The sequence below is a fragment of the Rhodanobacter sp. UC4437_H4 genome, from assembly GCF_052978425.1.
The window spans coordinates 2,655,078-2,769,846 of record NZ_CM129673.1 but is presented as its reverse complement, the minus strand read 5'-3'; the positions used below and the strand labels follow the sequence as shown (position 1 = coordinate 2,769,846).

At 67.7% G+C, this 114,769-nt stretch carries 96 protein-coding genes, 1 tRNA gene and 1 riboswitch (2 of these 98 only partly in view); of the genes, 57 read left to right on the top strand and 40 right to left on the bottom strand.

The features are described from left to right. On the bottom strand, positions 1-950 hold the 5' portion of the coding sequence (locus ACVCL3_RS12605; protein WP_447097889.1) for a DesA family fatty acid desaturase. The gene continues 244 nt to the left of window position 1, outside the view; 950 of the gene's 1,194 nt are visible here — the first part of the coding sequence; its start codon is at positions 948-950; its stop codon lies beyond the left edge, outside the window. A 187-nt stretch (positions 951-1,137) separates the two neighbouring features. Between ACVCL3_RS12605 and ACVCL3_RS12600 the strand changes: the two genes are divergently transcribed. From ACVCL3_RS12600 to ACVCL3_RS12575, 6 genes are all read left to right on the top strand, one after another. Continuing rightward, positions 1,138-1,896: an ABC transporter ATP-binding protein gene (locus tag ACVCL3_RS12600; RefSeq protein WP_447097888.1), complete on the top strand. Its 759-nt coding sequence runs from the start codon at positions 1,138-1,140 to the stop codon at positions 1,894-1,896. Then, positions 1,893-2,648 carry an ABC transporter permease gene (locus ACVCL3_RS12595; protein WP_447101469.1) on the top strand — a complete coding sequence of 252 codons (756 nt, stop codon included), beginning with the start codon at positions 1,893-1,895 and terminating at the stop codon, positions 2,646-2,648. The genes ACVCL3_RS12600 and ACVCL3_RS12595 overlap by 4 nt, the downstream gene beginning before the upstream one ends. Next, complete coding sequence (locus ACVCL3_RS12590; protein ID WP_447101468.1) at positions 2,648-4,003, top strand: GldG family protein; 1,356 nt, start codon at positions 2,648-2,650, stop codon at positions 4,001-4,003. The genes ACVCL3_RS12595 and ACVCL3_RS12590 overlap by 1 nt, the downstream gene beginning before the upstream one ends. A 3-nt stretch (positions 4,004-4,006) precedes the next feature. Further along, entirely contained in the window at positions 4,007-4,504 is a 498-nt protein-coding gene (locus ACVCL3_RS12585) for a hypothetical protein (RefSeq protein ID WP_447101528.1), read from the top strand. A 13-nt stretch (positions 4,505-4,517) separates the two neighbouring features. Then, positions 4,518-5,345: a bifunctional DNA-formamidopyrimidine glycosylase/DNA-(apurinic or apyrimidinic site) lyase gene (mutM, locus tag ACVCL3_RS12580; RefSeq protein WP_447097885.1), complete on the top strand. Its 828-nt coding sequence runs from the start codon at positions 4,518-4,520 to the stop codon at positions 5,343-5,345. Between the two features lie 221 nt (positions 5,346-5,566). Beyond that, on the top strand, positions 5,567-6,166 hold the full coding sequence (locus ACVCL3_RS12575; RefSeq protein ID WP_447097884.1) for a nitroreductase family protein: 600 nt from the start codon (positions 5,567-5,569) through the stop codon (positions 6,164-6,166). A 130-nt stretch (positions 6,167-6,296) separates the two neighbouring features. Here ACVCL3_RS12575 and ACVCL3_RS12570 read toward each other — a convergent pair whose 3' ends face one another. The 3 genes from ACVCL3_RS12570 to ACVCL3_RS12560 are packed head-to-tail and all read right to left on the bottom strand — an operon-like array spanning position 6,297 to position 9,067. Continuing rightward, a complete protein-coding gene (locus tag ACVCL3_RS12570) occupies positions 6,297-7,061 on the bottom strand; it encodes a hypothetical protein (protein WP_395120440.1) in 765 nt (254 codons plus the stop codon). A gap of 23 nt (positions 7,062-7,084) precedes the next feature. Next, entirely contained in the window at positions 7,085-7,717 is a 633-nt protein-coding gene (locus ACVCL3_RS12565; RefSeq protein ID WP_447101467.1) for a thymidine kinase, read from the bottom strand. Between the two features lie 54 nt (positions 7,718-7,771). Beyond that, positions 7,772-9,067 carry an NAD(P)/FAD-dependent oxidoreductase gene (locus tag ACVCL3_RS12560; protein ID WP_447101466.1) on the bottom strand — a complete coding sequence of 432 codons (1,296 nt, stop codon included), beginning with the start codon at positions 9,065-9,067 and terminating at the stop codon, positions 7,772-7,774. Between the two features lie 85 nt (positions 9,068-9,152). On the opposite strand from ACVCL3_RS12560, the gene ACVCL3_RS12555 reads away from it, so the two are divergent. After that, the gene (locus tag ACVCL3_RS12555) at positions 9,153-11,132 is read left to right on the top strand and encodes a UvrD-helicase domain-containing protein (protein WP_395120443.1); all 1,980 of its coding nucleotides are present in this window, start codon (positions 9,153-9,155) and stop codon (positions 11,130-11,132) included. A 94-nt stretch (positions 11,133-11,226) separates the two neighbouring features. Here ACVCL3_RS12555 and ACVCL3_RS12550 read toward each other — a convergent pair whose 3' ends face one another. The 3 genes from ACVCL3_RS12550 to ACVCL3_RS12540 form a co-directional block, all read right to left on the bottom strand. Then, on the bottom strand, positions 11,227-14,139 hold the full coding sequence (locus tag ACVCL3_RS12550) for a TonB-dependent receptor domain-containing protein (RefSeq protein WP_447097880.1): 2,913 nt from the start codon (positions 14,137-14,139) through the stop codon (positions 11,227-11,229). Between the two features lie 118 nt (positions 14,140-14,257). Further along, positions 14,258-16,288 (bottom strand): alpha/beta hydrolase family protein, encoded by a 2,031-nt coding sequence (locus tag ACVCL3_RS12545; RefSeq protein WP_447101465.1) that lies wholly within the window; start codon positions 16,286-16,288, stop codon positions 14,258-14,260. 163 nt (positions 16,289-16,451) lie between these two features. Beyond that, positions 16,452-17,483, bottom strand: a complete 1,032-nt coding sequence (locus tag ACVCL3_RS12540; protein ID WP_447097878.1) for a hypothetical protein — start codon at positions 17,481-17,483, stop codon at positions 16,452-16,454. A 134-nt stretch (positions 17,484-17,617) separates the two neighbouring features. Here ACVCL3_RS12540 and ACVCL3_RS12535 point away from each other — a divergent pair, with 134 nt between their 5' ends. From ACVCL3_RS12535 to ACVCL3_RS12510, 6 genes are all read left to right on the top strand, one after another. Continuing rightward, positions 17,618-18,502 (top strand): 5'-nucleotidase, lipoprotein e(P4) family, encoded by an 885-nt coding sequence (locus ACVCL3_RS12535; protein ID WP_447101464.1) that lies wholly within the window; start codon positions 17,618-17,620, stop codon positions 18,500-18,502. Between the two features lie 329 nt (positions 18,503-18,831). Further along, on the top strand, positions 18,832-21,480 hold the full coding sequence (gene plsB, locus ACVCL3_RS12530) for a glycerol-3-phosphate 1-O-acyltransferase PlsB (RefSeq protein ID WP_447097877.1): 2,649 nt from the start codon (positions 18,832-18,834) through the stop codon (positions 21,478-21,480). A gap of 31 nt (positions 21,481-21,511) precedes the next feature. Next, positions 21,512-22,870, top strand: a complete 1,359-nt coding sequence (locus ACVCL3_RS12525; RefSeq protein ID WP_447101463.1) for an amidohydrolase family protein — start codon at positions 21,512-21,514, stop codon at positions 22,868-22,870. A 215-nt stretch (positions 22,871-23,085) separates the two neighbouring features. Further along, positions 23,086-23,853, top strand: a complete 768-nt coding sequence (ubiE, locus tag ACVCL3_RS12520; protein WP_447101462.1) for a bifunctional demethylmenaquinone methyltransferase/2-methoxy-6-polyprenyl-1,4-benzoquinol methylase UbiE — start codon at positions 23,086-23,088, stop codon at positions 23,851-23,853. A 199-nt stretch (positions 23,854-24,052) separates the two neighbouring features. Continuing rightward, positions 24,053-24,319, top strand: coding sequence for a DUF2249 domain-containing protein (locus tag ACVCL3_RS12515; RefSeq protein ID WP_136259712.1), 267 nt, complete (start codon positions 24,053-24,055; stop codon positions 24,317-24,319). Continuing rightward, entirely contained in the window at positions 24,319-24,948 is a 630-nt protein-coding gene (locus tag ACVCL3_RS12510; RefSeq protein ID WP_395120456.1) for a hypothetical protein, read from the top strand. Before ACVCL3_RS12515 ends, ACVCL3_RS12510 begins: the two co-directional genes overlap by 1 nt. 16 nt (positions 24,949-24,964) lie before the next feature. Here the strand turns inward: ACVCL3_RS12510 and ACVCL3_RS12505 are convergent, their stop codons facing one another. Beyond that, positions 24,965-25,894 (bottom strand): DMT family transporter, encoded by a 930-nt coding sequence (locus ACVCL3_RS12505; RefSeq protein WP_395120458.1) that lies wholly within the window; start codon positions 25,892-25,894, stop codon positions 24,965-24,967. A gap of 103 nt (positions 25,895-25,997) precedes the next feature. On the opposite strand from ACVCL3_RS12505, the gene ACVCL3_RS12500 reads away from it, so the two are divergent. From ACVCL3_RS12500 to ACVCL3_RS12455, 10 genes are all read left to right on the top strand, one after another. Beyond that, positions 25,998-26,525 (top strand): Lrp/AsnC family transcriptional regulator, encoded by a 528-nt coding sequence (locus ACVCL3_RS12500; protein WP_395121273.1) that lies wholly within the window; start codon positions 25,998-26,000, stop codon positions 26,523-26,525. Positions 26,526-26,620: 95 nt separating this feature from the next. After that, positions 26,621-28,189: a S10 family peptidase gene (locus ACVCL3_RS12495; RefSeq protein ID WP_447097873.1), complete on the top strand. Its 1,569-nt coding sequence runs from the start codon at positions 26,621-26,623 to the stop codon at positions 28,187-28,189. A gap of 16 nt (positions 28,190-28,205) precedes the next feature. Continuing rightward, a complete protein-coding gene (locus ACVCL3_RS12490) occupies positions 28,206-29,759 on the top strand; it encodes a S10 family peptidase (protein ID WP_447097872.1) in 1,554 nt (517 codons plus the stop codon). Between the two features lie 16 nt (positions 29,760-29,775). After that, positions 29,776-31,470: an acid phosphatase gene (gene acpA / locus ACVCL3_RS12485; protein ID WP_447101461.1), complete on the top strand. Its 1,695-nt coding sequence runs from the start codon at positions 29,776-29,778 to the stop codon at positions 31,468-31,470. Between the two features lie 21 nt (positions 31,471-31,491). Further along, on the top strand, positions 31,492-32,445 hold the full coding sequence (gene pip / locus ACVCL3_RS12480; RefSeq protein ID WP_447097870.1) for a prolyl aminopeptidase: 954 nt from the start codon (positions 31,492-31,494) through the stop codon (positions 32,443-32,445). A gap of 101 nt (positions 32,446-32,546) precedes the next feature. After that, entirely contained in the window at positions 32,547-33,188 is a 642-nt protein-coding gene (locus ACVCL3_RS12475) for a glutathione S-transferase family protein (RefSeq protein WP_447097869.1), read from the top strand. A 73-nt stretch (positions 33,189-33,261) separates the two neighbouring features. Continuing rightward, the gene (locus ACVCL3_RS12470; protein WP_447097868.1) at positions 33,262-35,124 is read left to right on the top strand and encodes a M1 family metallopeptidase; all 1,863 of its coding nucleotides are present in this window, start codon (positions 33,262-33,264) and stop codon (positions 35,122-35,124) included. A 44-nt stretch (positions 35,125-35,168) separates the two neighbouring features. Continuing rightward, positions 35,169-36,107: an alpha/beta fold hydrolase gene (locus tag ACVCL3_RS12465; RefSeq protein WP_395121275.1), complete on the top strand. Its 939-nt coding sequence runs from the start codon at positions 35,169-35,171 to the stop codon at positions 36,105-36,107. A 186-nt stretch (positions 36,108-36,293) separates the two neighbouring features. Then, entirely contained in the window at positions 36,294-36,839 is a 546-nt protein-coding gene (locus tag ACVCL3_RS12460) for a sterol desaturase family protein (RefSeq protein ID WP_395120470.1), read from the top strand. Between the two features lie 38 nt (positions 36,840-36,877). Then, complete coding sequence (locus tag ACVCL3_RS12455; protein ID WP_447101460.1) at positions 36,878-37,273, top strand: YciI family protein; 396 nt, start codon at positions 36,878-36,880, stop codon at positions 37,271-37,273. Positions 37,274-37,295: 22 nt separating this feature from the next. Here the strand turns inward: ACVCL3_RS12455 and ACVCL3_RS12450 are convergent, their stop codons facing one another. The 3 genes from ACVCL3_RS12450 to ACVCL3_RS12440 form a co-directional block, all read right to left on the bottom strand. Further along, entirely contained in the window at positions 37,296-38,066 is a 771-nt protein-coding gene (locus tag ACVCL3_RS12450) for a M48 family metallopeptidase (protein WP_447101459.1), read from the bottom strand. A gap of 132 nt (positions 38,067-38,198) precedes the next feature. Continuing rightward, positions 38,199-39,116 (bottom strand): recombination-associated protein RdgC, encoded by a 918-nt coding sequence (locus ACVCL3_RS12445; RefSeq protein WP_447101458.1) that lies wholly within the window; start codon positions 39,114-39,116, stop codon positions 38,199-38,201. Positions 39,117-39,279: 163 nt separating this feature from the next. Then, positions 39,280-40,482 carry an amino acid aminotransferase gene (locus ACVCL3_RS12440; RefSeq protein WP_447097864.1) on the bottom strand — a complete coding sequence of 401 codons (1,203 nt, stop codon included), beginning with the start codon at positions 40,480-40,482 and terminating at the stop codon, positions 39,280-39,282. A gap of 263 nt (positions 40,483-40,745) precedes the next feature. On the opposite strand from ACVCL3_RS12440, the gene ACVCL3_RS12435 reads away from it, so the two are divergent. Both ACVCL3_RS12435 and ACVCL3_RS12430 read left to right on the top strand, forming a co-directional pair. Continuing rightward, on the top strand, positions 40,746-40,952 hold the full coding sequence (locus ACVCL3_RS12435) for a YdcH family protein (RefSeq protein WP_395120478.1): 207 nt from the start codon (positions 40,746-40,748) through the stop codon (positions 40,950-40,952). A gap of 4 nt (positions 40,953-40,956) precedes the next feature. Beyond that, the gene (locus ACVCL3_RS12430) at positions 40,957-41,559 is read left to right on the top strand and encodes a GNAT family N-acetyltransferase (protein ID WP_447101457.1); all 603 of its coding nucleotides are present in this window, start codon (positions 40,957-40,959) and stop codon (positions 41,557-41,559) included. 11 nt (positions 41,560-41,570) lie between these two features. On the opposite strand, the gene pssA is transcribed toward ACVCL3_RS12430, so the two are convergent. From pssA to ACVCL3_RS12405, 5 genes are all read right to left on the bottom strand, one after another. Further along, positions 41,571-42,953, bottom strand: coding sequence for a CDP-diacylglycerol--serine O-phosphatidyltransferase (gene pssA / locus ACVCL3_RS12425; RefSeq protein ID WP_447101456.1), 1,383 nt, complete (start codon positions 42,951-42,953; stop codon positions 41,571-41,573). 374 nt (positions 42,954-43,327) lie between these two features. After that, positions 43,328-44,257 (bottom strand): LysR family transcriptional regulator, encoded by a 930-nt coding sequence (locus tag ACVCL3_RS12420; RefSeq protein ID WP_395120483.1) that lies wholly within the window; start codon positions 44,255-44,257, stop codon positions 43,328-43,330. A gap of 52 nt (positions 44,258-44,309) precedes the next feature. Further along, positions 44,310-46,235: a CocE/NonD family hydrolase gene (locus ACVCL3_RS12415; RefSeq protein WP_447101455.1), complete on the bottom strand. Its 1,926-nt coding sequence runs from the start codon at positions 46,233-46,235 to the stop codon at positions 44,310-44,312. Between the two features lie 2 nt (positions 46,236-46,237). Next, on the bottom strand, positions 46,238-47,650 hold the full coding sequence (locus ACVCL3_RS12410; RefSeq protein WP_447101454.1) for an SLC13 family permease: 1,413 nt from the start codon (positions 47,648-47,650) through the stop codon (positions 46,238-46,240). Between the two features lie 101 nt (positions 47,651-47,751). After that, a complete protein-coding gene (locus ACVCL3_RS12405; protein ID WP_447101453.1) occupies positions 47,752-50,505 on the bottom strand; it encodes a TonB-dependent receptor in 2,754 nt (917 codons plus the stop codon). A 216-nt stretch (positions 50,506-50,721) separates the two neighbouring features. On the opposite strand from ACVCL3_RS12405, the gene ACVCL3_RS12400 reads away from it, so the two are divergent. Continuing rightward, entirely contained in the window at positions 50,722-51,849 is a 1,128-nt protein-coding gene (locus ACVCL3_RS12400) for a CapA family protein (protein ID WP_447101452.1), read from the top strand. Positions 51,850-51,861: 12 nt separating this feature from the next. Here the strand turns inward: ACVCL3_RS12400 and ACVCL3_RS12395 are convergent, their stop codons facing one another. Both ACVCL3_RS12395 and ACVCL3_RS12390 read right to left on the bottom strand, forming a co-directional pair. Next, a complete protein-coding gene (locus tag ACVCL3_RS12395; RefSeq protein ID WP_447101451.1) occupies positions 51,862-52,263 on the bottom strand; it encodes a DUF4156 domain-containing protein in 402 nt (133 codons plus the stop codon). A gap of 143 nt (positions 52,264-52,406) precedes the next feature. Beyond that, a complete protein-coding gene (locus tag ACVCL3_RS12390; protein WP_447101450.1) occupies positions 52,407-55,286 on the bottom strand; it encodes a M16 family metallopeptidase in 2,880 nt (959 codons plus the stop codon). 272 nt (positions 55,287-55,558) lie between these two features. On the opposite strand from ACVCL3_RS12390, the gene ACVCL3_RS12385 reads away from it, so the two are divergent. The 7 genes from ACVCL3_RS12385 (at position 55,559) to ACVCL3_RS12355 (ending at position 60,630) form a co-directional block, all read left to right on the top strand. Continuing rightward, on the top strand, positions 55,559-55,768 hold the full coding sequence (locus ACVCL3_RS12385) for a hypothetical protein (protein WP_447101449.1): 210 nt from the start codon (positions 55,559-55,561) through the stop codon (positions 55,766-55,768). A gap of 25 nt (positions 55,769-55,793) precedes the next feature. Further along, positions 55,794-56,264: a tRNA (uridine(34)/cytosine(34)/5-carboxymethylaminomethyluridine(34)-2'-O)-methyltransferase TrmL gene (trmL, locus tag ACVCL3_RS12380; RefSeq protein WP_447101448.1), complete on the top strand. Its 471-nt coding sequence runs from the start codon at positions 55,794-55,796 to the stop codon at positions 56,262-56,264. A gap of 140 nt (positions 56,265-56,404) precedes the next feature. After that, positions 56,405-57,055 carry a ubiquinone biosynthesis accessory factor UbiJ gene (locus ACVCL3_RS12375; RefSeq protein ID WP_395120495.1) on the top strand — a complete coding sequence of 217 codons (651 nt, stop codon included), beginning with the start codon at positions 56,405-56,407 and terminating at the stop codon, positions 57,053-57,055. Continuing rightward, positions 57,052-58,701, top strand: a complete 1,650-nt coding sequence (gene ubiB / locus ACVCL3_RS12370) for a ubiquinone biosynthesis regulatory protein kinase UbiB (RefSeq protein WP_447101447.1) — start codon at positions 57,052-57,054, stop codon at positions 58,699-58,701. The genes ACVCL3_RS12375 and ubiB overlap by 4 nt, the downstream gene beginning before the upstream one ends. Before the next feature lie 101 nt (positions 58,702-58,802). Further along, positions 58,803-59,504, top strand: coding sequence for a pseudouridine synthase (locus tag ACVCL3_RS12365; protein WP_447101446.1), 702 nt, complete (start codon positions 58,803-58,805; stop codon positions 59,502-59,504). A gap of 110 nt (positions 59,505-59,614) precedes the next feature. Further along, positions 59,615-60,037 (top strand): alternative ribosome rescue aminoacyl-tRNA hydrolase ArfB, encoded by a 423-nt coding sequence (gene arfB, locus ACVCL3_RS12360; RefSeq protein WP_395120500.1) that lies wholly within the window; start codon positions 59,615-59,617, stop codon positions 60,035-60,037. Next, on the top strand, positions 60,034-60,630 hold the full coding sequence (locus ACVCL3_RS12355; RefSeq protein WP_447097850.1) for a 1-acyl-sn-glycerol-3-phosphate acyltransferase: 597 nt from the start codon (positions 60,034-60,036) through the stop codon (positions 60,628-60,630). The genes arfB and ACVCL3_RS12355 overlap by 4 nt, the downstream gene beginning before the upstream one ends. A 43-nt stretch (positions 60,631-60,673) precedes the next feature. Here the strand turns inward: ACVCL3_RS12355 and ACVCL3_RS12350 are convergent, their stop codons facing one another. Then, positions 60,674-61,714, bottom strand: a complete 1,041-nt coding sequence (locus ACVCL3_RS12350; protein ID WP_447097849.1) for a LysR family transcriptional regulator — start codon at positions 61,712-61,714, stop codon at positions 60,674-60,676. 123 nt (positions 61,715-61,837) lie between these two features. Here ACVCL3_RS12350 and aceB point away from each other — a divergent pair, with 123 nt between their 5' ends. Then, positions 61,838-63,430, top strand: a complete 1,593-nt coding sequence (gene aceB, locus ACVCL3_RS12345) for a malate synthase A (RefSeq protein WP_447101445.1) — start codon at positions 61,838-61,840, stop codon at positions 63,428-63,430. A 142-nt stretch (positions 63,431-63,572) separates the two neighbouring features. After that, on the top strand, positions 63,573-64,868 hold the full coding sequence (gene aceA, locus ACVCL3_RS12340; protein WP_395120505.1) for an isocitrate lyase: 1,296 nt from the start codon (positions 63,573-63,575) through the stop codon (positions 64,866-64,868). Positions 64,869-64,967: 99 nt separating this feature from the next. Here aceA and ACVCL3_RS12335 read toward each other — a convergent pair whose 3' ends face one another. The 3 genes from ACVCL3_RS12335 to ubiK all read right to left on the bottom strand — a co-directional run bounded on the left by ACVCL3_RS12335 (position 64,968) and on the right by ubiK (position 68,826). Continuing rightward, positions 64,968-66,755 (bottom strand): cation:proton antiporter, encoded by a 1,788-nt coding sequence (locus ACVCL3_RS12335; RefSeq protein ID WP_395120506.1) that lies wholly within the window; start codon positions 66,753-66,755, stop codon positions 64,968-64,970. 165 nt (positions 66,756-66,920) lie between these two features. Beyond that, entirely contained in the window at positions 66,921-68,414 is a 1,494-nt protein-coding gene (locus ACVCL3_RS12330) for a YifB family Mg chelatase-like AAA ATPase (RefSeq protein ID WP_395120508.1), read from the bottom strand. Positions 68,415-68,562: 148 nt separating this feature from the next. Continuing rightward, entirely contained in the window at positions 68,563-68,826 is a 264-nt protein-coding gene (gene ubiK, locus ACVCL3_RS12325) for a ubiquinone biosynthesis accessory factor UbiK (protein WP_395121277.1), read from the bottom strand. Between the two features lie 186 nt (positions 68,827-69,012). Here ubiK and glnK point away from each other — a divergent pair, with 186 nt between their 5' ends. From glnK to ACVCL3_RS12285, 8 genes are all read left to right on the top strand, one after another. After that, a complete protein-coding gene (gene glnK, locus ACVCL3_RS12320) occupies positions 69,013-69,351 on the top strand; it encodes a P-II family nitrogen regulator (RefSeq protein ID WP_136259205.1) in 339 nt (112 codons plus the stop codon). Positions 69,352-69,440: 89 nt separating this feature from the next. Beyond that, positions 69,441-69,655: riboswitch (cobalamin riboswitch) on the top strand. A 154-nt stretch (positions 69,656-69,809) separates the two neighbouring features. Next, positions 69,810-72,248 (top strand): ribonucleoside-diphosphate reductase subunit alpha, encoded by a 2,439-nt coding sequence (locus ACVCL3_RS12315; RefSeq protein ID WP_447101444.1) that lies wholly within the window; start codon positions 69,810-69,812, stop codon positions 72,246-72,248. Positions 72,249-72,265: 17 nt separating this feature from the next. Beyond that, positions 72,266-72,490 carry a hypothetical protein gene (locus tag ACVCL3_RS12310; protein ID WP_447101443.1) on the top strand — a complete coding sequence of 75 codons (225 nt, stop codon included), beginning with the start codon at positions 72,266-72,268 and terminating at the stop codon, positions 72,488-72,490. Positions 72,491-72,505: 15 nt separating this feature from the next. Next, positions 72,506-73,531, top strand: a complete 1,026-nt coding sequence (locus ACVCL3_RS12305; protein WP_447101442.1) for a ribonucleotide-diphosphate reductase subunit beta — start codon at positions 72,506-72,508, stop codon at positions 73,529-73,531. Between the two features lie 34 nt (positions 73,532-73,565). After that, the gene (locus ACVCL3_RS12300; protein ID WP_447101441.1) at positions 73,566-74,435 is read left to right on the top strand and encodes a helix-turn-helix transcriptional regulator; all 870 of its coding nucleotides are present in this window, start codon (positions 73,566-73,568) and stop codon (positions 74,433-74,435) included. Positions 74,436-74,483: 48 nt separating this feature from the next. Next, complete coding sequence (locus ACVCL3_RS12295) at positions 74,484-74,927, top strand: nuclear transport factor 2 family protein (protein WP_395120516.1); 444 nt, start codon at positions 74,484-74,486, stop codon at positions 74,925-74,927. A gap of 99 nt (positions 74,928-75,026) precedes the next feature. Next, the gene (locus ACVCL3_RS12290; RefSeq protein WP_395120517.1) at positions 75,027-75,413 is read left to right on the top strand and encodes a BlaI/MecI/CopY family transcriptional regulator; all 387 of its coding nucleotides are present in this window, start codon (positions 75,027-75,029) and stop codon (positions 75,411-75,413) included. A 1-nt stretch (position 75,414) separates the two neighbouring features. Continuing rightward, positions 75,415-77,343: a M56 family metallopeptidase gene (locus tag ACVCL3_RS12285; RefSeq protein WP_447101440.1), complete on the top strand. Its 1,929-nt coding sequence runs from the start codon at positions 75,415-75,417 to the stop codon at positions 77,341-77,343. Positions 77,344-77,452: 109 nt separating this feature from the next. Here the strand turns inward: ACVCL3_RS12285 and ACVCL3_RS12280 are convergent, their stop codons facing one another. Beyond that, positions 77,453-79,789, bottom strand: a complete 2,337-nt coding sequence (locus ACVCL3_RS12280; protein WP_447101439.1) for a DPP IV N-terminal domain-containing protein — start codon at positions 79,787-79,789, stop codon at positions 77,453-77,455. Between the two features lie 433 nt (positions 79,790-80,222). Between ACVCL3_RS12280 and ACVCL3_RS12275 the strand changes: the two genes are divergently transcribed. Next, positions 80,223-80,546: a hypothetical protein gene (locus tag ACVCL3_RS12275; RefSeq protein ID WP_395120521.1), complete on the top strand. Its 324-nt coding sequence runs from the start codon at positions 80,223-80,225 to the stop codon at positions 80,544-80,546. A 122-nt stretch (positions 80,547-80,668) separates the two neighbouring features. Here the strand turns inward: ACVCL3_RS12275 and ACVCL3_RS12270 are convergent, their stop codons facing one another. Continuing rightward, a complete protein-coding gene (locus ACVCL3_RS12270) occupies positions 80,669-81,568 on the bottom strand; it encodes a LysR substrate-binding domain-containing protein (RefSeq protein WP_447101527.1) in 900 nt (299 codons plus the stop codon). 105 nt (positions 81,569-81,673) lie between these two features. Between ACVCL3_RS12270 and ACVCL3_RS12265 the strand changes: the two genes are divergently transcribed. The 7 genes from ACVCL3_RS12265 to ACVCL3_RS12235 all read left to right on the top strand — a co-directional run bounded on the left by ACVCL3_RS12265 (position 81,674) and on the right by ACVCL3_RS12235 (position 92,391). Then, the gene (locus ACVCL3_RS12265) at positions 81,674-82,672 is read left to right on the top strand and encodes an aldo/keto reductase (RefSeq protein WP_447101438.1); all 999 of its coding nucleotides are present in this window, start codon (positions 81,674-81,676) and stop codon (positions 82,670-82,672) included. 126 nt (positions 82,673-82,798) lie between these two features. Further along, a complete protein-coding gene (queF, locus tag ACVCL3_RS12260) occupies positions 82,799-83,623 on the top strand; it encodes an NADPH-dependent 7-cyano-7-deazaguanine reductase QueF (protein ID WP_447101437.1) in 825 nt (274 codons plus the stop codon). A 129-nt stretch (positions 83,624-83,752) separates the two neighbouring features. Further along, entirely contained in the window at positions 83,753-84,337 is a 585-nt protein-coding gene (locus tag ACVCL3_RS12255) for a hypothetical protein (protein ID WP_447101436.1), read from the top strand. Positions 84,338-84,505: 168 nt separating this feature from the next. After that, positions 84,506-84,898: a hypothetical protein gene (locus tag ACVCL3_RS12250; protein ID WP_447097354.1), complete on the top strand. Its 393-nt coding sequence runs from the start codon at positions 84,506-84,508 to the stop codon at positions 84,896-84,898. Positions 84,899-85,014: 116 nt separating this feature from the next. Continuing rightward, complete coding sequence (locus ACVCL3_RS12245) at positions 85,015-87,702, top strand: zeta toxin family protein (RefSeq protein ID WP_447107231.1); 2,688 nt, start codon at positions 85,015-85,017, stop codon at positions 87,700-87,702. A 412-nt stretch (positions 87,703-88,114) separates the two neighbouring features. Continuing rightward, on the top strand, positions 88,115-91,318 hold the full coding sequence (locus tag ACVCL3_RS12240) for a S41 family peptidase (RefSeq protein WP_447101434.1): 3,204 nt from the start codon (positions 88,115-88,117) through the stop codon (positions 91,316-91,318). A 410-nt stretch (positions 91,319-91,728) separates the two neighbouring features. Further along, the gene (locus ACVCL3_RS12235; RefSeq protein ID WP_447101433.1) at positions 91,729-92,391 is read left to right on the top strand and encodes a hypothetical protein; all 663 of its coding nucleotides are present in this window, start codon (positions 91,729-91,731) and stop codon (positions 92,389-92,391) included. A 289-nt stretch (positions 92,392-92,680) separates the two neighbouring features. On the opposite strand, the gene ACVCL3_RS12230 is transcribed toward ACVCL3_RS12235, so the two are convergent. After that, positions 92,681-93,019 carry a hypothetical protein gene (locus ACVCL3_RS12230; RefSeq protein WP_447101526.1) on the bottom strand — a complete coding sequence of 113 codons (339 nt, stop codon included), beginning with the start codon at positions 93,017-93,019 and terminating at the stop codon, positions 92,681-92,683. A 224-nt stretch (positions 93,020-93,243) separates the two neighbouring features. On the opposite strand from ACVCL3_RS12230, the gene ACVCL3_RS12225 reads away from it, so the two are divergent. Further along, on the top strand, positions 93,244-93,507 hold the full coding sequence (locus tag ACVCL3_RS12225; protein ID WP_447101432.1) for a plasmid stabilization protein: 264 nt from the start codon (positions 93,244-93,246) through the stop codon (positions 93,505-93,507). 257 nt (positions 93,508-93,764) lie between these two features. Continuing rightward, the gene (locus ACVCL3_RS12220) at positions 93,765-93,899 is read left to right on the top strand and encodes a hypothetical protein (protein WP_447101431.1); all 135 of its coding nucleotides are present in this window, start codon (positions 93,765-93,767) and stop codon (positions 93,897-93,899) included. Positions 93,900-93,919: 20 nt separating this feature from the next. Here the strand turns inward: ACVCL3_RS12220 and ACVCL3_RS12215 are convergent, their stop codons facing one another. The 5 genes from ACVCL3_RS12215 to ACVCL3_RS12195 all read right to left on the bottom strand — a co-directional run bounded on the left by ACVCL3_RS12215 (position 93,920) and on the right by ACVCL3_RS12195 (position 99,166). Then, entirely contained in the window at positions 93,920-94,903 is a 984-nt protein-coding gene (locus ACVCL3_RS12215) for a hypothetical protein (protein ID WP_447101430.1), read from the bottom strand. After that, positions 94,900-95,643, bottom strand: coding sequence for a DUF3944 domain-containing protein (locus ACVCL3_RS12210; protein WP_447101429.1), 744 nt, complete (start codon positions 95,641-95,643; stop codon positions 94,900-94,902). The genes ACVCL3_RS12215 and ACVCL3_RS12210 overlap by 4 nt, the downstream gene beginning before the upstream one ends. Positions 95,644-95,716: 73 nt before the next feature. Further along, positions 95,717-96,592 (bottom strand): helix-turn-helix transcriptional regulator, encoded by an 876-nt coding sequence (locus tag ACVCL3_RS12205; protein ID WP_447101428.1) that lies wholly within the window; start codon positions 96,590-96,592, stop codon positions 95,717-95,719. Between the two features lie 394 nt (positions 96,593-96,986). Next, positions 96,987-97,063 (bottom strand) — tRNA-Arg (locus ACVCL3_RS12200). 204 nt (positions 97,064-97,267) lie between these two features. Beyond that, positions 97,268-99,166, bottom strand: coding sequence for a M61 family metallopeptidase (locus ACVCL3_RS12195; protein ID WP_447101427.1), 1,899 nt, complete (start codon positions 99,164-99,166; stop codon positions 97,268-97,270). A 240-nt stretch (positions 99,167-99,406) separates the two neighbouring features. Here ACVCL3_RS12195 and ACVCL3_RS12190 point away from each other — a divergent pair, with 240 nt between their 5' ends. After that, positions 99,407-100,489: a GGDEF domain-containing protein gene (locus tag ACVCL3_RS12190; protein WP_395120531.1), complete on the top strand. Its 1,083-nt coding sequence runs from the start codon at positions 99,407-99,409 to the stop codon at positions 100,487-100,489. A gap of 205 nt (positions 100,490-100,694) precedes the next feature. Here the strand turns inward: ACVCL3_RS12190 and ACVCL3_RS12185 are convergent, their stop codons facing one another. From ACVCL3_RS12185 to ACVCL3_RS12160, 6 genes are all read right to left on the bottom strand, one after another. After that, positions 100,695-102,239: an amino acid permease gene (locus tag ACVCL3_RS12185; protein WP_447097824.1), complete on the bottom strand. Its 1,545-nt coding sequence runs from the start codon at positions 102,237-102,239 to the stop codon at positions 100,695-100,697. Positions 102,240-102,610: 371 nt separating this feature from the next. Continuing rightward, positions 102,611-103,876 (bottom strand): sterol desaturase family protein, encoded by a 1,266-nt coding sequence (locus tag ACVCL3_RS12180; protein WP_447101426.1) that lies wholly within the window; start codon positions 103,874-103,876, stop codon positions 102,611-102,613. Next, complete coding sequence (locus tag ACVCL3_RS12175) at positions 103,873-104,604, bottom strand: lysoplasmalogenase (RefSeq protein WP_447097822.1); 732 nt, start codon at positions 104,602-104,604, stop codon at positions 103,873-103,875. Before ACVCL3_RS12175 ends, ACVCL3_RS12180 begins: the two co-directional genes overlap by 4 nt. Positions 104,605-104,633: 29 nt before the next feature. Then, entirely contained in the window at positions 104,634-105,707 is a 1,074-nt protein-coding gene (locus tag ACVCL3_RS12170; RefSeq protein WP_447101525.1) for a glycerophosphodiester phosphodiesterase family protein, read from the bottom strand. 59 nt (positions 105,708-105,766) lie between these two features. Next, the gene (locus tag ACVCL3_RS12165) at positions 105,767-106,006 is read right to left on the bottom strand and encodes a hypothetical protein (protein ID WP_395120538.1); all 240 of its coding nucleotides are present in this window, start codon (positions 106,004-106,006) and stop codon (positions 105,767-105,769) included. A gap of 161 nt (positions 106,007-106,167) precedes the next feature. Beyond that, positions 106,168-107,880 carry an LTA synthase family protein gene (locus ACVCL3_RS12160; protein ID WP_447101425.1) on the bottom strand — a complete coding sequence of 571 codons (1,713 nt, stop codon included), beginning with the start codon at positions 107,878-107,880 and terminating at the stop codon, positions 106,168-106,170. A 124-nt stretch (positions 107,881-108,004) separates the two neighbouring features. Here ACVCL3_RS12160 and ACVCL3_RS12155 point away from each other — a divergent pair, with 124 nt between their 5' ends. The 3 genes from ACVCL3_RS12155 (at position 108,005) to ACVCL3_RS12145 (ending at position 112,138) form a co-directional block, all read left to right on the top strand. Beyond that, positions 108,005-110,002 (top strand): bifunctional 2',3'-cyclic-nucleotide 2'-phosphodiesterase/3'-nucleotidase, encoded by a 1,998-nt coding sequence (locus tag ACVCL3_RS12155; RefSeq protein ID WP_447101424.1) that lies wholly within the window; start codon positions 108,005-108,007, stop codon positions 110,000-110,002. A gap of 95 nt (positions 110,003-110,097) precedes the next feature. Further along, a complete protein-coding gene (locus tag ACVCL3_RS12150) occupies positions 110,098-110,919 on the top strand; it encodes a creatininase family protein (protein ID WP_447101423.1) in 822 nt (273 codons plus the stop codon). 37 nt (positions 110,920-110,956) lie between these two features. After that, positions 110,957-112,138, top strand: coding sequence for a YVTN family beta-propeller repeat protein (locus tag ACVCL3_RS12145; RefSeq protein WP_447101422.1), 1,182 nt, complete (start codon positions 110,957-110,959; stop codon positions 112,136-112,138). A gap of 220 nt (positions 112,139-112,358) precedes the next feature. On the opposite strand, the gene ACVCL3_RS12140 is transcribed toward ACVCL3_RS12145, so the two are convergent. The 4 genes from ACVCL3_RS12140 to ACVCL3_RS12125 form a co-directional block, all read right to left on the bottom strand. Then, positions 112,359-112,760 (bottom strand): hypothetical protein, encoded by a 402-nt coding sequence (locus ACVCL3_RS12140; protein WP_395120546.1) that lies wholly within the window; start codon positions 112,758-112,760, stop codon positions 112,359-112,361. A gap of 65 nt (positions 112,761-112,825) precedes the next feature. Continuing rightward, positions 112,826-113,296 carry a hypothetical protein gene (locus tag ACVCL3_RS12135; RefSeq protein ID WP_395120548.1) on the bottom strand — a complete coding sequence of 157 codons (471 nt, stop codon included), beginning with the start codon at positions 113,294-113,296 and terminating at the stop codon, positions 112,826-112,828. Continuing rightward, positions 113,293-114,102 carry a TIGR04255 family protein gene (locus ACVCL3_RS12130; RefSeq protein WP_447101421.1) on the bottom strand — a complete coding sequence of 270 codons (810 nt, stop codon included), beginning with the start codon at positions 114,100-114,102 and terminating at the stop codon, positions 113,293-113,295. The genes ACVCL3_RS12135 and ACVCL3_RS12130 overlap by 4 nt, the downstream gene beginning before the upstream one ends. 227 nt (positions 114,103-114,329) lie before the next feature. Then, positions 114,330-114,769 carry the final stretch of a UbiA family prenyltransferase gene (locus tag ACVCL3_RS12125; RefSeq protein ID WP_447101420.1) on the bottom strand. Its footprint extends 448 nt past the window's final position, so the window shows 440 of its 888 coding nt (coding positions 449-888); its start codon lies beyond the right edge, outside the window; the stop codon is at positions 114,330-114,332.

Genomic DNA, 114,769 nt, shown 5'->3' with positions numbered 1-114,769 from the left:
GCCATGGCCAGCCGCATCCGGCGCGGGATCGCCCTGATGTTCTCGCCGGCGTGCTGCGCCTCGTCGCGCAGAGTCGGCACGATCACGCCGCGGTAGTAGTCGGTCATCGCCTGGAAGCGATGGGTGAGCACCGCCTTGAGCGTGTCGGCGTCGGGCAGGCGCACGTTCGGGCGCACGTCCAGCGAGGGCGCCACGCGCAGCACCTTGGCCAGGCCCACGGCACGCAGGCCGCAGATCGCCGCCCAGCCGATATCGAACTCCCACTTGCGCAGGGCGAACTTGGCCGAGCTGGGGAAGGCGTGGTGGTTGTTGTGCAGCTCTTCACCGCCGATCCAGAAACCCCACGGGATCAGGTTGCGCGCGGTGTCGGCGCTCTCGAAGTTGCGGTAGCCGGCCCAGTGGCCGATGCCGTTGACGAAGCCGGCGGCCCAGAACGGGATCCACACCATCTGCAGCGCCCACAGCGCCGCGCCGATCACGCCGAACAAGGCCACGCTGATGAACAACATCAGGGTCGGGCCCCAGTAGGGATGCGCGCCATAGAGCTTGTGCTCGATCCAGTCGTCGGGCGTGCCGCGACCGTACTGCGCCATGTCCTGCTTGTTCTCGCAGGCGTCGCGGTAGAGCGACACGCCATCCCAGAACACCTTGCGGATGCCGTAGATCATCGGGCTGTGCGGGTCCTCCGCAGTCTCCACCTTGGCGTGGTGCTTGCGATGCACCGCCACCCATTCGCGGGTGACCATGCCGGTGGTGAGCCAGCCCCAGAAACGGAAGAAGTGCGCCAGCACGGGGTGGAAATCCACGCCACGATGGGTCTGGCTGCGGTGCAGGTACAGCGTCACCGTGAAGATGGTGAGCTGGGTCACCACCAGCATGTAGATGGCGATCTGGCCCCAGCTCGCGTTGGCGAGGCCGTGGTTGAGGAAATCGAGTACCGCGTCAAGCATGAAAGTTACCGAATGGGGATGGAACGGGGGGACGGGGTGGAGTCTAATTCGGGGAATGCCATACCCACCAGCATGGCCGAGTCATGATGGTAACAGCCTGTCAAGAGGCGGAAGTGAAACCGGCGTTGGTTGGCAGCGCGCACGATCGCCTGTTGTCTAACCATGGGGGCGCCGTGACAATCAGGCAATGACCACGATCATCCCCCCCGACCCGCCGCCCGCCCTGCAGCTGGATCACGTCGCACGCCGCCGCGCCGGTCGCGTTGCCGTGCGCGATCTCAGCCTGAGCCTGCCGCGCGGCCAGGTGCTGGGCCTGCTCGGCGTCAACGGCGCCGGCAAATCGACCACCTTGTCGATGATCGCCGGGGCGCTGCGCCCGGACCGCGGCGTCATCAAGCTGAACGGCGAGGACTTCCTGGAACACCCGGAGCTGGCTCGCACATGCATCGGCTGGCTGCCCGAACGCGCGCCGCTGTGGCCGGAACTGACCGTGACCGAACACTTGGACGCGCACGCCCGCATCCGCGGCCTGAATGGCGCCGCCCTGCGCGCGGCCCGCAGCGCGATCATCGAGCGGCTGGAACTGCAACCGCTGGCGCGGCGCCTGGCCGGTGTGCTGTCGCAGGGCCAGCGCCAGCGGCTGGGGCTGGCCTGCGCGCTGGTGCACCGCCCAGCGCTGCTGGTGCTGGACGAACCGGCGAACGCACTCGACCCGGTGCAGGTGGCCGCGCTGCGCAGCCTCATCCGCGAGCAGGCCGCCGCCGGCACCGCGGTGATCCTGTCCACGCATGTGCTGGCCGAAGTCACCGCGGTGTGCGATCGCGTGGCGATCCTGCACGAGGGCGCGTTGCAGCACGAAGGCACGGTCGAGGCCGGCGATCATGCGGCGCTGGAACGGCGCTTCTTCGAGATCGCGATGAACCCGCGCCCGGCGCAGGCCGCATGAGCACGTGGGCGGTGACTCGCCTGGAATGGCGTCGCCTGCTGGTGCGTCCGCTGGGCTGGCTACTCGCAGCGCTGACCCTGGCCTGGCTGGGCTGGAACTTCACCGTACTGCTGGGCAGTTTCCTGGCCGGCCAGGTTCAGCGCGCCGCCCTGCCCGACGGCCCCGGCTTCACCGATCTGGTGGCGGTACCGCTGCTGGGGCAACTCGCGCAACTCGCGTTCCTGGTGGTGCCGCTGCTGACCATGTCGGCGATCGCCGGTGAACGCCGCAACGGCACGCTGCCGCTGCTGTTTGCCGCCGGCGTGCCGGCGTCGCGCATCGTGCTTGGCAAGTACCTTGCGCTGCTCGGCTGGTTGCTGCCGTGGTTGGCGCTGACCCTGGCCATGCCGCTGACGCTGGCGCATGCCACCGATCTGGACTGGGGCAAACTCGCCGCCGCCGCCCTCGGCCTGGCGTTGATGCTGGCCGCGCTGGCGGCGCTGGGGCTGGCCTGTTCCAGTTTCGCCAGCCACCCGGCCATCGCCGCGGCCGCCGCGCTGATCCTGGGACTGGCGCTGTGGAGCGTGAACCTGGGCGCGCAGATGGCCGGCATCGACGGCGGCGCGATCAACTGGCTGGCGATGAGCACGCACGTGCAACCGCTGCTGCGCGGCCTGGTCTCCAGCGCCGACATCCTGTGGTTCGCGCTGCTGATCAGCCTCTCGCTGGCGCTGGCCACGCGCCACCTCTCCACCGAGCGGGAGCGCGGCTGATGCGCAGCGTATTCAGACGTCTGGACGGCTGGTTGTTCGCGCTGCTGTTGCTGCTGGGCTGCGCCGCGATCGGTTATCTCGGCACGCGCCACGTCTACGTAGCCGACTGGACCGCGAACGGTCGCATCAGCCTGTCGCCGGAAAGCCGCGCGGTGCTGGCGAAACTCGACGGGCCGGTGGACATCGTCAGCTACGCCAGCCCGCAGGGCGACCTGCGCCAGACCATTGCCGGCTTCCTGCAGCGCTACCAGATGGTGAAGCGCGACATCAGCCTGCGCTTCGTCGACCCGCAACTGGACCCGGCCCGGATGCGCGAGCTGGGGATCACTGTCGACGGCGCGCTGATCCTGCATTACCGGGGTCACGAGCAACGCCTGGACGAGTTGTCCGAGCGCAGCCTGACCAACGCGCTGGAGCGGCTGCAGCGCGGCAACGACCGCATCGTCGCCTTCGTCACCGGCGACGACGAGCGGCGCGCCGACGGCCAGGCGAATGCCGACATGGGCACCTTCATGGCGCAGCTGGAAAGCCGCGGCATGCGCGCGGTGCCGCTCAACTTCTCGCAGGTCAACGCGGTGCCCGAACACACCGACCTGGTGGTGCTGGCCAGCCCCACGGTATCGCTCGCGCCGGGCGCGGTGCAGGCCCTGGTCGACTACGTGCAGGCCGGCGGCAATCTGCTGTGGCTCACCGAGCCGGCCAATGACGAACTCGGCCTCAAGCCGCTGGCCGACGTGCTGGGCGTGCGCGTGTTGCCGGGCGTGCTGGTCGACGGTTCCGGTTCGGCGCTGGGCCTGCACGATCCGCGCATGCTCGCGCTGGGCAGCTACCCGCCGCAGGCGATCACCCGCGGCTTCCAGCTCGCCACGCTGTTCCCGCAGGTGTCGGCGCTGGCCGAGGTGGCGCGCACGGGCTGGGCGACGCACGCCTTCCTGCGTTCCAGTCCGCAGAGCTGGACCGAGTTCCAGCCGATCGACAACACGAGAAGCTCCGACATCCGCTTCGACGCCGATGCAGGCGAGCTGAAAGGCCCGCTGGATTTCGGTTTCGCGTTGAGCCGGCTGTCGCCCAGTCCGGACAAGAGCGAACAGCGCGCGGTGGTGATCGGCGATGGGGATTTCCTCTCCAACACCTATCTCGGCAACGGCGGCAACCGTGCGCTGGGCGAGCGGGTGTTCAACTGGCTGCTGGGCGACGACAAGCTGGTCGACGTGCCGCCGCGCCGCGCGCCGGACCGTCTGCTGGAAATCTCGCAGGGCGAGTTGAACGTGCTGAGCTTCGGCTTCCTGTTCGGCCTGCCGCTGCTGCTGCTGGTGATCGGCGGCGTCATCGTGTGGCGCCGGCGGCGGCGCTGAATGATGAAGCGCGCCGCCCGGCAACGATGGTTGCTGCTCGCCGCCGTGGCCATGCTGCTCGGACTGGCGCTGTGGCAATGGCAACACGACGCGAGCCGCGCGAACGGTGAGCTGACCACGCTCGATCCGTCCGTGATCAGCCACATCAGCCTCGCCCTGCCCGGCGCCGCCACGTTGCATTACGAGAAGCGTGGCGACGGCCACTGGTGGCGTACCGACGGCACGGCGCGCCGGGTGGCCGACGACGACCGCCTGCGCGACCTGGCCGACATCGCCGCCGCGCGCGCGCTGAACTGGCGTCCGCTGGCCGATTTCGAGCTGGCGAAGATCGGCCTGGCGCCGCCGCATGCGGTGCTGACTCTGGACGGCCAGACATTGGCCTTCGGCATCAATGCGGTGACCGGGCCGCAACGCTATGTGCGCGTCGGCGAGCGCGTGGCGCTGGTGTCCGCGCGCTACATGCCGCGCTCGCCGGAAATCCGCACCACCGAACTGCACTGAGCGTCGAACTGTCGTGCCCGAACTGCCGGAAGTCGAAACCACCCGCCGCGGCATCGCGCCGTACCTGATCGGCCGTCGCGTCAGCGGCGTGCTCCTGCGCCGTCCCGATCTGCGCTGGCCGATCCCGCCCGAGATCGGCGAGCTGCTGCCCGGCCAGCGCATCGACGCGGTGGAACGCCGCGCGAAATACCTGTTGCTGCACACCGCCGCCGGCAGCGCGCTGCTGCATCTGGGCATGAGCGGCGTGCTGCGTGTGCTGCCGCCCGACGCGCCGGTGGGCAAGCACGATCATGTCGACATCGCGCTGGAACGCAGCGCCGCGCAGGCATCGCGCGTCCTGCGCTTCACCGACCCTCGCCGCTTCGGCTGCCTGCTGTGGCAACCGCCGGGCACCACGCACGAGCTGCTGGCCCATCTCGGCCCCGAACCGCTGACCGACGCCTTCGACGGCGAGCTGCTGTGGCGTCGCTCGCGCGGACGCACGGCGGCGGTGAAGCTGTTCCTGATGGACAACGCCGTCGTCGTCGGGGTGGGCAACATCTACGCCAGCGAGGCGCTGTTCCGCGCCGGCATCGATCCGCGCCGCGCCGCCGGCGGCGTTTCGCGGGCGCGCTACGAACGACTGGCTGCCGAAGTGAAGCACCTGCTGGCATGGGCGATCGAGCGCGGCGGCACCACCTTGCGCGACTTCCTCAACCCCGACGGCGCACCGGGCTATTTCTTCCGCGAGCTGATGGTCTACGGCCGCGCCGGCGAACCTTGCCGGGTCTGCAGCAGCGCCATCCGGCAGGCCGTGCTGGGCCAGCGCTCCACCTTCTGGTGCCCGCACTGCCAGCGCTGAAGGCGCGGGCAAAGCGGCACGCCCCCGATTTTCCGGTACGGCCCACGATGGCAAGCATCGTCATTGTTTCCTGTTGGAAACAGAGTTGTCACGATTTGCCGGCTACCCAACCTGGGTTCAGCTTCTAAGATAGCCACCTGTAACGCAGGAACCGTGAAAGTCGCTGGACTTCCACTGTTTCCCAAAAGCGTATAGACCCCACGTCTTTCGGAGGAACCTCCATGAACAGCACCATCATCGAATCGCTCAAGAAGCGCCGCACCCAGTACGCGCTGGGTCGCAACGTGGCGCTGGACAAGGACGCCCTCACCAGCCTGGTCAAGGACGCGATCAAGCACACGCCGTCGTCGTTCAACTCGCAAAGTTCGCGCGCGGTGATCCTGTTCGGCGAGCAGAGCGAGCAGTTCTGGGAGCTGACCAAGCAGGAGCTGAAGAAGATCGTGCCGGCCGAGGCGTTCGCCAACACCGCCGCCAAGCTGGACAGCTTCGCCGCCGGCATCGGCACCGTGCTGTTCTATGAGGACCAGTCGGTGGTGAAAGGCCTGCAGGAACAGTTCGCCCTGTACGCGGACAACTTCCCGGTGTGGTCCGAACAGAGCAGCGGCATGGCCCAGTTCGCCGTGTGGCTGGCGCTGACCGAGGCCGGCGTGGGCGCCAGCCTGCAGCACTACAACCCGGTCACGGATGAGGCGACCCGCCAGGAATGGAACGTGCCGGCGACGTGGAAGCTGCGCGCGCAGATGCCGTTCGGTTCGCACGAAGGCGGCTTCGGCGAGAAGGCGTTCATGGACGACGCGCAGCGCTTCATCACGGTGGGCTGAGCCCGTCCGCGCGATCCCGCGCGTACTGCGACGACGCGAGGCCGGCACCCAGGTGCCGGCCTCGCCGTTTGTGCGCCCCTGCAACCAGTCCGCGCCCGGCCACGAGACGGGCTGACCGGCACGCGGCCGGTCAGGCCCAGCGAAACTCGACCCAGCTGTTGTTGAAGGGCGGCTCATCCATGCCGCCGCCGAGTCTCGCGACCATGCCGGCGGGGATGCCCTCGCCCTGGAGCGCCTGGCCATCGGCGAAATGCGCGCCCAGCGCCTGCAATTCGGCCATCTGTTCGCACAACGCGCCGGCGCGATCGACGGCGGCGTCGGGCACGTCGCGGATGCTGATGTCGGGGCGACCGAATTTGCGCATGCCGCGCGTTCGTATCCACGAGCGTCCCGGCGCGGTGTCGCCGTCGCACAGTATCAGCAGGTGGTTCCGGATCGGCGCGCCATCACGGATCAGGTAGTGGCGGCGCCAGGCATCGGCGTCGAGCAGGCTGAGTATCTGCGGATCGAGCACCGCCACGCCGCCGATGTCGAGCATGCCCGCCAGCACGCCCAGGGTGTCACGCAGGTAGCCGGTGGCCGGGCTGTCCGCCAGCGCGCCGCGCACCACCATCACCTCCGGTGCATCGAACGCGCGCTGGAACGCCTGCGGCGCATCGGCCTTGTACATGCGCCCCATCGCCCCCTTCAGCGGGTAGCCGTCCCAGCCGCGCAGATCGGCGTGGCGATGATTGGTCGCGGCGAGGCCCGCCGGCAGGCCGGGGCTGCCGTAATCCTGCGAGGGCACGCGCACGGCCTCGAATTTCCCGAACACGTAGAACTGCAGCACGATCGTTTCTTCGCTCGGCTGCCAGTGCGGGCGTTGCCAGGCGGGAATGGGGAACTGGTGGCTCATGGTCATCCTTGCGATGGCGGGGTTCAGCGCTCGTCGTCCAGCGGCAGCACCGTCTGTTGCAGCTCGATGCGACCGCGGCCTTCGCTGATCTTCTTGAACTCGGCGCGACTCACCGAAACATAGCGCTCGTTGCCGCCGATCTCGACCTGCGGACCCTCGGTGACGGCACGGCCGTGCTCGTCCACGCGCACCACCATGGTGGCCTTGCGCCCGGTGTGGCAGATCGTCTTGATCTCCTGCAGCTCGTCGGCCCAGGCCAGCAGGTGGCGGCTACCCTCGAACAACTCGCCGCGGAAGTCCGTGCGCAGACCATAGGCCAGCACGGGAATATGGAGTCGATCGACGACATCGCTGATCTGCCATACCTGCGCCTTGCCGAGAAACTGCGCCTCGTCGACGAACACGCAATGCAGCGGTCCGCGTGCGGCGATGTCGGCCTCGACCAGGGCGAACAGATCCTCGTCGCCGGCGAAGCGTCGCGCATTCGCCTTCAGCCCGATGCGCGAAGCGACCACGCCCTCGCCGAAGCGGTCGTCCAGCGCCGGCGTGAGGATCAGCGTGCGCATGCCGCGCTCGTGATAGTTGTACGCGCTCTGCAGCAGCGTGGTGGTCTTGCCGGCGTTCATCGCCGAATAATAGAAATAGAGCTTGGCCATGGGGCGTCGGCGCGGCGATCGGTCAGCGGAAACGCGTCATTGTAGGCTGCGCACTCACTCCGCGCGCGCCTGCGCGAGCCGATGGCGATGGCCGCGCCACCACTGACGCGGATGGCGCAGCACCATGATCGCGTAGACCAGCTTGAACAGGCGCAGCCGCCGCAGCACGCGCGGCGGGTCGTAGAGGTCGCCGGCCAGCATCGAGATCACGCCCTGCTCCAGCTGCCAGCCATTGCGCGGCGCAGCGAACATGCGCCGCATCACCGGCTCGTTGAAGCGGTGGATGAAGAACGCGAAGCGCGCCATGCCCATGCGCAGGCGCTTCTCCAGCGCCCGCTGCAGCGCCGCCTCGCGCTCCGGCTCGCGCAGCGCGCCGTCGATCACGTCCACCGCACGCTCGGCCGCGTCCATCGCCAGATACACGCCGGAGGAAAACACCGGGTCGAGGAAGGCGAACGCGTCGCCGACCAGGATCCAGCCGGGGCCGGCCATCTCGCGCGAGTCGTAGGAATAGTTGCCGGCCACACGCACCTCGTCGATCAGCTCGGCACCCTGCAGGCGTTCCCACAGCGCCGCGTTCTGCCGCAGCGTGTCGAGCAGGAAGGCGCGCGTGTCGCCGTGCCTTTGCTTGAGGTAATCGGGCCAGCACACCGCGCCCACGCTCATGCTGTCGTCGGGCAACGGGATCATCCACATCCAGCCGTGCTCGAAGCGGTAGATGCTGACGTTGCCCGCGTCTTCGCCACTGCGGCGCGCGGCATGGCGGAATCGGCTGAACAGCGCCGCGCTCTGGTGCTGGCGATTCCTGCGCTTGAGCTTGTGCTTCGTCGAGAGGAAGGCATCGCGGCCGCTGGCGTCGACCAGGTAACGCGCCTCGATCGCGTGCTCCGCGCCGTCGTCGGCATGCACCTCGATCCGCGTCTGGCGCGGGCCGCGCTGCTCGACTGCCACCACCTGCTGCCCTTCGCGCACGTCGGCGCCGCATTCGCGCGCGTGCTCGCAGAGCATCTGGTCGAAATCCTGCCGCCACACCTGGTAGCTGTGCGGCGGGCTGTCGCCGAGTGCGCGACCGAACGAGAACACGTTGTAGCCGCGCTCGTTGTCCGCCTCGAAGTCCGCGCCGGCCTTGAACACGCCCATCGCGTGCACCTTGTCCAGCACGCCGAGCCGCTCGAACACCGGCAGATTCATCGGCAGCAGCGATTCGCCGATGTGGAAGCGCGGGTGGCGCGCCTTTTCCAGCACGATCACCCGGTAGCCGCGACGCGCCAGCAGCGCCGCTGCGGTGCTGCCACCGGGGCCGGCACCGATCACCGCCACGTCGCATTGCTCGACTTGCTGGGCTGTCATGCAGCTCCCCATCGGTGGGTTCGCTCGATTATGCCCCACGGCCGCTCTGTTACCATCGGGCGCTGTCCCACCCTCGCAACGATCCATGCTCAACCCACAACAACTGGCCGCCGTCGAACATTGCGAGGGGCCACTGCTGGTGCTGGCCGGCGCCGGCTCCGGCAAGACCAGCGTGATCACGCAGAAGATCGCGTATCTGATCCAGCGCCGCAGACTCGACCCATCGAAAATCGCCGCGATCACCTTCACCAACAAGGCCGCGCGCGAGATGCGCGAGCGCGTGGCCAAGCTGGTGTCGAGCGAGGATGCGGCCGCGCTCACGGTGAGCACATTCCACGCGCTGGGGCTGAAGTTCCTGCAGATCGAGCACGCGCGCGCCGGGTTGCGCCGCGGTTTCTCGGTGCTGGACGCGGACGACAGCGGCGGCATCGTCAAGGAGCTGGCGCCCAAAGGCGCCAAGCCCGACGTGCTGTTCGGCCTGCGCAACCTGCTCAGCCGCGCGAAGAACGGCGGGCTGTCGCCGCAGGAAGCGCTGGCCGCCGCGCGCAGCCCGCGCGAGCTGGAGGCGGCGACCATCTACGAGCTGTACCAGGCGCGCCTGGCCGCGTTCAACGCGGTGGATTTCGACGACCTGATCCGGCTGCCGCTGCGCATCCTGGAATCGGATGGCGAATGCCGCGACGCCTGGCGCGAGCGCCTGCGCTACCTGCTGGTGGACGAGTACCAGGACACCAACGATGCGCAGTACCGCCTGCTGAAAGCGCTCACCGGCGAGCGCGGCGGAATCACCTGCGTGGGCGACGACGACCAGTCGATCTACGCCTGGCGCGGCGCCAACCCGGAGAACATCGACCAGCTCGGCCGCGACTGGCCGAACCTGCGCGTGATCAAGCTGGAACAGAACTACCGCTGCGGCAAGCGCATCCTGCGCGCAGCCAACGCGCTGATCGCGCACAACCCGCACAGCCACGAAAAGAAGCTGTGGAGCGAGCATCCGGAAGGCGCACCGATCCGCGTGCTGGAATGCAAGGAGGCCGAGCACGAGGCCGAGCGCGTCGCCGCGATCGCCACCACGCTGGCGGAGAAGCACAAGGCACGCTGGGACGACATGGCGATCCTGTACCGCGGCAACTTCCAGGCGCGCCCGCTGGAAAAGGCGCTGCGACTGGCGCGCATTCCCTACCACCTCACCGGCGCGCTGTCCTTCCTCGACCGCGCCGAGGTGAAGGACATCCTGTGCTACCTGCGCCTGCTGACCAATCCCAGCGACGACGCCGCCTTCCTGCGCGTGGTGAACGTGCCCAAACGCGAGATCGGCTCCACCACGCTGGAGAAGCTCGGCCAGATCGCGCAGTCGCGCCACTGCTCGCTGCTCGATGCCACCCGCAGCGACGGCGTGCTGCGCCAGCTCACGCCGCGACCGGCCGCCGCGCTGGCGGGCTTTTCCGACCTGCTCGATGAACTGCGCAGCGCCTCGTTGCACGAAAGCGCCGCCGACCTGGTCGAACGCATCCTCAAGCGCACCGGCTACGCCGCACAGATTGCCGCCGCCACGCCCGACGCCAGCGTGCGCGAACGCAAGCTGGGCAACCTGAAGGAACTCGCCGACTGGTTCCGCGCGATGCAGAAAGGCAACAGCGCCGGCGACCTTGCCGCCCAACTGGCCCTGCTCAGCCACGCCGACCGCGACGAGCCGGGCAACGCGGTGCGCATGATGACGCTGCACGCCGCCAAGGGCCTGGAGTTCCGCTTCGTCTTCATCGTCGGCTGCGAAGACGGCACGCTGCCGCACGAGGGCGCGCTGGACGAAGGCCGCATCGACGAGGAACGCCGCCTGATGTACGTCGGCATCACCCGCGCCAAGGAACTGCTGACCCTGTCCTGGTCCGCGCAGACCAGGCGCTACGGCGAGATCCACCGCAACCAGCCCAGCCGTTTCCTGCATGAGCTGCCGCAAACCGACCTGCACTGGCAGGGCAAGGACCCCGAAGCGGACAAGGAAGTGACCCGCGAAACCGCCGAGTCGCACATGGCCAAGATCCAGGCGATGCTGGCCGGCGGGTAGTTCGCCAACCGCCGCGACGGCGCACCGGCATCACTACAAAAAAAGAGGCGACCCGAAGGTCGCCTCTTTTCGTCCTGCACCAACGCCTTTGCGATCAGAACTTGTAGTTCAGACGCGCAAAGAACGTACGGCCGTACCAGTCGTACTGCGAGGCATACAGCGGTGCATTGCCCACCGTGGTACCCGCGCTCGGCGAGATCAGATCCGGCTCGGTATCGAACACGTTGCGGATACCGACCAGCACACCCCAATGACCGCGCTCATAACCGACCGACACGTTGTGGATGAGCTGCCAGCTTGCCTCGATGTCCCGAGCCGCGCCCTTGTACCCCAGGTAGGTATAGATGTTGCTGAGGTCCTTGTTGCGGGTGGTGCTGACGTACTGGCCGTTCCACGTATAGGTCCAGTCGCCCCGCTCCAGGCTGATGACGCTGCGAGCCACCGTCTTCGGACGCCCGATGTAACCCACCTGCTCCGACGAGCTCAGGCCGCTGGCCGCAGCCGAGTCGAACAGCTGGTAGATGTCGGACATCGTGTAGGTGATCTGCCCTTCCGCCGTCAGCTTGCCGAACGAGAAGTCGTTGCTGTAGTTCATCTGCAGGTCGTAACCGCGGGTCCGTTCGCGGTTGATGTTGACGTAGACGCTGTAGATCTCGGTGATCCGGTTCGGATCGGCAGCTGCGTTCGGCGGGTTGCGCACGAGCTGGTTGCAGAACGAGTTGGGATACACGGTGGAGCCGTAGCAGCCGAGTACGATGTCGCCGGCGTCGAGCTGCGAGATCTCGCCCTGGACGTTGTAATCGAAATAGTCCAGCGCCACGTTCAGGTTGGCGAAGGTCGGCTGCCAGACGAAACCGGCCGACTTCGCACGCGAGGTTTCCGGCTTCAGGAAGCCCGCACCGCCACCCGAATAGATCGTCGCGGAAGCACCGCCGCCGGGATAGTTGGCCGGGATGCCCGCCGCGGCACAATTGGCACGGAGGCGATCGTTGCTGCTGTCACCCCACAGAATGCAGGGATCGATGCCGAGCTGGCCCAGGAACCCGGTCTGGTTGCCGAGGTAGAGCTCGTAGAGGCCCGGGGCGCGATACGACGTGCCCAGCGTGCCGCGCAGACGGAAGGTCGGGGTGATCTGCCAGTTCAGGCCGGTCTTCCACACGTTGTCGGTGCCCGGGATGCTGCCGTACTTGAACGCGCGACCCGAGAAGTTGGCCGACAGCGACTCGACTGCCGGCAGGCCCTTCAGCAACGGCACGTCGATTTCCGAGAACGCCTCGGTGACGTGATCCTGTCCGCGCGTGACCTGCGCCGAGCTGGAGCCCCACAGCCAGCCGTTCTTGGAGGCTTCGGAAGGCTGGTCGTCGATCGAGTAATGGCGATACTCGAGGCCGAACGCCGCACCCACGTCGCCCGCCGGCAGGGTGAACAGGTTGCCGGTGGCCAGCGCCTTGGCGGTTGCCTGGGTGTACAGGGTGTTGCCCTTGATGTTCATGCCGACGGCGTTGACGAGCTGGCTCATCTTGTCGCCGTTCAGGATGCCCGGATCGAAGTAGTCGACCAGCGGCGTGTCGAGCTCGTTGGCCGCGTCGCCCAGGTCACCGCTCTTGCGCGCATCGATCGCGAGCTGGCTGTAATCGCCGCTGGAGCGGCTGTAGCCGGCATCGACTTCCCACGACCAGCTGTCGGTGGAGGCGAACAGGCCTTCCAGCTTGGTGGTGCCGTAGAAATAATCCACGGTCTCCTTGCCATTCGAGGGGAACGGCATGATGGGCTCGTAGTAATTGTCGTCCGTCGGGTTGTAGACGATCGGGAAGAACTGGCGGTAGCCGTGCGTCTTGGTTTCACGACGGTTTGCCAGCCACTGGGTGCTCCAGTTCACCTCGCCGAAGCTGAAATTCGTGGCCGCATAGACACTGGCGCGCTGACGCTGGTTGATGGCGTACGCATCACCCACGAACGGGAAGTTGAGCTGATCCTCGTAGTACGCCTGCGGCGAGTTGCCGTAGCTCTTGGACGGGTTCGGCCGTGGGTGGTAACCGGGGAACGGTCCGACGGTGCTGCCGTCCACGGACGGCACGTAGCGAATGCCGGGATTGAAGTAGTTGATGATGCTGTTGGCGTACAGGTTGTTGCAACCGCCGAGGCTGGTGCCTCCGATGACGGAGTGATCCTCGCGGTCGATGCGCTGGCCGTCGGTACCCCAGACACGATCCTGGCTGCACTTGAGGAAGTCGCGGTCACCCAGCTCGATCGCGTTGAGCCGATCGAGCTGTGCCGCCAGCACGACGCTGCCCTTGTCGAAGTTCCAGCCGGTGCCGAACGACAAGGTGTACTGCTCGCCGCCGCCATGCTGAGGCATGCTGGCGGCGAAAGTCATTTCGGGACGATCCATGCGCTTCTTGGTGATCAGGTTGACGACGCCGGAAACGGCATCGGAACCGTACAGCGACGAAGAACCGTCCTTGACCACTTCGATGTTCGACAGGATGACCTGCGGAATCACGTTGAGGTCGAAGCCCGCGCCGGTCTGGCCGCGCGTGCCGGCCGGACCCGGGCGCTGACCGTCGAGCAGGACGAGGGTGCGGTTGGCGCCCAGACCACGCAGGTTGACGGTCTGGATGCCGGTGCCGCCTTCGACGATGTAGCCGCCGAACTGGCCATTGATCTGCGTGGAGCCCGCGGCAGCGGTGGTCGTCTGCAGGAAGTCGGCGGTGTCGAACTGACCGCTGGCGATGTTGTTCTGGACGTCGATCACCTGCACTGGCGAGGTGGTCTGGTATTCCGGCCGCTTCAGCAGGGTGCCCGTGACGGTAACCGTCTCCAGCTCCTTGGCCTTCTTGTTCTGGTCCTGCTGCTTGGTCGTGTCAGCCTGCTGGCTGGTCGACTGGCTGGCACTGTCGGTTGCCGGCGCCTGGTCCTGTGCGAACACAGGCGTGACTTGCAACGCTGCAACGACCGCGATCGCCAGCGGCAAGCGTTGAAGCCCTCGTTGGACAAACTTGTTCATGAAATAGCACTCCCCTAAATCGACCAGTTGTTGTAACCGCATTATTTTGCGGTTAAGCGAATGTAGCCGGTGGGGGGAGACTGTGCAACCGCCTCAACCGGCAGGCAAAAACGTTCGGCTAGCCTGAAATCTGCCCGCAATTCTTGCCCAGGAAATCCAGGATCAAGTTGAGGGTCTGCCGCTGCTGGCTCGGATACCAGGGCATGCTGTGCGGCATGTTCGGAATCCAGTGGAACTGGGCCGGCACGCGGTTCTTGACGGCCTCGTAGAACGGATGGGCGTGGATCGCCGGCGGAGTCCGCACATCACGGTCGCCGTCGAACAGCATGATGGGCAGGTGCGCCTTGTCCGCATTCTCCATGGGGTCCATGCCTTTCACGGTCTGGCCCTGCAGGATGCGCTGCAGGCGGTTGTCGCTCCAGGACGTACCCAGCCGACCGAGATTTGCCACCGGCGCGCCGGCAATGGCGCATTGGTACGGCGACGGCGAACGCACGGTGGCGGCCACGGCCGCGAACCCGCCGTACGAGTACCCGAAGATCGCGATCTGGTTCTTGGCGGCAACACCCTGCGAGACGAGCCACGCAGCGCCGTCGTCGAGATCGTCGGACATCTTCAGGCCCCACTGCTTGTCGCCGGCCATCCAGAGCTCGCGACCGAGACCTTCCGAGCCGCGGTACTGCGGACGCAGCACGGCATAGCCGCGCGAGGTGAGCATCGGCACCCAGCCCGACGCGTCCCAACCCGTGTAATCCCGCGCCCATGGACCGCCGTGCGGCATGATGATCGCCTTCGCCGGCGCATCGCCCTGCTTCCAGCCGGCAGGCAGGTCGAGGATCGCGGGAATCTCGCGCCCGTCGCGCGCCTTGTAGGTCACCCAGCTTTCCTCGCCGGTCATGTCGTTGCCGATCCACGGGCGCGTGCTGCCGAGGTTGGCCACCTGCTTCTTGTCCAGCAGCAGATGGTAGGCCGGCGGATTGCTGGCGCTCTGCGTGGTGAACAGCACCTTGGCCAGATCGTCGGTGTAGCTGGCGATGTTTACCTGCTGGCCGGGGAAGGCCTGCTTGATCGAGTCCTGGATGGCTTTCAATTCCGGGTCGATGTAGACGACCTGGCGATACGGCCCATCGACGACGAAGCCCACGATCTGGTTGAAGTTGCTGGCCCGCGTGCTGAAAAGCAGGCCCCCGATGGAATAGTTCTTGTCGGCAAGGGCCGGTTCCGGGTCGTACTTCTGCGTCGCCGGGTCATACATGCGCACCTGCAGCTTGTCGGAAAACTGGTCGGTCAGGATGTAGAACTTGCCGGTCGCGTCGTCGAGGCCCTCCACCGTTACGGTGTAACGCTGGGAGAGCTTGGTGGTCAGCGCAGGCTGCAACTCGAACTGGCCGGTCTTGGCATTGAGCAGCAGCACGCGCTGTTCGTAATCGCCGCCGACGGGCTCGATCTCGGATTTGGCCAGCACCTTGCCGGTGCGGGAGTCGAAGAGCGAAGGCCGGGCGCGATTGCCGCCCTTGAACAGCAGTTCGCGCTCCTTGGTTTTCAGGTTGTAGAGGTAGTAGTTCGAGGTCCAGGTGACCTGGCTCAACTGGCTGATGATGACGCGATCCGGATCCAGCGGCAGCATGTTCACCAGATCCGACGTGCCGGCGATCTCCAGGCAGCGCTCGGTGTCCTTGCTGACGCCGACCCTGCGTGTGTCATTGGCAAAGGCTTCGCCGAAATTCTTCTGGTCGGCATCGGCCAGATAGGTCTTGACGACGAACGTCTTGGTGGCACCGGTGTCCTTGCCCTCGCCGCAACCGCCGAGGTGGCCGGTCCATTCCTGCCGGGCGATCGCCAGCAGCTTGTTCGCCTTCAGGGCATAGGCGGCAATGAACTTCATGTGGTCGCCCGACGGGGTCACCACCTTGGGGCCGGCGGACAGCGCGTCCGTATCCCACGTGGCCAGCGCCGTATCGTCCTTGTCGTTGGGCGAGGGAATCAGCCCGACCAGATGCTTGCCATCCGGACTCATCGATACCGATTGCAGTGCCGGCAAGCGGGCCAACGCCTCCACCGGAATCGGCTGGGCCGCGTGAGCCGACCCCAGACTCAATGCCGCTGCCAGCGCACCGCCAAGCAACGCCTGAAAAAACGTGTGTCGCATGTATTCAACTCCCCTGGAAATGACCGCCCCATACGGCCGTTGCGCCCGTGGGCGAATGGCTCTTGATCTCCGAAGATAGCAGGAACTTTGCGCTCGGCGAAGAAGCGGCGCGCACCGGCAGCGGACCGTCCGCCGTCCTGCTCGATTCATCCGTCGACCACCCTCACACCAACCCCCACGCTTCCAGTTCCAGTTTCAGGTAGGCGTAGTAGATCGGTGCGGCGATGACGCCCGGGAGGCCGAAGGCGGCTTCCATCAGCAGCATCGCCAACAGCAACTCCCAGGCACGGGCATGGATCTGGGTGCCGACGATGCGGGCGTTGAGGAAGTATTCGAGCTTGTGGATCAGGATCAGGAACGCCAGCGCGGCGATGCCCACGCTCAGCGACACCGACAGCCCGGCGATGGTGATGGCGGTGTTGGAAATGAGGTTGCCGATCACCGGCAGCAGGCCGACGATGAAGGTCGCCACCACCAGCGTCTTGGCCAGCGGCACGTGGACGCCGAGCAGCGGCAGCACGCCGAGCAGGAAGATCGCGGTGAACACGGTGTTGATCAGCGAGATCTTGATCTGCGCGAACACGATGTTGTGGAACCCCTGCGCCAGCCGCAGGCAGCGCAGGCTCAGTGCGGCCGCCAGCGGGCCGATCTGGTGCGCCGGCCGTGCGCGGCCGAGCGCCACGATCGCGCCCAGCACCAGGCCGATGAGGATGTGCACGAAAACCCGCACCGCACCCTTGCCGGCCAATTGCAGGGCACCGGCATGCTTGCGCGCCAGCTCGATCGCGCCCACGCGCAGGTCGTCGACGCTGTCGGGCAGGTTGTTGACCAGGGCCGGCGGCAATTGCTGGCGCGCCTTTTCCACCAGCGGCATCAATTGTTGCTGCCAGAGCAGCTCGGGGTTGCCGAGCTCGTGCCGGAACAGGCTGATCGCGCCGAGGATCAGCAACAGCAGCAGGCCGACCACGATGGCGCCCAGCACGGCCACCACCAGCAGTCGCGCGCGGTCGCCGGAAATGCGCCGGCCGAGCAGCGGCGCCATCGACTGCACCAGCTCGAACACCAGCAGGCCAGCGAGCAGGGCCGGCAGCAGGTGCAGGTCGATGACCAGCAGCAGGCCCACCGCAACCAGCAGGTAGCTGGCATAGCTGATGACGTTCGAGGGATCGCGCAAGGCGGGCTTGGGGAAATCCATGCGAGACGAAACCAGAGTGGGAGAGCAGGCAGTCTGTCAGCAGCCCGCGGCCGCTGCCAGCCCCGCCGAAACCGTCATGTGGCTGTCGTAAACTCGGGCGCTTGCCCACGTCGCCCCGCCCCAAGGATCTGCGCATGCCACTTCGTTTGCCCGCGAGCCTGCTCGCGTTCGCCCTGCTGGCCGGTTGTGCGGCCAGCCCACTCCGGCATCCCGAGGTCGTCTCCTCTCCTGCCGCGCCCGCGACCGTCGCCGCCAACGACAACCTCAATGCCGTGGCGTGGACCCAGACCGCGATCGAGCACGACCTGATTTACCTGCAGACCTATCGCGATGCCGAAGCGGGCCTGCTGGCCGCCCTGCAGGACCAAGGCTGGGATGCACTGGCCAAGGACGACCGCGCCGCGCCGCTTCGCGGCCTCAAGCCGGCCGTGGTGCTGGACATCGACGAGACCGTGCTGGACAACTCGCCCTACCAGGCGCGCCTGGTCAAAAGCGGCGGCGAGTACAACGAGGCCGATTGGGCCGCCTGGTGCAAGGAGGAGGCCGCCCGCGCGCTGCCCGGCGCAGTCGCGTTCACCCGCTTCGCCGCCCGGCATGGCATCGCCGTCATCTACATCTCCAACCGCGCCAAGGATCTGGACCAGGCCACCCTGGCCAACCTGCGCAAGGCCGGCCTGCCGGTGTCCGGGCCGGAGGCCTTCCTCGGCCTGGGCACCTTCGTCGAAGGCTGCGAGCAGATCGGCACGGAGAAGGGTTGCCGGCGCCAGCTGGTCAGCCGCAAGTACCGCGTGCTGATGCAGTTCGGCGACCAGATCGGCGACTTCGTGACGGTACTGGCCAACAATGCCGCCGGTCGCCACCGCGCCATGGCGCCCTACATGGACTGGATCGGCCGGCGCTGGTTCGTGCTGCCCAACCCCACCTACGGGTCATGGGAACCGGCACTGTTCAACAATGACTGGAGCGCGCCACCGGCGGAACGCCGGCGACAGAAGATCGACGCGTTGCGCTCTGAATAATATTCGTCAACAAAATCATGGTTCTGCAAGACAAATGGAAAGTATTGCCTAAACTTTGACGAACCGGTAACATTTGCTCCGCCAACGCCTGCCGGGGATTCCTTGCGGGCAAGGCCATTTCCCTTCCGGCTCTGCCGGATTGCCCCGTGAGGCCCTCGGCCCGCGGGGTTTTCTTTGACCTGCACGCCGCGATGCGGCACGAGGCTCGCCCACACCCCTTGCCGCCGTGGGCCGAGGAACCCCCGGCAACCGGTCCGGATGGCCGCCCCCGCGGCGCCGCCGACCGCCATCGGCGCGGATTGGACGACGCGGCCGGGTAGAATGGCCCGATGCCGAATACCACAATGGTGGACTCCACCGTACGTCGCCGCGCCCCTTGGTGGTTCAACCTGGCCGGGCAATTGCTGCAGCCCTGGGTGCGCATCCGCCGCGACCCCGCCGAGCCGGCGGCGCTGCTGCAACCGGGCGTGCCGGTGTGCTACGTGATCGAGCGCGACGGCTTCTCCGACGCGCTGATCCTGCAGCGCGCCTGCCGCGAAGCCGGCCTGCCCAACCCGATGCAGCCGCTGGCCGGCACCCGCCGGCGCCGCTCCGTGTTCGCCCTGACCCGCCGCGACGGCTGGCTGTTCGGGCGCAGCCGCAAGCGCGCCGCCGGGGAACCGCTGCGCCAGCTGGTGCGCTCGCTCGAGGGCGTGCCCGACCTGGACGTCCAGGTCGTGCCAGTGGCGATCTACGTCGGCCGCGCACCCAGCCGTGAGACCGGCTGGTTCCGCGTGCTGTTCTCGGAAAACTGGGTGATGGTCGGCCGCTTCGGCCGCCTGCTGGCGCTGCTGCTGAACGGGCGCGACACGGTGGTGCACTTCTCCGCGCCGGTATCGCTGCGCAGCGTGCTGGATGAATCCGGCGAGATCGGACCGGAGCGCTTCGCGCGCAAGATCGCGCGGGTGCTGCGCATCCACTTCCGGCGCATCCGCGCCGCGGTGATCGGGCCCGACCTGTCACACCGGCGCACCGTGGTCGACGCGGTGCTCGCGGCCGAGCCGGTGCGTGCGGCGATCGCCGCCAATGCCGCCAAGGAGAAGACCAGCCACGCCAAGGCCTGGCGCAAGGCGCACAAGATGCTGCTGGAGATCGCCGCCGACTATTCGCATCCGGTGGTGCGTTCGGCATCGTTCGTGCTGTCCAGTTTCTGGAACAAACTGTACGACGGCATCGCGATGCACCACTTCGACAAGGTCCGCGCGGTGGCGCCGGGTTACGAAGTGGTCTACGTGCCCAGCCACCGCAGCCACGCCGACTACCTGTTGATGAGCTACCAGTTGCACGTCTCCGGCGTGGTGGTGCCGCACATTGCCGCGGGGGTGAACCTCAACCTGCCGGTGATCGGGCCGATCCTGCGCCGCGGCGGCGCGTTCTTCATGCGCCGCAGCTTCACCGGCAACCCGCTGTACTCGGTGGTGTTCAAGGAATACATGGCGCAGCTGATCGACCGCGGCGTGCCGATCGAGTACTTCACCGAGGGCACCCGCTCGCGTACCGGGCGGCTGCTGTCGCCGCGCGGCGGATTGCTGTCGATGACCGTGCGCGCCTTCCTGCGCGCGCCGCGCCGGCCGGTGCTGTTCCAGCCGGTCTACATCGGTTACGAGAAACTGATGGAGGGCAACAGCTACATCGGCGAGCTCTCCGGCAAGCCGAAGGAGAAGGAATCCCTGCTCGGCCTGCTCAAGGGCCTGAAGGTGCTGCGCCAGCGCTACGGCCACGTGGCGCTGAACTTCGGCGAGCCGATCGAGCTGACCCCGCTGCTCGACGCCGCCAGCAGCGACTGGCGCAGCGCCGGGCTCGACCCGGAGGCGAAACCCGAGTGGCTCAATTCGGTGGTCAGCCAGCTGGCCGAGAAGATCCAGGTCAACATCAACCGCGCCGCCGACGTCAATCCGATCAACCTGCTGGCGCTGGCCCTGCTGGCCACGCCCAAGCACGCGATGGCCGAGAACGACCTGCTGATGCAGCTCGACCTTGGCAAAGCGCTGCTGGAGGAACTGCCGTACTCCGACCGCGTCACGCTGACTCCGATGAACCCGGCCGCGATCATCGCCTACGGCGAGCAGATGGGCTGGATCGAGCGGGTGCAGCACCCGCTGGGCGACGTGCTCACCGTCAGCGGCGAAAAGGCCGTGCTGCTGAGCTATTTCCGCAACAACGTGCTGCACCTGATGGCCAGCGCGGCATGGGTCGCCTGCTGCTTCCTCAACAACCGGCGCATGTCGCGTGACGCGATCCTGCGCCTGGGCGGCATCGTGTATCCGTTCATCCAGGGCGAACTGTTCCTGCCGTGGGATGAGGACGGCTTCAAGGAGCAGCTGAAGGCGACGATCGACTTCCTGGTGCGCCGCGGCCTGCTCGAATCCACCAACCATGGCCGCTCGCTGGAACGCAGCGCCGGTCAGGAAGACAGCGCCTTCCAGCTGCGGGTGATCGCGCGCAGCCTGATCCAGGCGTTCGAGCGCTACTACATCACCATCGCGGCGCTGGCCAAGAATGGCCCGCACACGCTGACCGGCGGCGAGCTGGAGAACGCCTGCACGCTCACCGCGCAGCGACTGGGCCTGCTCAACGAGCTGTCCGCACCGGAGTTCTTCGACAAGGCGCTGTTCCGCGGCTTCATCCAGAAATTGCGCGAACGCAAGGTGGTATGGACCGACGAGAACGGCAAGCTCGACTACGACCGCGCGCTGGAGGATCTGGTGCGCGACGCCCGCGTGATCCTGTCGCGCGAGGTGCGCCACTCGATCCTGAAGATCACGCCGGGCGGCGATCGCGAGCCGGCCGCGGCGCTGCCCGGTGACGCGTCGGCATCCGACCTGCACCAGCGCCACGTGGATACCGAGCAGCAGGAACACGAGCGGCGCACCGGCATCGACCGCCGCCAGGGCGACGCTGCAACACAGGAGCCCGCGCGCCGCGAAGGCGCCGAGTAGGATCAGCACACTGTCACCCGGGGGAACCACCATGACCACGACTCGCCACCTGTTGTTCGCCGCCCTCGTGGCATGTCTCCCTCTGGCCGCCGGCGCCGACGCGCCGGCCCGCGCCGATGCCGGCGACCACCGCGTCAGCGTGATCGAATGCGCGCGCCTGCTCGACCCGGCCGCCGGCAAGATGCTGGGCCAGACCACGCTGGTAGTGGAGGACGGCCGCATCAAGGAGATCCATCCCGGCACCGTCGACATCGCGCCGTACCGCCAGGCCGCCGGCACGGTGAGCTTCACCCGGCTGGCCGATGCCACCTGCATGCCGGGGCTGATCGACTCGCACACGCACCTGACGATGCAGTTCAGCAAGAGCACCTACAGCGACAAGTTCCGCCTCAATCCGGCCGACCACGCCATCCGCGGCACCGTCTACGCCAAACGCACCCTGCTCGCCGGCTTCACCACGGTGCGCAACCTCGGCGACGACGACAATGCCTCGCTCGCGCTGCGCAATGCGATCAACGCCGGCCTGGTGCCCGGCCCGCACATCTTCAGCGCCGGCAAATTCATCGGCACCACCGGCGGCCACGCCGACCCCACCAATGGTTTCCGCTGGAACCTGCAGGGCGACCCCGGTCCCAAGGACGGCATCATCAACTCGCCCGCCGACGCGTGGAAGGCCGTGCGCCAGCACTACAAGGACGGCGCCGACCTGATCAAGATCATGCCCTCCGGCGGCGTGCTGGACGAAAGCTCCAGCTCCGAAAACCCGCAGATGACGCTGGAGGAAATCCAGGCCGTGGTCGCCGCTGCGCACGACTACGGCTTCACCGTGGCCGCGCACGCGCATGGCGCCGAGGCGATCCGTCGCGCGGTGCTGGGCGGCGTCGATTCGATCGAGCACGGCACCTTCATGGATGCCGACGACATGAAGCTGATGAAGGCGCACGGCACCTGGTACGTGCCCACCATCATCGCCGGCCAGTACGTGATGGAGAAGGCGCGCGAGGGCTGGTATCCGCCGCAGGTCGCGCGCAAGGCCGAGGAAGTCGGCCCGGTGATCATGGCCACCGCCGGCAAGGCGTACAAGGCCGGCGTGAAGATCGCCTTCGGCACCGACTCCGGCGTGTTCCCCCACGGCGACAACGCGAGGGAGTTCGCCTACATGGTGCAAGCCGGCATGCCGCCGATGTTCGCCCTGCAGGCGGCCACCACCCACGCCGCCGAACTGCTGCACAAGTCCGACCAGCTCGGCCGCATCGCGGTCGGCCGCGGCGCCGACGTGATCGCCGTACCCGGCAATCCGCTCGATGACATCACCGTCATGCAGCACGTCGAGTTCGTGATGAAGGACGGCGTGATCTACAAGAAAAGCGGCGAGCCGACGCTTCAATAAAGTAACCGCACCTCTCGCGTTTGCCCCCTCTTCCCCCGGGAGAGAGTTGGGGTGAGGGTCCGCCTCAGGCCGGACCCACATCAAAATCGCGCCTCGACATGCGTTCTGGCGAGCACCTGCCCCTCTCCTCAATCCTCTCCCCGGAGGGAGAGGAGGCGAAAGCAAGAGGCGCGTTATCCAATTGAGGCGCCAAGGCTTGCTGTAGCATTGCAGGGATGAACGAGCAGCCGAAGTCCCCGCCCGCATCCACCACCCACTTCGGCTTCCGCGACGTGCCGGTGGGCGAGAAACAGAAGCTGGTCGGCCAGGTGTTCACCTCGGTCGCACGCAGCTACGACCTGATGAACGACCTGATGTCGTTCGGCACGCACCGGTTATGGAAGCGCCATTTCGTGGCGACCAGCGGCGTGCGCCGCGGCGACCGCGTGCTGGACCTGGCCGGCGGCACCGGCGACATCGCCGCGCTGCTCCATCCGGTAGTGGGCGAGACGGGCGAGGTGGTAGTCGGCGACATCAACGCAGCCATGCTCGACGTCGGCCGCGACCGGCTCACCGACCGCGGCCTGGTCGCCGGCCTGCGCTGGGCCCAGCTCAACGCCGAACGGCTGCCCTTCCCCGACAACTCCTTCGACGCGGTGACCATGGCCTTTGGCCTGCGCAACGTCACCGACAAGGATCAGGCGCTGGCCGACATCTGCCGCGTGCTCAAGCCCGGCGGCCGGCTGCTGGTTCTGGAGTTCTCGAAAGTGCAGAGCGAGGCGTTCGGCAAGCTCTACGACTTCCACTCCTTCAAGGTCCTGCCGCGTCTGGGCCAGCTGTTCGCCGGTGATGCCGACAGCTACCGGTACCTGGCCGAATCGATCCGCAAGCACCCGGACCAGCAGACGCTCAAGGGCATGATGGAGCGCGCCGGCTTCGGCAAGGTCGAGGTGCGCAACCTGACCAACGGCATCGTGGCGATCCACCGCGCGTACAAGTTCTGAGAAGCAGTCAAGCAAGTGACTGCTCATGCGAGCGAGTCCGGGCCTGTACCGGACTCGCAATGGAAGAAAACCCCAGGAAGTGGTTTTTTTCGCCGGCTCTGAGCATCGCGCGCCACGGGGTTTGCGCCTGATCCAGGTCAGTGGCCGATGGCCATCGACGGCGTATGTTGGGGCGGTCTTTCCCACCATGAGTCCCGTCATGCCCCTCGATATCGAGACCGAGCCCAACACCCACCTGTTCGATGCCCGCGGCGTGGCCCGCCGTTTCCGCCATTCCGCGATCTTCGGCGCGATCGGCGTGCTGCGTTCGGGCGAAACCATGCGCTTCGTCAACGACCACGACCCGCTGCCGCTGATCGCGCAGTTGCGTGACCGCCTCGGCGACAACCTCACCGTGGCCTACCGCCAGCGCGAGCCCGGTGCCATCGTGATCGACTTCGGCATCACCGGCTTGCCGGACGAGTGATGGGCACCCCGGCTTTCTTCGACCAGGCGCCGCCGATCCCGATGCGCGATCCGCTGGCGGCGTTCCTGGGTGCGGCCGACGACGGCCTGCTCGACTACCGCTATATCGACGCGGTGCGGCTGGCCGGACACTCCTGCCCCACCGTCGCCGGCGCGTACCTGATGGCGCGTGCCGCGCTGCACGCGCTGTACCCGGACGGCCCCGCCGAGCGCGGGGGCGTCGAGGTGCTCATACCGGGGCCGGAGAGCGAGGGCGTCAACGGCGTGATCGGCCAGGTCTTTACCCTGATCACCGGGGCGGCCGGCGCCAACGGCTTTCACGGCATTGCCGGACGCTACGCGCGCGAGTCGCTGCTGAGCTATGCCGACACGGCCGAGCACGCCGCCGTGCGGGTCCGCCGGCGCGACACCGGCGCGAGCGTGGCGGTGGAGCTGGATCTCTCGAGCGTGCCCGCACCCGCCAACCTGCGTCCGCTGCTCGGCGGCGCACTCGATCCGGCGGCCAGCGCGGAACAGCGCGCGGCATTCGGTCGGGCATGGCAGGAGCGCGTGCAATGCCTGCTGCTGGAACACGCCGATGACCCGGACGTGATCCGGCTGACCCGGCTCGACCACCCACCGATGCACTGAAGCGCGCCGGTCGTCCTCACGACTGCTCGCACGAGGACACCGGCAGCGCCGGGCTGGCTGCCGGCGGCGCTGGCCGCCGCCGTGCGTTGGCCAGCACCACGCCGCCGATGGTGATCGCACCACCGACCAGCACCAGCACCTCGGGAACCTCGTGCAGCCACAGCCAGCCGATCAGCAGCGCGATCGGCGGCGACAGGTAGATGAAGCTGCTGACCTGCGAGGCCGATGAGCGGTTCACCGCCAGATTCCAGGCCAGGTAACCGACGAAGGTCGGCGCGATGCCCAGCCACAGCAGCGCGCCGATGTGCGGCCACGAGGCCGCTGCCAGCGCCTGCGGCAGATGCCAGCCGAACGGCAACGCGCCGAGCGTGCCGGCGAACATCGCGAACGCGGTGACCCCGACCATGCTGCTGCGCGAGAACAGCGCCTTCTGGCCGACGAAGAAGACCGCCGAGACGGCCACGCACACCAGCACCAGCAAGGCGTGCGGATCGACCTCCACGCGCTGTCCGCTGGCGAATACCACCAGCACCGTGCCGAGCAGGGCCACCGCCAGCCCGAGCCACGTGCGTGCGGCCAGCCGTTCACCGATCCACAGCGCCGACACCGCCGCCGTGGCCGCCGGCACCAGCGAGATCAGGATCGAGGCGGTGCCGCTGGCGATGCGCGTCTCGGCGTAGTTCAGGCACAGGTGATACACGGTCAGGCCAAGCACGCCGAGCAGGGCCAGTTGCGGCCAGTCGCGCAGCGCCGGCAATGGCACGCGCCTGATCCAAAGCAGCACGGCGAAGCACAGCGAGCCGATCAGCAGCCGCGCGAACGCCACCTCGCCCGGCGTGAACGCGGGCAATGCATAGGCGATCGCGGCATACGCCGACGACCACGTGAGCAGGGCGATCGCGATGGCGAGCAGGGCACGGCCATCGAGACGTTGAGCGGTATCCATGGGGGGATTCTCCGGCGGGGAAGCGCGCATCCTAGTCCTGGCGATGGCGCCGGTGAATAATGCATCGCGGCGGAATCGCGATGTTTCGCCGCTGATCGAAATGATGAAAGAGGTTGTCACCTTGGAATCGAAACCGACCGATGGCCGATCCGCACTGGACGGCAAGGACTGGCAATTGCTGGAGGCGCTGCAGCGCGATGCGCGACTCGGTTTCGCCGAACTCGGCCGGCTGGTGCGCCTGTCCGCGCCCGCAGTGGCCGAACGCGTGCGGCGACTGGAGGATGCCGGCGTGATCAGCGGCTACCACGCCACGGTCAACCCGCGCCGGCTCGGTTATGCGCTGAGCGCGATGGTGCGCCTGCGCTGCGACGGGGCCACCTGCGCGCGCATCGGCAGCCTGGTCGAGGACATTCCCGAGGTGCTCGAATGCCGCCGCCTGGCCGGCGAGGACTCGGCCCTGCTGCACGTGGTGGCGATGTCCACCGGGCACCTGGAGTCGGTGCTCGACCGCCTGCTCAAGACCGGCGCCAGCAACAGCACCACCACCCTGATCGTGCTGCAGACGCCGCACGAGAACCGGCCCCTGACCCGCGCGATGTGGAACGCGGCGATGGCGATGTCGGGCGACTGATCCACCGGTCGCGCGGGGCGACCAGTACTTTTGTCACGGTCGCGCATCGACACGGCGTCGCATACTCGAACGCTGCTCGAACTCAGGGGAACCCCATGCGCCGCCTCGCTTCGCTATTGCTGGCCAGTGCCATCGCGCTCGCCGGCCTGCCCGCCGCCCATGCCGCCGACGCGGCGCCGGCCAACGCGTCATCCAGCGCCACCCATGACAGCACCGATCCGCGCATCCCCGCCCATGAAACGGCGGTGCGCACGCAGCACAGCGTCGCCATCGGCGGGCGCACGATCAGGTACACCGCCACCGCCGGCACGGTGATCATCCGCGACGACAAGCAGCAGCCGCAGGCCAGCGTGTTCTACGTCGCCTACACCGTCGACGACGGCAAGCCCTCGCAGCGCCCGCTGACCTTCCTCTACAACGGCGGCCCGGGTTCCTCCAGCGTGTGGCTGCACATGGGCTCGCTCGGCCCGGTGCGCATCGAGACGGCCAGCCCGCAGGCCACCGCGCCGGCGCCGTACCACCTGGTGGCCAACGGCGACAGCCTGCTCGACAAGACCGACCTGGTCTTCATCGACGCCGTCGGCGCCGGTTATTCGCGCCCGCTGGGCAAGGCCACCGGCAAGGACTTCTGGGGCGTGGACCAGGACATTTCCGCCTTCAGCCGCGCGATCGAGCGCTACGTCACGCTCAACCGGCGCTGGAACTCGCCCAAGTTCCTGTACGGCGAGAGCTACGGCACCACCCGGTCGGCCGCGCTGGTCGACGCGCTGCAGGACAAGGGCATGGCCTTCAACGGCGTGATCCTGATGTCCTCGATCCTCAACTACGCGATCCGCATGCCGGGCTACGACGAGAGCTACGTCGGTTACCTGCCCAGCTTCGCCGCCGCCGCGTGGTACCACGACAAAGTGCCTTCCAAGAGCGGCCAGAACAAGCCGGCCGAGCTGAAGGCCTTCGTCGACCAGGCCCGCGCCTGGGCGCGTGGCCCGTACGCCTCCGCGCTGGCACTGGGGCAGGATCTGCCCGCCGCACAGTTCGACGCGATCGCCACGCAGATGGCCGGCTTCACCGGCCTGCCGGTGCAATACATCAAGCAGGCGAACCTGCGCGTGAGCCCCAGCCGCTTCCGCAAGGAACTGCTGCGCGACCAGCGTCTCATCCTGGGCCGCTACGACGCCCGCTTCACCGGCACCGACCCCGATGCCGCCGGCGAAACGCCGGAGTACGACCCCTCCGACACCGGCATCAGCGGCGCCTTCGTCAGCGCCTTCCACGACTATCTTGCCGACCAGCTCGACTACCCGAGCCAGCTCGACTACCGCCCCACCTACGGCAAGATCATCCAGGGCTGGGACTGGAAGCACGCCGTCCCGGGCATGCGCCGCGCGCTGCCGCTGCCGTACGTGGCCGGCGACCTGGCGCACGCGATGCGCACCAATCCGAACCTCAAGGTGCTCTCGCTCAACGGTTACTACGATTTCGCCACGCCGTTCTTCATCACCGAGTACGACCTGGCGCACATGAACCTGGACCCTTCGCTGCGCGGCAATCTGTCGTTCGCTTACTACCCTTCCGGGCACATGATCTATCTCAACACCGAGGCGCTGCAGCAGCTCAAGCACGATCTCGCCCGCTTCTACGACCTTGCCGCGCCGCAGCGCTGATACGGAGCCTCTCGCCATGCGCCATTCCCTCATCGCCCCGCTCGCCTTCGTCCTGGCCATCGGCCTTGCCGCCCCGCTGCATGCGGCCGACAGCAACCCGCACGACAGCAAGTCCCAGGCCGACAAGGACACCAAGAAGGACACGCTGCCGATCCCGCCCGAACGCAAGGTGGTGACCTCGCACAGCGTGCGCATCGATGGCCGCAACGTGGCCTACAAGGCCACCGCCGGCACCTTGCTGATCAAGGACGACAAGGGCCAGCCCACGGTCAGCATGTTCTACGTGGCCTACACCGTCGGCGACGGCAAGGCCGCGCAGCGGCCGGTCACCTTCCTGTTCAACGGCGGCCCCGGCTCCTCCAGCATGTGGCTGCACATGGGTTCGGTCGGGCCGGTACGGGTGGCCAACGCGGGCGACCAGCCGATCCCGCCGCCGCCGTACAGCACGGTGCCGAACGAATACAGCCTGCTCGACAAGTCCGACCTGGTCTTCATCGACGCGCCCGGCACCGGCTATTCGCAGCTGGTCGGCGCGGCCAAGGGCAAGGACTTCTACGGCATCGATCAGGATGCCGACGCGTTCGCGAAGTTCATCACCCGCTACGTCGGCGACAACCACCGCTGGAACTCGCCGAAGTTCCTGTTCGGCGAGAGCTACGGCACCACCCGCTCGGCGGTGCTGGCCAAGCAATTGCAGGACCAGGGCATGGAGCTCAACGGCATCGTGCTGATGTCCTCGATCCTGGACTTCAGCGTGTGGGCCAACACCGGTGTCGACCACGGCTACATCGTCAACCTGCCGACCGAGGCCGCGATCGCCTGGTACCACAACAAGGTACCGAACAAGCCCGCCGACCTGGCCGGCTTCATCGCCGCCGTGCGCCAGTTCGCCAGCACCGACTACACCCTGGCACTGGCCAGGGGCGACGCGATCACGCCGGCCGAGGCCGACCGCATCGCCACGCAGCTGAGCCAGTACATAGGCCTGTCGACGACGTACATCAAGCAGGCCAACCTGCGCATCGACCCCAGCCGCTTCCGCAAGGAGCTGCTGCGCGACCAGCGCCGCACGGTTGGACGTCTGGACGGCCGTTTCGAAGGCATCGACCCGGATGCCGCCGGCGAGACGCCCGACGGCGACGCCGCCAGCGATGCCGCCACCGGCGCCTACCTGGCCGCCTTCAACCAGTACGCCACCAGCGCCCTGAACTACGCCAGCGACCACGCCTACCTGCCCAACAACTACGGCGTCATCAACCGCAACTGGGACTGGAAGCGCGAGCACCAGCGCTTCCCGCAGGCGCCGTACGTGGGCAGTGACCTGGCCGACACGATGCGGCGCAACCCGCATCTGAAGGTCTTTTCCGCCAACGGCTACTACGACCTGGCCACGCCGTTCTACGCCACCGAGTTCGACCTGGGCCACCTCAGCCTGGACCCGGCGATCAGCAAGAACATCGAGTACGGTTTCTATCCGTCCGGTCACATGATCTACTTCGATGTCGACGCCTTGAAGCAAGTGAAGGCGGATCTGGCGCGCTTCTACGACGAGGCCGCACCGCGGCCCTGACGGAGTCTCCCCAGCCATGACGGACAAGCCGAGCGCACCGCCCGACGCCGACGAGAACGCACCCCGCGACCCTGCCCGGCGCCGCGTGCTGGGCGGCATCGCGCTGGCGGGTGCGGCCGCGACGCTGGCCGGCTGTCGCATCGACGACGCACGCCACGCCAGTGCGCCGACGGGAGATCAAGCGGCGCTCGACGCGCTGCTGCGGCAGCACATCCAGCACGTGGTGGTGCTGTACGCGGAGAACCGCAGCTTCAACAACCTGTTCGCCGGCTTCCCCGGCCTGGCGCAACCGCTCAAGGCGCTCGACTCGCCCGAGTACCGCCAGCGCGACCGCGACGGCAGTCTGCTCACCACGCTGCCGCCGGTGTGGAGCGGCATGGTGCCGCGCGAGCAGGTGGTCGGCGGGCGCCGCTACCTCATCGACGAGCAGGCCATCACCGGTTTGCCCAACCGGCCTTTCGCGCTGCGCACGCCCGATGGCGAGCTGCTGCCGCACGGCGTGATCACCCGCGACCTGGTGCACCGCTTCTACGAAAACCAGCTGCAGATCAACGGCGGCCGCAACGACGGCTTCGTGGCCTGGAGCAACACCGGCGCGATGCCGATGGGCCACTACGCCGACACGGCCCGCAGCCTGCGCCTGTGGCAGCTGGCGCGGCAGTACACCTTGTGCGACAACTTTTTCATGGGCGCATTCGGCGGCTCGTTCCTCAACCACCAATACCTGGTCGCCGCGCAGCCGCCGTACTTCCCGCACGCCGACCAGAGCCCGGCGAAACTGCAGATCGCCCAGGTGCAGGGTGACGACCCCACCGGCATCCTGCCGAAGTTCGCCGAAGGCTCTCCGGCGAGCGCGATGCAGGGTCGCCCGGAATGGGCCTCGCGCGATGCCATGACGCCGGACTTCTGGGCGGTCAACACCATGGGGCCGGCCTATGCGCCGGGCTTCAGCCATGACCCGCGCGATCCGCGGCTGGCGGATGCGACCAGCCCGAACACGCTGCCCGCGCAGAGCCACCTGACCATCGGCGACGTGCTGTCGCAAGCCGGTATCGACTGGGCCTGGTATGCCGGCGCCTGGCAGCTGGCGCTCGACGGCAAGGGCGAAGGCGACCACAGCGAGTTTCCGCAGGTGCCGGATTTCCAGCCGCACCACCAGCCGCTCAACTATTTCCGCCAGTTCGCCCCGGGCACGGCGGCGCGTGCGCAGCATCTGCGCGACGCCGGCACCGGCAGCCGCGCCGACAGCAACCATTTCATTGCCGCGGTCGAAGCCGGCCAATTGCCGCCGGTGACGTTCTACAAGCCGCAAGGCAATCTCAACATGCACGCCGGCTACGCCAGCCTCGATGCCGGCGACGAGCACCTGGCGCAAGTGGTCGAGGCGCTGCAGCGCAGTCCGCAGTGGCCGAACATGCTGGTGGTGCTCACGGTGGACGAGAATGGCGGCTGGTGGGATCACGTGGCGCCGCCGAAAGGCGATCGCTGGGGCCCGGGCACACGCGTGCCGGCGCTGGTGATCTCGCCACACGCGAAGCGGGGCTTCGTCGACCACACGATCTACGACACCGGCTCGATCCTGCGTTTCCTCACCCGCCGTTTCGACCTCAAGCTGCTGCCCGGACTGAAGCTGCGCGACGCATCGATGATCGCCGCCGGCGGCCCGCCGCCGGGCGACCTCACCGCCGCGCTGCAGTTCGCCAGCGCCTGACCCCCGCAGGAAACACCGACCATGCGCGAGCTGTACCCGGAGATCGAGCCGTACCAGACCCATCGCCTCCCCGTGGATGCGCTGCACACGCTGCACGTGGAGGAGTGCGGCAACCCGCTGGGCCTGCCGGTGATCTTCCTGCACGGCGGACCGGGCGCCGGCCTGTCGACCTATCACCGTCGCTTCTTCGATCCGGCGCGCTACCGCATCGTGCTGTTCGACCAGCGCGGCTGCGGGCAGTCCACCCCGTTCGCCGAACTCACCGACAACACCACCACGCACCTGGTCGCCGACATCGAGCGCATCCGCGCCTTCCTGGGCATCGAGCACTGGGTGGTGTTCGGCGGCTCCTGGGGTTCGACCCTGGCGCTGGCGTACAGCCAGGCCCACCCGCAGCATTGCCTGGGCATCGTGCTGCGCGGCATCTTCCTCGGCCGGCCACAGGAATTGCGCTGGTTCAACGAACTCGATGGCGGCGCACGGCAGATCTTCCCCGAACGCTGGGCGCGCTTCCGCGATTTCATCCCGAGCGACGAGCGCGGCGAGATGCTGGACGCCTACTGGCAGCGCCTGAACAGCACCGACGAAGCCACCCGCCTCGCCGCAGCGCAGGCGTGGAGCGCGTGGGAAGGCGGCAGCACCACCCTGGTGCACGACCCCGACGCCGGCGGCATCTTCGAAGACCCGCATCACGCAGTCAGCCTGGCGCTGATGGAAGCCCACTACTTCCGTCACGCGCTGTTCCTCGAACCGGACCAGCTGCTGCGCGACGTGCCGCGCATCCGCCACCTGCCGGCCACCATCGTGCACGGCCGCTACGACATCATCTGCCCCGCCGTCAGCGCCTGGGACCTCGCCCAGGCCTGGCCCGAAGCCACCCTGCACTTCGTGCTCGCCGGCCACAGCGCGGCCGACCCGGCCATCGTCGACCGCCTGGTCGAGGCCACTGACGCGCTGGCCGATCGGTACTGCTGACGGCACGCCGTTTCGGACCGGAACCGCGTCGGCGCAAGAAGCGGATGGCGCGCCCGGCGCGGTGACGCCAGAATGCGCGCCTCACCTCGATGGAGTTGCCGATGCTGACCCTCTACGACTACCTGCCTTCGCAGAACGCCTGGAAAGTGCGCCAGCTGCTGCATCACCTCGGCCGGCCGTATCGCACGCTGGAGGTCAGCATCTTCGAGGGCGAGGGCCGCAGCGAAAGCTATCTGCGCATCAGCCCGACCGGCACGGTGCCCGCGATCGAACTGGACGACGGCCGCACGCTGGCCGAATCGAACGCGATCCTGATGTACCTGGCCGATGGCACGCCGTATGTGCCGGGTGATGCGTTCGGCCGCGCCAAGGTGCAGCAGTGGCTGCATTTCGAGCAGGAGCGGGTGGAGTCGGTGCTCGGCGCGCTGCGGCACTGGACGCTGACCGGCAAGCTGGCGCAACGCGCACCCGCGCTGGTGGAGGCAAAGCGCCACGCGGCGCAGCGCACGCTGGAGATCCTGGAGCGCGAGCTGTCGGAGCGCGACTTCATCGCCGGCGAGCGTTACACCATCGCCGACATCGCGCTGTTCGCCTACGGCAGCCGCGCGGCCGAGGCGGGCTTCGCGCTCGACGAATATCCCGCCATCCGCGCCTGGATCGCCCGAGTGGAGGCACAACCGGGCTTTCTCGCCACCATGCATCCGTACGCGAGCGACCCGCATTCGGCAGGCGAGTTGCCCTGAGCTTTCGTCACAGGCGGCAGCCAGCGCGGCGGTGGCATACTCGGGGTTTCCCGGCCCGAGAGATCTCCCGCCCATGCGCCTGTTTCCGCTTCTTGCCTTCGGTACGCTGCTGTTGCCGGTGGCTGCCCAAGCCAACGATCCGAACTCCTACGCCCAGCCCGACCAGGTGCGGGTGACGCATCTGGATCTCGACCTCAACATCGACTTCCCGCACAAGCAGCTCGCGGGCCAGGCGACGCTGAAGCTGGATTGGCGCAACCCGCAGGCGCAGTCGCTGGTGCTGGATACGCGCGACCTGAAGATCGCCAGGGTCGAGGCGCTGGCCGCCGACGGCAAGGCCACGCCGCTGAAATACGCGCTGGCACCGCGCGACAAGGAGCTGGGCAGCAAGCTCACCATCACCGCGCCGAAGCATCCGGCGCAGGTGCGCATCGTCTACAGCACGGCACCCACCGCGTCCGGCCTGCAGTGGCTGACCCCGGCGCAGACGGCGGACAAGCGCGCGCCGTTCATGTTCTCGCAGTCCGAATCCATCCACGCGCGCTCGTGGGTGCCGCTGCAGGACTCGCCGGCGATCCGCTTCACCTACGACGCGCACGTCAGCGCGCCGAAGAACATCCGCGTGGTGATGAGCGCGCTCAATGACGCGCAGCATCCGCTTGACGGCGATTTCAGGTTCGACCAGCCGCACCCGATCCCGTCCTACCTGCTGGCGATCGCCGCCGGCGACCTCGCGGTGAAGGAAACCGGCCCGCGCTCGGCCGTGTACGCGGAACCCTCGGTGGTGGCCAAGGCCGCGCACGAATTCGAGGACACCGAGAAACTGATCGAAGCCACCGAGAAGCTCTACGGCCCCTACGCCTGGGGCCGCTACGACATCCTGGTGCTGCCGCCCTCGTTCCCGTTCGGCGGCATGGAAAATCCCAACATGACGTTCGCCACCCCGACCGTGCTGGTGGGCGACAAGAGCCTGGTTTCGCTGGTCTCGCACGAGCTGGCGCACTCGTGGTCGGGCAACCTGGTCACCGCCGCGGCGTGGCGTGACATCTGGCTCAACGAGGGTTTCACCACCTACGTGCAGGGCCGCATCACCGAGGCGGTGTACGGCAAGAGCCAGGCCGACGAGGAGGCACTGCTGTCGGCGCGCGCGCTGCAGAAAAGCATCGGCGCGATGGCCGAGAACGCGCAGAAGCTGGCGCCCGACCCGCGCGGCGTGGGCGCCGATGACTCGCTCTCCGACGTGGCCTACGACAAGGGCTCGTGGTTCCTGCGCACGCTGGAGCAACGCTTCGGTCGCGCCGATTTCGATGCCTACCTGAAGGGCTATTTCAAGCATTTCGCCTGGCACAGCATCACCACCGAGCAGATGCTCGACTACATGAAGCCGAACCTGATCGAGAAGTACCCCGGCAAGATGGGCTGGGCGGAGGTGCGCGAATGGGTCTACGGCAGCGGCATCCCCAAGGATGCACCGCTGCCCGAGTCGCCGAGCTTCGACGCGATCGACAGGCAGCGCGGCGAATTTCTTGCCGGCACGCTGGCGGCCGACAAGCTCGACGCGAAGGGATGGAACACGCAGGAGTGGATGTATTTCCTCGACCGCCTGCCCGACGCGCCGGCGCTGGACAGGATGCAGCAGCTCGACGCCGCCTGGCACCTCACCGGCACGCCGAACGCGGAGATCGGCATGCGCTGGTACAGCCACGCGATTGCCGCCGGCGACAAGGCGGTGTGGGATGCCGCCGCCGAGCACATGACCCGGATCGGCCGCATCTACCTCACCACGCCGCTGTACAAGGCGTTCGTGAAAACGCCGGAAGGACTGGCCTTCGCCGAGCAGGTCTACGCCAAGGCGAAAGCCGGCTACCACCCGCTGACCCAGCAGGTGGTGGAGGGCATCCTCGCCAAGGCGAAGCAGGCGGACAAGCCTGAGTGAGCCCGACCTCGCCCACCGATACGACCACGCCGCTGTGGAAGCGCATGCTGCGACGGCGGCTGAAGTTCCTTGCCTGGCTGGTGGCGCTGCTGGCCATCGTGCTGGGCGGCAGCTACCTGTTCGCGCCGCAATGGCTGATGCGCGCCGGGCACCTGCGCGAGGCGATGGCGGCCAAGCTGGAAACACACAGCGTGCAGGTCGGCGACACCCGCTGGTCGTACTACGAAGGCGGCGAAGGCCCGACCATCGTGCTGCTGCACGGCTTCGCCGGCGACAAGGATGTCTGGTTGCCGGTAGCCGCGTTGCTGAGTGCACATTTCCATCTGGTCATCCCCGACCTGCCCGGCTGGGGCGAATCCTCGCGCGTGGCGCAGGGCAACTACGACGTCGACGCGCAGGCCGCGCGACTGGACGCCTTCGTGCAGGCACTGCGACTGCCGCGCTTCATGCTGGCCGGCCACGGCACCGGTGCGGCGATCGCCGCCGCGTATGCCGCCGACCAGCCGCAGCGCGTGGCCGGCCTGGCCCTGCTCGATGCGTACGGCCTGAAAGCCGGCGAGAGCGACTTGACGCGCCTGGTACGCGCGGGCAACAACCCCTACCTGTTCGGGGACCGCGCCGGTTATGCGCAGCTGGCCGCGCTGGAGTTCGCGCAGCCGCCCGACCGGCCCGGCCGCTTCGTCGACGTGCTGGTCGAGCGCAATCGGCGCGACCGCGATTTCATCCAGCGCACGTTCCAGGCCTGGCACGCGCAGCCGCTGGCGCTGCAGCAGCGGCTGGGCCGGCTGACCATGCCGGTGCTGGGGTTGTGGTGCCACGATGACAGGATCACCGACATCTCGGCGCTGGACAGCCTGCGCAACGGGCTGACCGCGGCCAGCGCGATCAGCACCAGCACGATCAACGGCTGCGGCCACCTGCCGATGCTGGAAAAGCCGGAGACCACCGCGCAGATACTCACCGGCTTCGCGCTGTCGCACTGACGCGGGCGGCGGCGCGAACCCAACCGCTCAGGCTGCACTCAGCCGCGACCGGCAAAAGTAATGTGGTTTGTGGTTGCCAACGTGGGAGAATGGGGACATGGGCCTGCAAACCGGCAGCGCGCCAGGGAAGAACGTGCAGCGATGATGCGAAACCTCATGCGTTCAGGTGTGGATGCGATTGCGCGGATGTCCACCACGCGGACCAACTACTGGACCGAGCTGGTGCTGGACACGGCGCTGGGCGCCTGGCTGCTGGTCGTCGGCTGGCGCCATCTCGACGGCGGCCCCTGGTTGGCCGCCGGGGCGATCGCGCTGGGCCTGTTCGCCTTCAGCTTCATCGAGTACTTCTTCCACCGCTGGATGTTCCACACCCGCATCCCGCTGTTCGAGCAGGGCCACCGCATGCACCACGAGCGCCCGCTCGGCTACGACTCGCTGCCGTTCTTCCTGCCGGCGATGGTGTTGATTGCGCTCACCGCGGTGCTGGTCGTGTTGATGCCGTTCGGGTTCGCGCTGCTGCTGGCCGGCTCGATCACGCTCGGCTACATCGTCTACGGCCTGGCCCACTTCATCATCCACCACGTGCGCTTCAAGCAGCCGGTGCTGCGCCGCTGGGCCGGCGCCCACCACGTGCACCACTACCACCCGGATACCAACTTCGGCGTCACCACGCCGCTGTGGGACATCCTGCTGCGCACGCGCTACGTGCGCCAGCCGCGCAAGGCAGTCTGACCGGCGCGTCACCGCGCCCCCTATCGAGGCCAGGTTCCATGCCCACAAACGAGTACCTGCTGATCTCGCGCGGACAATGGGACGAAGACGCCGACAAGGGCGCCGTGCAGGACACCATCGACCGCTTCTACGCCTGGTACGAAGAAGGCCTGGCGCAAGGGCGGCTCAAACCGGGCAGCCGCCTGGCGAACCGCGGCAAGCTGGTGTCCCGCGATGCGGTGACGGATGGTCCGTTCAGCGAATCCAAGGAGCTGGTCGGCGGCTACTGGTTCATCGTGGCCGACACGCTGGAGGAAGCCGCCGCGATCGCCGCGGAGAACCCCTGCCTCGCCTTCGGCCTGACCGTCGAGGTGCGTCCGCTGGAGTCGGTGCGCTCCAGCGTGGAGATCGTCACCAACGAGACACCGCGACGCTGGAAGACCACCGACGCCTGAGCCGGCGAGGACGCCGCGCCGTTCAATCGGCCACGTCGGCGACCAGCCGGTCGAGTTCGGCCTTGAGAATCGCGCCGTGCTGGCGCAGCCAGTCGCGCTGTTCGCGCCAGTCGGGATAAAGCGTTTCCACCAGTGCCCAGAAGCGCGGCGAGTGGTTGCGCACGCGCAGGTGGCACAGCTCATGAACCAGCACGTAGCGCAACGCGGCCGACGGCGCCAGCGCCAGCGCGAGGTCGAGGTTGATGCGATCGCGCGTGTCCAGGCTGCCCCACAGGCTCTTCATCGGGCGGATGCGCAGCGAGGTCGGCGCCAGGCCCAGCTGCGGCACGTGGACCGCCATCCAGCGCGACACGTCGCGACGGATCAGCAACTCCAGGTGGGAGGCGAGCAGGCCGCGGGCGATCGGCAAGGCGCGGCTGTGCGGGCGCGGCACCACCAGCGTCAGGCCGCGCGCATGCGCCTCGATCTTCGGATAGGTGCCTTCGGACCAGTCCAGTTCCACCAGTTCGCCGCGCAGCGGAAAGTGGCACGTATGGCCGATGCGCAGCGGCGGCAGCGGCTTGACGATCAGGTTCAGTTCGTCGAGCTTCTGCTCCAGCCACACGGCGTGGCTGCGCAGGAACGCGCTGACCTGCGCCGGATGCGTGCCGCGCGGATACGACACCCGCGCGCCCTTGGGCGTGACGGTGAGGCGCAAACGTCGCGCACGCGGATGGGCGGCCTTCAACACCCGGATGGTGTTGCCGCCTGCCATCGCCAGTTCCAGCCAGTCGCCTTCGAGATGCTGCGTCATGTCCTGCCGTCCATCCGGTACGTCACGCGCGGTCGGCGTGGCGAATCCGGACAGACAGTATGCCGGCAAGCCGGCGCCCCGGCGCAAGGGCCGGGCGGCAGGCCGGCCGCAATTCCGGACGGCTGCGAAATCTCAGCCGTCGGTGGGACGCGGCAGGCCGAACCATTCCTCCAGTTTGCCCAGCAACCGCGCCAGTTCCAGCGTCAACAGGGCGAAACTGGCGTCCATTTCGGCGTGGGCATCGGCCTGGCTGTCGCCCAGCTCGTCCAGCACCACGTCGAGGAACTTCAGCTTGCGGATGACCAGGTCCTCGCCCAGCACGAAGCTGATGCGGTCGTCGAAGGTCAGCCCCAGCAGGAATACCTGCTTGCCGTTGCGCAGGTGCTCCTTGACCTCTTCCGCATCCAGGTCCTGGCGGCGGCAGCGGGCGATCGCGCCGGTGGCGGTGGCCGGGTCGCGCAGTTCGCATTCGTCGCCCAGCGCCAGCCCGGCCGGCAGGTTGCCGGTGGCCAGCCAGTCGGTCATCAGCACGCGCGGACCTTCTTCCGGCGCCAGCGGCACCGCCGGGAAGCTGCCCAGCGCCTCGCGCACCTGGCTCAGCGCGTTCTCGGCCGACTTGCGGCTGGAGGTGTCCAGCACCAGCCAGCCGTGCTTCTTGTCGACGTAGGCGGACATGCGCGACTGCCGCACGAAGGCGCGCGGCAGCAGCTCGTTGAGCAGGTCCTCCTTGATCCGCTTGCGCTCGCGGCCGCCGACCTTGCGGCCCTCCTCCTCGGCGATCTTCTGCACCTTGCGATGCAGCTCGTCGTTGATGACGGCGGCGGGCAGCAGCTTGTCCTCGCCGCCGACGGTGAACAGGGTGGACTGCTTCACCGCATGGGTGAGCGGCTCGCCCTCGCCGCGGCCAACCGGCGGCACGAAGCCCCTGGTGAACATCTCCAGCGGGCCGCAGGGGCGCAGCCGGTGCTCGGCCAAGGCCTCGTCGAGGCGATCGAGATCGGTGGCGACCGCGGGGGAAAAACGGAACAGGGTGAGGTTGCGAAAGAACATTCGGTATCCGGGTATTGATGAAGCCGGCGGGAAGGATTTCAGCTCCCGCCGTTCGCCCTGAGCGCAGGCCTGAAAGGCCGAAGTCGAAGGGTATCGCAGCGTGCCCTTCGACTCCGCTGCGCTACGCTCAGGGTGAACGGTGGAGCAAGGCGGTGGTGGACAGTCAGCGGCAGACGGCGGCGACCGCCGCGGCCACGGCGTCCAGGTTGGACTCGTTCAACGCCGCCACGCAGATGCGTCCGCTGTCGAGGGCGTAGATCGCGTGCTCGTCGCGCAGGCGGCGCACCTGCGCCTTGCTCAGGCCGGAGTAGGAGAACATGCCGGCCTGCTTGTTGATGAAGCCGAAATCCGGCGCGCCGAGCGCGGCCAGCTTCTCGACGAAGCCCGCGCGCATCGCGTGGATGCGCGAACGCATGCCGCCCAGCTCCTGCTCCCAGCGCGCGCGCAGCTCGGCGCTGCCCAGCACGCCGGCGACCAGTGCGGCGCCGTGGGTGGACGGGCTGGAATAGATCGTGCGGATGACCTGCTTGATCTTCGACTGCAGCCGCGCCGCCTCGTCGCGATCGGCGCCGACCATCGACAGCGCGCCCACGCGCTCGCCGTACAGCGAGAACGACTTGGAGTACGAGTTGGCGACCACGAACGCCTCGATGCCGGAGTCCGCCAGCACGCGCACCGCGGTGGCATCCTGTTCGGTGCCGCGGTCGAAACCCTGATAGGCCATGTCGACGAACGGCAGCAGCTTGCGCTCGCGCAGCAATTCGACCAGTTGCGCCCACTGCGCGGCATCCAGATCCACGCCGGTGGGGTTGTGGCAGCACGCATGCAGCAGCACCACGGTGCCGGGTTCCATCCGGCCCAGATCTTCCAGCATGCCGGCGAAATCCAGGCCGTGGCTGGCCGCGTCGTAGTAGCGGTACTCCAGCAGTTCGAAGCCGGCGGTGCGGAACACCACGTGATGGTTGCCCCAGCTCGGGTTGCTGATCGCGACCTTCGCGTTTGCACCGGCCACCTGCCTGAGCAGGTCCGCCGCCACGCGCAGCGCGGCGCTGCCGCCGATGGTCTGCGCGGTGGCCACGCGGCCGGCCGCCAGCAGCGGCGACCGTTCGCCGAACACCAGCTGCTGGGTCAGCCGGTTGTACGCGGCGAGGCCGTCGATCGGCAGGTAGCCGCGCGGCTTCGCCGCCGCAGCCAGCGCCAGCTCCACCTCGTGCACGGTGGGCAGCAGCGGAATGCGCCCCTGCTCGTCCACGTAGATGCCCACGCCGAGGTTGATCTTGTGCGGCCGCGCGTCCGCCAGATAGGTTTCGGTGAGGCCCAGGATCGGATCGCCAGGGGCCATTTCAACGGGGGCAAAGAAGGACACGATCGGTACTCGATGGGTGGGGAAGGCACGCGCCGGGGCCGTCGATGGACGGCTTTCTCCGGCATGGCGGCGCGACGCACGGGAGAACGGCGCGAAACACCGCCGACTATAGCAAGAGCCGGCCGGCCACCGCAGCGGCGGGCGGGCCGCAACCGCCGCCCACGGCAGCGCGCGGAGCCGCCGCGTGATCCGTGGCGATTACCGCTGGCGCAGCGCCACCAGCGCGCTAAAATGGGCGGTACGTCACACGTTTGGCCATTCCCATGCCGATCCAGGATCACGCCGAAATCGCCCACCTGCTTGCCGAGCTCAAGCTGGAACATCGCGATCTCGATGTGGCGATCGACGAACTGGCCCACGCCATCGGCCGCGACGAACTGCAGCTGACCCGGCTCAAGAAGCGCAAGCTGCTGCTGAAGGACCATATCGCGCGGCTGGAAAGCAAGCTGATCCCCGACCTCGACGCCTGAGCCCATGACCCTGTTCGCCCCGATCCGCCTGCACGACGAGTACGTCGTGCTGGAGCCGCTGACGCCGGAACACGCGCCCGCGCTGGAAACCGCCGCCGCCGACGGCGAGCTGTGGAACCTCGCCGTCACCAGCGTGCCGCCACCGGGCCAGGCGGGCGATTACGTGGCGAAGGCGCTGCAAGGCCAGCGCGAAGGCCACATGCTGCCGTTCGCCGTGCGCGAGGCGCGCGGCGGCGACATCGTCGGCAGCACGCGCTATTACGAGATCGACGCCGCCGTGCCGCGCCTGGCCATCGGCTACACCTGGTACGCGAAGCGCTGGCAGAAGAGCCACCTCAACACCGCCTGCAAGCGGTTGCTGCTGGAGCATGCGTTCGAAACCCTGGGCTGCGCGGCCGTCGCGTTCCACACCGACGTGTTGAACGAGGATTCGCAGCGCGCGATCGAGCGCCTCGGCGCGCAACGCGAAGGCGTGCTGCGCGCGCACCGCCGCCGCACCGACGGCAGCCTGCGCGACACGGTGTGCTTCAGCATCCTCGCCGAGGAATGGGGCAACGTCGCCAACTGGCTGGACATGCGGCTGAACCGGCTCGCCTCGAACCGATAGGCGGCGCCGCCCTACAGCAGGCGATTGACCAGGCGGGCGAGTTGCGTGCGGTTCAAGCGGCGCAGCAGCCGACGCACTTCGGGCGGGTACTGGCGCGGGCTTTCCAGCGCGCGGTAATCGGCCAGCTGCACGGCGTGCCGGCGCAGTGCCGCCCATTCCGCCTCGTGCTGCGCGTGCAGCCGTTTCGCCGGGTCGCGCAGCAGCAGGCCGTTTTCCAGATCCAGCGACCATGCACGCGGGTTGAGGTTGTGGCCGGTCAGCACGGCCACGTCGTCATCCACGAACAGGCCTTTCAGGTGGTAGCTGTTGTCGCCGTCGCGCCACAGGTGCAGCCGCAGCCGGCCGGCCTCGATCTGCGCACGGTGCGCGCGCGCAAAGCGGCGCAGATTGTTCTCGTACAGGTACGGCAGCAGACCGATGGTCTTGAACGGTTGCTCCGGCGGTATGTAGAAATCGTTGGCGACCTTGTCGCCGACCATGATGTCGATGCGGCAGCCGCGCCGCAGCAACTGGCCGAGCACCAACCGTACCGGACGTGGCAGGTTGAAGTACGGCGTCAGCAGGATCACCCGCTCGCGCGCCTCCCGGAGCAGCGCCAGCAGCACCGCGTCGAGCTGGTTGCCGCTGCGGCCAAAACCCAGCAGCGGAGTCACCGCCACCTCGTCCGCATTCGGCAGCGCCGGGATCACTTCGTACCGCGCCTGCTGCAACTGCCCGCGCAAGCGGCGGATTTGCGGCTGCAGGCTGCGCGTGCTCGGCACCTCAGCCACGTTCAACTGCCGCACCGCGCCACTGCCGGCGAGCCGGTTCGCGACGAAGCCGGCCATCGCGTCGGCCAGGCCCGCATGCCGCAGCAGGTGGTAGCGATCGAGTCGGTAGCGATCGTGTCGCGCCAGGTAGACGTCGTTGAGACTGGCGCCGCTGTACAACACCGCGTCGTCGATCACGAAGCCCTTCAGGTGCAGCACGCCAAACAACTCGCGGCTCTGCACCGGCACGCCGTAGATCGGCACGCCATCGCCCAGCCGCTGCGCCCATTCGCGGTACATGCCGGCGTTGCCCGCGTTCTTGTGTTTGCCGATCAGCCCGCGCTGCGCGCGGTGCCAGTCGACGAACACCGCGATGTCCAGCTCGGGCCGGCGCGCCTTGGCCGCGTAAAGCGCCGCCAATATCTCGCGACCGCCATCGTCGTCCTGCAGGTACAAGGTCACGATCACGATGCGCCGGGCAGCCTGCGCGATCAGCGTCAGCAGGGTTTGCCGGAACGCCGCCGGATCGGACAGGCAGCTGATCGCCGCCGCATCCACCGCAAACGCCGGCAAGGCTGTGCGCGGATTGCCCTTGCGTCGCGGCAGCGACACCAGGCGTCGAGCCAGGCGGATAGGTGTTGTCATCAGGGTCTTGCGCGCAATCATTCCTCCATCATCGCAAACCATGCCGCGCACTACGACCCGTCCGGCGGGAATTGCCTGCGGCGAACCATGGCCGGACCGTTCCGCGCGCCGGCCGGTCCCTGCGCGACCCGCACCGGCGCCGAGGGGGTCAGGGCAGCACCAGCACCTGCTGCCGACTGTCGCTGAGCGCTCGCGGTGGCGGGCGCGCCTCGGCCAAGGCGGGGATTTCCGCCGGCGGCTGCCGGTATGCCCATGGCGGGGCTGCCGTCGCGCCGGCCGCATCGTGGCAAGCGCCGGCGACCATCGGATCAACCCGTGACAAGCCACCATCCACCTGGCACCGCCGCGGCGGCGCTTGCTGGCGCCCGCCCCTGTCAGCCTCGCCGCGGCGGCGGTGACCCGCTGCGCCTGCGTCCCAGCGACGCGCGGCAGTGTTCATAGAACGCCTCGGTCAAGGATGTCTCGCGCACGTTGGCGGACGACATGAACACGTACTCCTGCTCGATCGTCGGCGCGAAGCGGCGAATGCGCACGCCGGTCCACAACGAATGGCGCGACAGCAGCTCGTTGACGATCGCGATGCCGACGCCTTCGGCCGCCAGCGCACAGGCCGCGCCCACGTTGTGGGCTTCCAGCCGCACCGTCTGGCGCACCCCCGCCTGCTGGAAGGCCTGGTCGATCCGCATGCGGGTGTCGCCGCCGCGATGGCCGACCAGGATCAGCGGTTCGCCGGCAAGATCCCTGGCGCCGATCGGGCGCTTGCCCGCCGACAGCCGGTGCGCCGGCGGCAGCACGCAAACCGTGGGGCTGCTGATCAGCGGCCGCAGGCGGATGCCGGGATGATCCAGCGGCAGCTTGCCGAAGCCGCAATCGGCGGTACGCGTGGCAACCAGGTTCATCACCGTCGGCCGGGTGCGCGAATCGACATTGATGTGGATATTGGGATGCAGGCTCAGGAACGAAGCGACCAGCTTCACCAGCGGCCCCTCGGCGAAACTCGGCGGCGCCACCACGCGCAGTTGCCCGGCATTGGTCTGGCGGATGTCCTGGGCCAGCACATTGATCCGCTCGACGCCTTGCAGCGCCAGATCCACCTCCTCGAACAGCAGCAGCGCCTGCGAAGTGGGCAGCAGCCGCCCCTTGCTGCGGTGGAACAACTTGAAGCCCAGTTCGGTCTCGAACTGCCCCAGCAGGCGGCTCACCGCAGGCTGGCTCAAGCTCAGGCTGCGCCCGGCGGCGGTGGCCGAACCGAGCCGGATGATTTCGCGAAAGGCTTCCAGCGCCTTGAGGTTGTCGAGCTTCATGGGCGGAGCGCCACGTGGCGGCAGTGAATGGGCTGCCGAACAACGTACACGATCAAGCGGGCGACGCCACTGGCAACACCGGCAACAGCAGTCGCGACGGGTGTGCGCGATCCAGATGCACGCGATTGTGCGCCGGCCTGGATTCGCGCCAGCGACCGGGCGCCGTATCAGTGTTCGGATTGAGGTCGAAATGCGGATAGTTGCTGCTGGACACGTCCAGCCGGATCCGATGGCCCACCGCGAAATGGTTGGCAGTGGCGAAGGCCTCCACCTCCACCTCGACCACCTCGCCCGGCACCAGCCAGCGCGGCTGCTGCCAGGAATCGCGATAGCGCAAACGCAGGATGCCGTCGCTGAGGTTCATCGCGAAACCGTGCGGGTAGTCGGCATGGGGCGGGTACTCGTCGATCAGCTTGATGGTGATGTCGGTATCCCGGCAATCGGAGGAAACGAACAGCCTCACGCGGATGGGCCCGGCGATATCGACCGCGCGCGCCAGCGGCGCGCTGCGAAAACACAACACATCGTCGCGCTCGCCGATGTCGCGACCCGTGCCGGCGCAGCCGAAGAAGCGGGCGTCGTCGCGCTGGTCGAAGGCGCCCGGTGGCATCACCCCCTCGGCCGAGGTGATGGTGCCGCCGATGGTCGGCACCGGTCGCGCGGGATCGTAGACATAGTCCAGCGCCGCGAACCGCTCCGCTGGCGGCGTGGCGTCGAGCCGGCCATCGGCATGCAGGTGCCACGCCTGGCTGGTGGTGCCGGGCAAGGGCCAGTCGTCGGCATGCAACCAGCGCCCGCCGTGCTCCAGCCGGCCCTCGGCGTTGCGCCGGCCGCTGCCGCCGCCCATCAGGAAGATCGACACGCGACCGCGCGCGAACGGGTTGTCGGCCTGTCGCCCCAGCAGATGGTCGTACCACGCGCGACGCAGCTCGTAGAACGAGTGGCCGAACGCCGCATCCAGTGTCGCCTGCTCGCCGAAATCGACATCGCCGGCGAACGTCTGCGAGCGCCGGCCATGAATCCACGGCCCCATCACCAGGTGCACCGGAGCATGCTTGCGCCGCGACAGGCCGAGGTAATTGTCGGTGGCGGTGCGCACGTAGGGGTCGTACCAGCTGGACATGTGCACCATCGGCACGTCGGCGTAGGTGTCGTAATGGCGCTCACCGCACAACTCGACCTGTTGCCAATAGGGGCCGAAATCGCCGTGCTCCCATTGCTCGAACAGGTAGTCCTCGTATTCCGGTGCCGCACTGACCGGCGAGTCGCCGCGCGCCCACGGCATGCGCCGAAACCAGGCGCGAATGTCCTGCGCCTGCAATGCTGCCTTGCGGCTGGAATCCTGCTGCGTCAGCGGGCTCAGCAAGGCGTGCTTCAAGGCCCAGGTCGCCTGCTTGAGTTCGAACGCACCACCCTGCCGGATGCCGCCGTGGTACGCGTTGGAGAAGCCGCCGGAGTCGACGAACTGGGCGCTCAGCGCCGCGGGCGCCAGGCTGCCCAGCGCCGTCTGCACGTGCGCGCAATAGGACAGGCCCTGGGTGATCACGCGGCCATCGCTCCACGACTGCGCCGCCAGCCAGGCGAGGGTGTCGACACCGTCAACGGCCTCGTTGGTGTACTTGGTGAACACGCCTTGCGAACGGTAGCGACCGCGACAATCCTGCATCGCCACCACGAAGCCGTGGCTGGCAAACCACCGCGCGATCTGCGGTTTCGACAAGGGCAGTGGATACCCGGCCACGACATCCGATTGCGCGGTGCCCGCCTTGTCGTAGGGCGTGCGTTCGAGCAGGCAAGGCCAACGCGACCCGCTGGCGCCGTCCGGCAGATACAGATCGACCGCCAACTGCACGCCATCGCGCATCGTCACCATCACGTCCGCGCGCAGGCGTACCGGGTACGGGCCCGGCTGCAGGCCTGCGGCCGCTGCGTCGGCGGTGTCCGCCCGCGTTTGCTCCATGCCCTCACCGATCGCCATGCTCAGTAACCGATCCGCGTGGCGACCAGCAGGAATGCCGTCGCCACCACCGTCAGCACCAGGGTCAGCGGCAGCATGAAGCGCACCCACGCGCCGTAGTGCACCTTCGCCATCGCCAGCATCGCCAGCATCAGCCCCGAGGTGGGACTGACCGTCGCCATCAGGCCGTTGCCAAACAAGTAGGCCAGCACCACCGAGTTGCCTTGCAGCCCCGACAGCTGGCCGATCGGCCACAGGATCGGAATGCTGATTGCAGCCTTGGCCGAGGTCGAGGGAATCAGCACATCCAGCCCCGCCTCGGTGAACATGATGGCCAGCGAGGCGATCCACGACGACTGGCCGTGGATCAGGCCGGCCATGGCGTTGACCACGGTGTCGAGGATATTCGCCTCCTGCAGCAGCACGTGGATGGCGCCGGCCAGGCCGATCAGCAGCGAGGGCAGAATCATGCCCTTGATGCCATCGATGAAGGCATCCGCGCTGACCCGCGCACTCAGCCCGCCGATCACGGCAAGTCCCGCGGTCACCGCCAGGTAGAACGCGCTGAGCTCGTTGTAATGCCAGCTCCAGGTGCGTCCGGCGTAGACCATCAGCACGATCGCCAGGCCCAGCAGCAGCAGCACGCCCAGGTGCCGCCCCGACAGCGATCCCGCGGCAGGCGCGAAATCCGCCTTGGTGAAACCGCTGCGGCGGATGCGGTACAGCAGATAGGCGATGCCGATCGGCAGGAACACCGCCAGCACCGCCAGGCGCATGCCGAAACCGCTGAAGATCGGCACCTGCACGATGCCTTGCGCGATCGGCAGTACCACCGGATTGCTGACCGAGGCGATGTAGCCCAGCTTGGCCGCGATCAGCAGCATCGCCACCGCGTACAGCGGACTCAGGCGCAGCCGCTCGGCCATCGACAGCAAGACCGGCAACACCACCAGATACTCCGAAATCAGGCCCAGGAACGAGCTGCCCGCCGCCAGCGCACCCATCAGCACCGGCGCCAGCAGGTAGACATTCCCGCGCGAGCGATGCACCAGCTGGTCGAGGCCGGCGTCCAGCGCACCGGTCTGCTTGAACACGCCGAACAGGCCGCCGACGAACATCACCATGAAGATCAGCGAGGCGTTTCGCACCAGTCCCAGCGGGATGGATTCGAGCACCGTGATGACGCCGGCCGGGCGCGCCTGCTCGCCGGCCGCGCCCAGGCCAAGCAGGTGCCACCAGTCGAACGATTTCGGGATCACCGAGTAGGTCCCCGGCACCACCCGCCCATCGACGCGCTGGAACGCGCCGGAGTCCAGGACGTAGGTGAGCACCGCGCACAGCAACAGCACGGACACCAGCATCAGCACCGGGTGCACGTCGATCTTGCGACGGGGCCGCTGTGCAGGTTTGCCATCGGTGACGGGACGGTTGGCCATGCTGGGAAGATCCATGTGGTTGAGCGGGTCGCCGGCGCCCGCTCCCGCGGCGGCCCGGGCCGGCGGTCGGCGACATCGCGCCGATGCCGCCGGTGCCCGTCTCAGAGGGTGATCGTGGCCTTCACGTAGATGAAGCGGCCACGCGGGTTGTAGGTGCTCATGTCGAAGTTGAGGTCGCCGCCGTTGACATAGGACAACGGCGGGTCCTTGTCGAACAGGTTCTGCACGCCAAGGGTGAAGGTCATCAGTTGCGAGCGCAGCGTATAGGCACCCCACACGTCATGGGTGATCTGCGCCGGGATCCGGCCATAGCCCGGCGCCGGGCCCTCGTCGGTGCTGCCGATGTAATGCATGCTCCAGTTCGCTGACCACAGGCCACGCGACCAGTCGACGGCGGTGTTCGCTTTCCAGCGCGGGAAACTCTCGCGCGCGATGTCCGATTTTCCGGCCCGCCTGGCCACGCGCACCTCCCCGCTGGGCAAGGTGTCGTAACGATCGAACGCGTTGAGGTAAGCCGCGTTGAACATCAGCCCGACATTGCCCGCCGCCATCGTCGGCAACTGGTAGCGCATGGTCGTATCGACGCCGCTGGCCTTGAGCCGGTTCAGGTTGATCGGGCCGTCGATCAGGTTGATGATCTCGCCGCTGGTGTCGCGCTTGATCAGGTTGCAGCGTTGACCGGTATTGGCGCACAGGTCGAGCAGGTTCTGCGAGCCGAAGCTGGAGATCGCCTCCTTCAGGTCGATGTCGTACCAGTCGACCGACCAGGTCAGGCCCTTGGCAAAGCTCGGCGTGTAGATGAAGCCGCTGCTGCGATTGACCGAGGTTTCCGGCCGCAGGTCGGGGTTGCCGCCCACGGTCGAGAGGATCGAGCCGCCCGAGTAGTTGCGCTGGTCGTAGCTGGTCGGCACCCCGGCACACCCGGGCTTGCCGGCGCCGCCGCCGTTGCAGGGGTCAACCGCCGGCAAGTTGGTCTGACGCAGGCCGGCGTAGAGTTCGTTGATCGAGGGCGCGCGAAAGCCCTGCGCCCAGGTGGTGCGCAGCATCAGGTCGTTCCACGGCCGCCAGACCAGGCCGAGCTTGCTGTTGGTGGTGTTGCCGAACGTGTTGTAGCTCGAGTAGCGCGTCGCGGCGGACAGCTCCAGTTGCTTGACCGCCGGAAGGTTCGCCAGCAACGGCACGTTGAACTCGACATAGGCCTCTTTCAGATCGTAGGAGCCGGCGGTCGGCAGGCGCGGCGCCGAGGTGGTCTTGCGGCTGTAGGTGATGAACTGCGGCGTTTCATTGAAGTACGGGCTGGGCTGGTCGTAGCCCGATTCCTTGCGGTACTCGACGCCACCGGCGAACGCCAGCATTCCGGCCGGCAACTCGAACAGGTCGCCGGTGAGGTTGGCGGTGAAGTCGTGCTGTTTGGTGCCGTTGTGGTCGACGCCAGTGGCGCGGATGTAGTTGGCCATCTCCGGGGTGATGGTGCCGAAGATGTTCAGCGGCACGCAGTCGTTGGCCGCGCAGCGGGCGTTCGGGCCCAGTGCCAGCGCGACCTTGTCCAGATCGATCTGATTGGCGGAGGTCCACTTCGCCTTGTTCTGGGCATACGTATAGAAGCTGTTCCACGACCAGCCATTGGAGAAATCGCCTTCGAATCCGGCCGCCACACGCATCGTGTCAACGTTCTGCGTGTTGATGCGCGGCCCCAGCTCGGTGATCGTCCGCACCACCTCGAACTTGGTGCCCGTGCCCTGGAAGTCCACGCCGAACGGGTTGTACGGGTGGTCGGCCGGAATCGTCATGCCGTCGCCGCCGCGGATGCGTGGCGTTGCCGGCGGGAAGCGCTGGCTCGATTCGCGCGTGTTGTACAGGCCTTCGGTCACGAAGGTCACCGCATCACTGACGTGGAAGCGCAACTGGCCATACACGCCAGCCATGTCCAGGGGGCCGATCAAGGTGGTATCAGGCTGGTCGTTGTAGACGTCGGTGTCCGGCACGTCCAGGCGAAAACCGCCGTTGCCGTCCGGCACGAACGCCTTGGTGCCGAAGCCATCCACCGGCGTGCTGTTGCGGAAACGGCCCGCCGGCGTGTTTCGGCTCAACCCTTGCAGCGGCACCCGCGAGAAGTCGCGATGGCCGGCAAGGATCTCGTTGCTGCCGGCGACCGTCGCCGACACCAGCGCCGAGCCCCAGTCGCCGGACTTGCCCCAGAGGAAATCCTCGTTGTGTGTGAAACCGTCGCCCTTGTCGGTCTGGCCGACATAGCTGCTCGCCTTCAGCCCATCGAACTCGCTGAAGGTGATGATGTTGACCACGCCGGCGATCGCGTCGGCGCCGTAGATGGCGGTGGCGCCGTCCAGCAGCACTTCGATCCGCTCGACCGCGGCCAGCGGAATCGTGTTCAGGTCGACAAAGTCGCGAAAACCGCGGGTACCGGCTCCGTTCACCCAGCGCCGCCCGTTGACCAGAACCAGCGAGCGGTTGGCGCCCAGGTTGCGCAGGTTCAACGAGCGGGAGCCATGGCTGGTGCCGCCCGAGCCGGTCGAGTTGAAGCTGGAACCTACCGATGGCAGCTCCTGCAGCAACTCGCCGACCGAGACCACGCCGGTAGCCTCGATCTCGTTGCGCTCCATGGTAAACACCGGGCTGGCCGCGACCTCGTCCTTGCGGCGGATGCGCGAGCCGACCACGCTGACCGTCTCCAGCGTCTTCGCCTTGTTCGCATCGCCGCTCGTCGTGTCCGCGGCGCTCTGCGCATCCGCGGTCGCCGGCATTCCGCCCGCCGCCAGCGCCCCCGCAATCGCCACCATCATCACACCCAGGCGCGGTACACGCCGTGACTCCCCCTTGCCAGCCATCTTGTTCATCACCCCTCCCGAAACCATGCGTGGCGACCAGTTCGCCGGAGCATCTGCCTTGGTATCGAGTAATTCACGCGGACTGAACATATGCAATCTTATCGAGTCCGGTAATGCGTCCATGCCATTTTGGTATGGCATGCGCAGGTACGCGAATAAGCTTGCAAGCGGCCCGGTGGACGTGGATAGCTGGGGCTGTCGGGTCCGGATCGAGCGAGGGGCGTCATGGTCGAGTCGTGCAATCTGCAGCGCCGGCGGCTGCTCGCCGCCCTGGCGATGACGCCGCTGTTGCCGGGCGTTGCCGTGCGCGCGGCCGAACGCCGCGAGCTGACCCTCACCCTCACCGGGCAGGCGCTGATCGCGCACGACCTCTGCCACGAGCCCTATCCCGGCCTCGCCGAAGTGATCGCCCAGGTACGTCGCGGCGACGTTGCCATGACCGACCTGGAGACGCCCATACGCGTTGGCGCGTCGGGCGCACCGACTCGCCAAGGGCTGTTCCTGCATGCCGCGGGCCCCGACGCCTTGCGCTGCCTGCGCTCGTTCGGCTTCGACATGCTGGCCCTGGCCAACAACCACGCCGGCGATTTCGGCCGTGCGGGCGTACTGGCCACCCGCAGCGCCGCGCAACATGCCGGTTTCGCCACCGCCGGCAGCGGCAGCGACCTCGCCGAAGCCAGCGGTGCCGCCTGCTTCAAGGCGCGCGGTCGCCGTGTCGCGCTGGTGGCCATGGCGGCCGGCAAGATCCGTCCGGGCGTGGCGGCAACAAGTTCAGGCGCCGGCATCAACGAGCTGCGCCTGACCGCAGCCGGCACACCCGACCAGGACGATGTGGAACGAATCCTTCAGTCGATCCGCGCGGCGGCCGGCACGGCCTTCGTCGTCGCCTGCCTGCACAACCACGATTGGCGCGGCGACATGCGCGTCACCCAGCCATGGGCGCGCGAATTCGCGCGGAGCTGCGCCGAAGCCGGTGCCGGCGCATTCTTTTCGCACGGCGCCCCGCTGCTGCACGGGATCGAGCTTCATCACGGGGTGCCGATCTTCCATGGCATGGGCAGCCTGATCTTTCATTCCCGCACCGAGCCCGGCTACTACCCGGCCGAGGTGTGGGAAAGCATGATCGCGCACCTTCATCGGCGCGATGGCTCGATGCGTCAGCTCGAACTGGTGCCGGTGGTGCTCAACGAGAGGGGCGACGATGCGAGTCGCCAGGACGAAACGCGGGGTCGCCCCAGGATCGCGCGAGGCGAGGATGCACAACGCATCCTCGCGCGCCTCCAGTCGCTCAGCGCGGTGCTCGGCACCTCGCTGCGCATTGCGGGAGAACGCGGCTGGATCAGCATGGATTGACCGTCGAAGGGGTCAGCCGCCCGACACCGGGAACGTCTGCACGTCGCCCTTGGCCGATTGGGCCGAAGCCGGTCGGCCCGCCCCCGGCTTGAGCGGGTTGCTGCCGCACTGGTAGGCGCCCCACGGCTGCGAGCCATCGGCCGGTTCGGCCAGCGGCTTGATGGTGTCGGCGTGCATCTTGGCCGCCTCGTTGCGCGCGAGCACTTCCAGTTCGTCGCGCACCTTGATGTCGTTGCGGTCGACCGGACCGACGCGGTTCATCACCGAGACGGTGACCTTGCCCAGTTCGCGGCAGCTGGAAACATCGCCGCTCCAGGCGGTGCGCACGTTCTTGCCGGCCGAATCCAGGGTGATGCCCCAACTGCAGGCGCCGAGCAACAGGATGGGGACGAGCAACAACAGGGTCTTGCGCATGGGTGGCTCCGCGGCAGGTCTTGAGGGCATGAAAAGAGGCCGGACCAGGACGGTCCGGCCTCCATCGTAACGCGCCGGCGCGCCGGCGTCCCTCGCTCCATCCGCCGCTTGCCGCGCCGGTTCAGCCGGCGCGGCAGCGCGACTCACTTTGCCGGCTTGGCCGCCACCGGCTTGCCGTCAGCGTCGAGCACCTCGACTGTGCCGAGCTTCAGCGCGCGGATCGGCGACTCGATCTTGGCCAGGTCGCCGACGATCACCCAGGTCAGCTGGTCCGGGTGGATGATCTCCTTCGCCGCAGCCTCCACCGACGCATCGGTCTGCGCCTCGATGCGCGACTTCAGGGTCTGCACGTAGTCATCCGGGCGGTTGTACTGGGCGATGCCCTGCATGGCGCCCATCACCGCCTGGGTGGTCTGGTACTGACCCGGCATGCTGCGCACGTCGCCGACCTTGATCTTGCTGATCTCCTGCGCGGTCAGCGGCTTGTCGCCGATCACCCCGCGCGCTTCCTTCAGCATCTCGCTGACCGACGCCGCGGTCTTGTCGGTCTGCACCGGTGCGTAGAGCATGAACGGGCGCTGCCCGACCGCGTTCTGCAGGAAGCTGAAGGCGCCGTAGGCCCAGTGCTTGTCCTCGCGCAGGTTCATGTTGAGGCGCGAGGTGAAGCTGCCGCCGAAGGCGCCGTTCATGGTCTGGATCTGCAGGTTGTTGGGCGCCTCGGTGGACGGCGCCAGACTGCCGGCGAGGATCAGGCTCTGCTGCGCTCCGGGGCGATCGACCAGGAACACGCGCACCTGTTCCGGCGGCGCGACCTTGCCGATGTTCTTGGCCGGCACCTTGCTCGCCGGCGCCTTCCAGTTGCCGAACACCGCGTTCAACTGCGGGATGATCTTCGCCATCGTGGTGTCGCCGGCCACCAGGATCTTCATGTTGTCCGGGCGGATGTAGTCGGTGATGAACTGGCGCATGTCGGCATCGGTCAGCGACTTGATCGAGGCTTCGGTGCCGGTGCCGGTGAACGGGATCGCGTAGGCGTGGCCCTTGCCGTACAGCAGCGGCGGCAGGGTGCGCAGCGCGATGCCGATGGGCTGGCTCTTCTCCTGGGCGATGCCGGCCAGCCACTGCCCGCGCAGGCGGCTGACGTCGGCATCGCGGAACGCCGGGTTGCGCACGATGTCGGCGAACAGGTCGAGCGAGGGCTTGAGCTGGTCGTCCAGCGCATTCAGCGAGGCATTGCAGTAATCCAGCCCGCAACCGCTGGCGATGATCGCGCCCAGGCGCTGCTTGCGCTTGGCGATCTCGACCGAATCGAGGTCCCGGGTGCCTTCGTCGAGCATCGACATGGTGAAGCTGGAGGTGCCCAGCTTGCGGCCCTGGTCGGCCGCGTAACCGGCGTCGAACAGCAACTGCATCTGCACCGCCGGCACGCCGTGGCGTTCGGCCAGGACCACTTCGACGCCGTTGTCGAGCTTGCCGTGCTGCAGGGTCGGGAACGCGAGGTCGGGGAAGCTGGCGACTTCGGGCACGCCCTTGCTGCGATCGACGTCGCTGGCCACGGTCTTGTAATCGCCCTTGGGCGTGAGCACCGGCGCCGGCGCACCGGACGCGGCGGCCCGGCCGGCCACGGTGGCCATGTCGGCGTCCTCGACCTTGCCGGGCACCACGGTCAGGGTGTAGTCGCCCTTGGCGATCCACTGGTTCGCCACCGCCTTGACGCTGGCCGGCGTCGCCGCCATCAGGGTGCTGAAGTCCTTCAGGTAGTGCCCCGGATCGCCGTGGTACAGCTGGCCCTCGGCCAGGATCGAGGCCTGCGTGTTGACGCGCTCCAGGCCGCGCACGAAGGAGGCGCGGGTTTCGGTCTTGACCCGCGCCAGCTCGTCGGCGGTGGGGCCATCGTTGAGGAACTTCTGCCATTCGTCGGCGATCGCGGCCTCGACCTTGGCCGGGTCGACGCCCTTCTTCACGTCGACCTGCAACTGGAACAGGCTGGCCAGCGAATGCTGCTCGACGTAGACGGAGACGCTGTCGGCGAGCTTGTCCTGGTAGACCAGGCGCTGGTACAGCCGCGAGGTCTTGCTGCCGCCGAGCACGGCGGCGGCCAGCTCCAGCAGGTTCTCGTCATGGCTGCCGCGCGCCGGCACGTTCCATTCGCGGTAGATGCGGGTCTGCGCGACGTTGTCGGTCATCGTGCCGCGGGTGGACTTGTCGCGCGCGGCAATCCACGGCTGCGGGCGCGGCACCTGCGGACCGGCGGCGATGTCGCCGAAGTACTTCAGCATCTTCTCCTTCGCCACCGCCGGCGTGATGTCGCCGGCCAGCACCACCACCGTGTTGGCCGCGCCGTAGTAGTCGCGGAACCACTGCTTGACGTCGCCGAGCGAGGCGGCGTTCAAATCCGCCATCGAGCCGATGGTGTCGTGATGGTAGGGATGGTTGGCCGGGAACGCCTCGGCCTGGATCAGTTCGCTGGCGCGGCCGTAAGGCTGGTTTTCGCCCTGGCGCTTCTCGTTCTGCACCACGCCGCGCTGTTCGTCGAGCTGCGGCTGGCCGATGGCACCGAGCAGGTGGCCCATGCGGTCCGATTCCATCCACAGCGCCATGTCCAGCGCGGTGGTCGGCACGGTTTCGAAATAGTTGGTGCGGTCGAGCCAGGTGGTGCCATTCTGGTCGGTGGCGCCGGCCAGCTCGAACGGCTTGAAGAACTCGTCCTTGTGATTCTCCGAACCCTGGAACATCAGGTGCTCGAACAGGTGCGCGAAGCCGGTCTTGCCCTTGGGCTCATAGGAGGAGCCGACGTGATACCACACGCTCACCGCCACCACCGGCGCCTTGTGGTCTTCATGCACCACCACGGTCAGGCCGTTGGGCAGCACGAAACGGGAATAGGCCAGGTCGGGGATCTGCTGCGTCGCTGCAGCGGCGGCCTCGACCGCCTGCGCGGGGGCGGCGACCAGCAGTGTCGGCGCGGCGACCCCGAACGTGAGCAAGCCGGAGATGAGCAGGGCAAGCGGCGTTTTTTTCACGGTGAACCTCCTGTTTTCGCGAATGGTCCGGGCAGGCTACCCGGCCGCGCCCGGGCATCGCAAATGACTTGTGGCACGGTCGACGGCCCGTGCGGTGGCGCGGGGCACCGCTGTCCGGACGCCACCGGACGACTGTCCGCGGACAACGACCGGGGCGTCGAGGCAGCCATCTAAACCTTGAAAAATCAGCATGTTGGCCGCATATCCAAGCGTGGCACAGGGATTGCTTTCATCGGGCTGCAGGGCTCACTTTACGCATCGGAGATGTAACCGTGAAATTCGAGACTTTCATGCTGCACGGACTGTTCATTGCCAGCCTCGTGGTGTGCGGCCTCATCCTGGCCGCCATGCTGACCACCACCGCCGCCACGCCGGCGGTCGAGCTCGCCCACGACGGCAGCATCGCCACCATCCTGTTGGCCGCGCCGAGCAGCTGCGCGCTGCCGCCGGACGGCGTGGTCTGCCCGCGCGTGGCCAGCTGAGCATGGCGCAAGCGATAATGCGTGGATGCTCCACGTCATCCTGCATCGCCCCGAGATCCCTCCCAACACCGGCAACGTGATCCGTCTTTGCGCGAATACCGGCGCGGCACTGCACCTGGTGCGTCCACTGGGCTTCGAGCTCGACGACGCCCGCCTGCGCCGCGCCGGGCTGGACTATCACGAATACGCCAGCGTCACGGTGCACGAGGACCTGTCCGCCTGCCTCGCCGCGCTCGGCGCGCCACGCGTGTTCGCCTTCACCACGCGCGGCAGCGTGCCCCACGTCGACGTGCGTTTTGCCGACGGCGACGCGCTGCTGTTCGGCTGCGAAACCGCCGGCCTGCCGGACGACGTGCTGGACACCATCCCGCCGACACAACGCCTGCGCCTGCCGATGCGCCCGCACAGCCGCAGCCTGAACCTGTCGAACACCGTCGCCGTGGCGGTCTACGAGGCCTGGCGCCAGCTCGGTTTCGCTGGTGAGAGCCGGGAATAGGGAATCGGAATGGCGCGGGCAAAAGCGGCACCGTCCGCGGCCCCTTCAAACCAGAGATAGAACGCTCTTCCGATTCCCTATTCCCGATCCCCGGCAGCGCCCAAGCGCTGCCCGAGGCGCCGCCCCGCTACAATCGGCGGATGAACGCTGCCACCCCCAACGCCTGGATGCCGCAACCTCTGCGCAAGCTCGCCGGGCGCGCGCTGGAAACCGCGCTGAACCACACGCTGTCGCTCGATCCCGACACGCAGCAGCGGCTGACCGCGTTGAACGGTCGCAGCGTGCAGTTGCATCTGCGCGGGCCGGAGTTGGCGCTGGCCATCACGGTCGATCAGGCGCACCTGAAAGTCGGCCCGCCGCGCGACGACAGCCAGCTGAAGGTGGCCGCGACGCCGGGCAGCCTGCTGGCGATGCTGCTGCGCCGCGACGACGACGGCATCGCGCCGGGCAAGGTGGAGATCGCCGGCGATGCCGAACTGGCGCGCCGCCTGGAAAAGCTGGCCGGCAAGTTCGCGCCGGATTTCGAGGAGGCCTTCGCGCGCAGTTTCGGCGACGTGCTCGGCGTGCCGTTGGCCAGGGCCGTGCGCAAGGGCCTGGCGCATGCCCGCGAAAGTGGCGCCCATCTCGTCGAAGACGCCGCCGACTGGGTGCGCGACGAAACCCGCGTGGCCCTGGCGCCTGGCGAAGTCGACACCTTTCTCGACGAAGTGGACAGTTTGCGCGAACACAGCGAACGACTGGCCGCACGCGTGCAGCGGCTGGCGCGGCAACTGCAGGGCGACGCCGCGTGACGCCGCTGCGCGTGGTGCCGCGCCTGCTGCGAGTGGCCTCGGTGCTGCTGGCATGGCGGCTGGATGAACTGGTCGACGCCGCGCACCTGTTCCGCCCGCTGAAACTGCTGCGCCCGCTGCTGGCGCGACCGCGCGCCAACGTGGCCAGCCTCTCGCGCGGCGAACGCCTGCGCCGGGCGCTGACCGAGCTGGGGCCGATTTTCGTCAAGGCCGGCCAGGTGCTGTCGACCCGCCGCGACCTGGTGCCCGCCGACATTGCCGACGAACTGTCGCTGCTGCAGGACCAGGTGGCGCCGTTCCCCGGCAGCGAGGCGCGCGCCATCGTCGAGCGCGAGCTGAAACTCCCGGTTGGACGTCTATACGCCCAATTCGACGAGACGCCGCTGGCCTCGGCCTCGATCGCCCAGGTGCATGCCGCCACCCTGGCCGACGGCCGCGAGGTGGTGGTGAAGGTGCTGCGGCCGGGCATCGATGCGCAGATCGCCCGCGACGTGAAGCTGCTGCGCTCGCTCGGCGAACTGGCCCAGCGCTGGCACCCGAATGCCGACAAGATCCGCCCGCTCGACGTCGTCGCCGAAGTCGAGAAGATGCTGGAGAACGAACTCGACCTGCAGCGCGAAGGCGCCAGCGCCAGTCTGCTCAAGCGCAACTTCGCCAGCGGCGTGGACCTGTACGTGCCGGCGGTGCACTGGGAACTGACCGCCTCGCGCGTGCTGACGCTGGAGCGCGTGCACGGCATCAGCAGCGACGACATCGCAGCGATCGACGCCGCCGGGCTCGACCGCAAGGCACTGGCCGCCAAGGGCGTGCGGGTGTTCTACGAGCAGGTGTTCCGCGACAATTTCTTCCACGCCGACGCCCACCCCGGCAACATCTGGGTGGACCCGTCGCGCCTGGACGAGCCGCGCTTCATCGCGCTGGACTTCGGCATCATGGGCTCGCTGCCCGAGGCCGACCAGTACTGGCTGGCGCAGAACTTCATCGCGCTGTTCGAGCGCGACTACGCCCGCATCGCGCAACTGCACGTGGCCGCCGGCTGGATGCCCGCCGACGTGCGGCTGGACGAACTGGAAGCCGCCGTGCGCACCGTGTGCGAGCCGTATTTCACCCGCCCGCTGTCGCAGATTTCACTGGCCGAGCTGGTGGTCAAGCTGTTCCAGACCGCGCGCCGCTTCGAGCTGACCCTGCAGCCGCAGCTGATCCTGCTGCAGAAGACCCTGCTCAACATCGAGGGCGTCGGCCGCATGCTCGATCCGGAGATCGACATCTGGGCAGTCGCGCATCCGGTGCTCAAGCGGATCCTGCGCCAGCGCTACAGCCCGCTGCGCACCCTGCGCGACGTGCGCAAACGGTTACCCGAATGGCTGCACCACGCGCCGGAGTTTCCCGACCTGGTACGTGATGCGCTGCGTCAGATCGGCCGCGGCGAGCGGCGTGAGCCAGCCGATCCGCTGGCCCTCAAACTGGCGCAGGAGAATGCCCGTCGCCAGCACAGGACGCTGGCCTGCAGCCTGCTCGGCAGCGCACTGCTGATCGGCGCCGCGCTGCTGTGGACGCTGGCCCCGCAACACGGCATCTGGCCGCCACTGGGCGCCGGTATCGCCGGTTTCCTCTCCTTCGCCATCGGCTGGCCGCGCTCGCGTTGACCGTGCAGGAGCCCGCTCGCGGGCGATGCTTTTCACGGGCACCCGCAGCATCGCCCGCGAGCGGGCTCCCACGAATAACCAGAGCGCGGAAGCTCGAACGCATGATCGACATCCTCTACCAGGACGACGCGCTGATCGCGGCGAACAAGCCCGCGAACCTGGCCGTTCATCGCTCGACGTTCGTGGGGCCCGCCGACGCGTTCCTGATCGACCTGCTGCGCGAGCAGGTCGGCGGCAACGTGTACCTGGCGCACCGGCTCGACCGCGCCACCAGCGGCGTGCTGCTGGTGGCGCGCAGCAAGGAGGTCGCCGCCGCGCTTGGCGAGCAGTTCATGCAGCGCACGGTGCACAAGCAATACCTGGTGGTGGTGCGCGGCTGGCCGGAGCCGGCCGAAGGTGTGATCGACTATCCCCTGCCCGGCTCGCGCGAAACCGGCCCGCGCCGCGAAGCGCGCACGCGCTACCGGCGCCTGGCCACGATCGAGCTTCCGATCGCACTCGGCCGCTACCCGCAGCAACGCTACGCACTGCTGCTGGCGGAGCCTGAGAGCGGCCGCTTCCGCCAGATCCGCAAGCACCTGGCGCACATCCATCACCCGGTGATCGGCGACTGCCAGCACGGCCGCGGCGACCACAATCGCCTCTACAAGCAGCACTTTGCCTGCCACCGGATGCTGCTGCACGCGTGGCGGCTTTCGTTCGCGCATCCGGTGAGTGGCGCGCCGATGCAACTGGAGGCGCCGCTGGACGAGGCATTCGCGCGATTGCTGGCGCAGTTCGGCTGGGGCTTGAAGCAGGAGTGAGTGAAGAGAAGTGAGGAGTGAGAGAAAAGCCGGGGTACGGCTTGCCTTCGCTCTCTCTCACTCCTCACTTCTCTCCACTCACTTCTCGCTTCTCCCCTAAACTTCCCCCCATGCTGACCATCAGCCGCACCCTCGCCCTGCCCGAGTCCGAACTGATCGAGCGCTTCCTGCGCGCCGACGGCCCGGGCGGTCAGCATGTGAATCGCACCGAGAGCGCGGTGGAATTGCGCTTCGACGTGGCGGGCTCGCCGTCGCTGCCGGAGGAGGTGCGCACGCGGCTGCTGGCCCGGCGCGACCGCCGGCTTACCGCCGAAGGGATGCTGGTGATCCAGGGCCGGCGCTTTCGCGACCAGGCGCGCAATCGCGACGACGTGCGCGAGCGGCTGGCCGAACTGATTCGCGGCGTGCTGCTGCCGCCGAAGAAACGCGTCGCCACCAAACCGACCCGCGCCTCGAAGGAACGCCGCCTGGCCGGCAAACAGCAGCGCGGCAGGATCAAGCAGACCCGTTCGCGCAAACCGGAGTTCGAATGAAGCGTCGCGTCTTCACTCCAGCCCAGTTGCCCGCCCGCATGCCGAAGCTGCGCGACGGTTGGCAACGACGCATCTGCCGCGGCGTGTTGCGCCTGTGCGGCTGGAGTCTCACCGGCGAATTTCCCGACGTCCCCAAACTGGTGCTGATCGCCGCCCCGCACTCCTCGTGGTGGGACGGGGTGTGGGGGCTGCTGATCAAGGTGGCGATCGGCGCCGACGTGCACTTCATGGGCAAACAGGAATTGTTTCGCGGCCCGCTGGGCGGGCTGCTGCGTCGGCTCGGCGGCGTTCCCATCGACCGCAGCGCGGCCAAGGGCGTGGTCGAACAGATGATCGACCAGTTCCGCCAGCGCGAGAAACTGTGGCTGGGCATCGCCCCCGAAGGCACGCGCAAACCGGTGACGCGCTGGAAGAGCGGCTTCTGGCACATCGCCCACGATGCCGGCGTGCCGATCTTCCCGGTCGCGTTCCATTACCCCGACAGGACCATCCAGCTCGGCCCACTGTTCGATGCCGGCACCGACATGGGCGCAACCATGCAGCGCCTGCGCGAGTGGTACGCGCCGTTCAAGGGCAAGCATCGCGACGTTTGAAATCCCGCGCGCAGGGGCGAGGCTCGCAGAGCGGCCTCGGGCATCACCGCTGCGAATGCCCCGGATCATCGTGTTCGCGATGCGTCAGCAGCCCGGGGCGAATCAGGTCGATGAAGGCGCGTGCCTCGGCGCTGAGGAACTTGCCCTTGCGCATCACCACGCCGTAGCTGCGCTGGGGAAAGAACTGCTTCATGTTGCGCACGGCCAGGCGCCCGCGGTCGGCGTCGGTGATGCAGATGCCGGTGACGATGGAGATGCCCATGCCCATCGCCACGTATTCCTTGATCACGTCCCAGCCGCCGACCTCGATCGCGACGTGATAGGGCACCTGCCGCTGCTGGAACACCAGGTCGACCAGTCGATAGGTGGAGAGGCGCTGCGGCGGCAGGATCAGTCCGTAGGGTGAAAGATCCTCCAGGGTGATCTTGTCCTTCGTCGCCAGCGGGTGGTCGGGCGGCATGATCAGCATCGGGTCGTAGTGCTGCACCGGCGCCCAGGCGATGTCGTTGGGCACGTCCAGCATCGAGCCGACCGCGAAATCCGCCTCGTCGGCACGCAGCATGGCCATGCCGTCCTTGCCGGTCACGTTGGCCAACTGCAGTTGCACCGCCGGGAATCGTTCGCGATAGCGGCGAACCAGTTCCGGCAGCAGGTACTGGATGGTGGAGGTGCCGGCGGCGATCACCAGCCGGCCGGCCTGCAGACCCTTCGCCTTCGCCTGGAAATCGCGATCCAGCGTGTCCCAGCCTTCCACCAGCGGGCGCGCCAGCTCGTACAGCGCCTCGCCCGCGTCGGTGAGATTGATGCGCCGGCGGCGGCGCTCAAGCAGGGTGGCGCCGAGCTCGCGTTCCAGCGCCTGCAACTGCAGGCTGATGGTGGGTTGCGACACGTACAACGCTTCGGCGGCGCGGGTAAGCGTACCCAGTTTCACCACGCTGACGAAGGCGCGCAGTTGCTTGTGGCGATTGCCCTTGTAGTAGAAGCGGCCGCCAGCCTCCTCGGCGCGTTCGCCGGGTGTACGTTTTTTTGCTGCGCTGCGAGACGATTTTTTCGGCTGCTTCAGCGGAACGCCGGGAGTTTTCATCAAGTCATTTCAGTAAGTTGTGTCAGATATTGATATTGCTCATAGTAATGATTGAAACATTCACTTTGTCAAATAGACATTTGCCGGCCTAGCTTCGAGTCACCCACGACGCGGAGCGAAACGATGGCAGCAGCGCAGGAACAACTCCACACCGGCCCCGCGGAGGTCCTCGCCGACGGCGCCGCCTACGCGGCCATCCTGACCCCGGCCGCGCTGGCGTTCCTGGCCCGGCTGCACCGTCGCTTCGAGGCGTCGCGGCAACACCTGCTGCGAGAGCGTCGCCAGCGCCAGGCTGCCTGGGATGCCGGTGCCCTGCCGGATTTCCGCGCCGACACGGCGGCAATCCGCGAATCGGATTGGAACGTGGCACCGATCCCGGCCGCGCTGCGCGACCGCCGCGTGGAGATCACCGGCCCGGTGGAGCGCAAGATGATCATCAACGCGCTGAATTCCGGCGCCAGGGTGTTCATGGCCGACTTCGAGGATTCCTCCTCGCCCACCTTCGCCAACCAGCTGGACGGCCAGGTCAATCTGCGCGATGCGGTCGACGGCACGATCACGTTCCGTTCGCCCGAGGGCAAGACCTACCAGGTCGGCAACAACCCCGCCGTGCTGGTGGTGCGCCCGCGCGGCTGGCATCTGCATGACCGCTTTTTCAGCGTGGATGGCACCCCGCTGTCTGGCGCGCTGGTCGACTTCGGCCTGTTCGTGTTCCACAACGCACGCACGCTGCACGAGCGCGACCGCGGCCCGTACTTCTACCTGCCCAAGCTGGAGGCGATGGAAGAGGCCGCGCTGTGGGAAGAGGTGATGAGCGCCGCCGAGGCCGAACTGCAGCTGCCGCGCGGCACGATGAAGGCCACGGTGCTGATCGAGACCCTGCCGGCCGCGTTCCAGATGGACGAGATCCTGCACGCGCTGCGCCGTCGCATCGTCGGCCTCAACTGCGGTCGCTGGGATTACATTTTTTCCTACCTGAAAACGCTGCGCGGCCATCGCGACCGCCTGCTCCCCGAGCGCGGCCAGGTCGGCATGACGGTGCCGTTCCTGAAAGGCTATTCCGAGTTGCTGATCAAGACCTGCCACCGCCGCGGCGCCTTCGCGATGGGCGGCATGGCGGCGCAGATCCCGATCAAGGGCGACGAGGCGGCGAATGAAGCGGCGCTGGACAAGGTGCGCGCCGACAAACTGCGCGAGGTCAAAGCCGGCCACGACGGCACCTGGGTCGCCCACCCCGCGCTGGTGCCGGTGGCGCAGGCGATCTTCGACGAATACATGCCCGCGCCGAACCAGCTCGGCAAACTGCGCGAGGACGTGCGGGTGAGCCGCGAGCAGCTGCTCGCCGCGCCCGGCGGCACCATCAGCCGCGCCGGCTTCGACAACAACGTCGAGGTGTGCCTGCGCTATACCGCCGCGTGGCTGGACGGCCTGGGCTGCGTACCGATCCATCACCTGATGGAAGACGCCGCCACGGCCGAGATCGCCCGCGCGCAGTTGTGGCAATGGCTGCATCACGGAGATCTCGAGTTCCCCGACCACGCACCGATCGACTTCGCGCTGTTCGACCAGGCGCTTGCCGCCCACACCCATCGCCTGCGCCAGAGCCAGCACCCCGGCGCCGCCCGCGCCGATGCCGCCGCCGCCCTGATTTCCCGCATGACCCATGCGGACGAACTGGCCGACTTCCTCACCCTGCCCGCGTACAACCAACTGTGATTTTCTCCCTTCTCCCTCCGGGAGAAGGTGCCCGAAGGGCGGATGAGGGTGCGCGGCGGAGTGTGCTGACACGCTCCGTCCGAACCCTCTCCCCAACCCCTCTCCCGCAGGGAGAGGGGCTCAACACCACCGGAGCCATGTCATGAAGAGCACCCTGCCCACCGCCGAACAGATCAGTCTGGACTGGAAGAACAATGCCCGCTGGGCCGGCGTCCAGCGCAACTACTCCGCCGATGACGTGGTGCGCCTGCGCGGCACCGTCGCGGTCGAGCATTCGCTGGCCCGTCGCGGTGCCGAGCGGTTGTGGAAGTCGCTGCACCAGGAGGAGTTCGTCAACGCGCTCGGTGCACTCACCGGCAACCAGGCGATGCAGCAGGTCAAGGCCGGCCTGCAGGCGATCTACTTGAGCGGCTGGCAGGTCGCCGCCGACGCCAACGTGGCCGGCGAAATGTATCCCGACCAGTCGCTGTATCCGGCCAACTCGGTGCCGCTGGTGGTCAAGCGCATCAACAACACCTTGCTGCGCGCCGATCAGTTGCACCACGCCGAGGACAACCACGACATCGACTGGCTGGTGCCGATCGTGGCCGATGCCGAGGCAGGCTTCGGCGGCGTGCTGAACGCGTTCGAGCTGATGAAGGCGATGATCGAGGCCGGCGCCGCCGGCGTGCATTTCGAGGATCAGCTGGCCAGCGTCAAGAAGTGCGGCCACATGGGCGGCAAGGTGCTGGTCCCCACCCGCGAGGCGGTCGACAAGTTGAACGCCGCGCGCCTGGCCGCCGACGTCGCCGGGGTGCCGACGCTGATCGTGGCGCGCACCGATGCCGATGCGGCCGACCTGCTCACCTCCGACATCGACGACAACGACAAGCCGTTCCTCACTGGCGAGCGCACCGTCGAAGGCTTCTTCCGGGTCAGGCCCGGCCTGGACCAGGCGATCAGCCGCGGGCTGGCCTATGCGCCTTACGCCGACCTGGTGTGGTGCGAGACCAGCAAGCCGAACCTGGACGATGCGCGCCGCTTCGCCGAGGCGATCCACGCCAGGTTCCCGTGCAAGATGCTGGCCTACAACTGCTCGCCCAGCTTCAACTGGAAGAAGAACCTGGACGACGCCACCATCGCCCGCTTCCAGAAGGAACTGGGCGCGATGGGCTACAAGTTCCAGTTCATCACCCTGGCCGGCTTCCACAGCCTCAACTACGGCATGTTCGACCTCGCCCACGGGTACGCGCGCCGCCAGATGAGCGCCTTCGTCGAACTGCAGGAAAAGGAGTTCGCCTCCGCCGATCGCGGCTTCACCGCGGTGAAGCACCAGCGCGAAGTGGGCACCGGCTATTTCGACGCGGTGACCCAGGCGATCCAGCAGGGCCAGTCCTCGACCACCGCGCTGAAGGGCTCGACCGAGGAGGCGCAGTTCAAGCAGGCCTCGGCCGCGTGAGAAGACGAAAAGCGAGAAGTGAGGAATGAGGAGTGGGGAGTGAGAGAGAGCAAGGGCGCGGAATGCTCCCGCTTTTTCTCACTCCTCACTCCTCTTCACTCACTTCTCGCTCGCCGGTACAAGCGCGATCACGGTCCAGCCCGGCTTCGGCTCCAGTTCGCGCTTGGTCGAGGCCACCCGCAAGGCGCCTTTTTCCTCCACGCCGAACATCAGCACCGTGCCGGAACCGTACTGTTCGACGAATTGCGGCCAGTCGAAGGTAGCGGTGAGTTTGGTCGACTTGATCCGCCAGCCTTCGTCCAGCATCTGCGCGAAGCGGCCGTGGGTCATCTCCTCGTCGAACAGCGGCGGCGCCAGCAGGCTGCCGGCGAGCGCGGCGCGGTCGGTGTTCTCGCGCGGGGTGAGGTTGCGCAGGCGATACACCTTGTCGCGGCCGAATTCCTGTCGGTAGCGCACGCAGGCGAGCGAATTGCGCTCGCGATGGGTGGACACCGCGAGCAGCCGGCCGATGCCGGTCAGATCGAGATGGCGTTCCGCATGCGGCGAGGCCGGGTTGCCGAAGAACGTGGTCAGCCCGTCCATGCGCGCCAGCCGGATGCCCTCCCAGTCGTCGTCGGCCAGCATCACGCGAAAGCCGGCGTCGTGCAGCGACTGGGCGATCGCGCGCGCCACGTGGTCCGAGCCGAAGATCAGCACGCCGCGCGGCTCCGGCTCGGCCACTTTCAGCCAGATCGCCAGCGGCCGCGCGGTGGCGCTCTGCAGGATCACCGTGCCGATGATGAGGGTGAACACCAGCGGCACCAGCGCCTCGGCGCCGGCCACGCCGAGCTGATCCAGGCGCAACGCGAACAGCGCGGAAACCGACGCCGCCACGATGCCGCGCGGCGCCACCCAGCCGATCAGTGCGCGCTCGCGCCAATTCAGGCCGCTGCCGAAACTCGAGAGCGCCACGGTCAGTGGCCGCACCAGCAACTGCGCAATCACGAACAGCGCGAGGCCCGCGCCCAGCATGCCGTCCGGCAGCGGCCAGTGCAGTCGTGCCGCCAGCAGGATGAACAGCAGCGACACCAGCACCGTGGTGAGGCTTTCCTTGAAATCGAGGATGTCGTCGATGTGCACCCCGCGCAGGTTGCCCAGCGCAATGCCCATGATCGTCACCGCCAGCAGCCCCGACTCGTGGGTCAGCGTGTTGGAGATGCTGAAGGCGAACAGCACCGCGGCCAGCACCGCATAGTTCTGCAGGTATTCGGGGATCAGCTGGCGGCGCAGGAAGAACGCCATCAGCCAGGCAGCCAAGGCGCCGATCCCCACGCCGCAACCGATGGTTGCCAGGAAGATGCCGATGGTGTGGCCTTCCTGCCGCGACACGATCGCCTCGTAGATCAGCACCGCGAACAGCGCGCCCAGCGGGTCGATCACGATGCCTTCCCAGCGCAGCGTGTTGGCGATGCGCGCGTTCGGTCGCAGCGTGCGCAGCATCGGCGCGATCACGGTCGGGCCGGTGACGCAGCCCAGCGCACCGAACAGCAGCGCGATCGGCCAGGCCAACCCGGCGACCAGATGCGCAGCCAGCGCCAGCAGCAGCAGCGAGGCCACCGCGCCGTAACTGACCAGCCCGCGCACGGCCTTGCCGATGCCGGGCAGTTCGTGGAAACGCAGGGTCAGGCTGCCCTCGAACAGGATCAGCGCCACCGCCAGCGACACGGTGGGAAACAGCAGATCGCCCAGCAGCTTGTCCGGATCGAGCACCCCGGTGGCCGGCCCGAGCGCGATGCCGGCCAGCAGCAGGAACAGGATCGCCGGCAGCCTCACCCGCCACGCCAGCCACTGCGCGAGAAACCCGATCATCAGCATGCCGGCGAGCATCAGGCCCAGATCGATCGTCATCGCAGTCCCTGGAATGGTCAGGGCGACATCGGAACATGCGGCGGCGCGTGCGTCCAGCAGGAAAGAGCAGGAGTGAGCGGAGAGGAATGATGAGTGAGAGAAGAGCAACGGCATGTCGCGACATGCTTTCTCTCACTCCTCATTCCTCTCCACTCACTCCTGCCTTTACACCCTGCGGTACTGCAGGGCTTCGGCCAGGTGCTCGCGTTCGAGCAAGGCGGCGCCGCCGTCGAGGTCGGCGATCGTGCGGGCGACGCGCAGCACCCGATGATAGGCGCGCGCGGAGAGGCCCAGCCGCTCGAGTGCCTGTTCGAACCAGCGCCGCTCCGCCGGCCCCAGCGCACAATCGCGCTCCAGTTCGCGCGTGCTGATCTCCGCGTTCGGCCGGCCTGCGCGCATCAGTGCGTGGCGGCGGGCATGGAGCACGCGAACGCGAACGGTGGCGGAGTCCTCGTCGCGCGCGTTGCGCGGCGTGCCCAGTTCGGCCAGCGCCACCGGCGGCACTTGCACGCACAGGTCGATGCGATCCAGCAGCGGCCCGGAAATACGTGCGCGGTAACGCTGCACCTGGTCGGGCGTGCACTGGCAGCGCGGCTCGCCGGCATAGCCGCACGGGCACGGATTCATCGCCGCGACCAGCTGGAACTGGGCAGGAAAGGTCGATTGCCGCGCCGCCCGGGAAATCATGATATGGCCCGATTCCATCGGCTCGCGCAGCACCTCCAGCACGTGCCGGCTGAACTCGGGAAGCTCGTCGAGGAACAACACGCCGTTGTGCGCCAGCGAGATCTCGCCCGGACGAGGAAACGAGCCGCCGCCGACCAGCGCCACCGCCGAGGCGGTATGGTGCGGCGCGCGGAACGGGCGCCGGCGCCAGCGCACGGGATCGGTGACCTGGCCCGCGACCGACAACACGGCGCAGGTCTCCAGCGCCTCCGATTCCGACAGCGGCGGCAGGATGCCGGGCAGGCGTTCGGCCAGCATGGTCTTGCCGGTGCCCGGCGGACCGACCAGCAGCAGGTGATGGCCACCGACCGCGGCGATCTCCAGCGCGCGGCGTGCCTGCAACTGCCCGCGCACGTCGGCCAGGTCCGGCCCGTCATGTGCGCCGCCATCGCTGGGAATGCCCACCGGCGCGGACAGGTCGTGCGCACCGCGCAGCCAGCCGCAGACTTCGGCGAGGGTCTCGGCGACGCGCACGTCGACGTCCGGCACCAGCGCGGCCTCGGCCGCGTTCTCGCGCGGCACCACCACCCGACGGTCGCGCGCGCGGGCGCGCAGCAGCGCCGGCAGCACGCCGGAGATGCCGCGCAGCGAGCCGGTCAGCGCCAGCTCGCCGAGGAACTCGCAGTCATCCAGTTTCTCGCGCGGCACCTGGCCGCTGGCGGCGAGGATGCCCAGTGCAATGGAGAGATCGAAACGCCCGCCATCCTTGGGCAGTTCGGCCGGCGCCAGGTTCACCGTGACGCGCCGGTTGGGATACTCGAAGGCAGTGTTCTGGATTGCCACGCGCACGCGGTCGCGTGCCTCGCGCACGGCGGCCTCGGGCAGGCCGACGATGTTGGTGCAGGGCAAGCCGCCGGAGAGATGCACCTCGACCATCACCTGCGGGGCAGCGATGCCTTCCTGGGCACGGCTGAGGGTGACGGCGAGGCTCATGCGGCCAGGGGCCGGCGGCGCAGCGATGGCGGTGGCGCGCTGACTGGCACAAACATCGCGCGACTCCATCAGCAGCGCTGGATAAATAACCGCCTCCGATCGTTCTCGGGGTGAGGGTGACGGATCGGAGGCGGCTCCCGGGAGGTGGTCAGCGCTGACCGCCGCGCGAGGCGACGACAGCTTCGAGCTCGGCCACCCGCTGTTCCAGCTCGTCGATCTTGGCCCGGGTGCGGGCAAGCACCTGGGTCTGCACGTCGAACTCTTCGCGAGTGACCAGGTCGAGGCGGCGCAATCCCTGCGCCAGAACATCCCGGAAGTTGGTGCGCAAATCCTGCTGCACCTGTGCCAGTCCTGGCGGTACCAACGACACAAGTCGCAGGGCAATCTGATCGATATCCTGCTTGTCCATCATGGACAGCGCCTCGAACTCGTCGGGGTAAATGCTAGGTGAACGCCGCGTGTTGCCGCCATCGGTATGCTCCATCAAAGACTGTAGGGATTGTCCTACACCGCTCCCGGTGAGGCGACAGCGCCCCGCCGGCCGGGCAGAATGCAGGTTTGCGGGCGCCTGCCGCCCGGCCGAAACGAGGAATGCTGCATGAAACTGGTCGTGGCGATCATCAAGCCGTTCAAGCTGGACGATGTGCGCGAGGCGCTGGCCGAGGTCGGCGTGCAAGGCGTCACGGTGACCGAGGTGAAGGGCTTCGGCCGCCAGAAGGGCCACACCGAGCTGTATCGCGGCGCCGAGTACGTGGTCGATTTCCTGCCCAAGATCAAGCTGGAAGTGGCGGTGGCGGACGACCAGCTCGACCGTGTACTGGAGGCGATCCAGGCCTCCGCGCGCACCGGCAAGATCGGCGACGGCAAGATCTTCGTAAGCACGCTGGAGCAGGTGATCCGCATCCGCACCGGCGAGCTGGATCACGATGCGCTGTAACGTCGCCGCAGCCCGCGCAGGCACCCGCCGCGTCCGGCCCGCAAAACGACTTGCGCACAATTTGTTGGGTTGACCCTTCCCGAGCCACCCGATATGTTGTGTGCGTCGGTGCCAGACCCGATGCGACATCGGTTTGGCTTAAAAGGGAATCCGGTGTGACTCCGGAACTGCCCCGCAGCGGTAGAGCGGAAACGAACGTCTTCACGCGCACTGGCCCGCCGTGGCTGGGAAGCGAAGACAAGTAGGCGGATCGCCTCGATCCTCGTCCGCAAGTCCGAAGACCTGCCGGCACAGCGGGACGAACGTGTCCCGCTGCGTAGTGACGGCTTCCGCGGGGAAGTGCGTCGTGGAGCCAGGTCGCCGCACGGCGCCCGGCTTGCGCGCCGCCTCCGGAATCTTTCGCTATCAGGCCCTGCGCGCGGGAGCAGGCGTTTGATGTCCAGCCGGAGCCACCTGCCATGCAAGCCCTCGATACCACCGAACGCGAGCGCGCCGTCGCGCCCGCCGAAACACCCGCCCCCCACCAAACCGACACCGCGTTCGCGCTGACCCCGCCGCACAGCGCGGCCTCCATGCACGTGACCAAGCGCAACGGCGGCCAGGAAGCCGTCGACGTCAACAAGATCGTGCGCGCCGTGACGCGCAGCGCCGAAGGGCTGCACGGCGTCGACCCGCTGCGCGTGGCACTGAAAACCATCGGCGGCCTGTACGACGGCGCCACCACCGCCGAGCTGGATCAGCTCTCGATCCGCACCGCCGCCGCGCTGACCGCGGAGGAACCCGAATATGGCCAGCTGGCCGCGCGCCTGCTCGGCGCGTACATCGACAAGGAGGTCGGCGGCCAGGAAATCCAGAGCTACTCGCAGTCGATCGCGCGCGGCGCCGAGTTGGGCATCCTCAACGACCGCCTGCGTGATTTCGTGGCCGCCAACGCACGCAAGTTCAACGACGCGATCGACGTGCTCGCCACCCGCCGCTTCGAATACTTCGGCCTGCGCACGGTGTATGACCGCTACCTGCTGCGCCATCCGCAAACGCGCCTGGTGATCGAGACACCGCAGCACTTCTTCATGCGCGTCGCCTGCGCGCTGGGCGGCAACGAGATCGGCGAGACGCTGGAACTGTACCGGTTGCTGTCCTCGCTGAAATACCTCGCCAGTTCGCCCACCCTGTTCAACGCCGGTACCGCGCACGAGCAGCTCAGCTCGTGCTACCTGCTCGACTCGCCGGTCGACTCGCTGGAGTCGATCTACGACAAGTACGCCGACGTGGCCAAGCTCAGCAAGTTCGCCGGCGGCATCGGCCTGGCGTACTCGCGGGTGCGCTCGCGCGGCTCGCTGATCCGCGGCACCAACGGCCACTCCAACGGCCTGCTGCCGTGGCTGAAGACGCTGGATGCCTCGGTGGCCGCGGTGAACCAGGGCGGCAAGCGCAAGGGCGCCGCCTGCGTGTACCTGGAATCGTGGCATGCCGACATCGAGGACTTCCTCGAACTGCGCGACAACACCGGCGACGACGCCCGCCGCGCGCACAACCTCAATATCGCCAACTGGATTCCCGACGAGTTCATGCGCCGGGTCGAAAGCAATGGCGACTGGTCGCTGTTCGATCCGAAGGTGGTGCCGCACTTCGTCGACAGCTGGGGCGAGGCGTTCGATGTTGCGTACCGCAGGGCCGAAGCCGATGGCCTCGCCGTGAAGACCGTGAAAGCGCGCGAACTGTACGCACGCATGATGCGCACGCTGGCGCAGACCGGCAACGGCTGGATGACGTTCAAGGACCGCTGCAACGCCACCTCCAACCAGACGGCCAAATTCGGGAACGTGATCCACCTGTCCAACCTGTGCACCGAGATCCTGGAAGTCAGCTCGGCGACCGAGACGGCCGTATGCAATCTGGGCTCGGTGAACCTGGCGCGGCATGTGCGCGATGGCGCGTTCGACTTCGACCAGCTCGCCTCGACCGTGCGCACTGCAGTGCGCCAGCTCAACCGGGTGATCGACCTCAACTTCTACCCGATCGACACCGCGCGCAACGCGAACATGAAGTGGCGCCCGGTCGGGCTCGGCGTGATGGGCCTGCAGGACGTGTTCTTCAAACTGCGCCTGCCATTCGACTCGCCCGAGGCGCTGGCGCTGTCCACCCGCATCGCCGAGGAGATCTACTTCAATGCCCTGTCGCAATCGGCGGAACTGGCCGAAGCCGAAGGTCCGCATCCAGGCTTTGCCGAAAGCCGTGCCGCCAATGGCGAGCTGCAGTTCGATCACTGGCCGAACGCCACGCCACAGGACAGCACACGCTGGGACGCGCTGCGCGAGAAGATCAAGCAAAACGGCCTGCGCAACTCGCTGCTGATCGCCATCGCGCCCACCGCCACCATCGCCTCGATTGCCGGCTGCTACGAGTGCATCGAGCCGCAGGTCAGCAACCTGTTCAAGCGCGAAACGCTGTCCGGCGATTTCCTGCAGGTGAATCGCCATCTCGCCGACGAACTGAAGACGCTGGGACTGTGGACGTCCGAAATCCGCGACGCGATCAAGCTCGCCGAAGGCTCGGTGCAGGGCATCGCCGCGATCCCCGAACGCCTGCGCGCGATCTACCGCACGGTGTGGGAACTGCCGCAGAAGTCGCTGATCGACCTGGCCGCCGCGCGCGGCGCATATGTCGACCAGAGCCAGTCGCTGAACCTGTTCATGGAAAACCCGAACATCGGCCAGCTGAGCTCGATGTACATGTACGCGTGGAAGGCCGGCATCAAGACCACGTACTACCTGCGCTCGAGGCCGGCCACAAGAATCGCCAAGACCACGGTGGCGGCGGTACCCGATCAGGCCCAAGCCACGGCCGCGGTGTTTTGTTCACTGGAGAACCCGGAATATTGCGAGGCCTGCCAATAGCGCCACGAGATGTCGCGATGAAGCGTTACCGGAATCTCCACGGCCACTCCGGCGTCGCCGCGTACGAATACGGCGACGGCTTCATCCGCATCCGTTTCGTCAACGGTGATGCCTACGAATACACCGACGAGGCCACCGGCCGCGAGCACGTCGCGAACATGCAGAAACTCGCGCAAGCGGGCCTCGGCCTCGCCACCTATGTCAGCCGCTTCGCGCATGACGCTTATGCACGCAAGCTTTGAATCGAAGGAACAATGATGTCCGCCCAACCCAACCGCAACGCCCACATCCTCGATCCCGGTTTCGAACTCACCCTGCGCCCCATGCGTTACCCCGGCTTCTACGAGAGGTACCGCGACGCGATCAAGAACACCTGGACCGTCGAGGAGGTGGATTTCTCGATGGATACGCGCGACCTCGACACGAAGATGTCGCCGGCCGACCGCCACCTGATCCGGCGCCTGGTGGCGTTCTTCGCCACCGGCGACACCATCGTGTCGAACAACCTGGTGCTGAACCTGTACCAGCACATCAACGCGCCGGAAGCGCGCATGTACCTGTCGCGCCAGTTGTACGAGGAGGCGCTGCACGTGCAGTTCTACCTCACCCTGCTGGACACCTACATCCCCGACCCGGCCGAGCGCAACGCCGCGTTCGCGGCGATCGAGACGATCCCGTCGATCCGGCAGAAGGGCGCGTTCTGCTTCAAGTGGATCGACTCGATCCAGGGCCTGCACCGGCTGGAGACGCGCGAGCACCGGCGCCAGTTCCTGCTCAACCTGATCTGCTTTGCCGCCTGCATCGAGGGGCTGTTCTTCTACGCCGCGTTCGCCTACGTCTACTACCTGCGCTCGCGCGGCCTGCTGCACGGACTGGCCGCCGGCACCAACTGGGTGTTCCGCGACGAGAGCGGACACATGGCGTTCGCCTTCGAGGTGGTGCGCACCGTGCGCGAGCAGGAGCCGGAGCTGTTCGACGACGCCATGCGCGCGCAGGTCGAGCAGATGATGGAGGACGCGATCGCCTGCGAGACCCAGTTCGCCGAGGACGTGCTGTCCGGCGGCGTGGCCGGCATGTCGGTGAAGGACATGCGCCAGTACCTCGAATACTGCGCCGACCAGCGTTTTGCCCAGCTCGACATGCCGAAGAAGTACGGCGCGAAGAACCCGTTCGACTTCATGGACCTGCAGGATGTGCAGGAGCTGGCCAACTTCTTCGAGCGCCGCGTCTCGGCCTACCAGGTCGGCGTGCAGGGCGAGGTGGCGTTCGACATGGCGTTCTGAGACGCTGGCGCACCCTGCCCCCAGCGAGCGAGCCATGGGTGCCTCCCGTCTCACCGTGCTGTTCGACAGTCCGCTGCTGCGGATCACCGACATCGACTGCAGCCACCCGCGCGGTGGTTGCGGCGGCGAACGCGGCGACGAGCGCACTCACCTGGTACTGCTGCGGCGTGGCGGCTTCGGTTATCACGTGCGCGGGGCGGAATACGTGGGCGACCCCGCCACCGCCCTGCTCTACCGCGCCGGCGACAGTTACCGCATCTCGCACCCGTTCGAGGGCGGCGACGCCGGCAGCTGTTTCGAGGTGGCGCCCGCGCACGAGGAGGCGCTGTTCGGCCGGCGCCTGCGCGGGTCGGCCGACGCGGCGCGACCGGTCGAAGCCGTCGACCAGTACCGGCATCGTGCGCTCCACGCGGCGCTCGCCCACGACGGGCGCGACAGGCTGCGGGTGGAGGAGGCGGCCGCCGCACTGTGCACCGCGGTGCTTCGGCACGATGCTGCAGCGAGCATCGCGCCGCTGTCCGCAACCACCCGGCGTCGACTTGGCCGGGTGCAGGAAGTGCTGCTGGCCGATCCGACCGCAGACGTCGGACTGGCCGAACTCGCCACCCATGCCGGTTGCTCGCCGTTCCACCTTTCGCGCCTGTTTCGCCGCGCCTGCGGCAGCAGCCTGGTCGTCTACCGCACGCGCTTGCGCATCGCGCTCGCACTCGACCGCCTCGCCCACGGCGCGGACAATCTCGCCGCACTGGCCAGCGAGCTGGGCTTCAGTCATCAGAGCCATTTCGGCGCCACCTTCCGGCGACATGTCGGACTGACCCCGCGCGCCGCGCGCGCGACCCTGCATCCGTCGGCGCTGGCCCGCACGGGCAAGAATTTGATAGCGGCACACCGGCCGGAGTCCTAGCGTCGGAGCCATGCCCGGCCGCTCGCCGGGCCTTCGACGGAGGCCACCATGAAACTGTCCGCCACCCTGCTCGCGTTTATGCTGGGTATCGCACCCGCCGCGGCAACCGCGCCGCACGCCTCGTTGCCGCCCGCGCTGGCCCGTGCGGTGGCCGCGTTCGACCGCGCCCAGGTCGAAGGCGATGGCGCGGCGCTGCAGCGCCTGCTCGCCGACGACTACGTGCTGTTCAACAGCCGCGCCCGGGTCGAGAACAAGGCGGACTTCATCCGCGACTACACCGCCCCCGGCTATTCGCTGAAACCGTTCACGGTCGAGCACGAGGTCGTGCGCCACTGGCCCGGTGGCGCCGTGCTCGGCGGCGTGGCCACGCTGGAGGGCAGCAGCGAGGGCAAGCCGTTCAAGGCGCGATTGCGCTTTGCCGACATCTGGCGCGAGCGCGACGGCCGCTGGCAAGTGATCTTCACCCAGGCGACCCGCGTGGCGACACCGTAACCCGCTGCATGACCTTCGGCAGGGTGGCCACGCGGGCTATTGACTACAGATGTAAGCATGGCGTAGCTTGCCTACAACTGTAGTCAAGCGGGAACGGGCATGCGCAAACCTTCCATCGGCGACCAGGAACTGGCGCTGCTGCAGCACATCGACGAGAGCGGCACCGCTTCTGTCGGCGAGGTGGCCGCCAGCTTCGGCGAGCCGCGCGGGCTGGCCCGCTCCACCGTGCTGACGATGATGGAGCGGCTGCGCGGCAAGGGCTATCTCAAGCGCAAGCAGCTGCGCGGCATGTTCCGCTACAGCATCGCCACCGGCCCCGGCGAGGCGATGCGCAGCGCGGTGGGCAGCTTCGTCGAGAAGACCCTGAGCGGTTCGGTCTCGCCGTTCGTGGCGTGGATGTCCGAGCGCGCCGAAGTGAGCGACGACGAGCTGGCCGAGCTGGAGGCGCTGGTGGCGCAGTTGCAGAGCCGGCGGCGGGAGTCCTGACATGTCCATCGACCACGTCGTCATCTCGCTGCTGGCCCGGTTGGGCTGGACTTCGCTGCAGGCGGTGATTCTGATCGGCCTGCTCGCCCTGCTGGTGCATCTGCTGCCGCGGCTGTCGGCGGCGATGCGTTGCACCTTGTGGTGGCTGGTCGGCGCACAGTTGCTGGCCGGCATGGTCTGGCATGCGCCGCTGCAGCTGCGGCTGCTGTCGCCGCCGGCGGTCGAACGCACGCTCGACGCGGCGGTGGTGTCGACGCCTGCGCCGGCCAACCTGCTGGTCAACGCCACGGCGAGCGTCGCGGCGGCACCGCACGAGAACCGCGCGCCGACACCGGCGTCGCCCGCCGCGCCCCGCTGGTTGGCGCACGCGCCGCTGGCGCTGGCCCTGCTGTGGCTGGCGGGCTTGCTGGCGCAGCTGCCGGCCATCGTTCGTCAGGGTTGGCAAGCGCGCCGGCTGCTGCGCGAATCCACGCCGGTGGCCAATGCGTCGCTGCAAGCGCAATGCGCGACGCAGGCACACGCCCTGGGCCTGCGCCGCGCGCCGGCCTTGCGCGCCTCCGCCGCGATCGCTTCGCCGCAGGTACTCGGCTGGCGTCGCCCCACCATCCTGCTGCCGACCGGACAGGCGTTGAGCGAAGGCGATGCATCGCTGGCGCTGATCCACGAGCTGGCTCACGTGCGGCGCGGCGACCTGTGGCTGGGCTGGATTCCGGCCATGGCGCAGCGGCTGTTCTTCTTCCACCCGCTGGTGGCGTGGGCGATGCGCGAGTACGCACTGGCGCGCGAGGCGGCGTGCGACGCGCAGGTGCTGGCGCAGCCGGACACCGAACCGCAGCGTTATGGCCGGTTGCTGCTGCAGCTGGGCGTGGCGCATCCCCTGCGTGCCGGCCTGGCCGGCGCGTCCCCTTCGTTCGGCAACCTCAAGAGGCGACTGACCATGTTGCAACACACCCCGATGCTTCCCCGCCAGCGCGTGCAGGGCTGGCTGCTGGTTGCCGTGATCGCGATCGCCGGCGTGCTGCCGTATCGCGTCACCGCCGCGGCGTCCGATCAACCGGCGCCACCCGCGCGCAGTGCTTCCACCGCGTGGATGGCGCCGCCACCGCCCGCGCCGCCCGCACCGCCACCGGCCACCGCGCCCGCGTTGCCCGCCATGGTCGCGCCGGCCGCTCCACCGGCACCGCCGGCACCGCCAGCACCGCCGGCCCCTCCCGCACCGCCCGCACCGATCACCGGCATGGGCAGCCACATGATGATCAGCACCCACGACGACACCGGCTACGCCTTCGCCCTGCTGGACGGCAACTCGACCACCGTCAACGGCACCGACGCCGATCTCGCCGCCGTGCGCCGGCTGCATCAGCGCGGCGAGCCCCTGCTGTGGTTCCGCCGCGGCGACACGTCCTGGACGATCCGCGACCGCGCCACCCTCGAACGGGCCAAGGCGATCTACGCACCGCTTTCCGCCCTGGCCGAACAGCAGGGCAAGCTGGGCGAGCAGCAAGGCGCGCTGGGCGAGAAACAGGGCCGACTGGGCGAACAGCAGGGCCGCATCGCCGCCGATCAGGGGCAATTCGCCGCGCGCCAGGCCGAACTGGCCGGCAGGGCCGCCGAACTGGCCGCCCGTCGCGCCGCCCTCGTCGGCCGCAGCGACTCCGCCGCATCCTCCGCCGCGCTGGACGCCCGGGAGCGCGAACTCGACGCCGCCCGCGTGCAGCTCGACAAGCAGCAACCCGACGTCGCCGATCGACAGGCGGCCCTGGCCGCCCGACAGGCCGAGCTGGGCAAGCAACAGGAAGCCCTCGGCAAGCAACAGGCCATCCTCGGCGAACGCCAGCAAGCCGCCTCCGCCAAGGCGGAGCAGCAGATGGCGCAACTGCTGGACGAGGCGGTGGCGAAGGGGTTGGCGCAGAAGACCGCGCGGGATTGAGCGCGCCGCATCCGGCAAAGCCTCTCGCATCGACGCCTGAGATCTCCCGTAACAGCAAAGGCCGGGTTTGCACCCGGCCTTTGCGTTGCCCTCGATCAAACGGTCGCGCTCACTTCCACGGCCACGCCTTCAGCTCGTACTCCTTCGGCGGCGTGTCGCCGGCGAGGTAGTGCACGAAGTAGTCCCAGCGGCGGCGGGTGACGTAGGGGGTGGCGTCGCCGTAGGCGTGGTGGGCGTTGGGGATCATCAGCAGGTCGAAGTCCTTGTTCGCCTTGATCAGCGCGTCGACCATCAGCAGGGTGTTGCCGGGCGGCACGTTGTCGTCCATCGTGCCGTGCACCAGCATCAGCCGGCCCTTGAGTCGCGCCGCCTGGTTGGGGTTGGCCTGGTCGTCGTAGTTGCTCTTGCCATCCTTGTTCTTGACCAGCTCGCCCTGGTACTTCTCGGCCCAGTCGTCCTCGTAGTGGCGATTGTCATGGTTGCCGCTTTCGGACCACGCGACCTTGAAGAAATCCGGGTAGCGCAGCATCGCGCCGGTGGAGGCGTTGCCGCCGCCGGAGTGGCCCCAGATGCCGACGCGGTCGAGGTCGATCCACGGGTAGCGCTTGCCCAGTTCCTTCAGGCCGGCGACCTGGTCGGGCAGCGTGTTGTCGCCCATGTCGCCATACCAGGTGTCGTGGAACGACTTGGAGCGCCACGGCGTGCCCATGCCGTCGATCGCCACCACGATGAAGCCCAGCTCGGCCATCGCCTGGTGGTCGGCGCGCGCGGAAGAGAAGCTGCGCCCGCGCACCGAGCCGGTCTGCGGGCCCGGGTAGATGTAGTCGATGATCGGGTACTTCTTCGAGGCATCGAAGTGCGACGGCTTGAACATCATGCCGTACAACTCGGTCTTGCCGTCCCGCGCCTTGACCGTGATCGGCACCGGCGGCACCCAGCCGGCCGCCTTCAATCGGGTGATGTCGGCGCGGGCCACGGTAGCAAGCGTACGGCCGTCGTCGGCAGCTCGCAGCACGGTGACCGGCGGCGCGGTCGGCGTCGAATAGACGTCCACGAAGGTCTTGCCATCGGGCGACAGGGTGATCTCGTGGTTGGCCGCTTCCGGCGTCAGCAGCACCGGCTTGCCGCCATCCAGGCCGACCTTGAAGAACTGCTGGTAGTAGGGGTTCACACCCGGCGTGCGGCCCACGCCGCGAAACCACACGGTGCGCGACTTCGCATCGACCTTGAGCACCTCGGTGACGTTGCCCGTGCCGGTGGTGATCGCGTGCTTGAGCTTGCCGGTGTCGAGGTCGTAGAGGTACAGGTTGCCCCAGTCGTTGCGCTCGCTGAACCAGATCGCCTCATGCGTGGCCGGCAGGTAGCGCCAGTTGACCGCACCGTTGCCGCTTTCGTAATACGTCGGCGAGGTTTCCTCGAACACCGTGCGCACCTTGCCGGTGGCCGCATCGGCGATGCGGAACCACGCGTGCTTGTGATGGCGCGAGGTGGAGACGAAGGCCAGGGTCTTGCCGTCGGGCGCCCACTTCACGTCATCCCAGCCGCCGTCCGGACCGCAGCTGACGTCGTCGCACAGGGTGGAACGGTGCTGGTCCGGCGGCATCTGCAGGCGCGTGACCTTCTTCGTCGCCACGTCGATGATGACGCGCTCGATCATCGTCACGTCCTTGTCGCCCACCAGCGGGTACTTCCATTTCTTCAACTTCGGATGGCCGACCGTGGTGCTGATCAGGTACATCTCGCCGGTCTTGCGCTGGTCCTGCTGGAAGGTGGCGATCTGCTTCGAGTCGGGCGACCACTCCACGATCGCCTTGTCCGTGTGTTTCCAGCCGGCGTTGTCGGTGGCGTAGCCGAAGTTCTCGACGCCGTCGGTGGTGAGCCGGGTTTCCTTGCCGGTCGCGACGTCGCGCAGCCACAGGTTCCAGTCGCGGATGAAGGCCTCGCTCTTGCCGTCCGGCGACAGCGCGCCGGGTTCCTTGCCGGTCTTCACCAGCGTGGCGCGATCGACGCAGCTGGCCTCGGCGGCGACGAGGTCGCACACGTAGTGCTTGCTGCGCACGGTGACGTCGATGCGGCCGTCGGGCTTCGCCTCGTAAGCGGTCACCGGCAGCTTCATCGCGTCGACCGGCTTGCCGCCGGCCTTGCCCAGCGCCGCGGCCAGCTTCGCCTGGTCGAACAACGCCATGGCCTTGCCGCTGGCCGCATCCATGCGGATGAAGTGATCGCCGCGCTGGTCATGGTCGACGTACCAGAAATGGCCATCGTCCAGCCAATGCACGGCCGTCACCGCGTGGTCGACCAGCGGCGTGGTGTTGTAGCTCATGAAACGCTCGGCCTGCGCGTAGTCATTCGCGTCGAGCACCCGCCCATGCGCGGCGGCGACGCCGGACAACAGCCCCAGAAACACCGCGCCACAAAGGCGCAACTTGCCGAACCTTGAATACATCTGTTGATCTCCCCGAACCCGGATGCGCAACCGCCGGTGGCTGCGTCGACACACGTCCTGCCGATGCTAGCGCGATATCGCCTTGCCCACTCTGTGCCAAAGGTCCACGTCACCCGCCACCCACCCCTTCGGCACGATGCGCCGCCGCAGGGTTTCGCCTACCGCGGAACTGGCCGGTGGACGACACGGAATGGCGAACACGCTTGTTGCGGATCGCCATGATGCAAAGACCCACCTGTTCGACATGCGAACAACCCACTCCGACTCTGGACTGGACCGGTATCAGGAAGGCAAGATTGCCCGGCCGGCACGCCCTGCAAGCTCGACTTGGCGCGCGGTTGTTGCCTGTGAAACAACCCGCGTGAGGCGTTTCATCCGCCTCGAGTGCCGTGCATTCACCTACGTTGGAATGACATCAAAATAGGGACTATTGATGAAAACACGCAATGCATTGACCGCCAGCTGTCTGTTCGCCCTGGCGCTGTCCGGTTGCGCCACCATGTCGACGACCGATGCGATGGTGCCCTTGCAAACCGAAACCGCACACATGCTCGGCCTGGCCTCTTCAGAGGAGCTGACGATCACTGACGTCAACGCCGGAAAGCCGGACGCACTGGGCGGTCAGGATTACACCTATACGGCAGCGACGAAATCGGGACGGACGTTCGACTGTTCGGCACGCATGACGCCGGGCATCATGGGCGCCGCGCCGACCATCTCGGCCCCCACCTGCAAGGCGATCAAAAGCCATTCCTGATCGTCCCGCATCCGGTCGTTGACCAGCCAGCAGCCCCGAGCCCCAGGCGAGGGGCTGTTGTTTTTCCAGGGTTGGCCGGATCGCGCCATTTGTCGGCAACGAGGAGCCTGTCCGCCGCAGCATCAACGCAGCGCCGCCGTCAGCTCCACCAGCCAGTCGACGAACACACGCAGACGCGCCGGCATCTGGCGTTGTGGCGGATAGAGCACGGTCATCGGCAGCGAGGGTGGCGGGAACGCCGGCAGCAGCTCGCGCAGCTGGCCGCGCTTGAGTTCGGCGGCGACGCGGTAGCGCGGGATCTGCGCGATGCCCAGGCCGGCCTCGCAACAGCGGTAATAGGCTTCGGCGCTGCTGACGCTGACGCAGCCGGGCAGCGCGACCTCGCGGCGCTTGCGCCCGACCATGAACTCCAGCGGCTCGACGCGGCGGGTGGTGGGCGAGATCCAGTTCACCGCCACATGGCCGTCCTGCAACGCGGCGAGCGAGTCGGGCGCGCGATGCCGGCGCAGGTAGGCGCTGCTGACCACGGTGGCCAGCTCGAAACGGCCGACGCAGCGGCCGACCATGTCCGAATCGGCCAGTTCGCCGATGCGCAGCACGCAGTCCACGCCTTCGCGCACCAGGTCGACGAAGCGGTCGCCGGTGCCGATGTCCAGGTGGATCTGCGGATAGCGGGCAAAGAAATCGCGCAACGCGGGAATTACCAGCAGGCTCGCCAGCGAGGCGGGCAGGTCCACGCGCAGGCGTCCCTTCGGCTGCACCCGCGCCTCGCGGAAATCGGACTCCACCTCGTCGACGTCGGCAAGCAACCGCACGCAATGGCGGTAGTAGGTTTCGCCGTCGCGGGTCGCCTGCACGCGGCGGGTAGTCCGCAGCAGCAGCTGCGCACCCAGCCGCGCCTCCAGGCGCTTGATCGCGTGGGTGACGGTGGCGCGCGGCAGGTCCAGGTCCCCCGCCGCCGCGGTAAAGCTGCCCAGTTCGACGATCCGCGTGTACAGCCGCATGGCCTGCAGCCGGTCCATCGCCATTGTTGTTACTCGTGGAATGATGATGGCCATTATTGAGTATTTATCGAATCCCCGTCACGGCGCACCATGCGTCCACCCTCACCCACCGGAGCCATCCGCATGCAGACCCGCACCCTCGGCAACCGTTCCGCTGCCCCCCGCGTCTCCGCCCTCGGCCTCGGCTGCATGGGCATGAGCGCGTTCTACGGCGCACACGACGACGCCGAATCGATCGCGACCATCCACCACGCGCTGGAGCGCGGCCTCAACCTGCTCGACACCGCCGACATGTACGGTCCGCACACCAACGAGCTGCTGGTCGGCAAGGCCCTCAAGGGGCGCCGCGAGCAGGCCTTCGTGGCGACCAAGTTCGGCATCATGCTGGACCCGAACGACGCGCAGGCACGGGGCGTCAACGGTCGCCCGGAATACGTGCACGCCGCCTGCGACGCGAGCCTGAAGCGGCTCGGCATCGACACCATCGACCTGTACTACCAGCACCGCGTCGACCCGCAGGTGCCGATCGAGGAAACCGTCGGCGCGATGGCCGAGCTGGTGGCCGCCGGCAAGGTGCGCTACCTGGGACTGAGCGAAGCCTCCGGCGCCACGCTGGAGCGCGCCTGCAAGGTGCATCCGATCGCCGCGCTGCAGAGTGAGTTCTCGCTGTGGACGCGCGACCCGCAGACCAACGGCATGCTCGCCGCGTGCCGCAAGCTCGGCGTGAGCCTGGTCGCCTACTCGCCGCTGGGGCGCGGCTTTCTCACCGGCGCGATCCGTTCGCCGGACGATTTCGAGGCCGACGATTACCGGCGCCACAGCCCGCGTTTCGTTGGCGACAACTTTGCGCGCAACCTGCAGTTGGTCGAGCAGGTGAAAGCCATCGCCGCCGACAAGGGCTGCTCGCCTGCGCAGCTGGCGCTGGCCTGGGTGCTGGCGCAGGGCGAGGACGTGCTGGCCATCCCCGGCACCCGCAAGCGCAGCCGGCTGGACGAAAACCTCGGCGCGCTGAACGTGCAGCTCAGCGCCGCCGAGCTGAAGGCGATCGACGCGGTGTTTCCGCCCGACGCGGCCAGCGGCGAGCGCTACGTCAGCAGCGGAATGCGGATGGTCAACGCGTAATGACGGAACTCGAAAGACCCGCAGGAGCCCGCTCGCGGGCGATGCTCCTGATGCCGGGATTCGCAAAAGCAAGAGCATCGCCCGCGAGCGGGCTCCTGCGAGAAGCGGCGGGGTAAACTTGGGCAAATGAGCACCCCCGAACATTCCCCGCTCGGCAAGGACACCGTCTACGCCGACCGCTACGACGCCAGCCTGCTGTTTCCGATCCCGCGCGCGGACAATCGCGCGCAGATCGGCGTGGCGGAGACGCTGCCGTTCCACGGCGTGGACATCTGGAATGCCTACGAGTTGTCGTGGCTCGACCCGCGCGGCAAGCCGCAGGTGGCGCTGGCCGAGTTCCGCGTGCCGGCGGCGTCGCCGTACATCATCGAGTCGAAATCGTTCAAGCTGTACTTGAACGGTTTCGCGCAGGAATCCATCGCCGATATCGACACGCTCGCCGAAACCCTGCGCCACGACCTCTCCGCCGCCGCCGGCGCCGTGGTCGGCGTGGAGCTGTCGCCGCTGCGCGCCGCGGCCTTGCCGGTGGTCGAGCTGGACGGCGAGCTGCTCGACGCGCAGGACCTCGCGATCGACCATTACGGCCCGCCGCGGCCCGAGTACCTGCGCGCGGATGCCGCAGCGACCGCGGTGGAGGAAACGCTGGTCTCGCACCTGCTGCGCTCGAACTGCCCGGTGACCGGCCAGCCCGACTGGGGCAGCGTGCAGATCGCCTACCGCGGCGCGCCGATCGATCACGCCGGCTTGCTGCGGTACCTGGTCTCGTTCCGCACCCACAACGAATTCCACGAGCAATGCGTGGAGCGCATCTTCGTCGACCTCACCCGCCGCTGCGCGCCACTGCAGCTGCGCGTGCACGCGCGCTACACGCGCCGCGGCGGGCTGGACATCAATCCGTTCCGCAGCAGCACGCCGGCCACGCCGGACAACCCGCGCACGGTGCGCCAGTAGTCGCGGCAACGCACTGTCACCACCGCGTGAAAAGTTCGGCAGGCGCACGCGGCCGCTAATCGGCGCTTCATTTGCGCGGCGCTAGCCTCGGCGGGTGGGTCATGCCGACCAACCGTCCATGGAGTTCCGATGAAACGATCAACTGTCTTGATGGGCCTGTTGCAAGGCGCCGGCCTGGCCAGCCTGCTGCTGCTCGCCGCCTGCGGCAAGCACGATGAACCGGCCACCCCCGCCGCGACCCCCGCTGGCAATGCCGCTTCCGCGGCGTCGGTGCTGCCGACGCCGGCCCCCGCGCGCACCGCGGCCGCGGCGCCGACCGCCAGCAGCGCCATCGCGCCGGCGACCACGACGGCCGCGGCCGCTGCACCGGCGCCGCTGGCCTTTGCCAAGCTGACCGTGGGCGACGCCGTCGACAAGGGCCACCAGGTCACCCACGCGGCCGAGCGCTTCGACGCCGACGATCACACGCTCTACGCCAGCGTGGCCACCGTGGGCAGCAGCCGCGACGCCACCATCGACGCCACCTGGCGTTACCTCGAAGGCGGCGGCCAGCTGGTCAGCAAGATCAGCCAGTCGATCGCCACCGATGGCCCGGCGATCACCACCTTCCAGGTGCACAACCCGGACCTGTGGCCGGAAGGCAAGTACACCGTGGACATCACCGTCGACGGCAAGCCTGCCGCCAGCCAGGACTTCAGCATCGGCAAGCCGTGAAGCGTCGCGAAGGCGCAGCTGTTCATGGTGGCTCCCGCGGGAAAAGTTGCCTGCATCCCCGGGTTGTGCCGCCTGCGATGAAAAGCCGAAACACCTGACAGACCCGTGCCGGAATTCGCGGTAGGCTCGACGAACCGCCCAAGGCCTGGCGCAGGATGCCGGCGATGCGTGGCGCTTCCGATCGACACGACCGACAAGGACATCACGATGCCGAAACTGCCCCCGCCCCCGGTTCCGCAGCGTCTGCGGGAAATGCTCAAGGACTATCCGGGGCACATCGATCGACTGCAGGAGGTGCTGAACTATGTAGTCGAAACGTCCTCAGCGGGCGTTGGGCCGTTTGATCGTGCGATTTGGGTGCTCGAAAGCAGACTGGGAACCTTCATCGACGAAGCCGGCACCGAACTGCACGCCGCTGAAGCCAGTGGCGATGCGGAGGCGATCGCGAGGGCAGAAGCCAAGAATCTGCTTATGGGGCGTGCCCGATCAAAAGGTCGATGGATAGCCGATGACGCGCTGTGGGAGTACTTCCAGGCGAACAAGGAAGCGTTCGAAAAATGAGCTCCTCTGCCGACATCCTCGACCCTCTGACTCATGCACGCGTGTTTTCCGAAACGGTCGTCCCTCGAAGTGAACTGGACGAAGCGCTGCCTCATGCGCGACCGAAGGCGATTATCTTGGGAGGGCAACCAGGCGCAGGAAAAGGTGGACTGACCCAAGCCGCGATTCACGAGTTTCATGGCGACATAGTCCCCATCGATCCCGACGAACTGCGCGACTACCACCCCCGCGTCCAGGAGTTCCGCTCCGCCCATCCCTACACCTGGTCAAGTCACACCCAAGCCGACGCCGGCCAGTGGGCCGACGAGTTGCGCGAGGCGGCAGTGGCAGGGCGCAAGCACTTCATCTTCGATACTACGCTGAGCAATGGGTCATGGTCAGCCGAGCTGATCCGCGACCTGCAGGCCCAAGGCTACGACGTCGAGGTGCGGGTGGTGGCATCGCCCAAGCTGGAGAGCGAACTGGGCGTCGACAAACGGTTTCTGGACCAGCTCAATATCGACGGTTACGGCCGCCACGTCCCCGAAGGTGCGCGCGACGCGATCTACGACAAGGTGCCGGCGAGCCTGGACACGATCCACGCGGAAACGACCACGCCCATCCGCCTCTTCGATCGCGAAGGCCGCGAGCTTTACGACAGCCGCACCGATGCCCGCTCGCCGGGACAGGCGTTGATCGAGGCGCGCGAAGCGCGTCTGCACGATCCGGCGATCACCCGCAGCCTCAAACGCAGTTGGCAGGATCAGCGGCTGTGGCACGAGACGTTGCCCGAAGCGATCACCGACAACCCGAAGGTTGCATCGGACACGGCCCGACGCCTGTTGATCGAGCGCGATGCCTCCAGGGTGGTCGAGGGCGTCCAGGGCAACCTCTCCCGGATCACCCATGTGGACTACACCACCCGGGTACACCCGAACGTCGTCAAGGGATTGGGCTTCGCCAGCGCCGCCGCCGTCGTCTGGGACGCCACGACCACCGCGCGCCACACGGCCACCCTGCTGCAGCAGGACAACCCGACGGGCGCCGCCTCGGCGGTCGAGCATTTCGGCTCGCGCAACCTGGGCATGCTCGGCGGCGCACTGCTGGGGGCGCAAGTCCTGGGCGCGGCGGGGATCGAGTCCGGCCCGCTGGATCTGATCGTCGCCGGCGTGGGAGGCATCGGCGGGGCGGTTGCCGGCGACAAGCTGGTCGACTGGCACGACCAGCACAAAATCCACAACCAGGCCGATGCGCAAGGCCGCCGCTGGCACCACGACCCGCAGCATCCGGAACATGGCTGGACGCGGGAGGTGCCCACCGGCGAGATCGGTTATGCGGCCAACCATCCGGTGGTCGGCTACGGCGTCATGCCCACGCCGGGCTGGCGCAGTGTCCGGGCCGATCCCGCGCTGGCTGCGCAACTCACGTTTCAAGCCAACAACACCGCGGTGGAACTGGCCCTGGCCCACCCGGCCCCACCGCGCGATCCGTACACCCAGCCGGCCAGTGCGCAAGACACATCCAGCCGGCTTCCCGCGCCATGGCAGCGCGATGCCGCCTCGGGAGCGTGGTCGCGCACGGTCACCGACGCCGTACTGGAGCACGGCCTCAAGAGCACGCACGTGGAAACCGCCACGCCGTCACGCACCGCCGCCCTGGATGCCGCCGCGCATGCCACCCTCGCCGACAATCTGGCGCACTCCCGCCGCGGCATCGCCGCGCGCTATCAGGCGATCTACGCGCAACGCGGCTGGCAACAGCTCGGCCCCCTGCCCGATGCGGTAACCGACGCACTGCATGCGCCCACGAACATCTTGGACGCCTCCGACGGCCATGCTTACACCCGCGACGCGCGGGGCCACTGGAGCACGCCGGGCCGGCTGTGGGGTCGGAACGTGGCCGAGGGCAACCTGCGCGCGGAGCTCGATGCCACCGCGCAGCTGATCTCCACGACGTTCGCCATGCACGCGGCAACCCACGCCACGCAACAAACGCCGGCGCACGCCGCCGTTCCACCCATCCCGCCGCACCTGCACGACTTCCGCCATCCCGGCCACCCTCTGCACGCGAGCTACGGCACCCTGCTGCAGCACGTGCACGCGATGGAAGAGCGAGTGCGGATGGCGCACGGCGAGCACAGCGAGCGGGCGGCAGCCGCGCTGCTGGACCGGCACAGCGCCGACCGCCTGGGTCCGGCGGCGCGGGTCGAGCTGCACGGCGAAGGCAAGGCCATGGCGATGCATCTGGTCACCAACGAGCGCGCGCCCGGGAACACCTACCTTACCGTCGAGCGCCGCACCCCGGTCAGCGTGTTCGACGCGGTGGCCCGGTCAGTCGACGACGCCAGCCGCGACTGGTCGCGGCGCGAACTGCCGCATCTGTACCAGTCCCCAGTGCGAGTGGCCGAGACGCCGTCGCGCGATCCGTCGTCGCTCGAACCTTGCGACCTGCGCCGCCCGGACCACCCGCGCCATGCCGCATTCGTCAACATGCGCGAACACGTCGGTGCGGCCTATGCCCAGTACGGCATCGCGCGCAGCGCCGATCAGCTCGATCGCGCCACCGCGGCCGTCATGCTCGATCGGCCGGTACACGCTCGCCAGCCGGACCAGGTGCAGCTGTTGCCCGGTCCGCAGACCGGCCGCATCGGGCCGGACAGCGGCGTGCTGACCCGCGACTCCTCATCGTTCCTGCCCTGCACCACGACCACCCACGCCGCGGCCATGCAACAGCCACCGGAGGCGATGTTCCGGCAGCTCGACCAGCTGATCATGCAGCAGAGGCAACAGGCGCAGGTGCAGCCGGCGCAGGCGATGGGGCGATAGGGAGGCCTGGACAAGCCTTTGCTCACCATTTCCGCGAAAGCACACTGCCTTCCGGAATGGTTTCGCTGGCGGACACTGGAAGTATTGCCGCACAACCGCAGCGTGGTCGTCGCCTGCAGCTCGACTCAGAGTTTGAACTCACCCTGTCGTCATTCCCGCGAAAGCGGGAATCACGGCACTGAGTAAGTGGCGCTCGACTGTAGAGCGCCTCACCTTGCGCCATGGCGCTTTTTTGCGTCACGACACGAAACTGTTCCGGACGGCAGTGTGCTTTCGCCGGAATGACGGGAAGAAGCTTGCTCGGGCTTCTCCCGGTGAGGCGACAACGCCACCTCACCATGACCAATGGTGCAGGCGCCGGGCCGACGGCCGCCCCTACACTGAGCACCGGCCTTCTGCCTGGGGAATCCGTATGCGCCTGCGTGCCATGTTGTGGATGCTGTTGGGCCTGTTTGCCTTGCCGCTGCATGCGGCAGCGATGAAGGTGGCGCTGTCGCAGCCGTCGGTCTCGCCCGACGGCAGCCGGATCGCCTTTGTCGCCAACGGCGGCATCTGGAGCGTCGCCAGCCAAGGCGGTCAGGCGCATCTGCTGGTGGCCGACGACGACGGCAACGACAGCCGGCCGCTGTATTCGCCCGACGGCAAGCAGCTCGCGTTCCAGTCCGACGGCGGCGGCGAAGCCAGCGGCATCTACCTGCTCGACCTCGCCAGCGGCGTGGTGCGCCGGCTGACCTGGGCCGACGGCGGCAACCAGCTCGATGCGTGGTCGCGCGACGGCCAGTGGATCTATTTCAGTTCCGCGCGCGACAACGTCGGCGGCATGGCCGGCGTCTACCGCGTGCGCGCCAGCGGCGGCACGCCGATGCCGGTGTCGCTGGAGCGCTATCGCAACGAGTCGATGGCCGCGCCCTCGCCGGACGGCATGTCGCTGGCCGTGGTCGGCGGCGGCATGGGCGACTGGCAATGGTGGCGCCACGGCCGCAGCCACATCGACGAAGGCGCGGTATGGCTGCTGCGCGACGACGGCAGCCACCAGTACCGGCGGTTGACCGCCGACGACGCGCGCGCCGAATGGCCGATGTGGGCGGCGGACGGCAACACCCTCTATTACATGAGCGACCGCAGCGGCGCGGAGAACATCTGGCGCGTGCCGCTGGGCGGCGGCAACGAGTCGGCACTGACCCGCTTCGCCGATGGCCGCGTGCTGTGGCCGAGCCTCGCGGCGAACGGCAAATTGCTGGCGTTCGAGCGCGACTTCGGCATCTGGACACTGGATCCGGCCAGCGGCCACGCCGCGCCGCTGACGATCACCCTGGCCGGCGCGATCCGCGGGCCGCAGCCGGAACACGAGAACCTCAGCCACGGCTACAGCCAGATCGCGCTGTCGCCGGATGGCAAGAAGCTGGCCTTGATCGCGCACGGCGAGGTATTCGCCACCGACGCCGCCGATGGCGGCCACGCGCGGCGCGTCACGCGCACCGCGGCCGAGGAATACGACCTGGCCTGGGCGCCGGACAGCCGCCGGCTGGTCTACGGCTCCAGCCGCGACGGCCACGGCCAGCTCTACCTTTACGACTTCGCCAGCGGCAAGGAAACCGCGCTCACCCACGGCGCCGGCAGCGACACCGCGCCGCGCTTCTCGCCCGACGGCAAGCAGCTGGCCTTCCTGCGCAACGACCGCGAGCTGTGCGTGCTGGACATCGCCAGCGGCAAGCTGCGCAGCGTGGTGAAGGCGCGCATCGACCTGCCGCGCCCGCTCGATTCCACCGCGCCGTTCGCGTGGTCGCCGGACGGGCGCTGGCTCGCCTACCTCGACTTCGGCCCGCGCATGTTCCGCAACGTGCACGCGGTGGCGCTGGCCGACGGCAAGCAGGTGGTGCTGAGTTCACTGGCCAACACCGACGCGGACAACGTCTCGTGGAGCGCCGACGGCCGCAGCGTGCTGTTCACCACTGGCCAACGCACCGAGGAGGGCCAGGTCGCCCGGGTCGACCTGCTGCCGCGCACGCCGGTGTTCCGCGAGGACCGTTTCCAGGATCTGTTCAAGGCCAAGGCCGACGACGACAAGCACAAGGGCAAGGCCGGCGATCACGCCGACGACAAGCCGCCGGCGAAACCCGTGCGCATCGACGCCGACGGCATCCGCGAGCGGCTGAGCCTGCTGCCGGTGGGCCTGGACGTCGGCGCCGCGCAGATCAGCCCGGACGGCAAATCCCTGCTGCTCACCGCCCAGGTCGCCGGTACGACGAACCTCTACAGCTGGTCGCTCGACCCGCTGGCGAAGGAGCCGCCGGTGGCGCGCCAGCTCACGCATACGCCGGGCGACAAGCGGGACGCGCAGCTCAGCGCGGACGGCAAGCAGGTGTTCTACCTCGACGCCGGCAAGATCCAGTCGCTCAAGCTGGACGACAAGGGAGACGCCAAGCCCGCGGCGCTGGCCGTCGACGCCGCGATGGAGGTGGATTTCGACAGCGAGAAGCGGGTGGTGTTCGAGCAGGCCTGGCGCTGGCTGCGCGACACCTTCCACGACCCGGCCATGCACGGCACGGACTGGAACGCGGTGCACACCACCTACGCGCCGCTGGTCGCCAACGCGGCCACGCCCGCCGCGCTGTACCGACTGCTGAACCTGATGGTGGGCGAACTCGACGCCTCGCATTCCGGCGCGCGCGCGCCGCAGAAGCGCGAGTCGATCACCGGCCGGCTGGGCCTGCTGTTCGACCGCGCGGAATACGAGGCGCACGGCCGCCTTCGCATCGCCAGCGTGCTGCCGCTGTCGCCCGCCGCCGTGGCCGGCGGCATCGAGCCCGGCGATTACCTGCTGGCGATCGACGGCGAGCCGCTGGACGCCGCCAGCAACCTGGCCCAACGCCTGGCGCACCGCATCGGCGACAAGGTCAGCCTGCGCATCGCCGCCAACGCCGCCGGCACGCGTGCCCGCGAGGTCGCGGTCAAGCCGATCGACTCCCGGGATCTCTCCGAACTGGTCTACCGCGCGTGGACGGCGGACAACCGCGCCTACGTGGCGAAAGCCAGCGGCGGCCGTCTGGGCTACGTGCACCTGCGCGACATGTCGTATGCGTCGCTGCAGGATTTCTACAAGGACCTGGACGCGCAGAACGCCACCCGCGACGGCGTGGTGATCGACATCCGCAACAACTTCGGCGGCTTCGTCAACGCCTATGCGCTGGACGTGCTCGCGCGCCGCCCCTACCTCAACATGACCTTCCGCGGCTTCGACCAGGCCGAGCCCGCGCGCAGCATCCTCGGCCAGCGCGCGCTGGAACGCCCCACCGTGCTGATCACCAACCGCGTCACCCTGTCCGACGGCGAAGACTTCTCCGAAGGCTACCGCGCGCTGGGCCTGGGCAAGATCGTGGGCGAACCCACCGCCGGCTGGATCATCTACACCTCCGCCGGCAAGCTGATCGACGGCGGCACCGTGCGATTGCCCTTCATCACCATCACCGACAGCCACGGCCAGCCGATGGAAGGCCACCCCCGCCCGGTCGACATCCCGGTCAGCCGCGCGCTGGGCGAGTCGTTCCGGGGCAAGGACAGCGAGCTGGATGCGGCGGTGCGGAGTTTGCTGGGAACGGTGGGTGGTGCGGGTTGAATCCGTCGCGCCCCTGCTTGAAAGCCCCTCTCCCTTCGGGAGAGGGGTTGGGGAGAGGGTTCGGGAGTGGGACGTGACTCCGACTTGCCACGCAACTTTGTCGCTCTCCAGTCTCCTTCTCGCACCCTTCCGACCACCGAACAAAGCCCCTGACACACCCTGTCAAACCCCTCCCCCATAGTCGACCCCAGCGCGACAACACGCACGACGAGTCGCCCGCAGCGGCTCGCCCAAACCAGAGGAGTTCGACATGTTCAAGGTCATCGGTGCCGCCGTCGTCTACGGCTTTGCCCTCTTCGGCCTGGCCAAATATCTGAGCCGCGACGACGATCGCGCTAGCGAGCACGCGTAGCCGGCTTCACCCCCAGCCGATACGATGCATCACGACGATCGGCTGGCGAGGCGAAGGGATGACGAAACAAGCGGGGACACTGGATGCCTCCACCCTCAAGCAGCGCCATCGCGCCATGCGCGATGGTCAACCCGAGTCCCTGCGCATCCGCATCCACCGCGCGCTCAGCTGGCTGGCGCGCGCCGAGCGCGAGCCGGACGACCACGACGCCCGCTACATCTTCCTGTGGATCGCCTTCAACGCCGTCTACGCCAGCGAGTTCGGCTTCGAGCAGAAGGAGCGCGAACAGGTGCGCCAATTCATCGCGCAACTGCTCAAGCTCGACACCGAACAGCAACTGCACTGCGCCCTATTCAACCAGTTCAGCGGCCCCATTCGCACCCTGATCGATAACCGCTTCGTGTTCGAGCCGTTCTGGCGCGCCATGCGCGACCACGACGCCAGCAACGCCTGGGAAACCAGCTTCAGCGCCGCCAAGAAGCGCGCACTGGACGCGGTGATGACCAACGACACCGCTACCCTGCTCTCCATCGTGCTGGATCGCCTCTACGTGCTGCGCAACCAGCTGATCCACGGCGGTGCCACCTGGGGTGGCAGCACCAATCGGGCGCAGGTGAGGGATGGGGTGGCGATACTCGGGGTGCTGGTGCCGGTGGTTGTCGGGTTGATGATGCGGGGTGGGGGTGACGGGTTTGGGGAGGTGGCGTTTCCGGTGGTTTGATCGCGTTGCAGGCTGACTGCACCGTTATCGCGCGGACGCGCTCGTCTTCTTCCTGGATTTTCAACATGCCTTGCAAAGCATCGTCGATGACCTGCTTCTGCGAAAAATGCGGTTGGAAGCTGACCGTCATACCTGCAAGTGATGTGCTGCCACTTCTGCCCAGTTGCCCCAAGCGCACGCGCGCACCGCTGAGCCATCGGCTGGCCACGGTGAGCGAGGCGATGGCGGCGAGGTTCAAGGGACCGCTGGGGCGTTGATGCACTCCATTCAATGGTAAAGTGGATGCCAATTAATCATTGAATCGGAGGGTGTCATGCCCGATCTGGTCAAACTCGCCACCGCCCGCGTGCTGGTAGACGCCGGTGCCATCAAGGGCGCGGAAGTCATCGGCTTGGCCGGCGGCTGGACGCTGCAGCTGCAAACCCATGCGCAACCCAAGCTGCTGGCCACCAAGGAGGGCGAACCGCGCCGTTTCAGCAGTTTCGAGGGCGCCCTGAAGGTTCTGCGCGACCTCGGCGTGCGCACCGATGCGCTGCGCGTGGATGCGGCACATTGGGACACCATCGGCGAACAACCCGCTCGTCGTCGGCCCGACCGCTCCACCGCCATGAAGCTCAAGGACGAAGATGCCCGCTACGTGGCTTTCCTCCGCACCTCCGTGGAAGAAGCCCGCGCCGACCCACGCCCATCGCTGTCGTCCGGGGAGGCCGCAGACACCATGGCCAGGCAGCGCGAACTGCGCCGCGCGCGGTTGAGTGCCAAACTCGGCGTCAAAATCGCCATGCCTGATTCACGCGACCAAGGCGAGGCCAAGTGAGTGTCACCTGGCGTCCCGCCGCGATCGCCGATCGCATGGACATGCTCGATGCCGCCGAATCACTCGCCTACCAAAAGCGCGATCCGCAAATCTTCATCGCCGCCCTCGCCCAGGATCAGCACATCGGGGACGAGGGCAACCAACTGGACGGCGTAGCCACCTGGCAGAACCTGCCCGGCCTGCCGGGAACGCATGTCTATACCGGGCGTGGCGGGCAATGGGTAATCCTGTACAGGCGCACCGCGCAAGGCGTGGAGATTGAGCGGGTGCGGCTTTCGAGGAGCAACTGGAAGCCGTGAGCCCCTCTGCCACGATAGTTGTCCGCTCCATTGAACCTCCGCCCGAGGGGGCGACTGAAGCACCCCTTGACCATCTACAGCCGTGAACTCAAGGAACAGATCGTCCACAAGATGATGCGGCCAAACCCCAGAGTGTAGCGACGATCCAGCGGGAAACCGGCATTTCCGCACCCACCCTTTGTGCTCGCGCAATCCACCATCCCCGATCACTGGGACGCCAAGACCAAGTTGGCCACCGTGATCCGTGGTGGCGTCACGTGGAGTGGCAGCACCAATCGGACACAGCTGAAAACGTCGCCGCCATCCTTCGCGTATTGCTGCCCATCGTCATCGAGCTGACGATGCGCGGAAGCGAGCAAGACCTCGGCAGCATCGCCTATCCGGTGATTTGACCCACACGAAAGCTGCCTCCCTAACTACGGGACTGCCCGTTCGAATCCACCCCACTGAACGCCACCCCATCTGGATCAACAACATCTGGATCGGCCTTTGGCTGCGTCGTACGCCCCGCAAAAGCACTGTCAAAGTCACCAAGCAGCAAATCATGCACTTGTGAATTGAACAAGGCGTTCAGCGTACCTCTGTGCGCTGCGAGGACATCGGCAAAGCCACCTTTGCCCCCCGCCAGCAGACGAAACTGCTCTTCGCACCACTGCCAGAACCCGGCCAGCCCCCGGCGGAACTCGGACCCAGCCATACTGCAACGGGTCACGGCCAGCACTGGTTTGTCGGCCGCAAGGCAGAGTTCCCGCTCCACTGCAATCGCGAACGGCATAAGGTCCAACACCCCGATCATGAATCGAAGCGCCCGATCTTGCTGCGCCGCACTGGATTTCCCCGAGGAGGAAACCAGCTGCGGCAGCTTCTGCACATAATCAAGCAACTGATGTCGTGCCTCGGCCAGTCGTTCGATCCGATTTTCCGCCTGCCGTTGAACCTCGCTGCGCGGAAGGTTCGGCTGCAATAGCTCCCTCGCAGATCTGACCACGCCGGCGTAATCACTCATGTGATCGAGGTATTCGCGCTCGTCTTGCTGGTCCACAGTCTGCGCAACCTCGCCCACCGCACGCTTCACCTGCTCGATCTTGTCAGCAAGATAAGTTGTCGCCACCACGACAGCGACGACCACCACGGCCGCGCCTATGGCCGTCGCCGAAACCGCCGCCATGTTCGCGCCGCTCATAGCCGAGCCGGAGCGCAGCAACTGCTCGGCGGAAGCAAGCTCCTGCGGATCGATGGGCACCAGCGGCAGATGCTTCACCACGCCGCCGGTAGCCTTGTAGACAACGCCGTTAGATGAGGAAAGGACATACTTTCCTGTCTCCAATCCCTGCAGAATCTCCGGGGAAATTTTCGACACATCCACCTTCAGCGGGCTATACAGCACCGAACTCATACCCGACCTCCCTCATTCATGGGCGCAAGAAGAACCACTCGCCGGATACGGATCACCTCAAGCACGGCAAGCACCGTGACACGGAAAGCTGGCCCAGAGATCTGCGGCGGGACCGATACGCCCAGAGCTGCCGGCTTGGTCAGAACCGACGCTCCCAAAAACAGGGCGCGCTTGCTGAAGCCCTCACCGCGCGCCACCTTCCCCAGAGCTCCAGCGACGGAACCAAGCGAGTGGGCAATCCCTTGCACCAGTTGCAGGTATTTGGCGTGGTTCCGCAGCACCGCATCGCCGTCCGCGCCTTTGGCGAAGCCGTCCATGATCTGGACCAGATCGGCAAACTGGAAATCGTCCATATAGCCAAGAACCAGGCCAACCAGCAGTTGGTCTTCCTGAGTCGTGATGTCGTCGGCCGGCTTGAAATTGAGCTTCAGAAGCTCACGAATATCACCTAGGATTTCCCGATAGGTCACCCCGGTGTAATCCTTGGTCATGCCACGAATCTGGTTGACGATCGTATCGCCGCCAAAGGTCTGCAGTTCCGCAGCAATCGCCTTCCACGCGGCGCGCATATCCCCTTTCTCCACCGCCGCCTTATAGGACGGCTCCTCGAGCAGTTTTTGTGTGTAGCGCTCCTTGCCGTCGGACTCGTCGTGAGTCAGGACGCGCGCCAGGCGTGCTAAATCGTCATGACTGGCCAGGGCCAGTACCGACAAATCTGCGTCTTCACGAAACTTGAGCATGACCACCCCATGTCTTATCGCTGGAAAAAAGCCGGGTCAGCCCCGGCAACTGAATGTGCGCACCGTGTACGAGTCAGGACAGATAGTGCTGCAAGCCCTCGTGATTTGCCCTGCGCAACCACCCCGGCTCCAAAACCCTCACATGCGGTATCCAGTACCGCACCAGCGGCAGGATCTGGTTCTTGTCGCTGATGCGGCTGGTGACGATCAGGCCGCCGTTCTCCAGCTCCTTGTCGATGACCTGCAGCGGCAGCAACTTGCGGCGCTTGAAGTAGTAGGCGACCTGCGGGGCGATGCTGAGCAGGACTTCCGTTTTTTCCTGGCTGAACCAGACGTCGTCGTCTTCGTCGATCTGCCGGTGGATGTCGGCGTCGGGTTCGAAGTTGGTGTCGGCCACGTGCAACTGGCCGATGCGGCTCAGCGAGAACGATTTGAGCGTGCCGGCTTCGGCGGCGGCGAGGTACCAGATGCCTTTGCTGTTGATGAGGCGATAGGGTTCCAGCTCGCGGCGCTTGTCGGCGTAGGTGAGCGTGCAGCAGCGATGGGCGCGGATGGCCTGGTCGAGCTGGCTGAAGGTCTGGTCGTGCGGCTTGAGCGCCTCGTAGTGGTGACCGCGCACGAGGAAGCTGCCTTGGCTCAGGGTGTCGAGCAGGGCGACGAGGAAGCGTGCGCCGCTTTGCGGGAACAGGTCCTCCACGCCGACGAGGCGGGCGAAGTTTTCCAGGTCGCGGGTGCTGAGCTTGCCGCGGTACTCGGGCACGAGGCCGTAACGTCCGCTGGGGTCGCGCTCGACGATGCCGCCGAGGCGATTCAAGTCGCGGTAGACGGTGCGCTCGCTGACGCCGTACTCGGCGGCGAGGTCATCCAGCACCAGCGCCTCGCCCTGGTTGAGCTTGAGCAGGATGCCGGCCAGCCGGTAGGCCAGGGAGTCGTGGTCGGCGTTGGTCATGGCGTTCCTGTCGCACAAACATGACGCCAAGCCTGCCGACCCCCGCTGACAGGTTGTGACAGTACGCGTCCACGGTTGCCGAACACGCCGCCACGGCGCACTGCGCCGTTTGGCCTGCCACTCGTTACGTTGTGTTCCAGCAGCGCGCGCCTCCGCGTTGTGCTGCTGGCTGTTTGCCTGTCCATCCGTAGTCTCCGTTGCCCGCCATCCGGCGGTGGCGCCGCCACTGTCAAGAACATGGCGCCGCAGTCATGGGAGCAAGTTCCTTGCCAACGGGAGCGAGTGGAATGCGACGACCGCGCATGGGCAGCCAATGCCCCAACGCACCCTGTCGGGCAGTCGCCGACGTCAACACTGGGCAGCGGTTGGCACGGACGGATTGGCGATGGAGAGATGGTGCGCCCGGCGGGATTCGAACCCACGACCACCGCCTTCGGAGGGCGGTACTCTATCCAGCTGAGCTACAGGCGCATTGTGTGGCCGCGCGCGGATGGCCGGTGGCCGGACCGCGGGGAGCGGCAGTATAGCCGAGTTGATTGCGCGGCGGCATCCGGGCCGGCGGGAACCGTAGGAGCGCGCTTGCGCGCGATGCTCTTCGTCATGCCGGGAAGAGCATCGCGCGCAAGCGCGCTCCTACGAGTGCCGCGATGGGTGGTGGGCGGTGCCCGCCCTGCGTCAGAGGGGTTTCAGCAGCTCGGCCAGGGTGTCGGGCTTGCTGGTGTCGCGGACCAGGTGCGGGTATTTCAGGCCGTCGTGGTAGGCGATGCGCACGGTCTGGTACTCGTCGAAGTTCTTCACCAGCAGTTCGATGGTGGCGTTGTTGTCCTTGGCCGCGGCGGTGATGGCGTCCTTGAGATCGTCGGCGTCGTAGTCGTGGCCGTTGACGGCGATCACGCTCATGCCGGGGGCGACGCCGGCCTTGAACGCGGGGCCGTCCCACAGCACGTCGGCGATGCTGCCGTCGTTGCCGATCGACAGGCCCAGCGAGTAGGTGAAGTCGGCCTGGTGGCGACGCTTCTCCGCGGCCTTGACCGCGTCGGAGGGCTGGTCGGTGTAGACCAGTTTCCAGCCGTGCGATTCGATGCCGCCGATCAGCGGGCCGTGGCCGTCCAGGCGCGTGCGCAGGTAGCCGGCCCAGTCGAACGGCGCCACGCCATTCAAGGTCCTGACCACGTCATCGAAGGTGTAGGTGTTGACGTTCCACTGGCCGTTGTCCATGCCGAAAAAGGCGCGGGCGAAGTCGTCGATGGAACGCTTGCCGTGGCTGAGTTCGCGCAGCTTGCCGTCGACGTCGAGCCAGATCATCTCGCCGGCGGAGTAGTAATCCTCGCTGGACTGGTAGTTGCGGTACGGCAGCGGCGCGCGCTTGGCGATCACCGGGTCGTTGGTGGTGTCCTGCACGTTGCGCCAGCTGGCCAGGCCGGGACGGCCGCGGTCGTAGGTGGCGGCGACGTAGGCCAGCGTGTCGCGGGTGTGCTCCGCGTTCCACAGGCCCGAACGCGCGGCCATCACCTGGCCCCAGAACTGGGTCTGGCCTTCGTACACCCACAGCAGGCTGTCGCCCATCGGCACGTTGAAGGTCGGCGTGTAGAGGTCCGCGCCGCGGCGGTATTTGCCGTTCCACGAGTGGTTGAACTCGTGCGAGAACAGGTCGCGCGCGGCGACGTTCTTCTTCCACTCGGTGAAGAAATCGGCCGAGGTGCCGTCCTCGCTGGAGCGGTGGTGCTCCAGCCCGATGCCGCTCATCTTGTCGCTCAGCGAGACCAGGAAATCGTAGTGGTCGTAGTGGTGCGCGCCGTACAGCTTGTACATCTGCTGCACCAGGTTGCGGAACGCCTTGAGCTGGTCGGGCGTCACCTCCAGGTACTTCGCCGCGTCGGCGACCAGGTCCAGGTGCACCGGTGCCTTGGCGCCCGGGTCGAGGTCCAGCCGCTTGAAGTGCTTGCCGGCGAAGATCGGCGAGTCGACCAGGTTCTCGTAGTCGATCGGCTTGAAGTGGATGGTGTCGCCCTCGCGCGAGGCGACCTCCAGCGCGGTGCCGGCTTGCCAGCCGGCAGGCAGTTTCACGCTGGCCTGGGCGGGGATCTGGCGCGTGTAGTAGCCGGCCGGGTAGAGCGACACCGCGTTCCACTGCAGGTTGAGCATCTCCGGCGTCATCACCACGCGGCCCTGGCGGCGATCCTGCGGCGACAGGAACTGGAACTGCGCCTCCACCTGGGTCGCCCCTTCCGGCACCACCACGTGGAACGCGAAGACGTCGAGCGAATCGCGCGTCCACGGCAGGGTCTTGCCGTTGGCGGTGACCACCAGCCCGGCCAGCTTGTCGATCGGGCCGGTGGGCGAGTGGTTGCCGGGCAGCCACTGCGGATAAAGCAGGGTCAGCGGGCCGGGCTGCGCCGGGATCACCTCGTGCACGCGGAAGATGCGACGGGCGACGTCGCTGGCGTCCACGCTGATCTTCAGGCTGCCCTGATAGGGCACATTCTGCGCGGCCGGGACATCGGCAATGGCGCTGAAACTGGCCAGCGCCAGGGCACTGGCGGCGACGGCGGCGGCGAGGCGGGTGAACTTCAAGGGCGGCTCCCGGATGATGGAATGAGTTGGCGCCGGCCACGCCGGCCGCGCGGGAAGGCGGCCGGCATGAGCTGGCGACAGGGGCGAACGCGGGCTTTCGATGCTAGTGCGCGCCGCCGGCGCCCACCCCTGCCGAAGGTCACGATCGCCGCGCCCGCATGGCCGCGAGGCGCGTCCTGGCGTTGGCATTCATCGTGCTTTGCTCCACCGCAAACCACTCCGGATATTCCGACCGCCGCCATGCCCGCCCCTGCCCTCCAGCCACAACCCAGCGAAGACGCCGCATTCCGCCGCGACTACGCCGGCTATCTGGCGCAGCGCATGGGGCCGATGATCCACGCGCTGATGGCGGTGGCGCTGTGCGCCTACCTGCTGGCGGTGGTGGTGCGCGGCCTGCTCGGCGCCAGTCCGAACGAGTTGCTGTGGCAGCTGATCCCGGCTCCGCCGATGCTGCTGGTGGTCATCGCCGCGCGGCAGTGCCGCGAGCCGCTGACCCTGCGCATGCTCGCCCTGCTGTGCGTGGTGCTGCTGCAGATCGGCATCAACCTCGCAGGGTTCTGCGGCACGGCCGGCGCGCGCCAGCCGCTGCCGGGCCTGCTGCTGCCGGTGGCCTCGTCGGTGATCTGGTTCGGCCGCTGGGATTTCCTCATCGCGATGGCGCTGTGCGCACTGGGACCGCTGCCGATGCTGCTGCACCTGGGCGACGGCGAGCGCACCTTGCAGTACTCGGTCTACATGGCCATCTCGGTGTCGCTGGCGACGGTGCTGCGCGCGTTCATGGCGCGCACCCTGCTCGAACAGTTCAAGCTGGAGCGCTTGCTGCGCGAACGCGCCGAGACCGACGGCCTCACCGGCGTGCTGCTGCGCAACCGCTTCCTCGACCTGGGCCGCATCGCGCTGCACGAAACGCAGCAACAGCGCCAGCCCATGGCGATGCTGTTTCTGGATGCCGACCACTTCAAGCGGATCAATGACGAATACGGCCATGCCGCCGGCGACGCCGCGCTGGTGGCGCTGGCCGCGCGCTTGCGCACGCAGGCCCGCAGCAACGACCTGATCGGCCGCATCGGCGGCGAGGAATTCGCCATGCTGCTGCCCGGGGTGAACCTGGAGCAGGCGCTGCTGCGCGCCGAGCAACTGCGCCTGGCGGTGGCCGCCAGCCATCACCCGGGCGGACACCTGAGCGCCAGCATCGGCGTGGCGGTATGCACGCCCGGCTGCTGCGACAGCGTCGAGAGCCTGCTGGCCCGCGCCGACCTGGCGATGCGCCAGGCCAAGCGCGAAGGCCGCGACCGGGTGGTCACGGCCCTCGCCAGCGCCTGAGCGGTTGTGATTCTTCAACCTCTCAGGCCGGCCATGGCGAGGGCATGGATGCCCGAGTTGAGGCAACGCAGGAGCAGTTGCCCGATGGCCGGACATGAAGAAGTCACGCAAGTGACTGTTCCATGTGAGCGAGTCCGGGCATGTACCGGACTCGCGATAGAAGAAAACTACAGGAAGTGGTTTTCTTCACAGACCCCGAGCCGGATCAGGGCTCGCCGGTGGCGAGCTTGCTGTGGCGCATGCCGTAGAAGAAGTAGATCGCCAGGCCGATCGCCATCCAGATCACGAAGCGCCACATGGTGACGATGTCCAGCCCGCCGATCATGTGGAACTGGCCGTCGGTGACCCACGGCCAGCCGATGATCAGGAACAGCGAGAACACGATGCCCAGCGGCGCCAGCAGCCACAACGCCGGCGTGCGGAAGCGCCGCTCCAGCTCCGGCTGGCGGATGCGCAGGATCAGCACCGAGGCGCAGATCACGATGAACGCGGATAAGGTGCCGATGTTCACCAGTTCGGCCAGCTCGCGGATCGGCAGCAGGCCCGCCGCCAGCGCGGTGAACACGCCGAGCGCGATGGTCGGGCGGTGCGGCGTGCCGTATTTCGGGTGCGACTTGGCGAACCACGCCGGCAGCAGGCCGTCGCGCGCCAGCGCGAACCAGATGCGCGCCGCGCCCAGCATGAAGGCGAACACCACACTGGCGATGCCGCACACCGCGGCGACGTTGATGATGCCGCTGACCCAGTGCAGGTCGCGCGCGGCGAACACCGCGCTGACCGGCGCCGAGCTGGCCAGGATCATCTCCGAGCACTGCCCGGCGACCTCAGACGGATCCACGCAGCCGTTGTACGGCACCATGCCGGTGAGCACCAGCGAGATGGCCAGGTACATCGCCATCGCCACGCCCAGCGAGGCGATCACCGCCAGCGGCAGGTCGCGTTGCGGGTTCTTCGACTCTTCCGCCGCGGTGGTCAGCGTGTCGTAGCCGAATACCGCGAAGAACACGATGCTGGCCGCCGCCAGCATGCCGCTCACGCCGTAGCGCGTGCCGCCGGTGGCCGCCGCGTCGTGCACCAGCGGCGGGACGAACGGGGTCCAGTTGGCCGTGTTCACGTAGAACGCACCCACCACCACCACCACGATCACGCCGAGCACCTTGAGCGCCACCACCACCGTATTGAAGCGCGCGCCGACCTCGGTGCGTGCCACCTGCAGCGCGGCCACGCCCAGCGCCACCAGCATCGCGATCAGGTTGATGCCGCGCCCGCTGTCCGGATGCGCCGGGTCGTAGGCCGCCTGCAGGAACACCGGCAGGTGCAGGCCGGTGATCTGGGCGATCAGCGATTGCAGGTAGTTCGACGTACCCGCCGCGACCACGCCCACGATCAGCGCGTACTCCACCAGCAGGTCCCAGCCGATGATCCAGGCAGGCAATTCGCCCAGCACCGCATAGCCGTAGGTGTAGGCGCTGCCGGTGACCGGGATCATGCCGGCGAACTCGGCGTAGGACAGCGCCGCGCAGGCGCTGCCGATGCCGGCCACCAGGAAGCTCAGGATGATCGCCGGCCCGGCGTTCAACGCCGCCTCGTTCGGCGCCAGCACGAACACGCCCACGCCCACGATCGCGCCCACCCCGATCGCGGTGAGCTGCCACACGCCCATGGTGCGGCGGAAATCCCGGCTGGCGCCTGCCTCGGCCTGCAGTTGCGCGACCGACTTGCTGCGTATCAGTTTGCTGAAGAAACCCATAGGGTGCTCCCCTTGAAATCAGCGCACAGCATAACAAGTCGCGCCCATCTGGCCAGGCGGCTGCATGGCGGCGTGCCGTTTGGACGTCCAAATGCGTGCCGTGCACACGCGTACCCCTGTGCGTGGTGCCCTTGGCCGGTATTCGGTATTCGGTATTCGGGGTTCGGAGAAGCATCGGCTCCCACAACCGTTCGGGCTGAGCGTAGCCGCGCAGCGGCGAAGTCGAAGCCGTGCGACAGCCCCGCCCTTCGACTCCGCCGCTGCGCGGCTACGCTCAGGGTGAACGGCGAGGGGTGGGAGTCACCCGTAGGGCGGGCACTGCCCGCCGCTTGTTGCCACGAACCGTGGACGGGCGGCGGGCACTGCCCGCTCTACAGGTTGGAGGCGGCGTGCAGCGGTCCACGCGGGCGCAGGCCGGCCAGCCAAGGCAGCGCGACGGCGCTGGCGCCGAACAGCACGACGATCGCCGCGGCAACGCGTTCGTCGAGCGGGTCGACGCCGAACCAGCGGCCGAGCAGCAGCGGCACCATCGCGGTCAGCACGGTGCGCAGGCCCTCCAGCCAGAACGCGACGCGACGGCCTTCCATCAGTGCGCCGATCACGCACAGGCTGGCCACCATGTACAGCGCATAGCCGAACAAGGTGGCGAAGTCCGCGTGCGCGGTGAGCCCCAGGAAATGCGTGGCCATGCCCAGCAGCAGGGCAAACTGCAGCAGGCAGTACGCGGCCATCGCCGGCGCCATCGGCGGGTCGTAGACGGCGCGATGAATGTCGTACGCGGGCTTGGGGAAGCGCGCGGCCACGTCGGCGGGGCGCCAGCCGGGCCGACGGAACCACACCTGCAGCTTGTCGCGCCAGCGCCGCGCATGCCACGCATCGACCGCCGCCGCCCAATACACCTCGGCGTTCGCCCACAGCGGGTTCCAGCTGCGCAGCGGCGCGCGGGTGCCGTAGACCGGCTTGTCGGCGTCGTCCTCCTCGACGAAGGTGCCGAACAGGCGATCCCACACGATCAGGATGCCGCCGTAGTTGTGGTCGAGGTAGCGGTCGTTGGTGGCGTGGTGCGCACGATGGTTGGATGGCGAGCAGAACACGCGGTCGAACCAGCCCAGCTTGCCGACCTGCTCGGTGTGCACCCAGAACTGGTACAGCAGGTCGATCAGCGCCACCGCCACGAACACTTCCAGCGGATAGCCGAGCAGCGCCATCGGCAGGTAGAAGATCCAGCCGAGCAGGCCACCAGTACTGGTCTGGCGCAGCGCGGTGGAGAGGTTGTACTGCTCGCTCTGGTGGTGCACCACGTGCGCCGCCCACAGGATGTTCACCTCGTGCCCCATCCGGTGCAGCCAGTAATAGAGCAGGTCGTACAGCAGCAGCGCGCTGATCCACACCCACAGGCTGTGCGCCGGCAGCGCGAACAGCGCCAGGTGCTCGACGCACCACGCATAGATGCCCAGCGTGAGCAGCTTGGTGAACACCCCGGCGATCTGCGACATCACGCCCAGGCCGATGCTGTTGACGGTGTCGTTGCCGCGATAGACGCGCTGGCCGCGCACGCGCGCGACGATGAACTCCAGCGCGATCAACGCGAAGAAGAACGGCGTCGCCCAGGTGATGATGAGCTCGGAGGTATTCATGCCGTCGATGCCTGCGTCACGCCCGCCATGCCATCGTCCCGCGCCACCGAGCGGGCGATGAACCACACCGCCGCGTAGTAGCTGCCGAGCACCCACACCGCGGCCAGCGGCAGCGCGCCGTGGAAGCGGTCCCAGGCCAGCAGGCTGTCGCCGAGCATGAACAGCGCTCCGCCGATCGCCGCACGCCGCGCCGGCCGCGCCAGCACGTCGCCGGCGTGTACCCAGGCGCGCGCCAGTGCCTGCGCCGCCATCGCCGCCAGCACCAGCGCATAGACCACCACCGCGCCGCGCAGCGCCGGCGGTATGGACGGCCAAAGCCACGCCAGGTTCAGCGCCGCCAGCAGCAGGCAGCCGAGCCAGGCCAGCGGGCGCGTGCCCAGGCGGCTGTCGCCGAGAAAGCCGCTGATGAAGTAGAGATGGCCGATGAGAAAGGCCACCAGGCCGGCCACGAACAGATCCGCCGGCCACATCAGCAACACGTCGCCGAGCAGCGAACAGATCAACCCGACCACGATCCGGCGCCGATAGCGCGACGTGATCGGCGGCCACGCCAGCGCCGCGACGATCACCAGCACGGTGGCCAGCGGCTTGGCTATCCAGTGCAGCCATTGCCACGCGTCGGCGCCTTCGCCGAGCGCGCCGCCGAGCATGGCGGCAAGCGCAGCGCACGCCACCATCGGCGCGAGGGCGCGGCGAAACGCGGGAGACGTGCTGGCGACAATGGACATGGGCGACGGGCGTCGTGGCGACGACGCGATCATAGCGAGCTTTCGCCCTGCGCGGCCTGCACGAGCGCGTCGACCGCCTGCCGCCCGCTGGCCGGATCGTCGGTGAAGAACGCATCGATGCCGGCGTCGAGGTAGGCGCCGATCTGCGCGACCAGGCCGGCGCGGTGGCGCGCGTGCGGATCGTCGCCGCGGCGGAACACCGGGGCGAGGAAGGTGTTCTCCGGTCGGAACGTCCACGGATGCACTTCCAGCCCGACCGCGTGCGCGTCATGCACCAGGCGCGTCGGCGGATCGAGGCGGCCATCGGCGTTCCACGGGATGACCGCGCGCAGCTCCGGGCCGATCGCATCGGCGTAACCGGCGACCTCGCGCAAGCCGTCCGCGGTCATCATCCGCGCGTAATCGAGCGTGTCGCCGGCGGCCACCACGTCGTACGGCTGCGCCGGCGGCACGTCGAGCAGTTGCAGCAAGCGGATGTTCGGGTGCGCGGTGCCGAGCCGTTCGCGCAGGTAGCGCAGGTTGCCGATCTCGAAGGACTGGATCTCCACCGTCGCCGTGCGCGTGTGCGCATGCCCGGCGAGCGTGGCCAGCAGCAGGTCTTCCAGCGGCAGGCCGAGCGCGCGGAAATGGGTGCCGTGCTTGATCTCCGGCACGATGCCGATGAGCCGTCCGCAGGCGGCGGATTCGGCGGCGGCAAGCTCGATCACTTCTTCCAGCGTGGCGATCGGCAACTGGCCGTCGTGCGCGGTGCCGCGCAACTGCGGCAGGCGTTCGCGCGCGCGCAGCGTCTTCAGCTCGGCCAGGGTGAAGTCCTCGGTGAACCAGCCCGTCACCGCCACGCCGTCGATGTGCCGGGTCGCGCGGCGCGCGGCGAACTCGCGCCGCGCGCCCACGTCAGTGGTGCCGCCGATCTCGTTCTCGTGGCGCACCACCAGCACGCCGTCGCGGCTCATCACCAGATCCGGCTCGATGAAATCCGCGCCATCGGCGATCGCGCGCGCGTACGACGCCAGGGTGTGCTCCGGCTGCCATGCCGGCGCACCGCGATGGCCGATCACGCCGACGCGCGCGGCCAGCGGTTTTTCGCGAGGCGTGGAGACCATCGGCACGGCGCACTCCGCAACGGATCGGGAGGCCAGCATAGCCGCGCGTGGCGGAAACCTCAGTCCGGCCGATACATCTGCTTGTACACGCGGCTCACCTGCTGCTGCAGGTCGCCCGACTGCCGCGCCTCGTCGAAGGCGTCGTTGATCTGCCGCTCGCTCTGGTGCAGCGTGCGCAGGAACAGGCGCTCCTCCGGCGACAGCCCCAGCGCGTCCATCTGCCGCTCCAGCGCAGCGGCGGCGCACACGGCGGCGTCGCTCGGCGGGGGCGTAACGGCATCGGGAAGGCGGCGAGTCATGTCCATGGTGAAGCAAGACGCTTGCCAGCAGGCCGCCGATCGCGCCAACGCAGGCCTGGCGCGTGGTGCGGGCGCCCGGCCGGCCCGTGCGACTGCCCCCGGGCGACAACCGCGAACCCCCGCCTGCCGCCCACGGTCATCACGAAGCTGAACGCGGTCGCTCACTCGTACACGTGCAGCCGGTCGAACACCCACGCGTAATAGGACGGCAGCAGCCCCGGCACGGTGCAGTCGTCGTAGCGGCCATCGCAACGATCGCGCAGGCGACTGGAGGCGGCGAAGTACGCATCCTGCGGCAAGCCCGCCGCCTGCAGCACCATGCCGGGCAGGAACGCGATGTCGAGCATCGGATACCGCGGCAGCGCCGGCCCGGCGAAATTGCTCTTGACCATGTAGTAGGTGAGGTAGTCGCGATACGGCTGCAGCGCCGGCGGCAGGCTGCGCGGCAGGTCGCGGATCATGCCGCCGAAGGACGGCTGGTGGTCGCCGAAGTGCATCAGCACGGTCGGCTGCGGGCGGTCGAGGAAGTCGTGCTCCAGCGCGCGCATGGCCAGGTCCGAGTCGTGCAGCCGCGCCAGGTAGGTGTCGAAGTTGAGCGCCACCGCCGGCTTCAGCCCCGGCAGCAGGTTGCGGAACGCCGGCGGCAGCGACGACATCGGGTCCTCGTCGTGCGGGCCGTGCTGGTTCAGGGTGAGGATCATGATGAACACCGGTTGCCCCGGCCGCTTCACCTTGTCGTAGGTGCGCTTGGCCGCGGCGAACATCTGCCGGTCGCTCTCCTCCCACTCGACCAGGCCCAGCTCGTTGACGTCGTACAGGTGATCGAAGCCGTAGTCGCGATACGCGTTGCGGCCGTTGATGAAACTGCCGACGGTGGGATAGATCGCGATGGTGCGGTAGCCCAGGCGGCGCAGCAGTTGCGGCAGCGAATCGCGCACGTGCGGCGCCAGCACGTAGGGCGCGTACATGCCGCCGGGGCCGAAGATGTCCTGCGGCATGCCGGTCAGGCTGGCGAACTCGCTGACCCAGGTGCCGCCGCCGAACGTATGCGTGCGCAGCACGCCGCTGCCGCGGGTGCGCGCATCGGTCTTGAACATCGCCGCGCGGCAGGCCGGCACGCTGCAGTCGGTGAAGTTGGCCGGGTCGAACGTGCTCTCCTCCAGCACCTGCACGATGTCCGGGTACGGCGGCGGGCGATTGGACGGCAGCCCCTGCGCGGCCGCACCCCACACGCGCTCCGCCTCGCCGTCGCCGCTCATCGGTGGCAACCGCACCGCCGCGTCGCGGAAGCTGACGAAGAAGTTGGTCAGGTGCGCGTCGTCGGAGAGCTTCTCCCAGGTGTTGCGCGCGTGCACCCCGGCAAACGGACCGCCCGGCCACATGCACCACCACCACGCCGACGCGCCCAGCAGCAGCCCCGCGCCGCGCAACAGCCACGCCGGCCGCGCGCGCCAGGTGGCGAACACGCGCCAGTCCCAGCGCCAGGTGAGGTAGAGCAGCGGCGGCAGCAGCACCAGCAGGCCGATGCCGAGCAGGTAGAGGTGGGGATAGTGGCGCAAGGTGTCGAGCAGGCTGCTGCGCACGTAGTAGACAAAGTCCGCCGGCATCAGCTGCTCGTCGAGGTAGCGCAGCTTCATCACCGCGATGAACTTCAGCGCGACGAACAAGCTGCCGGCGAGCAGCAGCGCGCTGGCGAAGCGCGCCAGCACGGCCATCAGCACCACGGCGCTGCAAAGCATCAGCGAGGTGACAAACACGCGTTGCAGCGGCAGCGGCTCGCGCCAGGCCGTGCATGCCACGCACAGCACGAACAGCAGCACGGCCCCCGCACACACCGCCGGGCCGCGGACGCGGCGCCATGGAATCGAACGCATGAGCTGAGCCATCCCCCTGCAGGACCGAGCCTGCAACCGCATCTTACGACCTCGTCGGGCACCGCGGCAGCCGTCCGATCTGCTAGCTTTGGCCGTCCCCTCAGCGGCTGTTCCCGGAACCTTCATGTCCGTCCGATCCACCCCGTTCGCCCTCCCCCTGCTGGCGCTGGCCGCACTGGCGCTGGCCGGCTGCTCCGCGCTGCCGTGGCGCTCCGGCCGCGTGCCCGACGGCGCCCGCGCGCAGGTGGCGATCCTGGAAACCACCGACATCCACGCCACCGTGCTCAGCTACGACTACTACCGGCTGAAGGACGATCCCACGGTCGGCTTCGAGCGCACCGCCACGCTGATCCGGCGTGCGCGCGCCGAGTACCCCAACCATTTCCTGTTCGATTCGGGCGACACCATCCAGGGCAGCGTGCTGGCTGACTACCAGGCGCTGGTCAAGCCGGTGGCCTGCGACCAGGAACTGGCGGTGTACCGCGCGATGGACGCGGTCGGCTACGACGGCGGCACGCCCGGCAACCACGAGTTCAACTACGGGCTGGGCTTCCTGTCCCAGGTCACCGGGACGCCGATGAACGTCGACGGCAGCCGCAGCACGCATTGCGCCGGGCCGCATTTCCCGCTGGTGCTGGCCAACGCCTACAGCGCACGCGACGGCGCGCCGATCTTCAAGCCGTGGACGATCGTGCAGAAGACCATCGACGCCTACACGCCCGACGGCAGCCACATCAGGGTGCCGCTGAAGGTCGGCATCATCGGCTTCACCCCGCCGCCGATCATGCAGTGGGACCAGCACCACCTGGCCGGCAAGGTCACCGTCGCCGGCGTGGTCGAGGCCGCGCGCAAATACCTGCCCGAACTGCAGGCGCAACATCCCGACCTGGTCGTGGCGTTGCTGCACGGCGGCCTGGACACCCACCCCTACACCAGCGACATGGAGAACGCCGGCTGGTACCTGGCCGGCGTGCCCGGCATCGACGTGCTGCTGCTCGGCCACTCGCACACCGAATTCCCCGGCCCGCGCTACGCCGGCATGAAGGACGTCGACGCCCGCCGCGGTTTCGTGCGCAACGTGCCGGCGGTGATGGGCGGCTTCTTCGGCAAGGACCTGGGCCTGGTCGCGCTGGTGCTCAACCGCCAGGACGGCCGCTGGGTGGTCGACCGGGACAACAGCCACAGCGAGGTGCGGCCGATCTGCAAGGACAAGCACGACTGCGTGCCGGCGGACCCCGCGATCGCGCCACTGGTGGCGGGCGTGCAGCAGGCCGCGGTCGCCTACGTCAACACGCCGATCGGCACGAGCGCGCTGCGCATGAGCAGCTACTTCGCCGACGAGGGCAACATGACCGCGCTGGCGCCGGTCAATGCCGCGCAGATCGACTACGTGCGCCGCGAACTGCCGCTCACCCATCCCGAGCTGGCCGACGTGCCGGTGCTCGGGGCCGCTGCCGCGTTCCGCACCGGCTTCGGCGGCCCGGCCGACTACACCGACGTGGCCGCCGGCCCGCTGACCCTGCGCAGCGCCGCCGACCTGTACTTCTATCCCAACACGCTGGCCGCGGTGAAGATCGACGGCGCCGGCCTGAAGGCCTGGCTGGAGCAGTCCGCGCGGCGCTTCAACCGCATCGACCCGGAGCAGACCGGCGAGCAGGCGCTGATCAACAGCCGCTACACCGGCTACAACTTCGACCAGATCCAGGGCGGCATCCACTACGTGATCGACGTGTCCAGGCCGGCCGGCGAGCGCATCACCACGCTCACCTTCCACGGCAAGCCGGTCGCGCCGACGCAGCCGTTCGTCGTGGTCACCAACAACTACCGCGCCAGCGGCGGCGGCCACTTCCCCGGCCTGGACGGCAGCAACATCGTGCTGGCCGCGCCCGACGGCACGCGCGAGATCCTGGCCCACTGGATCGAGCGCAAGCAGCACCTCGACGCGGCCGACCTCGAAGCCACCTCCTGGCGGTTCGCCCCGCTGAAGACGCACGGTCCGGTGGTGTTCACCGGCGCGGCGAACAAGCTCGATGTGGCGAAAGCGGCAGGGCTGCACAACATCCGGCAGCTCAAGGACAACGGCGACGGCACGGCGGTGTACGCGGTCGACCTGTCGCACTGAAAGCGGCCAGGCCCGTTGCCGCGCCGCAACGGGCTTGCGCGCGGCGCAGCGCTGTTCCAATGTGCGCGGATGATCGATCGCCCCTCCCCGCCCGCGTGCGCAAGTTCCTGCTGAATCACCGCAAGCTCCTCGGCCTCGCCCTGCTGCTGATGCTGGCGCAGGCGGCCTGCGCGCAGCCGCCCACGGTGCAGTTGCAGGAACTGACCTGGACCGAGTTGCGCGCGCGCATCGAGACCGGCAGCACCACCGTCATCATCCCGATCGGCGGTACCGAGCAGAGCGGGCCGTATATCGCGCTGGGCAAGCACAACGCGCGCGCCGCGGCGCTGGCCGAGCGGATCGCGCGCGCGCTGGGCAACGCGCTGGTGGCGCCGGTGGTCGCCTACGTGCCCGAGGGCAACATCGCGCCGCCGAGCGGGCACATGCGTTTTCCCGGCACCATCACGGTGCCCGATGCCGCGTTCGAGCAGATGCTGGCGTCGGCGGCCGAAAGCCTGGCCGCGCACGGCTTTCGCCACGTCGTGCTGCTCGGCGACCACGGCGGCTACCAGCGCGACCTGCGCCGCGTGGTGGACCAGCTCAACAAGCACTGGGCCGGTTCGCCCAAGCGCGCGTTCGCGCCGCCGGAATACTACGCCGCCAGCTCCACCGGCTACGCCGCGCTGCTGCGCCGGCGCGGTTACCGCGACGACGAGATCGGCACCCACGCGGCGCTCGCCGACACCTCGCTTCAGCTGGCAGTCGCACCGTCGATGGTGCGCGCCGATACACTGCGCCACGCGAGCGCGCCGGGCGCGGCCGACGGCGTCTACGGCGGCGACCCGCGTCGCGCCACCGCCGCGCTGGGCCAGCTCGGCGTGGACCTGATCGTGGCGCAGACGGTCGAGGCGATCCGCAAGGACGTCGCTGGACACTGACCTGCCCGCACCCCCAACCGACATTCGTGGACCGGACATGCTGCCGAGGACTTTCACCATCAACGCACACCGCTCTCACCCGCGCCGTCGCGCCGGCTTCGCCCTGCTCGCCTGGCTCGCCAGCGGCGCGGCGTTCGCCGGCGGCGTGCAGACCGTCGCCGGCATGCCGCCGGTGACCAACCCGGCCAACCTCTATGGCGATGCCGGCGTCAACATGCTCAGCCCCGCGGTGGCCGGCGCGCTGGCGCGCATCTACGTGCCCAACCTGCGCTCGGACAGCGTCAGCGTGATCGACCCGGTGACGTTCAAGGTGGTCGACACCTTCAAGGTGGGCCGCAGCCCGCAGCACGTGGTGCCGGCCTACGACCTGCGCACGCTGTGGGTCACCAACAACGCCGAGGACCGCCCCGACGGCAGCCTCACCCCGATCGACCCGACCACCGGCAAGCCCGGCCAGGCGGTGGCGGTCGACGACCCGTACAACATGTACTTCAGCCCGGACGGCAAGCAGGCCATCGTGGTTGCCGAGGAAGACGCCCGGCTCGATTTCCGCGACCCGCACACCATGGCGCTGCAGTTCCGCCTGCCGGTGCCCGGCTGCAAGGGCATCAACCACGCCGACTTTTCCATCGACGGGCGCTACGCGATCTTCACCTGCGAGTTCGGCGGCAAGCTGGCCAAGATCGACATGGCCGCGCACAAGGTGCTCGGCTACCTGCCGCTGAAACACCGCGGCATGCCGCAGGACATCCGCGTCTCGCCCGACGGCAAGGTGTTCTACGTCGCCGACATGATGGCCGACGGCGTCTACCTGATCGACGGCGACAGCTTCACCAAGATCGGCTTCATCGCCACCGGCATCGGCACCCACGGCCTCTACCCCAGCCGCGACGGCACGCGCCTGTACGTGGCCAACCGCGGCACGCACAAGATCCACGGTCCACGCAAGGGCAAGGGCAGCGTCTCGGTGATCGACTTCGCCACCCGCCAGGTCGTCGCCACCTGGCCGATCCCCCACGGCGGCAGCCCCGACATGGGCAACGTCAGCGCCGACGGCCGCATGCTGTGGCTCTCCGGCCGCTTCGACGACGTCGTCTACGCCATCGACACCACCACCGGCAAGGTGCGCAAGATCAAGGTCGGCATGGAACCGCATGGCCTCACCGTGTGGCCGCAGCCGGGGCGGTATTCGTTGGGGCATACGGGGATCATGCGGTAGGGCGCACCCTGCTCGTCATTCCAGCGAAAGCTGGATCCAGCGCCTTCAACCAAACGCCAAGACACTGGATCCCGGCTTTCGTCGGGATGACGGGCTGTTCAAGCATCCCTAGGGCGATAGGGGCACGGGTACTACGGGAAGAACGCCCATCGGGAAGAGCGTCATCGGCCTACTGCATGCCCCGTCCGATGGCTCGAGGGGCACGTTCGCGCGATGAAGGCTAGACGATATCTGGCCCATGCCAGCCGGGCGTTTGCGGCTCGCCATCCTTGTAATAGCGCGCCGTATCTGCCAATGCTTTCCAGCGCTCGATTAAATCCGGGTCGGCCGTCTGACCACGAGGTGGCGCGGGCGTGCCTTGTTCGATATGTGCATGACCTATGAAAAGGCCTTCGCGTGAATCTGTCACGCGCGCCTTTGCTGCATCGACTTCTTCCGCCCGCAAGGCTGCCAACCCTATGTAAGTCTTCGCCGCGATTTCAACGGCTTTGTCCTTACAGCCATCGTTGCCTAGATGGCGTTTGCGCATCACGCTCACATCGTCTCTTTCGGCCAGCGGTCTAAATGCTGCCGATTTCAGCCGCCCCTTCTTCTCATCGTAGTGATATGGAGTCTTGATCACTCTGACGATGACTTCGTCTGGCGCTATTTCAACCGGCAAATCCCCCTCCAACGGGCGAGCCCCTTTTAAAACAAGGCACGCTGGACGAGCGAGCCAAGATTGTCGATGTCGGTGATATTACCCAACGATCCCATGTCGGTCGTGCGCTTGCCTGACTTAGTCTTCATCAAGAAGCTGTAAGTGGTGTGGCCGATTTCGAGCAGGGCGGAGCCTGCGTCGGACTCCCATTCGAAAGTTAGGGTGTCACCAGCGTTGGGCGTGATTTCCGGTGGGGGAGTGCGATTCAGCAAACGCAGGCCGACGCTCTGGGCTTGCTGCAGGGTTAGGGTGCTGATCGACTCGGCACCTTCGCCATCCCAGCCTGCCACCAATGACTTCAACTCAGCCAAGCGCTGGCGCAGGCTTGCTTCAAACAGGTGCGCAGGATTGAAGGCATCGCCGGTCCACTCCGAGCGTGCTTGCGGTGCGGGCTGTGCGTAGGTGATCGACGCGCCATTGTCGTAGTTGACCGGCATCGTGACTGCCATGAGCATCATGCGTTCCCCCCGACTGGAACCGATTGCAACTTGTCCTGTATGGACTGGGTCATGTCCACGAAAGTTCCATGAATCAGATCGTGCGCCTTGTCCAAGGCCGACAGAATAGCCTGTTTGTCGCTTGGGAGTGCATTTTCAATGCGCACGTCAGTATTCATCAACACGACGGAATCCGTCCCAAGCCGGCCGTCAGAGACCGTGATGGTCATCGACATCCCAGGCACTGGCAGCCCCACTTGGAACGACATTCGTGCCTGTACGCCTTCGGTCAGTCGTGCCTGCAATGTGGGCGGCAACTCCAAACAAAAGCCTAGGACCTCTATAGCGAATGCTTTGGCATCACGTCCGGAGGTCAAGGCGTGTTTGAAGGCATCGATATAGCGCAGATTAACATTCAGTTCAGGCTTGTCAGTCAGCGCTTCGAGCAGGCCTTCGATCCCCCCCTCCAAATGGGGATGGAACTCCTTCCATGACTTGTAAGGCGGCAACGCGTTGACGCTGAACATCCCTGGTCCTATCTGTGCCAATACGGGCACTTCGTCCGTGCGTCTATACCGATACATCATCTGTGGCAACAACACAGGCATTGATGAGCCAGGTGGAAGCAGTTGTTCGAGTCGATCAAACCCATGATTACCTACGGCGGTGGTTGTTCGATGGAACAACGCGGCCATGGCATTGTCGGCCAGGACGATGGGAAGCTGAATCGGGTTCCCTGCCTGATCGGCGGCCGCCAGTTGCGGTACTTGCCAACGCAACTCGGCAACGATTTCGACCAGTGGCGCGTTCCGGAAAGTTTCGTTCACTGGGCGGCTCCTCGTTCTTCGGATTATAGAGGCAGACCATGAACACTGATACCTACTCTCGTGGCGAGAGTAGATGCACGACACTGAGGTTGCACAACTGAATCTCACGGACCGTCGTCACTGACCGCGATGGACCGAAAGCGGACTTCTGTAACGGGCATCAGCACACTTCTCGCCGCCTTCCCTGGGTCACGCTGCAGACCTCGGCGCTGCCAGCGCACTCAAGGCTACAACACGACTACGGTCACGATCAGCAACAACGCCAGCGGATACAAACTGGAACGATCAAACAGTCGCGCCGCAGCGCGGCCATCGCGGGTCACCGCCAGCCGCACCGCCGGCACCACCAGCAGCACCACACCAGCCAGCAACACGGCGAGCTGGAATGGCCAGCCGAGCATCAGTGGCGAGAGCCTCGCCAGCAGCAGGCTGCCGGCCACGACGAGACCGAGCAGCCCGAGCACCAGCCAGCCGGCGACGCGCAGGCCGAACACCAGCGGGATGGTGCGCGCGCCGATGGCGCGATCCTCCTCAAGGTCGTTCCAGTCGGCGGGGATATTCTGCCCGCCGACTTCCCACAGCATCAGCCAGCCCAGCATCAGCGCCAGTCCCGCCAGCGAGGGCGACGGCACTACCGCGAACACGGCGGCGACGGGGCCGGCGGATT

Bases quoted from the DNA above. Each gene is read 5' to 3' on its own strand.
- ACVCL3_RS12600 (WP_447097888.1), top strand. From the start codon at position 1,138: ATGACCACGATCATCCCCCCCGACCCGCCGCCCGCCCTGCAGCTGGAT.
- ACVCL3_RS12595 (WP_447101469.1), top strand. From the start codon at position 1,893: ATGAGCACGTGGGCGGTGACTCGCCTGGAATGGCGTCGCCTGCTGGTG.
- ACVCL3_RS12590 (WP_447101468.1), top strand. From the start codon at position 2,648: ATGCGCAGCGTATTCAGACGTCTGGACGGCTGGTTGTTCGCGCTGCTG.
- ACVCL3_RS12585 (WP_447101528.1), top strand. From the start codon at position 4,007: ATGAAGCGCGCCGCCCGGCAACGATGGTTGCTGCTCGCCGCCGTGGCC.
- ACVCL3_RS12575 (WP_447097884.1), top strand. From the start codon at position 5,567: ATGAACAGCACCATCATCGAATCGCTCAAGAAGCGCCGCACCCAGTAC.
- ACVCL3_RS12570 (WP_395120440.1), bottom strand. From the start codon at position 7,061: ATGAGCCACCAGTTCCCCATTCCCGCCTGGCAACGCCCGCACTGGCAG.
- ACVCL3_RS12565 (WP_447101467.1), bottom strand. From the start codon at position 7,717: ATGGCCAAGCTCTATTTCTATTATTCGGCGATGAACGCCGGCAAGACC.
- ACVCL3_RS12560 (WP_447101466.1), bottom strand. From the start codon at position 9,067: ATGACAGCCCAGCAAGTCGAGCAATGCGACGTGGCGGTGATCGGTGCC.
- ACVCL3_RS12555 (WP_395120443.1), top strand. From the start codon at position 9,153: ATGCTCAACCCACAACAACTGGCCGCCGTCGAACATTGCGAGGGGCCA.
- ACVCL3_RS12550 (WP_447097880.1), bottom strand. From the start codon at position 14,139: ATGAACAAGTTTGTCCAACGAGGGCTTCAACGCTTGCCGCTGGCGATC.
- ACVCL3_RS12545 (WP_447101465.1), bottom strand. From the start codon at position 16,288: ATGCGACACACGTTTTTTCAGGCGTTGCTTGGCGGTGCGCTGGCAGCG.
- ACVCL3_RS12540 (WP_447097878.1), bottom strand. From the start codon at position 17,483: ATGGATTTCCCCAAGCCCGCCTTGCGCGATCCCTCGAACGTCATCAGC.
- ACVCL3_RS12535 (WP_447101464.1), top strand. From the start codon at position 17,618: ATGCCACTTCGTTTGCCCGCGAGCCTGCTCGCGTTCGCCCTGCTGGCC.
- plsB (WP_447097877.1), top strand. From the start codon at position 18,832: ATGCCGAATACCACAATGGTGGACTCCACCGTACGTCGCCGCGCCCCT.
- ACVCL3_RS12525 (WP_447101463.1), top strand. From the start codon at position 21,512: ATGACCACGACTCGCCACCTGTTGTTCGCCGCCCTCGTGGCATGTCTC.
- ubiE (WP_447101462.1), top strand. From the start codon at position 23,086: ATGAACGAGCAGCCGAAGTCCCCGCCCGCATCCACCACCCACTTCGGC.
- ACVCL3_RS12515 (WP_136259712.1), top strand. From the start codon at position 24,053: ATGCCCCTCGATATCGAGACCGAGCCCAACACCCACCTGTTCGATGCC.
- ACVCL3_RS12510 (WP_395120456.1), top strand. From the start codon at position 24,319: ATGGGCACCCCGGCTTTCTTCGACCAGGCGCCGCCGATCCCGATGCGC.
- ACVCL3_RS12505 (WP_395120458.1), bottom strand. From the start codon at position 25,894: ATGGATACCGCTCAACGTCTCGATGGCCGTGCCCTGCTCGCCATCGCG.
- ACVCL3_RS12500 (WP_395121273.1), top strand. From the start codon at position 25,998: ATGAAAGAGGTTGTCACCTTGGAATCGAAACCGACCGATGGCCGATCC.
- ACVCL3_RS12495 (WP_447097873.1), top strand. From the start codon at position 26,621: ATGCGCCGCCTCGCTTCGCTATTGCTGGCCAGTGCCATCGCGCTCGCC.
- ACVCL3_RS12490 (WP_447097872.1), top strand. From the start codon at position 28,206: ATGCGCCATTCCCTCATCGCCCCGCTCGCCTTCGTCCTGGCCATCGGC.
- acpA (WP_447101461.1), top strand. From the start codon at position 29,776: ATGACGGACAAGCCGAGCGCACCGCCCGACGCCGACGAGAACGCACCC.
- pip (WP_447097870.1), top strand. From the start codon at position 31,492: ATGCGCGAGCTGTACCCGGAGATCGAGCCGTACCAGACCCATCGCCTC.
- ACVCL3_RS12475 (WP_447097869.1), top strand. From the start codon at position 32,547: ATGCTGACCCTCTACGACTACCTGCCTTCGCAGAACGCCTGGAAAGTG.
- ACVCL3_RS12470 (WP_447097868.1), top strand. From the start codon at position 33,262: ATGCGCCTGTTTCCGCTTCTTGCCTTCGGTACGCTGCTGTTGCCGGTG.
- ACVCL3_RS12465 (WP_395121275.1), top strand. From the start codon at position 35,169: ATGCTGCGACGGCGGCTGAAGTTCCTTGCCTGGCTGGTGGCGCTGCTG.
- ACVCL3_RS12460 (WP_395120470.1), top strand. From the start codon at position 36,294: ATGTCCACCACGCGGACCAACTACTGGACCGAGCTGGTGCTGGACACG.
- ACVCL3_RS12455 (WP_447101460.1), top strand. From the start codon at position 36,878: ATGCCCACAAACGAGTACCTGCTGATCTCGCGCGGACAATGGGACGAA.
- ACVCL3_RS12450 (WP_447101459.1), bottom strand. From the start codon at position 38,066: ATGACGCAGCATCTCGAAGGCGACTGGCTGGAACTGGCGATGGCAGGC.
- ACVCL3_RS12445 (WP_447101458.1), bottom strand. From the start codon at position 39,116: ATGTTCTTTCGCAACCTCACCCTGTTCCGTTTTTCCCCCGCGGTCGCC.
- ACVCL3_RS12435 (WP_395120478.1), top strand. From the start codon at position 40,746: ATGCCGATCCAGGATCACGCCGAAATCGCCCACCTGCTTGCCGAGCTC.
- ACVCL3_RS12430 (WP_447101457.1), top strand. From the start codon at position 40,957: ATGACCCTGTTCGCCCCGATCCGCCTGCACGACGAGTACGTCGTGCTG.
- pssA (WP_447101456.1), bottom strand. From the start codon at position 42,953: ATGACAACACCTATCCGCCTGGCTCGACGCCTGGTGTCGCTGCCGCGA.
- ACVCL3_RS12420 (WP_395120483.1), bottom strand. From the start codon at position 44,257: ATGAAGCTCGACAACCTCAAGGCGCTGGAAGCCTTTCGCGAAATCATC.
- ACVCL3_RS12415 (WP_447101455.1), bottom strand. From the start codon at position 46,235: ATGGCGATCGGTGAGGGCATGGAGCAAACGCGGGCGGACACCGCCGAC.
- ACVCL3_RS12410 (WP_447101454.1), bottom strand. From the start codon at position 47,650: ATGGCCAACCGTCCCGTCACCGATGGCAAACCTGCACAGCGGCCCCGT.
- ACVCL3_RS12405 (WP_447101453.1), bottom strand. From the start codon at position 50,505: ATGAACAAGATGGCTGGCAAGGGGGAGTCACGGCGTGTACCGCGCCTG.
- ACVCL3_RS12400 (WP_447101452.1), top strand. From the start codon at position 50,722: ATGGTCGAGTCGTGCAATCTGCAGCGCCGGCGGCTGCTCGCCGCCCTG.
- ACVCL3_RS12395 (WP_447101451.1), bottom strand. From the start codon at position 52,263: ATGCGCAAGACCCTGTTGTTGCTCGTCCCCATCCTGTTGCTCGGCGCC.
- trmL (WP_447101448.1), top strand. From the start codon at position 55,794: ATGCTCCACGTCATCCTGCATCGCCCCGAGATCCCTCCCAACACCGGC.
- ACVCL3_RS12375 (WP_395120495.1), top strand. From the start codon at position 56,405: ATGAACGCTGCCACCCCCAACGCCTGGATGCCGCAACCTCTGCGCAAG.
- ACVCL3_RS12365 (WP_447101446.1), top strand. From the start codon at position 58,803: ATGATCGACATCCTCTACCAGGACGACGCGCTGATCGCGGCGAACAAG.
- arfB (WP_395120500.1), top strand. From the start codon at position 59,615: ATGCTGACCATCAGCCGCACCCTCGCCCTGCCCGAGTCCGAACTGATC.
- ACVCL3_RS12355 (WP_447097850.1), top strand. From the start codon at position 60,034: ATGAAGCGTCGCGTCTTCACTCCAGCCCAGTTGCCCGCCCGCATGCCG.
- ACVCL3_RS12350 (WP_447097849.1), bottom strand. From the start codon at position 61,714: ATGAAAACTCCCGGCGTTCCGCTGAAGCAGCCGAAAAAATCGTCTCGC.
- aceB (WP_447101445.1), top strand. From the start codon at position 61,838: ATGGCAGCAGCGCAGGAACAACTCCACACCGGCCCCGCGGAGGTCCTC.
- aceA (WP_395120505.1), top strand. From the start codon at position 63,573: ATGAAGAGCACCCTGCCCACCGCCGAACAGATCAGTCTGGACTGGAAG.
- ACVCL3_RS12335 (WP_395120506.1), bottom strand. From the start codon at position 66,755: ATGACGATCGATCTGGGCCTGATGCTCGCCGGCATGCTGATGATCGGG.
- ACVCL3_RS12330 (WP_395120508.1), bottom strand. From the start codon at position 68,414: ATGAGCCTCGCCGTCACCCTCAGCCGTGCCCAGGAAGGCATCGCTGCC.
- ubiK (WP_395121277.1), bottom strand. From the start codon at position 68,826: ATGATGGACAAGCAGGATATCGATCAGATTGCCCTGCGACTTGTGTCG.
- glnK (WP_136259205.1), top strand. From the start codon at position 69,013: ATGAAACTGGTCGTGGCGATCATCAAGCCGTTCAAGCTGGACGATGTG.
- ACVCL3_RS12315 (WP_447101444.1), top strand. From the start codon at position 69,810: ATGCAAGCCCTCGATACCACCGAACGCGAGCGCGCCGTCGCGCCCGCC.
- ACVCL3_RS12310 (WP_447101443.1), top strand. From the start codon at position 72,266: ATGAAGCGTTACCGGAATCTCCACGGCCACTCCGGCGTCGCCGCGTAC.
- ACVCL3_RS12305 (WP_447101442.1), top strand. From the start codon at position 72,506: ATGTCCGCCCAACCCAACCGCAACGCCCACATCCTCGATCCCGGTTTC.
- ACVCL3_RS12300 (WP_447101441.1), top strand. From the start codon at position 73,566: ATGGGTGCCTCCCGTCTCACCGTGCTGTTCGACAGTCCGCTGCTGCGG.
- ACVCL3_RS12295 (WP_395120516.1), top strand. From the start codon at position 74,484: ATGAAACTGTCCGCCACCCTGCTCGCGTTTATGCTGGGTATCGCACCC.
- ACVCL3_RS12290 (WP_395120517.1), top strand. From the start codon at position 75,027: ATGCGCAAACCTTCCATCGGCGACCAGGAACTGGCGCTGCTGCAGCAC.
- ACVCL3_RS12285 (WP_447101440.1), top strand. From the start codon at position 75,415: ATGTCCATCGACCACGTCGTCATCTCGCTGCTGGCCCGGTTGGGCTGG.
- ACVCL3_RS12280 (WP_447101439.1), bottom strand. From the start codon at position 79,789: ATGTATTCAAGGTTCGGCAAGTTGCGCCTTTGTGGCGCGGTGTTTCTG.
- ACVCL3_RS12275 (WP_395120521.1), top strand. From the start codon at position 80,223: ATGAAAACACGCAATGCATTGACCGCCAGCTGTCTGTTCGCCCTGGCG.
- ACVCL3_RS12270 (WP_447101527.1), bottom strand. From the start codon at position 81,568: ATGGACCGGCTGCAGGCCATGCGGCTGTACACGCGGATCGTCGAACTG.
- ACVCL3_RS12265 (WP_447101438.1), top strand. From the start codon at position 81,674: ATGCAGACCCGCACCCTCGGCAACCGTTCCGCTGCCCCCCGCGTCTCC.
- queF (WP_447101437.1), top strand. From the start codon at position 82,799: ATGAGCACCCCCGAACATTCCCCGCTCGGCAAGGACACCGTCTACGCC.
- ACVCL3_RS12255 (WP_447101436.1), top strand. From the start codon at position 83,753: ATGAAACGATCAACTGTCTTGATGGGCCTGTTGCAAGGCGCCGGCCTG.
- ACVCL3_RS12240 (WP_447101434.1), top strand. From the start codon at position 88,115: ATGCGCCTGCGTGCCATGTTGTGGATGCTGTTGGGCCTGTTTGCCTTG.
- ACVCL3_RS12235 (WP_447101433.1), top strand. From the start codon at position 91,729: ATGACGAAACAAGCGGGGACACTGGATGCCTCCACCCTCAAGCAGCGC.
- ACVCL3_RS12225 (WP_447101432.1), top strand. From the start codon at position 93,244: ATGGACATGCTCGATGCCGCCGAATCACTCGCCTACCAAAAGCGCGAT.
- ACVCL3_RS12215 (WP_447101430.1), bottom strand. From the start codon at position 94,903: ATGAGTTCGGTGCTGTATAGCCCGCTGAAGGTGGATGTGTCGAAAATT.
- ACVCL3_RS12210 (WP_447101429.1), bottom strand. From the start codon at position 95,643: ATGCTCAAGTTTCGTGAAGACGCAGATTTGTCGGTACTGGCCCTGGCC.
- ACVCL3_RS12205 (WP_447101428.1), bottom strand. From the start codon at position 96,592: ATGACCAACGCCGACCACGACTCCCTGGCCTACCGGCTGGCCGGCATC.
- ACVCL3_RS12190 (WP_395120531.1), top strand. From the start codon at position 99,407: ATGCCCGCCCCTGCCCTCCAGCCACAACCCAGCGAAGACGCCGCATTC.
- ACVCL3_RS12185 (WP_447097824.1), bottom strand. From the start codon at position 102,239: ATGGGTTTCTTCAGCAAACTGATACGCAGCAAGTCGGTCGCGCAACTG.
- ACVCL3_RS12180 (WP_447101426.1), bottom strand. From the start codon at position 103,876: ATGAATACCTCCGAGCTCATCATCACCTGGGCGACGCCGTTCTTCTTC.
- ACVCL3_RS12175 (WP_447097822.1), bottom strand. From the start codon at position 104,604: ATGTCCATTGTCGCCAGCACGTCTCCCGCGTTTCGCCGCGCCCTCGCG.
- ACVCL3_RS12170 (WP_447101525.1), bottom strand. From the start codon at position 105,707: ATGGTCTCCACGCCTCGCGAAAAACCGCTGGCCGCGCGCGTCGGCGTG.
- ACVCL3_RS12165 (WP_395120538.1), bottom strand. From the start codon at position 106,006: ATGACTCGCCGCCTTCCCGATGCCGTTACGCCCCCGCCGAGCGACGCC.
- ACVCL3_RS12160 (WP_447101425.1), bottom strand. From the start codon at position 107,880: ATGCGTTCGATTCCATGGCGCCGCGTCCGCGGCCCGGCGGTGTGTGCG.
- ACVCL3_RS12155 (WP_447101424.1), top strand. From the start codon at position 108,005: ATGTCCGTCCGATCCACCCCGTTCGCCCTCCCCCTGCTGGCGCTGGCC.
- ACVCL3_RS12145 (WP_447101422.1), top strand. From the start codon at position 110,957: ATGCTGCCGAGGACTTTCACCATCAACGCACACCGCTCTCACCCGCGC.
- ACVCL3_RS12135 (WP_395120548.1), bottom strand. From the start codon at position 113,296: ATGATGCTCATGGCAGTCACGATGCCGGTCAACTACGACAATGGCGCG.